Origin of the sequence: Micromonospora sp. WMMD998, assembly GCF_029581235.1 — a bacterium.
Lineage (GTDB): Bacteria > Actinomycetota > Actinomycetes > Mycobacteriales > Micromonosporaceae > Micromonospora.
Map to the genome: position 1 here is coordinate 1 of NZ_CP120740.1, position 114,947 is coordinate 114,947.

Sequence of the window (114,947 nt, forward strand, 5' to 3'; positions counted from 1 at the left end):
TGCTCGCGCTGACCGCCCCCGCCACCGCGGCGGACCGCACGACGGCCGACGGCCCGAGCATCAGCGCCGGGCGCCTGGTGTTGACGCCGACCGACCGGGGATACGTCGGGACGCTGACCGCGACGCTCACCAACCCGAGCCCGACCGACCCCGGGGTGGAGCTGTTCATCACCGAACCCGCCGGCGCCTCGTTCGTCGGCGTCGAGCCCGGGGACAACCCCTGCCTCCCGGATCGGCTGGAGCGCAACCGGGTGGTCATGCACTGCTCCGCCAACGGGGTTCCGACGCCGGGCACCAAGACCCTCCGGTTCAACTTCCACGTCTGGACCACGGCGCGCGACTACCCGATGACCGCACGCGGCGGCTCGATCGCGGTGGGCTCCTGGACCGAGGACGGCACCGAGATCACGGACACGGCCCGGTTCCAGACGCTGTTCCGGTCCACCACGGGCAGCCTCCGCCACCCCCGCGGCTACCGGCAGGCCACCCGGCCGGACGCGAGCATCCGGGGCGGGAACGTGACGCTGACCCCACGGGCCGACGGAACCCTGGAGGGCCGGATGCCGGTCACCGTCCGCTACGGCAACGACGCCCCGTCGTACGGCCTGGAGGTGGCGGCGAACCTGCCGCCGGGGGTGGTCGTGTGGACCACCGACCCGCCGGTGGACCCGAGCTTCCCGGACTCGTTCGGCGTTCCGGGCGGGCGGTTCCTGCCCGGTGAGGAGCGCACGTTCGACGTGGTGCTCCGGGCCCCCGCCGGCACCCCGGCCGGTTCGCTGGGCACCGGCTCGTTCACCATCGGCGCCCGCTACTTCCCGGGTATCCCGGTGTCCGACCTGAACCCGGCCGACAACACCACCTCGTTCACCGTGCGGGCGGCGGACGCGGGCTGACGTCTCTCGCCCGGCCGGCGCGCGTGCGCGCCGGCCGGGCGTCACCGTTCACCAGGCCGGGCGCTGGAGCAGCCCGACGAACTCCGCCAGCAGCCGCTCCCGCAGCGCCGCCGGGGCGGCGTCGAGCAGCGTGTTGACCACCGCCATCCGCTCCGGCACACCGGTGCCGTCGCCCAGGCCGAGCCCGCCGGCCAGGCCGGCCACCAGCTCCGGGGTGAGCGCCTCCGGGGTGAGGCCGCCGGCCAGCGCCAGCAGGTCCGGCGGCAGCGTCACCGGGCCGGCGGCCCGGGCCGCGGCGACCGCGTCGGCGAGCACCGGGGAGAACTCGGCCACCCGGGGGGCCACCACGGCTGTCACCGTGAGGTGCACGCTGGCCGGCAGGCCGGCGTACCGGAGTTGGGGCTGGGTGTGCCAGCCGCGCGCGGTCAGCTCGTCGACGAGCACGAACAGGTCAAGCTTCGGGTCGTCGGCGGTGAAGCAGACCACGGTGGACTCCGGTTCGGCCATCAGCCGCAGGCCCTCGGTCGCCCGCACCGCGTCGGCCAGCCCGGCGACCGCGTCCCGGGTCGACGCGGCCAGCCGCAGGTAGCCGTCCGCGCCGAGGTGGCGCAGCGTGGCGTAGGCGGCGGCGATCGGGCCGCCGGACCGGGTCGAGGCGATCACCGGGTTGACCATCGTGTAGCCGGGCCAGTCGGCGTACGCGAAGAACTGCGGGGCGCGCAACGAGGGATCCCGGTGCAGCAGCACCGACACCCCCTTCGGCGCGTACGCGTACTTGTGCAGGTCCACCGAGATCGAGGTGACCCCGGGCACGGCGAAGTCGAACGACGGCACCGGCGCGCCGAGCCGGCGCAGCCAGGGCAGCGCCCAGCCGCCGAAGCAGGCGTCCACGTGACACCGCACCCCGGCCGCCGCCGCGACGGCGGCGATCTCCGCCACCGGGTCGACGACCCCGTGCGCGTACGACGGGGCGGACGCGACCACGAGCACCGTCTCCGGGCGGATCGCGGCGGCCATCGCGGCCACCTCCGGGCGCAGCGTCACCGGGTCGACGGGCACCGCGTCCAGTTTCACCCGCAGGTAGTGGGCCGCCTTGGCGAACGCGGCGTGCGCGCTGGCCGGTGCCACGATCCGCGGCTCGGCCAGGCCGGGGCGGGCGTCCCGGGCCGCCTTGACCGCCAGCAGCAGCGACTCGGTGCCGCCGCCGGTGACGCTGCCGACCACGTCCGGCGCGCCGGTGCCGGGGCCGCCGCCGAGCAACCGGGCGGCGGCGGCGACGAGTGTGTTCTCCATCGCCAGCAGCGACGGGAAGGCGGTCGGGTCGAGACCGTTGACGTGCGCGCTCTCCGCGTACGCGGCCTGGGCCAGCTCGTCCAGCCCGGCGACGCCGGGGTCGTAGACGTAGGCGAACAGCCGGCCGCCGTGCGTCGGGCGGTCGGTGGCCCGCAGGGCCCGGATCTCGTCCAGCACCCGCGCGGCGGGCAGCCCCCGTTCGGGCAGCGCGCCCGTCCCTGCGGTGTCGGTCATCGGGTGTTCCTCTCGGGACGGGTCACGCCCGCGCCGCCTGCGCGGCGGTGGCGGTCAGATGGGCCGGAGTGAGTGTGTAGCCGCGCAGCAGCGCCACCGGGGCGGCCACCAGCAGGGCCGGCAGGACGGTGAAGCCGAGCAGCACACCGAGCCGGGCGGTGGCCGGTTGGGCGGCGGCGGATCCGGTCGACGAGGAGACGTAGCCGGAGAGCTGGAGCACCAGGCCGTAGATGCCCGGGCCCAGGGCCAGGCCGAACGTCTCCCCGGCGGTCCACAGCCCGGTGAACACGCCGGCCTGGCGGCGGCCGGTGCGCGCGGTGTCGTACGCGATGCAGTCCGGCAGCATGGCCAGCGCGAAGACCTGCTGGCCGGCATACCCGACGCCGATCAGCGCGACCACCGCATACACCCCGGCGGCCGGCAGCGCGGGCGCGGCGACCAGGGCGAGCGCGCCGGCCGCGAAGAGCAGCGACGCGGCGACGAGCGACGTGCGCTTGCCGAGCCGGGCGCCGGCCCGGCTCCAGAGCGGCATGACCAGCAGGGCCGGCGCGACGAAGCAGGCGAACAGCAGCGTCGGGCCGCTGTCCGGCGCGCGCAGCACCTGGTCGGCGAAGTACTTCACGCCGGCCAGCACGGTGGCCACCCCGGCGGACTGGATCACGAAGCAGACCAGCAGCAACCGGAACGGCCGGTTGCGGCCGGCCACGGTGAGCTGGGCGCGCAGGCTCGGCTCGCTCTCCCCCACCGTCCCGGCCGGCGCGGACCGGGTGCCCAGGAACGCGCCGACCGCGCCCACCACGATCAGCGCCGCGACGAACAGGCCCATCCACCGGTGGCCGGGGACGCCGTCGCCGCCGGCGGTGACCACCGCCGGGGCCACCGCGCCGGAGACCAGGATGGCCAGCGCCAGCACCGCGACCCGCCAGGTCATCAGCCGGGTACGCTCCGCCGGGTCGGCGGTCAGCTCGGCCGGCATGGCCACGTAGGGCACCTGGAAGAACGCGAACGCGGTGGCGGTGGCCAGGAACGCGAGCGCCACGTACGCGGCGGCGGCCGGACCGGTCGCGAACGGCGCGGCGAAGATCGCGGCGAACAGCGCCGCCAGGGCCAGCCCGCCGCCGAGCAGGTAGGGCCGGCGGGCGCCCCAGCGGGAGCGGGTCCGGTCGGAGATCCGCCCGGCGACCGGGTTGACGAGCACGTCCCACGCCTTCGGCAGCAGCACCAGCAGCGCGGCCACGCCGGCCGCCACCCCCAGCGTGTCGGTCAGGTAGGGCAGCAGGAGCAGCCCGGGCACGGTCCCGAACGCGCCGGTGACCAGGGAGCCCGACGCATACCCGAGGTGCACCCGGCGGGGCAGGCCCGAAGCAGTCATGGAGCCGAATGCTACTCACGTTATGGCCGGGATCACATCCCGGCCGCCAGTTCCCCGGGCTCGTCGGGCTCCCCGGGTGACCAGGCAGCCGCCGCCAGGTCGACCCGTTCCCCCCGCAGCGGGCACCCCTCGGCACGCAGCCGGGCCCGGGCCTCCCGTTCGTGCCCCGGCGGGAGCCGGCCGGCCGCGTTCACCACCCGGTGCCACGGCACCCCGCCGCCGTGCCGGGCCATGATCGAACCGACGAGCCGCGCCGACGCCCGCCCGGACCGCTCGGCCAGCGCGTCGGCCACCGCCCCGTACGACATCACGCGACCCGGCGGGATCCGCTCGACCAGCTCCAGCACCGCTTCGACGTACTCGTCAGGTGTCACGAGCTGCCACGATATGGGAACGCGGCATGGCCTCGCGGACCGCAACGCGCAGAATGGTCGGGTGCGCGAAGCAGTCACCTCGGCCCGCCGGATCGTGGTCAAGATCGGTTCGTCCTCGCTGACCACCACCGCGGGCGGCCTGGACGACGCCCGGGTCGACGCGCTCGTCGACACGCTCGGCGCGCTTGTCGCCGCCGGGCGCGAGGTGGTGCTGGTCTCCTCCGGCGCGATCGCCGCCGGTCTCGCCCCGCTCCGGCTGCCCCGGCGCCCGCGCGACCTGGCCACCCAGCAGGCCGCCGCCAGCGTCGGCCAGGGCCTGCTCATCGGCCGGTACGCGACCGCGTTCGCCCGGCACGGGCGCACCGTCGGGCAGGTGCTGCTCACCGTCGACGACGTGACCCGGCGGGCGCACTACCGCAACGCCTACCGGACCCTGCGCAAGCTGCTCGACCTGCGGGCGGTGCCGATCGTCAACGAGAACGACACGGTGGCCACCGAGGAGATCCGGTTCGGCGACAACGACCGCCTCGCCGCGCTCGTCGCCGCGCTCGTCGACGCCGACCTGCTGGTGCTCCTCTCCGACGTGGACGCGCTCTGGACCGGCGACCCGGCCCGCCCGGGCAGCACCCGGATCACCGAGGTGCACGGCGAGGGCGACCTGGCCGGCGTCGACGTCGGCGGGACCGGCCGGGCCGGGGTGGGCACCGGCGGCATGGTCACCAAGGTCGAGGCGGCGCGGATCGCCACCGGCTTCGGCATCCCGGTGGTGCTCACCGCCGCGCCGCTGGCCGCCGACGCGCTGGCCGGCACGGCGGTCGGCACGTTCTTCCACGCCAGCAGCCGGCGCCCCGCCGCCCGGCTGTTCTGGCTGGCGCACGCCACCGCCCCCCGCGGCCGGCTGCACCTCGACCCGGGCGCGGTGCAGGCCGTGGTGGGCCGGCGCAAGTCGCTGCTGCCCGCCGGCATCACCGCCGTCGACGGCGCGTTCACCGCCGGGGACCCGGTGGACCTGGTCGACACCGCCGGCGCGCCGGTGGCCCGCGGCCTGGTCAACTACGACGCGGTGGAGCTGCCCGGGCTGCTCGGCCGCTCGACGTCGGAGCTGGCCGCGGCGCTGGGCCCGGCCTACGAACGCGAGGTAGTCCACCGTGACGACCTCGTTTTGTTGTAAGGCGGGGGCCCTTCTTAACGCATTCTGCATAAGAAGGGCCCCCGCCTAACACCTCTGTGAAGGAGAGCGCATCATGAGCGTCGTCGAGCAGGCCCGACGGGCCCGGGACGCGGCGGAGGCACTGGCCGCGGCCACCCGTACCACCAAGGACGCCGCGCTGCACGCGATGGCCGACGCGCTGGTGGCGCGTACCCCGGAGATCCTGGCCGCGAACGCGACGGACCTGGCGGCCGGGCGCGACGCCGGGCTGAGCGCGGCCGTGCTGGACCGGCTCGCCCTCGACGAGGGCCGGGTGGCCGCCATCGCCGACGCGCTGCGCGAGATGGCCGCGCTGCCCGACCCGGTCGGTGAGGTGGTACGCGGCTCCACCCTGCCGAACGGGCTGGAGCTGCGCCAGGTGCGGGTGCCGTTCGGGGTGGTCGGCGTCGTCTACGAGGGCCGGCCGAACGTGACAGTCGACGCGGCCGGCATCTGCCTGAAGTCCGGCAACGCGGCGCTGCTGCGCGGCTCGTCCTCGGCGGCGCACTCCAACGCCGCCCTGGTCACGGTGCTGCGCGACGCGGTCGTCGCGGCCGGCCTGCCGGCGGACGCGATGCAGCTCGTCGACGCCGGCTCGCGCGAGTCGGTCAAGGAGCTGATGCGGGCCCGGGGCCTGGTCGACGTGTTGATCCCGCGCGGCGGCGCGTCGCTGATCCGCGCCATGGTCGAGGAGTCGACCGTGCCGGTGATCGAGACCGGGGTGGGCAACTGCCACGTGTACGTCGACGCCGCCGCCGACCTCGACAAGGCGCTGGCGATCACGCTGAACGCCAAGACCCAGCGCCTGTCCACCTGCAACACCGCCGAGTCGCTGGTGGTCCACCGGGCGGTCGCGGACGTGTTTCTGCCCGCCGTGCTGGCCGCGTTCGCCGACGCCGGGGTGACCGTGCACGGCAGCGCCGAGGTGGCCGCCCACTCCGCCGCGGTGGTCCCGGCGACCGAGGAGGACTTCGGCACCGAATACCTCAGCGCCGACATCTCGGTCGCCGTGGTCGACTCGCTCGACGCGGCGGTCGCGCACATCAGGCGGTACGGCACCGGCCACACCGAGACGATCGTCACCGACTCGCAGCGGGCGGCCCGGGAGTTCGTGGCCCGGGTGGACGCCGCCGTGGTCATGGTCAACGCGTCGACCCGGTTCACCGACGGCAGCGAGTTCGGGTTCGGCGCGGAGATCGGCATCTCCACCCAGAAGCTGCACGCCCGCGGCCCGATGGGCCTGCCGGAGCTGACCAGCACGAAATACGTCGTCACCGGCGACGGCCACCTGCGCTGACCGCCGGTTTCATGCCATCTGGAGGGGGTCCCCGGTGGACGGCGCGGGTGGGTCGCCCGGGGGCAGGCCGGGCCGGGTGGCCCCGGCCGCCGGCGGGGCGGAGCGGGGGGCCGGCAGCACGGGCGGGGCCGGCAGCACGGGCGAGGCCGGCGGGGCCGGCAGCGCGGACGAGGCCGGCGGGGCCGGCAGGGCGGGCGGCGCGATGCTGCTCGGCAGCACGAACGGCGCGCCGGAGAGCGGGGCCTCGAACGTATCCGGGCGGCAGGCCCGGATCGCGCGCAGCGTGGTGTGCACGTCGAACTGGTGACCGTCGTCGCTGTCCCAGCCACCGTCGCTGCGCTGGGTCTCGGCCAGCCGCCGCCGCGCGGACACCAGCAGCCACTGCTCCTCGCCCACCTCCACCCGTCGCAGGGTGGCGGCGAGCCAGGCCACGTCGGCCGGGGACATCTCCGGGATCCGGTCGGCGAGCACCGCCTGGATCCGGGCCGACTGGTCGTACATGCGCTGGCGGTGCAGCACGGCCGCGGCCAGCCACCCGGCCGGCAGGAACGACGGCCAGCTCCCGTCCGGCCCGAGCTGCGCGGCGAGCGTGTGGGCCGCCGCCTGCACCACCCCGGCGTACGCCCCGCCGACCCGGTGGTCGAGCGGGCCGGCGGCGCGGGCGTCCAGCCCGGCCACGGTGAGCCAGAAGCCGGCGCCGGCGGTCAGGTAGAACCGGGCCTCGGGATCACCGGGCGTGGCCCATTCCGGCGCGAACCCGGCCAGCGAGCGGTGCTCGTCCCAGCCGCCGTCGGCGAGTTGACCGGCGGCCAGCCAGTCCAGCGCGTGCCGGGCGGCGGGGCGGCCCAGCGCGCCGAGGTCGTCCAACTCGGACAGGCGGAAGCAGGTCGCGTCGACGGAGGCGACGTCGCCGTCGAGCACGGCGGGCCAGCCGCCGCCGGGGAGTCGGCCGGACTCCGCCGCGTCGAGCAGGTCCGGCGGTGCCGGCGTGCCGGAGCGCAACCGGGACAGGCGGGCGCGCTCCACCGTGTCACCGTGTGCCACGACGAACCCGATCGCCGCTTCCAGATCGACCACGGCGGTGACGCTACCTGCGTGGACGCGGTTCCGCCTCGGTAGCTCGGCCAGAAATCAGCGGACGACGGAGGCCCTCCCGGCGCGCCGGGAGGGCCTCCGCTCACATCGACGTCAGTACGCGGGCAGCGACGGGTCGATCTGCTTGATCCAGGAAAGCACGCCGCCCTGCACGTGCACCGAGTCCTTGAATCCGGCCGCCTTGAGCGCGGCGAGCGCCTCGGCCGACCGGACGCCGGACTTGCAGTGCAGCACGATCTGCCGGTCCTGCGGGAGCTTCGCCAGCGCCTCGCCCGAGATGATCTCGCCCTTGGGGATCAGCGTCGAGCCGGGGATCCGGACGATCTCGTACTCGGCCGGCTCGCGGACGTCGACCAGGAAGATGTCCTTGCCGGCGTCCTGCCACTCCTTGAGCTCAAGCGCGGTGATGGTGGAGTCGACCACCGCCTCCTGCGCCTCCTCGGAGACCGCGCCGCAGAAGTCCTCGTAGTCTTCCAGCAGGTCGGTGACCGTGGGGTTCTCGCCGCAGAGCGCGCAGTTCGGGTCCTTGCGGACCTTGATCTTGCGGTAGCTCATCTCCAGGGCGTCGTAGACCATCAGCCGGCCGACGAGCGGCTCACCGATGCCGGCGAGCAACTTGATCGCCTCGTTGACCTGGATCGACCCGATGGAGGCGCAGAGCACGCCGAGCACGCCGCCCTCGGCGCAGGACGGGACCATGCCGGGCGGCGGCGGCTCCGGGTAGAGGCAGCGGTAGCAGGGGCCGTGCTCGGCCCAGAAGACCGACGCCTGGCCGTCGAAGCGGTAGATCGAACCCCAGACGTACGGCTTGCCGAGCAGCACGGCCGCGTCGTTGACCATGTAGCGGGTGGCGAAGTTGTCGGTGCCGTCGACGATCAGGTCGTACCGGGAGAAGATGTCCTTGACGTTCTCCCGGTCCAGCGCGGTGTTGTGGATCTCCACGTGGACCAGCGGGTTGATCTCGCGGATCGAGGCGGCGGCGGACTCGGCCTTGGACCGGCCGATGTCGGAGACGCCGTGGATGATCTGGCGCTGGAGGTTGGACTCGTCGACGGTGTCGAAGTCGATGATGCCGAGCGTGCCGACACCGGCGGCGGCGAGGTACATCAGGGCGGGCGAGCCGAGACCGCCGGCGCCGACACAGAGCACCCGGGCGTTCTTCAGCCGCTTCTGCCCCTCCACCCCGACGTCCGGAATGATCAGGTGGCGCGAGTAGCGGCGGATCTCGTCTACGGTCAGCTCGGCGGCGGGTTCGACGAGCGGGGGTAACGACACGGTGAACTCCCCGGGATCGGCGGTGGGACCGCGCCATTGTCGCTCGCGAAGGCGGGGATCGGCCATGACGAGGGACACCCGGCCCGAACTGCGGGACCGGGAATAACGTCAGACGCCGTCGGTCGGCTCGCCGGAGTAGCGGACCCCGTCGACGTACGGCCAGGCGTTCGGCACGCAGCCGTCCAGCCCGTACGTCTGCTGCTGCATCACCGGGGCGGGGAGGCCGGGCGCGGGGCACGCCTGGTGCAGTTCGCCGAACTCGTGCCCGACCTCGTGGTTGATCACGTACGTGCGGTAGACGTCGAGCGGGGCGCCGTAGTCGGGCACCGCGGTCATCCAGCGCGCCAGGTTGAGCACGACCCGCCCGGGCAGGCGGCACGAGGTGTACCGCTCGGTGTGCAGGCCGCCCTCGGCGCACATCCGCTCGGAGGTGACCGGGGTGGCCAGATAGATGGTGAAGTCGGCGGCGGCGGCCTCGGGCACCCGTTGCACGCGCAGTTGCCCGGAGGCGATCCAGCTACGCGGGTCGCCGAGCACCGAGTCGACGGTGGCGGCGAACCCGTCCGCGTCCTGCCCCGTACCCCGCTCGACCTCGACCCGGTAGCGGCGCAGCGGGCCGCCGTCGCCGCGTACCGCCGATCGTCCCTGGGCCACCGTGAAGGTGCCGGGGCCGGCGGTGGGATAGCCGGTCGGGGCCGGCCGGTGGTCGGTGTCGGCGTCCGGCATCAGGGTGGGCTCGGCGGCGAGCGGGACCCGGGCGGGCCGCGTCGGCTCGCTCAGCCGGGTGATTCCCGCCGCTCCGCCGCCGGCCGCGAGCAGCATCGCCAGCAGCAGCACCGACCGTCGGCGGCGGCGGCGCATCCGGCGCAGCCCGGGGCGTTCCGGCGGGTCGTACGTCATGCCCCCAGCGTGCCACGCAATTCGGGCATTTAGCTGCTTTTGCCTTCTAAGCCGCGAATAACCTTCACAACGACGGGCCGGAGTACCGCTTCCCGTGCAGGTACGCCCACGGGTTCGGCCGGCATCCGTCGAGGAACAGGGTCTGCTGCTGCATCACCGGCGCGGCCCTGCCGGCACCCGGGCACGCCTCGTGGTGGTGCCCGAGCTGATGCCCCACCTCGTGGTTGACCACGTAGAGCCGGTAGGCGTCGAGCGGCATCCCGGCCGCGACCAGGTGCGGCGCGGAGGTCCGCCACCGATCCAGATTGATCACCACCTTGCCGGGCAGCCGGCAGGACGTGTACGGCACGCCGCCCTTGCGGATGTCGATCCCACCCGCCCCGCACAGCCGGCCGGCGGTGTCCCGGGTGGCCAGATAGATCGTGAAGTCGTACCGGCCGCCCGGCGCGACCCGCCGCAACCGCAGCCGGCCGCCGTCCACCCAGCTCCCCGGCCCGGCCAGCGCCCGTTGCACCGCGTCGCCGAAGGCGACCGCCTGCTCACCGGAGCCGTTCTCCACCGCCACCCGGAACCGCCGGACCGCCCCGGCCCGGCCGAGCACGTCGCCGGACCGGGCGTCGTACCCGAAACTGCCCCGGCCGTGGGAGGGCACCGGACCGGGCAGCGCCAGCACCGGCCCGGCCGACGGGCTCGGCGACGGCGGGACGCTCGCCGACGGCGCCGCAGGACCCGGGGGCTGCGCGGGGCCCGGGGGCTGCGCCGCGAACCCGTCGGTGACCATCTCGTCCGCGCCGGCCGGCGGAAGTCGCAACGCCACGCCGACGCCGACCGCGGCGGTGGCGAGAAACGCGCAGACCACGGCGACGGCACGCCATCGGTGGACGCGGGGCGTGAACCGCGCGGCGCGCGGACGGCGGGAGCTGGGCATCCGGCTCAGCCTGCCACGTCACGCCCGCTTTCGCGCTCCGCCGTTCCGGCGACCAGGGCCGTGGCCTGCGGTTACCGCCCGTTCGACCCCGGCGTGGCGACCTCCGGCACCTCGGCCGCCTCCGCTGCCTCGGCCGCCTCCGCCGCCGGGCCGGCGGCTCCCGGTGAGGAACCGTCCGGCGCCGCATCGGCGAGCAACGCCAGCACCGCCCGCGCCACGGTCCGGGGCACCTCCAGTTGCGCCACGTGCCCGACACCGTCGAGCATCAGCAGCCGGCTGTCCGGGATCACCCGGGCGGCCTGCGGGGCGACCCGTACGTCGACCAGGCGATCCTGCCGGCCGCCCACCACGAGCGTGGGCACCCGCACCGCCGCGGCCTGCCGCCAGAGCGCGCCCGCGCCCGGCAGGTACGACCGCAGGAAGCTACCGACCAGGCCGCGGAACGTGCGGACGTAGGCCGCCGCGTAGTGCGCCGCCTCGTACCGGATCCGGATCTCCTCGATCGCCTCCTGCCGGCGCTGCTCGCTGATCCGGGTCAGGTCCGCGACGCACGACTCCATCACCTGCTGCGCCATCACCTCCGGGGCGAGCTGCGCCAGCCGCCAGGCGGCCAGCCGCTCCCCCCGGGGGATCACCAGCACCGGCAGCATCCGCCCCTGCAACGAACGCCGGAAGTCCAGGAACGGCAGGGCCGGCGAGATCAGCGTGAGCGTGCGGACCAGATCCGGCCGCAGCGCCGCCACCCGCACCGCGACCGCGCCGCCCAGCGAGTTGCCGAACAGGTGCACCGGCCCCCGGTCGCTGTGCTCGATCCAGCGGACCACCCGGTCGGCGAAGGCCGGGATCGTGTACCGCCGCCCGGGCTCGCTGCGCCCGAAGCCGGGCAGGTCGATCGCCTGGCCGTCGAGCCGGCCCGCGAGCAGGCCGGCCAGGTCGGTCCAGTTCTGCGCGGAGCCACCGAGGCCGTGCACGTACAGCGCCGGCTCGGCGCCGGGCGCGGTGGCCGGGGTGTCCCGGACGTGGACGAGCGTGCCGTCGAGCGGCACGTGCCGGCCGGGCCACGGCGGCGGGACCTGGTGTGCGGGGAGGACATGGTCCGGCCAGAGTGCGGCACGCTTCATGTCTCCAGTCTTCCCCGCACCGACGCCGGCCGCACACTCCTCAGGCGAGCAGCGCCTCCAGGCGCCGGTTGACCGCCGCCAGCATGGCCCGGACCACGGCCTGCCGCGGGTCGCCGGCCACAAGCGCCGAACCGGCCAGCTGCTCCACCCAACCGTCGCAGACCAGCAGCACCACCACGGTCGCCACCTCGCAGTTGCCGAACGGCACCACGGCGGCGTGCTCGACGAAGCACCGGCCCCGCTCGCCGGCCGGCGCCTCGCCGCCGAGCAGTTCGTCCACCGCGACGGCCGCGGCCACCGCGCAGAGCCGGAGCACGTACCCGTCGACGGCGGGCCCGGTCGCGTGCCCCTCGGCCGCCCGGTCCCCGGCGATCAGGCGGACCTCCGTGGTGGCGTCCAGCCCGAACGTGCTCACCAGCACGTGGTCGATCACCACCCGGGGACCCGGCGCGCCGCCGGGGTCAAGCGGTCGCGACGGCGCGGTCTCCGTCGTGGTCATCTGCCCACCGGAGTACGAGGTGCCGAGCGTGACCGGGCTGCCGGTGGACATGCCGGTCGGCGCGGCGGCGAGCGAGGTGTCGTCCACCGTGGCCCGACCGCGGTGGGTGGTCTGCCGGCGGCGGCGCGGCGGCTCGCCCGGCTCGGTCTCCTCCACCGGCACGTCGGCCGGTCGACCGGTGCGCGACTCCACCCCGCCGGGCCGGCCCTCGCCGGAGCGGTTCCCGGTCGGGCGGCTCGACGTCGGCCGCCCCGCGCCGGCCCGCGCCGACGTGTCGTCCTCGCCGGGGCCGGCCGACCCCGCATCCCGGGTCGGGGCGACGGACTGGTCGTCGGCGCGCGGCTGCGGCGTACCGGATCGGCCCTCGGCCAGCTCGGCGAGCCGGTCGGCGCGCGGCGTCGCGGACCGGCGGCGCACCGGCGGCGGCGGTACGGGCGGCGCGCCGGGCAGGTTCTGCGGCGCGGCGGCCAGGCCCATCCGCTCCTGGAGCAGGCGGGCCACCAGCCGGCTCACGTCGGCCGGGTCCGCGCCGTCGGCCAGGTCCAGCCGGAGGCTGTGCGCGCCGGCCGGGGTGCGGCGGAGCGCGGCGTCCCGGACGCCGGCGACCTCGCGGACGGCGTCCAGGATGGCGTTGACGTCGAAGCCCTCGGGCCGCTCGCGCAACGGTGCGGGTTCGTCGTCCCGGCGCAGGTGGGTGGCGATCCGGGCGAGTTCGGGGGTTTCCGCGGACGGTTCCACGGCCGGCGGCTCCGGCACGACGGGCACGTCCGGCTCGGCGGGGACGCGCTGCGGCAGCACCGCCGGGGCCGGATCACCCGGCTGGGGCTCGGCGACCGCGCCGACGGCCGGCGGCTCGGGGGCGGACCGGCGGGCGGTGTAGGGCGGGGCGCTGCTCGGGCGGGGCGCGGGCGCCGGGTCGAACCGCGCCGTCCCACCCGTCGCGGGCACCGCGGAGAGGGGCCGGACACCGGCCGGCTCGGCGGTCGAGCGGTCCGGCACGCGGCGCGGCCCGTCCGCCGGCTCACCGGCGGCCCGGGCGGTCGGCGCGGGCGCGTACGCCCCGTCGTCGGCGGTCGGGGCGTACGCCGGCTCGTCGGCGGTCGGCCCGGGGGCGTACGCCGGCTCGTCGGCGGCCGGGGCGTAGGCGGCGGGCGCCTCCCGGGAGACCGGCGCGCCGGTCGGCTCGGGACGCGCGGACCCACCGAACGGGGTCACCGGCACCGGCGGTCCGGCCCAGGAGGGCCGCTCGGGGGGCTCGTAACCCGGCCGCGGTTCCTCGCGGGGCAGTCGGAACGGCCGGGTCGGCTCGGGGTACGGCGGCTCGTGACCGGCGGCCGACTCCGCGCGCACCGGCTCGTACGGCCGGACCGGCTCGGGCCGGGGCGGCTCGTAGCCGGCGGGCGGCTCGACGCGGGCCGGCTCGTACGGCCGCACCGGCTCGGGCGCCCACTCGGCGGCGCGGGCGGCGCGGCGACCGCTCGGCTCGTCGTCCCGGGGTCGCCGGTCGGCGGGCTCGTCGTCGCGGGTCGCCCGGTGGCCGACCGGCTCGTCGGTGCGGGCCCACGGCGGCGCCCAGCCGTCGCCCCAGCTCGGACGGTTCCAGGACGGGCCGGGCCAGTCCGGCTCGCCGCCCGTGGTCGGGTCGTCGGACCCGGCTCCCCGGGAGCCGGCGGCGGCCCGGGGGTCGGCGCCTCGGTGGTCAGTGGCGGCCGGCGGCCCCTCAGGCGGGCGCGGCCCGTCAGGCGGGCGCGGGTCGGCCGGGCGGTGCGCCGCCGGGTCCGCCGGGGCCTGGTCGGCATGGCCCGCGCCGGCGGCCGGCGGGTCGACCGGGCCCCGGCCGGACCAGCCTTGGCGGGACGACAGCGCGGGGTCGACGGTGGGCGCGTGGAAGCCCGGCGGCATCTCGAAGCCGGAGGCGGCGGCGCCGACCGGCGGCACCTGGAGCGCCGGGGGCGCGGAGGTCGGACCGCTCTCCGCCCACCGGGACACCCGGTGGGCGGACGTGTCGTCCGAGGCGTGCCGCGAGCCGGCGGAGTCGGTCGGGTCGGGTTGCTGCTCGATCGCGGGCGTGGGGCGCGGGGCCGGCACCGCCAGCCGGTCGCCGTCGCTCTCCCGGGGCGGCTCCGCCACCGGCGGGGCGCTCACCGGGGCCTGGCGGGTCACGGACGACTCCTCCCCGGCGTGGCGCACGCCGTTGACGTGCCGGCCGTTGGCGTGGACCGCCGGCTCCCCGGCCACATGACCGGGCAACGGGGCCGGCAGGTCGCCGTGCCGGGGCGAGGAGGCGGCCCAACCGCCACCCAGGTCGCTGTAGGGCCAGCCGCCGGGCGCCGGAGTCCCGCGGGACCAGCCGTTCGCCGGGGGGGCCCAACCACCGCCGGTGCGGGCCGGGTCGTCCTGCTGGCCCGTCCCGTCGCCGTGCTCTCCCGGGGTGGGGGCTCCGGGTTGCCCTGTTTCACTCACCGCGCGCTCCTTGGTCGCCCCCGCTGAGGCTACCGTGTGGTGACAGTGGCGATAAGTTACAGCGGCGGGCCAATTCCGCGACGGGTTCACGAACCCGGTCCGGTTCGGGCGTTACGTGCCGGCTCGACGCAGATACTCGGAGGTTCCCATGACCGCAGTGGGGAACGGTGCCCAGACCGCCGGTCGGCCCACCCGCCTGCCCCGCTCGGCGCGCCGTAAACAACTGCTCGCCGCTGCTCAGGAGGTGTTCGTCGCGCACGGCTACCACGCCGCCGCGATGGACGACATCGCCGAGCGGGCCGGCGTCTCGAAGCCCGTTCTCTATCAGCACTTCCCCGGCAAGATGGAGCTTTACCTGGCGTTGCTGGACACGCACTGTGACGCCATCGTCGCCAAGGTGCACGACGCGATGCGCGGCACGCAGGACAACAAGGAGCGGGTCGGCGCCGCCGTGCGGGCATACTTCGACTTCGTCGACCACGAGAGCGAGGCGTTCCGGCTGGTCTTCGAGTCCGACCTGCGCAACGACCCGGCCGTGCGGCAGCGGGTCGAGCGGGTCGAGCAGGGCTGCATCGCGGCGATCACCGACACCATCATCTCGGACACCGGGGTGAGCCGGGCGCACGCCGAGCTGCTCGCCTCCGGCCTGGTCGGCGCGGCGGAGACGGCCGCCCAGTTCTGGCTGGCGGGCGGCCGGCAGGTGGCCAAGCCGGAGGCGGAGGCGCTGGTCGCGGCCCTGTCCTGGCGCGGCATCGCCAGCTTCCCGCTGCAGGGTGAGTCAGCCTGACCATCGCCCCGCCCGATCGGATAGCCTTCCCACGGTGGCTTTTTCGCCCCAGTTGAGGAGGCACAGTGGAGGTCAAGATCGGCGTGCAGTACGCGCCGCGGGAGCTGGTCCTGGAGAGCGCGCAGTCGCCGGCCGAGATCGAGCAGATCGTGACCGACGCCTTCGCCAGGAGTGAGGGCACGCTCTCCCTGACCGACGAGAAGGGCCGTCGGGTCATCGTGCCGGTCGGCAAGGTCGCCTACGTCGAGATCGCGGAGGCCTCGCCCCGCGCGGTCGGGTTCACCGTCCGCTGACCCAGGTCGCACCGGTCGCCGTGGCGGGGGTCACCCGCCGCGGCCACCATCTCTCCATGTGATGCACCTCACATACAGCGCCCCCCAGTGGCCCGCCGGCACCCGGAATCGGGACGCCCCGCGGGCTGTTCGGGTAGGATGAAACAGTTGCCGTGGGCATCGACCTGGTCAGCCCCGCTGATCAGCACCGGTCCCCGGCGCGCGTGCGGCCCGGTCCGGCTCGGCGAAACCGCCCCCGACCGCGTGGCCCGCGCCAAACCGTCCGCGCCCTGAGGACATGAGGGGCGCACCACGAGAGGGCACCCCCACATCCACATGAGTGAGCAGATCTCCGGCCAGCCACTGGCCCCCACAGCTCCGGTCCCCCCGGAGGCACCCACATTCGCCGACCTCGGCGCCCGCCAGGAAACCGTCGAGGCCCTGGCCGCCGCGGGCATCACCCGCGCCTTCGCCATCCAGGAATACGCGCTGCCGATCGGCCTGCGCGGCGTCGACCTGATCGGGCAGGCCCCGACCGGCACCGGCAAGACGCTCGGCTTCGGCATCCCGCTGCTGGAGCGGGTCTTCGCCCCGTCCGAGGGGAGCGACGGCGTGCCGCAGGCGCTCGTCGTCGTACCCACCCGCGAGCTGGGCATCCAGGTCGCCAAGGACCTCGACGCCGCCGGTCGCACCCGGGGCATCCGGGTGCTGCCGATCTACGGCGGCGTGGCGTACGAGCCGCAGATCGAGGCGCTGCGCAAGGGCGTCGAGATCCTGGTCGGCACGCCCGGCCGCCTGCTCGACCTGCAGAAGCAGAAGCACCTGCGACTCGACCGGGTCCGCGCGCTCGTCCTCGACGAGGCCGACCGGATGCTCGACCTGGGCTTCCTGGACGACGTCGAGAAGATCCTCGCGATGCTGCCGGAGGACCGGCAGACGATGCTCTTCTCGGCCACCATGCCGGACCCGATCGTCGCGCTGTCCCGACGCTTCCTGCGCCGGCCGGTGACCATCCACGCCGGGCACACCGCCGAGACGGGCCCGTCGCCGCAGACCCAGCAGCTCGCCTACCGCACCCACTCGATGAACAAGGTCGAGATCGTGGCGCGGATCCTCCAGGCCGAGGGGCGCGGGCTGACCATGATCTTCTGCCGCACCAAGCGGGCCGCCGACCGGGTCGCCGAGGACCTCGACTTCCGCGGCTTCGCCGTGGCGGCCGTGCACGGCGACCTGGGCCAGGGCGCCCGGGAGCGGGCGCTGCGGGCGTTCCGCGCCGGCAAGATCGACACGCTTGTCGCCACCGACGTGGCGGCCCGGGGCATCGACGTCACCGGCGTCACCCACGTGATCAATTACGACTGCCCCGAGGACCAGGACACCTACACCCACCGGATCGGCCGCACCGGCCGGGCCGGGGCGAGCGGTGTCGCGGTGACGTTCGTCGACTGGGACGACATGCCCCGCTGGCGGATCATCGACAAGACCCTCGGGCTGGACATGCCCGAGCCGCCGGAGACCTACCACACCTCCCCGCACCTCTACACCGACCTGGACATCTCCCGGGACGTCAGCGACACCCTGCCGACCGCCGAACGCACCCGCGCCGGCCTCTCCGCCGAGGTCGAGGAGGACCTGGGCGGCGGGCGGTCGCGGCGGGACGGCCGACGCGGTGACAGCCGTGGCCGGGGCGGCGAACGCGGCGACGGCCGTGGCCGCGGCGGTCGCGGCGGGGAGCGCAGGCGCGGCGGCGGGGGCGATACCGCCGGCGGGCCCGCCGAGAGCGAGGCGACCACCGGCGCGGACGAGGGCACCCGCACCCCGCGTCGTCGGCGCCGCCGTCGGGCGGGCGAGACGGTGGCCGGCGAGCAGCCGACCGCAGTGATCAACGCCGAGGCCGCGCCCGCCGAGGCGGGCCCCACCGCCACCGGCGAGGGAGGCGAGACCGCCACCAAGCCGCGCCGTCGCCGTCGCCGTCGCAGCTCCGCCACCTCGGCCGACACGCCTACCGCCGACTGACGTACGACACCCACGGCCCCCGGACCCACCAACTCCGGGGGCCGTTCCCTGCCCTACCGGCCTCGAGTCGCGGCCGGGCGATCATGAGGTGGGGCAGCGAGAAGAAGGAAGGACAGGCATGCCGGAACCGTTGGACACGGCGCTGCGGGAGGTACGGGCACTGCTGCTCGACCCGGGCCTGACCCGGGCCGTGGCCGCCGGCCGGCGGCGCGGGCAGCGCCCCTCGGTGGTTCGCGCGGAGCTGCGCCCGGTCACCCTCAAGGCCGGGAACCGACTACAGATCGCCACCTCCGACGGCGCCCGGCCGCACACCCGGAACGTCGCCCCCGGCACGGAGGCCGGCACCGCCGTCGACGAGCTGCTCGCCGAGCCGTTCGGCAACTGGCACGTGGAGACCGCCGACACCACGCTCCAGCTCCGGGTGACCAAGTCCGGCGAGGCCCAGGTGCACCGCGCCGCCGCCAGCCGGCCGGTCGCCGAGCCCGGCGGACACGACCGCGCCAAGGACTGGCTCCTCGACCCGGGTGATCCGCTGTTCGCCGTCATCGGCGGATCCGCGGCCAAGCGCCGACAGGTCGACGCGTTCCTCCGGGCGCTTGCCGCGACCCTCCCCGACGACCGCACCGGCCCGCTGCGGGTGGTGGACCTGGGCTGCGGAAACGCCTACCTGACCTTCGCCGCCCACCGCTACCTGACCGGGCGCGGCCTGGACGTGACGTTGGTCGGGGTGGACGTCCGGGAGGACCAGCGCCGCCGCAACACCGAGCTGGCCGAGCGGCTGGGCTGGGCCGACCGGGTCAGCTTCGTCGCCGGCACCATCGCCGAGGCGTCCGTCGAGCCGGCCCCCGACCTGGTGCTGGCCCTGCACGCCTGCGACACGGCGACCGACGAGGCGCTGGCCCGGGCGGTGCGCTGGGGCGCCCGCTGGGTGCTCGCCGCCCCGTGCTGCCACCACGACCTGGCCGCCCAGCTCCGGGCCCGCCCCGCCACCGGGCCGGACGCGCTGCTCACCCGGCAGGGCATCCTGCGGGAACGCTTCGCCGACGTGCTCACCGACGCGCTACGGGCCGGGCTGCTCCGGCTGCACGGCTACCGCGCCGAGGTGGTGGAGTTCGTCGACTCGCAGCACACCCCGCGTAACCTGCTGATCCGCGCTCGCCGGACGGCGGGCGCGCCGACCGACGAGCACCGCGCCGAATACCGCGAGCTGGTGGACCGGTGGGGCGTCACGCCCCGGTTGCAGACGCTGCTCGCCGACTAGGGCCTGTGTCGAAGTCGGTGCCAGGGCTTGAGTTGTTGGGTGAGGGTCTTGGCGTGTCGGTGTTCGAGATGTAGCGAGGTCTCCGGTATCTGGTTCAGCGACCAAGCAGAACCCGAACACCGGAGACCTCGTGGACACCCTAGCGGTGACGAGGCGGCATGACCTGACCGACGCACAGTGGGCGGCGCTGGAGCCGTTGCTGCCTGCGGGGCGTCGGCCGGGTCGGCCGTCGACATGGACGAAACGGCAGCTCATTGATGGGATTCGGTGGCGGGTACGGGTTGGTGCCCCGTGGCGGGACGTCCCGGAGTGTTACGGGTCCTGGGCGGCGGTGTACGCGCTGTTCCGGCGTTGGCAGCGCGATGGGACCTGGGCGACGATCCTGACCGTGTTACAGGCCCTGGCTGACGGGGGCGGACGCGTCGTGTGGGACGTGTCGGTGGACTCGACGGTCGCTCGGGCGCATCAGCACGCCGCTGGGGCGCGTAAAAGGGGGATCTGCAGGTCGAGCCGCCGGGCGGGGTCACGGTCGAGCCGGACGACCATGCGCTCGGTCGCTCGCGCGGTGGGCTGACCACGAAGGTGCACCTGGCATGTGAGCAGGGGCAGAAGCCGCTGTCGATCGTGTTGACCGCCGGGCAGCGCGGGGACAGCCCGCAGTTCATCCCGGTGCTTGACGGGATCCGGGTGCCCCGTCTCGGCGGTGGCCGGCCCCGGACCCGCCCGGACCGGGTCCTGGCTGATAAGGCGTACACGTCGAAGGCCAACCGCCGCTATCTGCGTCGACGTGGGATCGCCGCGACGATCCCGTCGAAGGCCGATCAGGACGCGAACCGGCGTAAGAAGGGGTCCAAGGGCGGCCGGCCACCGGCCTTCGACCCCCAGCGGTACCGGCAGCGTCACGCCGTGGAGTGCGGCATCAACCGCCTCAAACGCCACCGTGCCGTGGCCACCCGCTTCGACAAACTCGCCGTCCGCTACGAGGCCACCGTGCACATCGCCGCGATCAACGAGTGGCTGTGACCGACTTCGACACAGTCCCTAGACGGTGCGCAGCGGCAGTTGGCGCCCTAACGGAGATGGCTTGCCCGAAAGTCCTCGGTCCCGTGTCTTGCTATGGGCCCCCCGGAGGCGAATGCACCGGCGCTGGCGCACTGCTGGCGCGGGTGAGGTGGACAGCGAGGTAGCTCCGCTGTGTGGTGACCCGCCGTCGGGGTCTCAGGACCTGCCCGACTGTGATCGCGCCGCTGTAGTGGCTCCGTGTGCGTCACCTATTGCGCGCGTGCGTGCGCTGCTGCCGATTTCCTCTGTTTTGGATCAAGGCGCCGCGCTCCGCGCGGCGCGGGGCGGAGAGCCACCGACTGCCGCCGGACCGCCGCCCCGAGTCTGTTGATCCGGCCCCGCGGCACGATCACGGCCAGGCGGTACGGAAGCCGAACCGGTCGGCCTGGTCGACGGTCAGGGCTTCCGACTGCCGCGCCAGTCCAACCCCGGGACTGGCTTGCCCCCGCCCTATCGCCCGCAGCCGGCGACACCTCACTCCGGAAGCCCTCAGCCGGTCGCTACACGCATGGCGCCTGCGACCGGACCCTCACGGCCAGCCCAAGCGTTCACAGCCCCAGAAGAGCGCTCAGGCGGCAAGATCGACCTGCCCACCATCTGCCCACAACCAGTTGTGAACGGCTGGACTCAGCCGGACTCGGCTAGATCAACGACAACGGCCCCCGATCAGCATCTCTGCTGGTCAGGGGCCGTATCTGCACCTGGTGGCGGGTAGAGGATTCGAACCTCTGAAGCTTTCGCGACGGATTTACAGTCCGCTCCCATTGGCCGCTCGGGCAACCCGCCAGGGCACCCCACCGCGTCGCAACGCGGCGGCGGAAGCAAGGATAGCGGTTGCCCCCCGCCCCATCGCAACGGGGTACCGTCGGGGTGTCCCACGCTGGTCAGTGCGGGACGGAACAGGACACACCGCCGGACAGCAGGAGCATGAGCATGGCAGCGAACCCGTCCTTCGACATCGTGAGCAAGGTCGACCGTCAGGAGGTCGACAACGCCCTCCGCCAGGCGGAGAAGGAGCTCGCGACGCGGTTCGACTTCCGCGGCACCGGCGCCGAGATCTCCTGGTCGGGTGAGGAGGCGGTCAGTCTCCAGGCGGAGACCGAGGAGCGGGTGCGGGCCGCCCTCGACGTCTTCAAGGAGAAGCTGGTCAAGCGGAACATCTCCCTGAAGTCGCTGGACGCCGGTGACCCGAGGTCCTCCGGCAAGACCTTCAAGATCGACGCCAAGGTCATCCAGGGCATCGACATGGACAAGGCGAAGGCGATCAGCAAGAAGATCCGCGACGAGGGCCCCAAGGGCGTCCAGGCGCAGATCCAGGGCGATCAGCTCCGCGTCACCGGAAAGAAGAAGGACGACCTCCAGGCCGTCATCTCGCTGCTCAAGGGCGAGGACTTCGGGGTCGCGCTCCAGTTCACCAACTACCGGTAGCCGCGCGCCGGCCGGGACACCGATCGGGTGCGCGACCTGAGCCCGCTGCGACGTGACCGTCAGGCGGCGAGCGACTGTTCGGCGCGTACCGCGGTCGCCTCGGCCCGGGCGATCGGACCGCGGGGTGGCGCGGCGACCGCGGCCCCGACGGCGACCGCCGCCCCGGCGAAGACGAACGCCCACGGCACGCCACCGGCGTGGTCGACGATCAGGCCGGCGACGGCGCCTCCGGCGGCGCTCGCCGCCACCGACATGGTGACCACCCAGGTGTACGCCTCGTTCAGCATGCCGGCCGGGGCGATCCGCCCGACGAGCGTGTTCTCCAGGGTGAGCGCGGGGGCGATGGCGGCGCCGCCGAGCGCCAGCGCGACGCCGAGCGGGGCCGGGCCGGGCATGACCGCGAAGACGGCGAAGCTGGCCGCCACGGTGCCGAGCAGCCAGGCGAACTGGCGGGTCATGTTGACGGCCGGCTTGCGTACGCCGAACCAGAAGCCACCGGCGGCGCTGCCGATGCCCCAGACGGCGAGCAGCAGGCCGGCCAGGCTCTCCGGGTCCTCGGCGCCGGTGTCCCCGGCGAAGGCCGGCACGATCACGCCGGAGGCGCCGAACGCGATGCCGAGGCTTGCCACGCAGACCAGCAGGGCGGGGAAGCCGCCGACCCGCAGCGGGCCGAGTCCTCGGGCGTGGTGCTCGCGCGGGTGTGGGCGCCAGGCGCGCATCACCCGGCCGAGGGCGACCGAGCCGGTGCCGACCAGGGTGACCACGGCGGCGCCGAGCAGCGCGGCGGAGGCGTCGGCGACGAGCACGAAGCCGGCCACCAGCAGCGGGCCGAGCACGAAGACGATCTCGAACAGGGACGTCTCGGCGGCGAGCGCGGTGTTGCGCAGGTGGCCTCGGCCGGTGGCCGGCGCGGTGAGGTCGTTCCAGGCGCCCCGGATCGCGGCGGTCAGCGGTGGGTACGTGGCACCGGCGACGCCCGCGGCCAGGTAGATCAGGGCGAGGTTGGCGGCGCCGGAGCGGCTGGCGGCGAGGAGCCCGAGCAGGGCGAGCGGGTGGGCCAGTGCGGTGGCCAGCAGCACCGGCGTGGGGCCCACCCGGTCAGCGACGCGGCCGGCGACCGGGCTGAGCGCGGCGCCGGAGAGCGCGTAGATGCCGCCGGCGACTGCGGCGAGGGAGTAGCGGCCGGTGACCTGCGCGACCACGAGCAGGAGCGCCAGCGGGGTCATGCCGATCCCGAGCCGGCCGACGATGCCGAGGATCAGCAGCAGCGGCGCGCCGGGGACCCGCCAGACGCCCAGGTACTGGCGCAGTGCGGCCACGGTCGACCTCCCGGATGTAATGAGTCAGATGCTATTCGACCCTAACGCCGGCCGAGGGCTGGGGAAACGGTCGGCTGCCTCACAGCGGTCCGCCTTTCCGGAATGTCGTCCCACGTGGGCACCGGGTGTCGGAGAGCCGGGGCGCGCCCGACCGACCGGCGGTTTGGCAGAAGTGACGCCTACCTGACCTGCGGGGCAAAGGACAGGGGCTGCCGTACGGGCCGGGAGGGAGTAGGTTCCTGATCGAACTGAGTCCATGCCTGGGGCGGCGGGATGGGCCGCCGGCGCGTGCGGAGGTCGGGATGAGCGGCATGGCGGTCGCACCGCTGCGGGTCGAGGAAGCGGACCCGTCGAAGCGATGACCGACACCGCGACGCCCGCCCCCGGCTACCGCGCGCTGTTCCGGCACCCGGTCGCGTCCCGGTTGCTTGTCGCCCGGGGCATCTCCGAGCTGGGCGACTTCGTCGGGCTGGCCGCCCTGCTGCTGCTCGCCTACGACCAGACGCGCTCGGTGCTCGGGCCGGCCGCCGTGTACGCCGCCCGGGCGCTGCCCGCGCTTCTTGTCGCGACCGTGTTCAGCGGCTGGCTGGACGTGCTGGCCCGACGCACCATGCTGATCGGGCTCACGCTGGCCGGCGCGGCGCTCATCGCCGTACCGGCGGCGGTTCCCCGGGCGCTGCCGGCGATCGTGGCGGCCGGCCTGCTCGGCGCGGTCCGGGCCGCGTACGGGAGCGTGCACGTGGCGATCATCGCCGAGGCGGTGGCGCCCCCGCTGCGGCTGCCGCTGTTCGGGCTCGCCGCCTTCGCCAACCAGAGCGGCCAGGTCGTCGGCCTGCTGGCCGGGGCGAGCGTCACGGTGGCGATCGGTCCCCGGGTGGCACTGCTGATCGACCTGGCCTCGTTCCTGCTCGCGGCCGTGGTCCTCGCCGGGCTGCGGGTAGGCCAGCAGGAGCGCCGGGGCCCACGACCACCGGCCACCGCGGGCGCGCGGATCATCGCCGCCCATCCGATCCTGCGCGGGGTCGCCCTGCTCACGCTGGCCACCATGCTGGCCGGCGGGCTGCCGGAGACGCTCGCACCGGACCTGTCCGGAGGCGCGTGGCGGCCGGTGGTGCTTGCCGCCTCGTCGTTCGGTGGCGCGGTGTTCGTGCTGCTGGTCGGGCGTCGCGGCTGGCTGGCCCGGGTGTCCGGCCAGGTGGTGGCCGCCGGCGCGCTCGCCACGGCGCTGCTGCTGGCCGGCCTGCTGGCGGCCGTCGACGCCCCGGCCTGGGCTCTCGCCGTGGCGAACGCGCTGATCGGAGCCGGCGGCGGCTGGCTGATCGGCGCGCAGGCGACGTTCGCGCGGCTGGCGCCCAGGGAGCGGATGGGGCAGGTGGAGGCGACAATCGTCGCCGGGAACATCATGCTCTCCGGTGTCGGTGTCTTCCTGCTCGGCGGCGCCGCCGCGTTGTTCGGCCCGGCGGTGGCCTACCTGGCGGCGGGGCTGGTGCTGCTCTCCACGGTGCTGTTGACCCGGCCGGACCGGCTGCCCGAGCCGGCCTGAGCCGCCGCCCGCGGCCCGCACTCGGCAACCGCCCGCACGCCGCACGCCACCGCCCGAACGCGGCTCCGCCCGCGTCCGGGGAGACGGACGCGGGCGGAGGAGGGCGGACGGGTCAGCGCTGGAACTGCACCGGGCCGGAGTTGCGGGCCATCTGCTCCAGCCGGGCCACCCGCTGCTCCATCGGCGGGTGGGTGGCGAACATCGCGGCGATGCCGCCACCCCGCTTGAACGGGTTGTCGATCATCAGGTGCGCGGTGCTGGTGAGCTGGCCCTGCGGCGCGAGCGGGCGGGCCTGCGTACCCATGTGGATCTTTTTGAGGGCGCTGGCCAGGGCCAGCGGGTCGCGGCTCAGCTCGGCGCCGGAGGCGTCGGCCTGGTATTCGCGGCTGCGACTGATCGCCAACTGGATCACGGTGGCCGCGATCGGGCCGAGGATCAGGGTGAGCAGCAGCACCGCCGGGTTCGGGCCGTCCTCGTCGTCGGATGAGCCCAGCGGGATGAACCAGGCCAGGTTGGCCAGCATGGTGATGATGCCGGCCAGGCCGGCGGCCACGCTGGAGATCAGGATGTCCCGGTTGTAGACGTGGGACAGCTCGTGCCCGATCACGCCCCGCAGCTCCCGGTAGTCGAGGATCTCCACGATCCCCTGGGTGACGCAGACCGCCGCGTGCTGCGGGTTGCGCCCGGTGGCGAACGCGTTGGGCTGCGACGTGGGGCTCACGTAGAGGCGGGGCATCGGCTTGCCGGCCTGGGTGGACAGCTCCCGCACCATCCGGTACAGCTCGGGGAACTGTGCCTCGCTGACCGGTTGCGCCTTCATCGAGCGCAACGCGAGCTTGTCCGAGAAGAAGTAGGTCACGCCGTTCATCAGCAACGAGACGAGCACGGCGATGACAAGTCCGCCGCTACCGCCGAACCAGTAGCCGACCGCGAGGATCAGCGAGGTCAACAGGCCGAGCAGCGCTGCGGTCTTGAGACGGTTGTGGTGCACGGTCGATCGCTCCTTCGGTGCCGCGGGCCCACCCGGGTAACCCGCTGACCGGTTCAACACACCGGTACCCGTCAACCATCCTTCCCATGGCTGAAAGTTGGCTGAGGATTCCGGTGCGCCGGGCTGGGCGGACCGCCCAGCCGGGCACGAACCGGTCAGCGCGCCGCGACGTCGAGCACGAGCTGCGGTGCGAAACCGATCACCACGGCGGCCACGGTGACCACCCCGAGGGCGATCGCCACGGTGCGGGCCGGGCGGGTCGCGGCGACGCCGCTGGGGACCGCGTAGAGCGTCGCGGCCACCCGCAGGTAGTAGGCCAGGCCGAGCACCGCGTTCAACGCCACCATCAGGGCCAGCCAGCCGGCGTGCCCGGCCAGCAGCGACCGGACCACCGTGACCTTGGCGAACAGCCCGGCCAGCCCCGGCGGCAGGCCGGCCAGCCCGATCAGCGCCAGCGCCAACGCGCCACCCACCCACGGGTGCCGCCGCGCCGCGCCGCGCAGGTCGGCGAGCGTGCCGCCGTCACCGTCCGCCGGCCGCAACGCGACCACCGCGGCGAACGCGGCCAACTCCAGCAGCACGAAGAAGACGGCGTACGCGACGGCCGCGGCGTACGCGCCGTCCCGCGCGTCTGCGGTGCGCCCCGCGGCCAGCGCCAGCGCGCCCAGCGGGGCCAGGATGTAACCCGCCTGGGCCACCGAGGACCACGCGAGCAGCCGGACGGTACGCCGCTGGCGCAGCGCCACCAGGTTGCCCACGGTCATGGTCAGCGCCGCCAGCGCCGCCAGCACCGGGCCGGTCACGCCGGCCGGCAGCGCCCGCTGCACCACCGCCAGCAACGCCACCACCCCGCCCAGCTTCGAGGCGGTCGACAGGTAGGCGGCCACCGGCAGCGGCGCGCCGTCGTAGGTGACCGGCGCCCAGGCGTGGAACGGCACGGCGGCGACCTTGAACGCCAGCCCGGCCACCACGAGCGCCACCGCGACCGTGGTGAGCGGCAGGTCACGCAGGTCGTCCCGGGCGGCCAGGGTGGCGCCGAGCCGGTCCAGGTGCAGGCTGCCGGTGACCGCGTAGAGCAGCGCCGCGCCGAGCAGCGTGACCGTGGTGGCGACCACGCTGACCACGAAGAACGTCACCGCCGCCTCGGCCCCGGCCAGGCTGGCCCGGCGCAGCCCGACCAGCACGTAGAGCGGCAGCGTCAGCGTCTCCAACGCCACCAGCAGGGTGATCAGGTCGCCGGCCGCGCCGAGCACCACGCCGCCGGTCATCGCGCAGGCCAGCAGGAAGCAGTATTCGCCGGCCGGGGTGCGCCCGGCCCGCAGCAGCGGGCCGGAGATCGCCAGCACGCCGAGCGTGAGCAGGGCGATCACCGCCGCCACCAGGGCCGCCCGGCCGTTCCACACCCAGGAGCAGTCCACGCCCACGCAGAACGTGCGCCGCTCACCGGCCGCCCCGACCAGTGCCGCGCCGGCCGCGGTGCCGGCCGCGCCGAGCGCCGCCACCGCCACCGTTACGGCGGGCCGGGCCACCAGCAGGTCAACCAGGAGCACCAGCACGGCCGTGCCGGCGGCCAGGTATCCCGGCAGCAGCGCCACGTTGTCGACAGGCTGCACCAGACTCATGGCACGACCCCCAGCAGGGCCTCCACCGGGCCGGAGGCGTAGGACAGGACCAGCGCCGGCGCCAGGCCGACCGCGAGCGCGAGCAGGACCAGCGGCGCCCAGGCGGTCAGCTCCGCCCCGGCCAACCCCGGCCCGACCGGGGCCACCGCCGGGGAGGGCCGGCCGTGACTGACCCGGCGCAGCAACCGCAGCAGGTACGCGGCGGTCAGCGCCCCGCCCAACGCCGCCAGCACCGCGAGCGTCAGCCACAACGGGCCGCCCCGCCGCACGGCGGCCACCACCGCGAACGCCTCACCCCAGAAGCCGGCCAGGCCGGGCAGCCCCAGCGAGGCCACCGCCGCGAAGCCGAGCAGCCCGGCCAGCCTCGGCGCGGTCTCCCGCAGGCCGGACAGCTCCGCAAGCGAACCGGTGTGCGTCCGGTCCTTGATCGCCCCGGCCAGGAAGAACAGCAGCCCGGTGATCACCCCGTGGGCGATGTTGCCGATCAGCGCGGCCTGGAGGCCGGTGGCGGTGAGCGTGGCCACCCCGAGCAGCACGAACCCCATGTGGCCCACGCTGGAGTAGGCGATCAGCCGTTTCAGCTCGCTCTGCGCCAGACAGACCAGGCCGCCGATGCCGATCGCCGCGACGGCGAGCGCGCCGAGGACCGGCGACGCCCAGCGGGCGCCCTCCGGGGCCACCCCGACGGCCACCCGGATCAGCCCGTACGTGCCCATCTTGAGCAGCACCCCGGCGAGGATCACGCTGCCCACGGTGGGTGCCTGGGTGTGCGCGTCGGGCAGCCACGAGTGCAGCGGCCAGAGCGGGCTCTTCACCGCGAACGCCAACGCCAGCAGTGTGAACGCGGCCAACTGGGTGTTGCGGGACAGGCCCGCGCCGCCGGTCAGCGCGACCAGGTCGGCGGTGCCCGCGGCGGCCACCACCACGTAGACGCCGACCAGCAGCAGCACCGAACCGAACAGCGTGTAGAGCGCGAACTTGCGGGCCGCCCGCCGCCGGTCGTCGCCGCCCCAGCCGGCGATGATCGCGTACATCGGCAGCAGGACGACCTCGAAGAAGCCGAAGAACAGCACCAGGTCGAGCGCCAGGAACGTGCCGAGGATGCCCACCTCGACCACCAGCAGCAACGCCACGAGCGCCCGGCCGCTGCCGCCGCCCGCCGGCACCCGCCACAGCGTGTAGCCGCAGCACAGCAGCGTGAGCAGCGCGGTCAGCACCACGAGCGGCCAGGAGATGCCGTCCACCCCGAGGTGGAACCGCAGGTCGAGCCCCGGCACCCAGGGCAGGTCGAGCTGGTGCCACGGCTGCACCGCCGGACGCGGACCGTACCCGAACCAGCCGTGCCCGCCGCCGACGAGCGGCAGCGTCGCCAGCAGCGTCAGCGCGGCGGCGGCGGTGCCGACCAGCCGGCCGGCCCGGTCCCCCGGCACCACGGCCGCCGCGACCGCGCCCAGCGCCGGGACCGCGACCACGGCGACCAACAGGGCCTGCCCGAACGTCATGAGGTGGCTCCGATCAGGACGACCGCCAGGCCGATCAGCAACGCGCCGGCAAGCACCCCGGCCGCCGCGCGCGGCAACGCCGCCCGGTGCAGCGCGGCCAGCCCGCCACCCAGCTCCACCGCCGCCCGGCCGGTGCCCTCCACCAGGCCGTCCACGCCCAACTCGTCACCGGCCCGCACGGCCCGCGCCAGCGCGCCGGTCGGGCGTACGACGAGAGCGTGCTGGACGTCGTCGAGCCGGAACGCCCGGGCGAACACCGGCCGCAGCGGACCCAGGAAGCGGGCCGGGTCGGCGGCCGGATCCCGGCGCCAGCCGGCCCAGGCCACGCCCGCGCCGGCCACCAGCAGCACGAACGGCAGGATCAGGTTCGGCGCGAGGTGGACCAGCTCCACCGCCTCGCCGGTGGCGTCGCCCGGCACCCGCAGCCGGTCGGCGAACCACGGCGCGAACGCGGCCAGCCCGAGCAACGCGGCCGGGACCGCGAGCAGCAGCACCGGCAGGCGCAGCGACGCCGGCGGGTCGTGCGGCCGGACCAGCGGCGTGCGGGCCGCGCCGAAGAACGTACGCAGCAGCAGGCGGGTGGCGTACCAGGCGGTGACCGCGACACCGAGCAGCCCGGCCAGCCACACCAGCCAGCCCACCCACGACGCGGTCGGGCCGGCGTCGTCGAGCGCGGCGGCCTCGGCGGCGGCGAGCACGCCGTCCTTGCTCCAGAACCCGGAAAGCGGCGGCACCCCGGCCAGCGCGCCGAGCCCCACCACCATGCACCAGAACGTCACCGGCATGCCGGCGCGCAGGCCACCCATCCGGGACATCAGCGTGGTGCCGACGGCGTGGATCACCGCGCCGGCGGCGAGGAACAGCAACGCCTTGAACGCGGCATGGGTGAGCAGGTGGAACAGCGCGGCGGCGGGCGCGCCGACCGCGAGCGCGCCGGTCATGTAGCCGATCTGGGAGACCGTCGACCAGGCCAGCACCCGCTTGATGTCGTCCTGCGCGGTGGCGGCGAACGCGCCGAGCAGGATGGTGACCGCGGCCATCACACCCAGCACCGCGAGCGCGGCCGGAGCGCGGTCAAAGAGCGGGAACAGCCTCGCCACCGCGTACACCCCGGCGGCGACCATGGTGGCGGCGTGGATCAGCGCGGAGACCGGCGTCGGGCCGGCCATCGCGTCCGGCAACCAGGTGTGCAGCGGGAACTGGGCGCTCTTGCCGGCCACCCCGGCCAGCAGCAGCAGGCAGGCGGCCGTCAACGTGCCGGTGGACCAGTCGTGGGCCAGCACGTCGGCGATCCGGAAACTGCCCGCGCCCACGCCGAGCAGCGCGATGCCGAGCAGGAAACCGACGTCACCCACGCGGGTGACCAGGAACGCCTTCACCGCGGCGCCCGGCGCCTCGGGCAGCCGGCGGTCGTGGGCGATGAGCAGGTACGAGCAGATGCCCATCACCTCCCAGCCGACCAGCAGCATGATCAGGTCACCGGACACCACCACGGTCAGCATCGCGGCGGTGAAGAGGCTGAGCTGCGCCGCGTACGGCGGGTAGCGGTGGTCCACGTCGACGTCGTCGTGCGGGCCGCGCCGCAGGTAGCCGGTCGAGTAGACCTGCACCGCGAGCGCCACCACGGTGACCGCGGTGGCCACCAGCACCGCCACGCCGTCCAGCCGCAGGCCCAGCGTGACCCGCAGCCCGCCCATCTCGACCCAGGTGGTGGCCGCCTCCACCGGACCGTCCACGCGGACCAGCAACGCCAGCGCGGCCAGCAGCGCCACCGCCGCGCCGGCCACGCCCAGCCCGACCGCCAGCCGCCGGGCCGGCGCCCGGTCACCGTGCGACACGGGCGGCACCAGCAACCCGAGCAGGCCGGCCAGGAGCGGAGCGCCCGGCAGCACCGCCGCGAGCCACAGCGTCATGAGGCCACCTCGTCGGGTACGGCCGCCTGGCGCTCGGTGAGCGGGACGTCGTCGACCGTGACGCTGGCCCGCAACCGGTAGAGCTGGAGCACGATGGCCAGCCCGACACCGATCTCGGCGGCGGCCAGCACGATCACGAACAGCGCGAACACCTGACCCGAGTGCGGCAAGGCGGCCCGGACCGTGGTGTCGGCGGTGACCAGGACCAGGTTGACCGCGTTGAGCATCAACTCCACCGCCATCAGCACCAGCACCGCGTTGCGCCGGCGCAGCACGCCGTAGACGCCGAGGCCGAACAGCAGCGCGGCGGTGACGTACGGGATGACCGGCCTCACCGGCGACCACCCTCGTCGACGGTCACCGGGGCCGGTTCGGCGGCGTCGGCGGGCGGGGTCGGGCGGCCGATGTCGGGGCGGGACAGCACGATCGCGCCGACAAGCGCGGCGAGCAGCAACACCGACAGCACCTCGAACGGCAGCACCCAGGAACGGAACACCTGCTCGCCGAGGCGCTCGGCGGTGCCCGCCGCCGGCAGCTCCACCCGCGACCAGCGGAACGCGTCGACAAGCAGCGCGGCCAGGCCGAGCCCGCTGCCGGCACCGACGAGCGCCGCCGGCCAGCCGGGCCGGTCGAGATCGTCCGAGGGGCCGATCGGGGCGCGGGTCAGCATCACCGCGAACAACAGCAGCACCACCACCGCGCCCACGTAGATCAGCACCTGCACCCAGGCCACCAACTCGGCGGTGAGCACCAGATAGTCGCCGGCCAGCGCGCCCAGGCAGACGACCAGCCACAGGCCGGCCCGGACCAGGTGGCGGGTGGCCACCACGAGCGCGCCCGCGCCCACCGCCACCGCGCCGAGCGCGAGCAGCAGCACGTCCGCACCGGTCATGAGACCGCGCCTCCGTCCGGCCCGGGGGCGGCGTCGGGGCGTACCCGGGTCGGGGTGGGCCGGGCGGCGGGCGCGGCCGGCGCGGCGGCCTTGCGGGCGGCGGTGGTCTCCTCCTTCGACGGGTCGCCGAGCGGGTCGTGTGCCGGTGGCGGCGGTACGGTGCCCATCCACTCGCCCAGGTGGTCCTTGTCGTGCAGCAGGTTCTTGATGTCGTACTCGGCGTACTCGAACTCGGGCGACCAGTAGAGCGCGTCGAACGGGCAGACCTCGATGCAGATGCCGCAGTACATGCAGAGCGAGAAGTCGATGTCGAACTTGTCGAGCACGTTGCGCTGGCGGGGGCGGGCCGCGCCGGGCACCGCCACCTCCTCCTTGTGCGAGTCGATGTAGATGCACCAGTCCGGGCACTCGCGGGCGCACAGCATGCAGACCGTGCAGTTCTCCTCCAGCAGCGCGATCACGCCACGGGAGCGGGGCGGCAGCTCGGGCGCCACGTCCGGGTACTGCTGGGTGGTCGAGCGGCGGGTCATCGTCTTCAACGTGACCGCCAGGCCCTTCACCAGCCCGCCGCCGGGCACTCCACCGTGCTCGCTCATGCCGCCCATCCTGCCCTGTGCCCCCGGCGCGCGCGACCACCACCCGACTTATGGCGGCGGTATCGTGAGCGCGGGGAGAACGACACACCGGGAAGGGCCTACCGATGACCGCCGCGTTGGAGAGTGACCACCCGCAGGAGCGCGAGTGGACGACCGACGATCTGGACGCGCTGCCGGAGGACGGTCGCCGCCGTGAACTGCTCGATGGAGTGCTGCTCATGTCCCCCTCCCCCACCCGGATGCATCAGAGCATCGCCGGCCTGCTCATGGCGGCGCTCGACGAGGACTGCCCCGACGGCTACGACGTGACCCAGGCCGTGGGTGTGCGGATCAACCGCACCCGCTACTTCATCCCGGACGTCCTGGTCACCACGTCGACCGCCGCCGCCCGCGAGCCGTCCCGCTACGAACCGCACGAGGTGGTGCTCGCCGTGGAGATCGTCTCGCCCAGCACCAGGTCGATCGACCGGGTGCTCAAGCCGGCGCTCTACGCGCAGGCCGGGATCCCGTTCTACTGGCGGATCGAGATCGAGGACGAAGGGCTGGTCGTCCACACCTACAAGATCGATCCGGTGCACGAGGTCTACGCGGAGACCGGCCGGTGGACCAAGTTCGTCGACACCGGCGAGCCGTTCCCGGTGAACCTGCCGATCAGCCGGATCACGCCCCGCCGGGTGTGATCGGGGGCAGCATCTCCACGCCGAGCTGCTGGAGCACCTGGAACAGCTCGTTGACGCTCCACACGTCGACGATCCGCCCGGCGTCGTCGAAGCGCAGGAACGACGCCCCGGAGTAGCTGACCACCCGGCCGGTCGGCGGCACCGGGCCGAACTGCCCGGCCTGAGTGCCGGCCGCCCGCCAGTGCACCGCGACCCGCCCGCCGCCGGCCACCACCTCGACGATCTTGTAGCGCAGGTCGGGGAAGGACGCCCGCCGGTCCCGGTGCCACGCAAGCGTCGCCTCCGGCCCGGTGCCGCCCAGCCCCGGGCACTCCGGCGCCACCAGCTCGTACGCGCTCTCCTCGCGGCCGGCGTTCCACACGTCGGCGATGAAGCGTCGGGCCGCCGCCTCCACATCGGTCACGGCGGGCAGCCTATGCCCGGTGTCAGCCGCTCGACCTGCCGGGACCGGCCGAAGCGACCATGATGGGAACGGACGTCAAGACTCGGAGGTGGGCGTGGGCGGCAGCGACGACGAGGTCCTCGACCGGACCGGCGGCAAGTACGTGGAACCGGGCGGCGAGTTCACCCGGGACCAGCGATACATCGCGACCCGGATCACCGCGGACGGGCGGGACGGCTGGCCGGTGGAGCCGGGCCGCTACCGGCTGGCGGTCAGCCGCGCCTGCCCGTGGGCAAACCGGCTGATCATCGTGCGCCGGCTGCTCGGGCTGGAGGACGCCATCTCGCAGGCCGTGGCCGGACCCACCCACGACAAGCGGAGCTGGACGTTCGACCTGGACCCGGACGGAAAGGACCCGGTGCTCGGCATCGAACGGCTCGCCGAGGCCTACTTCGCCCGGTTCCCCGGCTACGAGCGGGGCATCACCGTGCCGGCGCTTGTGGATGTGCCCACCGGGCAGGTGGTGACCAACGACTACGCGCAGATGAGCCTGGACCTGTCCACCGAGTGGACCGCTTACCACCGGCCGGGCGCGCCCGAGCTGTACCCGGAGCGGCTGCGCGCCGAGATCGACGAGGTGAACGCCGCCGTCTTCGCGGACGTCAACAACGGCGTCTACAGGTGTGGCTTCGCCGGCAGCCAGGAGGCGTACGACAAGGCGTACCACCGGCTCTTCGACCGGCTGGACTGGTTGGGCGAGCGGCTGGCCGGGCAGCGTTACCTGGTCGGCGACACCATCACCGAGGCGGACGTGCGGCTGTTCACCACGCTTGTGCGCTTCGACCCGGTCTATCACGGGCACTTCAAGTGCAACCGGCAGAAGCTCGCCGAGATGCCGGTGCTGTGGGCGTACGCCCGGGACCTGTTCCAGACGCCCGGCTTCGGCGACACGATCGACTTCGACCACATCAAGCGGCACTACTACGAGGTGCACCGGGACATCAACCCGACCGGCATCGTGCCGCTCGGCCCGGACCTGTCGAACTGGCTCACCCCCCACGGCCGCGAGGAGTTGGGCGGCCACCCCTTCGGCGACGGCACCCCACCCCCGCCGCCGCCGGCCGAGGAGCGCGTGAACCCTCAGCACACCCCGCTGGGCTGAGCTGAGGTGTTAAGCGGGGCCCCCGCCTCTACCGGAAACGTTAAAAGGGGGCCCCGCCTTACACCGCAAGGCGGACGGCGACGGTGAGCACCAACTGGGCCAGGGCCAGGGGGACCAGCACCAGCCAGCAGAGGCGCTGGAGCTGGTCCTCGCGCAGCCGGGGATAACTCACCCGAAGCCAGATGATCACGAACGCCACGGCGAACACCTTGAGCAGCGTCCACAGCCAGCCGAGCTGCGCGTCGGCGAACGGGCCCTGCCAGCCGCCGAGGAACAGCACCGTGGTCAACGCCGCGATCACCACGATGCCCACGTACTCGGCGAGCAGGAAGAACGCGAAGCGCAGGCCGGTGTATTCGGTCATGTAGCCGAAGACCAGCTCGGAGTCGGCCACCGGCATGTCGAACGGCGGGCGGCGGATCTCGGCCAACCCGGCCACGAAGAAGATCACCATGGCGGGCGCCTGCCAGAGGAGCCACCACGGGCGCCACGCCTCGACGATGCCGCTCAGGCTGAGCGTGCCCGCCGCCATCGCCACCGACGCGGCGGCCAGCACCAGCGGCAGCTCGTACCCGAGTAGCTGGGCCGCGCCGCGCAGCCCGCCGAGCAGGCTGTATTTGTTCGCCGACGCCCAGGCCGACATGAGCACCGCCAGCACCCCGATGCCCACCACCGCGAGCACGAAGAACAGGCCGATGTCGAGCGGCTGGGCGACCAGGTCACCCGGGCCGAGCGGGATGACCAGCAGCACCAGCAGATAGGGCACCAGCGCCACGGCCGGAGCCAGCCGGAACACCTGCCGGTCCGCCTCGCGCGGGGTGACGTCCTCCTTCTGGACGAACTTGATCCCGTCGGCGACGAGCTGCGCCCAGCCGTGGAAGCCGCCCGCGTACATCGGCCCGAGCCGGCCCTGCATGTGGGCCATCACCTTGTGTTCGGCCTGCCCGACGACCAGCGGCAGGGTGAGGAACGCGACGAGCACGCCGGCGACACGCAGGACCAGCTCCACCCAGTCCGGCATCAGCCCTCCCCCGCCTCGGGCTCCCGCGGCGAGCCCGGCTCCGGGCGCGAGCCCGGCTCGGGCTCCGGGTGCGGGCCCGCCCCCGACTCCGAACGGGGCGGGCGGGCCGGACGCGCTCCCGGTGCCGGGCGGGCCGGGCGCTCGCGGGCCGGGCGGGCCGGCGTACCGCCGCGCGGGCCCTCGCCCGCCCCGGCCGCCCCGGCCGGCGTGGGCGTCGTCCCCCACTCCCCCGGCGCGGGCACGCCCGGCGGTCGGATCGGCCGCCGCCCGCCGCCCGCCTCGGACTCGCCCGGCTCCTTCGCGCCGGGCCACGGCTTGGCCACCCGCGAGGCGAGCACGAACTCCTTGCGCAGCGGGTGCCCCTCGAACTCCGGCGGCAGCAGCAGCGGTCGCAACTCGCCGTGCCCGGCGAAGTCGATCCCGAACATCTCGTGGGTCTCCCGCTCGTGCCAGGCCGCCCCCGGGAAGACGTCGACCACGGACACGACGACGGGCGTGTCGCGGGGCACCCGGGTCCGCAGCAGCAGCCCGTGCCGGTGCCGGACCGACCAGAGGTGCGCGACCACGTCGAAGCCGTCGGCCAGCTCGTCCACCGCCGACAGCCAGTCCAGGAAGTCACATCCCAGCTCGGCGTCGTCGCGCACCGCGCGCACCGCGTCCGCCCAGCTCGCCGGGGGTACGTCGATGGTGGCGCGGGCGTACCCCTGACCACCGGAGACCGACGCGGCGGCCTCGACGGGCGCGAGCAGCGCGACCAACCGACGGCCGACCTCTTCCGGAGTCATGCGCTGATCCTATGGCCGGCGGCTCCGGCCCGGGTCGGGCCGTCCGGGCCCGGATCCCCGCGTTGCCGAGCGGGTGGGCGGCCGGCGGGGAAAGATGAGGCTCGTGCGTGCTGTGACTGTGACCCCTGGTGTCCCCGACTCGCTACGCCTCACCGAGGACTGGCCCGAACCGCCGCCCGAGGAGGGCGCGATCCTGGTCGAGGCGCTGGCGGTGGGCGTCTGCGGCACCGACCAGGAGATCATCTCCGGGGAGTACGGGGAGGCGCCGCCGGGCCAGGAGCGGCTGGTGCTCGGGCACGAGTCGCTGGGCCGGGTGCTGGAGGACCCGACCGGCACGTTGCACCCCGGCGACCTGGTGGCCGGCGTGGTCCGTCGCCCCGACCCGGTCCCCTGCGCCAACTGCGCGGTGGACGAGTGGGACATGTGCCGCAACGGGCGGTACACCGAGCACGGCATCAAGGGGCTGCCCGGTTTCGCCCGGGATCGCTGGCGGCTGCAACCCAAGTTCGCCGTCGGGCTGAACCCGGCGCTGGAGTCGGTGGGCATGCTGCTGGAGCCGACGAGCGTGGTGGCGAAGGCGTGGGACCACATCGAGCGGATCGGCCGCCGGGCCGAGTGGAAGCCGAAGACCGCGCTGATCACCGGCGCCGGGCCGATCGGCCTGCTGGCCGCGTTGCTTGCCAGCCAGCGCGAGCTGTCCGTGCACGTGCTGGACCGCGCCACGACCGGCCCGAAGCCGGACCTGGTCCGCGCGCTCGGCGCGACCTACCACACCTCGACGGTCGCCGAGCTGGACCTGCAACCCGACGTGGTGGTCGAGTGCACCGGCGCGCCCCCGGTGGTGCTGGACGCGATGTGCAAGGCCGCCCCGAACGGCATCGTCTGTCTGACCGGTGTCTCCAGCGGCGGCCGGACGATCAACTTCGACGCGGGCGCGCTCAACCGGGAGCTGGTGCTGGAGAACAACGTGGTGTTCGGCTCGGTGAACGCCGGCCGCCGGCACTGGGAGCTGGCCGCCGAGGCGCTCGCCCGGGCCGACCAGTCGTGGCTGACCTCCCTCGTCACCCGCCGGGTGCCCGTCTCGGCGTACCGGGAGGCGTACGCCTCGACCGGCGAGGACATCAAGGTGGTGCTGGACTTCACGCATTGAGCCGGGCGCTCAGATGCCGGGCAGCCGGCCGTTGCGGAACAGGTCCACGAAGAGCTGGTGGTCCTCGCGGGCCCGGATCCCGTAACGGTGCGCGAAGTCGACCAGGTAGCCGACGAAGCCCTCGGCGTCGGCGTCCACCGCCGCCACGATCGACTCCTCGGTGGAGTAGTCGACCAGGTCGTGGCTGGACTCGTCGTCGGCCACCGAGTGCATCCGGGCCACCGCCCGGCCCAGGTCGGTGAGCACCCCGGCCAGGTCCTCGGGCTCGTTGACGTCGGCCCAGTCGAGGTCCGCCGCGTACGGGGAGACCTCCGCGACGAGCTGGCCCACGCCGTCCAGCTCGGTGAAGCCCAGCCACGGGTCGGCGTGCGCCTGCAACGCCCGCTGCGACTCGGCGGTGCGGTGCCCCTGGTGCCGGAAATACGACCGGACCCGCTCGTCGTCGATGTGCCGCGCCACGGCCGGCACCTGGGCCTGCTTCATGTAGATGACGACGTCGTTCTCCAGCGCCTCGGTGTGCCCCTCCAGCAGGAGGTTGTACGACGGCAGCCCGGCCGAGCCGATGCCGACGCCCTTGCGCAGCACCACGTCCTTGATGCCGGCTGCCAGCGGGCGGTGCCGGGTGGTCGACTCGGGCAGCGTGTCGAGGTAGTCGGCGAACGCGGCGCAGACCTGCTCGCGCGTGGCCGCGTCGATCTCGTGCACACCGTCGCCGAGGGAGAACCGGCGCTCGTAGTTGTCGACAGTGGTCTGGGCGGCGAGCAGGTCCACCCGGGTGCTCAGTCGGGCCTGTTGGAGCACCCGGCGCAGCACCCCGTCGGCGTTCTCCAGCGTGATCGAGCCGATCGCGTCGTCCCCGCCGGCGGCGATCGCCCGCAGCTCGGCCAGGTACGACCGGGCGAAGCCGGTCACCAGCTCACCGATCACCCGGTCGGAGAGCGCCTTGGCGTAGCCGAGCAGGGCGACGCTGGCGGCGAAGCGCTTCAAATCCCAGGTGAACGGCCCGACGTACGCCTCGTCGAAGTCGTTGACGTTGAACACGAGCCGGCCGGAGGCGTTCATGTAGGTGCCGAAGTTCTCCGCGTGCAGGTCGCCGTGCATCCACACCCGACTTGTCCGGCCGTCGAGGTACCGGTCGCTGGCGAAGTCGCCGCGCTGGTCGGCGTAGAACAGCGACGCGCTGCCGCGGTAGAACGCGAACGGCGAGGCGGCCATCTTGCGGAACTTCCGGCGGAACGCCGCCGGGTCGACCGCCATGGACGCGCCGAACTCCTCAGTCAGCACGTCGACGATGAAGGCGGAACGCTTCTCCGGGGAGTCGGTCATGGTCCGCAGGCTAGCGCCGCCCCGCCACCGGCTCAGTCGGCCGGCGGGCGCACCGGGGGCGCGGTCAGCGCCTCGACCGGCCGGGCGACCACGTCCGCCGGGGAGGCGAGCCGGTCCGGGCGGGGGACGCCGCCGACGCCTGACCCCTCGGCGGCGATCTTCTCCTGGAGGCGGAGGATGCCGTGCAGCAGCGCCTCCGGGCGCGGTGGGCAGCCGGGCACGTAGACATCGACCGGGATGAGCTGGTCGACCCCCTTGGTGACCGAGTAGGAGTCCCAGTAGGGACCGCCGCAGTTGGAGCAGGCGCCGAACGAGATCACGTACTTCGGTTCGGGCATCTGGTCGTAGAGCCGCTTGATCGCCGGGGCCATCTTGTCGGTGACCGTGCCGCTCACCACCATGAGGTCGGCCTGTCGGGGGCCGTGGGCGAACGGGATCACGCCGAGCCGCATGAAGTCGTGCCGGCCCATGCTCGTCGCGATGAACTCGATGGCGCAGCAGGCCAGGCCGAAGTTGAAAACCCAGAGCGAGTAGCGGCGGCCCCAGTTGAGCACGAACCGGATCGGCTCGCCGAGCACGGCCGGCAACTGCACCTCGGGCCTCCCCCTGCTGTCGTCCCCGAACCGACAGTCAACCACAGCGCCCCTGCGTCAACCCGCGCAACCGACGTGGGCGTCCGTACGTGTGACAGGTGTGACCGCGCCGGCGGCACGTTCACGGGGAGGAACAGATGACGGTGACGAGGGGGCCACGGCTCGACGATCCGCCACCGGAGGGAACGACAGGCCCGCCGGACGGGTACCGGGCGGTCGACTTCGACGACCTGTACCACGCCCACTTCCGGTCTCTGACCATCCAGCTCACCGCCTACTGCGGCGACCTGTCGCAGGCGCAGGACCTGGTGCAGGAGGCGTTCTGCCGGGCGTTCGCCCGCTGGTCCCGGGTGTCGCGCTACGACGACCCGGTGGCCTGGGTACGCCGGGTGGCCTGGAATCTGGCCACCAGCCGCTGGCGACGGTTGCGGACGGCGCAGACCTGGCTGCACCGGCAGCGCGAGGAGCACGTGCCGGGGCCGGAGCCGGACCGGGTCGCGTTGACCGCCGCGCTGAGCCGGCTGCCCGCGAACCAGCGCCGCGCCGTGGTGCTGCACCACCTGGCCGACCTGAGCGTCTCGCAGATCGCGGCGCAGGAAGGCGTGCCGGAGGGCACCGTCAAGTCCTGGCTGCACCGGGGCCGGGCCGCGTTGGCCGCCCAACTCTCTCCCACGAACGAGGTGAACCGTCATGACTGACCCCGACGAGGTGCTTCTGGGCGGCGAGTTCGCCGCCTTCCGCGCGGCGTACGCCCCGGTGGTCGAGCCGGCCGGGACGGCGGCGGTCCGGCAGACCGTCCGCCGGCGGCGCCGGCGCGCCGTGGTGCTCACCGCCGGGGCGGTGGTGCTCGCGGTGGCGATCCCGGTGGGCGCGAGCGGCGCCCTGCACCGGCGCGGCGGGCCGCCGCCGGAGCCCGCGCTGACCGCCGAGCCGACCCCGTCGGCGACCGGCCCCTCGCCGTCCCCGCCGGCCGTCTCCGCGAGCCCGAGCGCGACGAGTGCCTCCCCGGCCGCGCCGGACGGCCGGATCAGCCGGGCCCAACTGCTGTCGGCCGACGTCGACCTGCCGACCTGGGTCGGTGCGTGGATGCCGAAGACCTGCACCAGCCGGGACGTGCGCCTCGACCCGGGCCCGAATCCCATCACGAAGTCCGTGCCGGTGCTGCTCGGCGACCCGGCGTACGGCGACATCGACGGCGACGGCGCCACCGAGACGGTCGCCCTGGTGGGCTGCCGCTACGGGGAGGCATCGGCGAAACAGGTGCTCGCCTTCGATCGGGACCGGAACGGGCGCGTGGTCACACTGGGCCGGGTGGTCGGCACGCACGAAGGCATGGACGACATCACCGACTTCTCGGTGCGGGCCGACGGCGCGGTCCGGGCGTACGTGGCCGACATCCAGCCCTGCTGCGACACCCCGATGTGGAAGCCACGACACCAGTGGCGGACGTTCACCTGGGCCGGCGCAAAGTTCACCCAGACGGCCGGACCGACCAGGTTCGGTCCGGACACCCGGTCGACGGACCTCACGTTGAGCCTCGGCGAGATGGTCCTCACGACGCCGGACGCCAGCGGGGACCGGGTCGCCACGGTGACCGCCACGGTGACGAACCGGGGCCCGGTCGACGTACCCCGGCTCGGTTTCTCCGGGTTCCGGTTCTACGACGTCGGCGAGCCGGCCGGCGGCGTGCTGGAGCGGTGTCGCGAGGTGCCCTCGGACGGTCCGGGCGCCTGTGTCCTGGACGGCCTCGCGGCCGGCGCCCGGCGGACCTACACGTTCTCGTTCCACTACACGCCGGCTCCCGACGGTGACGCCTCCCTGCGGGTCATCCACTACGACGCGCAGGACCACTGGTGGGACGACCTGAAGCCGAAGGACAACTCGGCCAGGCTGCGCCCGGCCGGTTGAATCTGTCACCTAAGCGACAAATCTGGATGCAACGGGCGAGCGGGCGGCACGTGTAACGGGTGTCGGGCGGCGGAACCACCGCCGCCCACCACGGGGATCACGGAGGAACTGCCATGACCACACGTACGGCACGGGTCGCCACCGCGCTGCTCGCCGGGCCCACGGCCCTGCTCGCGCTGACCGCCCCCGCCACCGCGGCGGACCGCACGACGGCCGACGGCCCGAGCATCAGCGCCGGGCGCCTGGTGTTGACGCCGACCGACCGGGGATACGTCGGGACGCTGACCGCGACGCTCACCAACCCGAGCCCGACCGACCCCGGGGTGGAGCTGTTCATCACCGAACCCGCCGGCGCCTCGTTCGTCGGCGTCGAGCCCGGGGACAACCCCTGCCTCCCGGATCGGCTGGAGCGCAACCGGGTGGTCATGCACTGCTCCGCCAACGGGGTTCCGACGCCGGGCACCAAGACCCTCCGGTTCAACTTCCACGTCTGGACCACGGCGCGCGACTACCCGATGACCGCACGCGGCGGCTCGATCGCGGTGGGCTCCTGGACCGAGGACGGCACCGAGATCACGGACACGGCCCGGTTCCAGACGCTGTTCCGGTCCACCACGGGCAGCCTCCGCCACCCCCGCGGCTACCGGCAGGCCACCCGGCCGGACGCGAGCATCCGGGGCGGGAACGTGACGCTGACCCCACGGGCCGACGGAACCCTGGAGGGCCGGATGCCGGTCACCGTCCGCTACGGCAACGACGCCCCGTCGTACGGCCTGGAGGTGGCGGCGAACCTGCCGCCGGGGGTGGTCGTGTGGACCACCGACCCGCCGGTGGACCCGAGCTTCCCGGACTCGTTCGGCGTTCCGGGCGGGCGGTTCCTGCCCGGTGAGGAGCGCACGTTCGACGTGGTGCTCCGGGCCCCCGCCGGCACCCCGGCCGGTTCGCTGGGCACCGGCTCGTTCACCATCGGCGCCCGCTACTTCCCGGGTATCCCGGTGTCCGACCTGAACCCGGCCGACAACACCACCTCGTTCACCGTGCGGGCGGCGGACGCGGGCTGACGTCTCTCGCCCGGCCGGCGCGCGTGCGCGCCGGCCGGGCGTCACCGTTCACCAGGCCGGGCGCTGGAGCAGCCCGACGAACTCCGCCAGCAGCCGCTCCCGCAGCGCCGCCGGGGCGGCGTCGAGCAGCGTGTTGACCACCGCCATCCGCTCCGGCACACCGGTGCCGTCGCCCAGGCCGAGCCCGCCGGCCAGGCCGGCCACCAGCTCCGGGGTGAGCGCCTCCGGGGTGAGGCCGCCGGCCAGCGCCAGCAGGTCCGGCGGCAGCGTCACCGGGCCGGCGGCCCGGGCCGCGGCGACCGCGTCGGCGAGCACCGGGGAGAACTCGGCCACCCGGGGGGCCACCACGGCTGTCACCGTGAGGTGCACGCTGGCCGGCAGGCCGGCGTACCGGAGTTGGGGCTGGGTGTGCCAGCCGCGCGCGGTCAGCTCGTCGACGAGCACGAACAGGTCAAGCTTCGGGTCGTCGGCGGTGAAGCAGACCACGGTGGACTCCGGTTCGGCCATCAGCCGCAGGCCCTCGGTCGCCCGCACCGCGTCGGCCAGCCCGGCGACCGCGTCCCGGGTCGACGCGGCCAGCCGCAGGTAGCCGTCCGCGCCGAGGTGGCGCAGCGTGGCGTAGGCGGCGGCGATCGGGCCGCCGGACCGGGTCGAGGCGATCACCGGGTTGACCATCGTGTAGCCGGGCCAGTCGGCGTACGCGAAGAACTGCGGGGCGCGCAACGAGGGATCCCGGTGCAGCAGCACCGACACCCCCTTCGGCGCGTACGCGTACTTGTGCAGGTCCACCGAGATCGAGGTGACCCCGGGCACGGCGAAGTCGAACGACGGCACCGGCGCGCCGAGCCGGCGCAGCCAGGGCAGCGCCCAGCCGCCGAAGCAGGCGTCCACGTGACACCGCACCCCGGCCGCCGCCGCGACGGCGGCGATCTCCGCCACCGGGTCGACGACCCCGTGCGCGTACGACGGGGCGGACGCGACCACGAGCACCGTCTCCGGGCGGATCGCGGCGGCCATCGCGGCCACCTCCGGGCGCAGCGTCACCGGGTCGACGGGCACCGCGTCCAGTTTCACCCGCAGGTAGTGGGCCGCCTTGGCGAACGCGGCGTGCGCGCTGGCCGGTGCCACGATCCGCGGCTCGGCCAGGCCGGGGCGGGCGTCCCGGGCCGCCTTGACCGCCAGCAGCAGCGACTCGGTGCCGCCGCCGGTGACGCTGCCGACCACGTCCGGCGCGCCGGTGCCGGGGCCGCCGCCGAGCAACCGGGCGGCGGCGGCGACGAGTGTGTTCTCCATCGCCAGCAGCGACGGGAAGGCGGTCGGGTCGAGACCGTTGACGTGCGCGCTCTCCGCGTACGCGGCCTGGGCCAGCTCGTCCAGCCCGGCGACGCCGGGGTCGTAGACGTAGGCGAACAGCCGGCCGCCGTGCGTCGGGCGGTCGGTGGCCCGCAGGGCCCGGATCTCGTCCAGCACCCGCGCGGCGGGCAGCCCCCGTTCGGGCAGCGCGCCCGTCCCTGCGGTGTCGGTCATCGGGTGTTCCTCTCGGGACGGGTCACGCCCGCGCCGCCTGCGCGGCGGTGGCGGTCAGATGGGCCGGAGTGAGTGTGTAGCCGCGCAGCAGCGCCACCGGGGCGGCCACCAGCAGGGCCGGCAGGACGGTGAAGCCGAGCAGCACACCGAGCCGGGCGGTGGCCGGTTGGGCGGCGGCGGATCCGGTCGACGAGGAGACGTAGCCGGAGAGCTGGAGCACCAGGCCGTAGATGCCCGGGCCCAGGGCCAGGCCGAACGTCTCCCCGGCGGTCCACAGCCCGGTGAACACGCCGGCCTGGCGGCGGCCGGTGCGCGCGGTGTCGTACGCGATGCAGTCCGGCAGCATGGCCAGCGCGAAGACCTGCTGGCCGGCATACCCGACGCCGATCAGCGCGACCACCGCATACACCCCGGCGGCCGGCAGCGCGGGCGCGGCGACCAGGGCGAGCGCGCCGGCCGCGAAGAGCAGCGACGCGGCGACGAGCGACGTGCGCTTGCCGAGCCGGGCGCCGGCCCGGCTCCAGAGCGGCATGACCAGCAGGGCCGGCGCGACGAAGCAGGCGAACAGCAGCGTCGGGCCGCTGTCCGGCGCGCGCAGCACCTGGTCGGCGAAGTACTTCACGCCGGCCAGCACGGTGGCCACCCCGGCGGACTGGATCACGAAGCAGACCAGCAGCAACCGGAACGGCCGGTTGCGGCCGGCCACGGTGAGCTGGGCGCGCAGGCTCGGCTCGCTCTCCCCCACCGTCCCGGCCGGCGCGGACCGGGTGCCCAGGAACGCGCCGACCGCGCCCACCACGATCAGCGCCGCGACGAACAGGCCCATCCACCGGTGGCCGGGGACGCCGTCGCCGCCGGCGGTGACCACCGCCGGGGCCACCGCGCCGGAGACCAGGATGGCCAGCGCCAGCACCGCGACCCGCCAGGTCATCAGCCGGGTACGCTCCGCCGGGTCGGCGGTCAGCTCGGCCGGCATGGCCACGTAGGGCACCTGGAAGAACGCGAACGCGGTGGCGGTGGCCAGGAACGCGAGCGCCACGTACGCGGCGGCGGCCGGACCGGTCGCGAACGGCGCGGCGAAGATCGCGGCGAACAGCGCCGCCAGGGCCAGCCCGCCGCCGAGCAGGTAGGGCCGGCGGGCGCCCCAGCGGGAGCGGGTCCGGTCGGAGATCCGCCCGGCGACCGGGTTGACGAGCACGTCCCACGCCTTCGGCAGCAGCACCAGCAGCGCGGCCACGCCGGCCGCCACCCCCAGCGTGTCGGTCAGGTAGGGCAGCAGGAGCAGCCCGGGCACGGTCCCGAACGCGCCGGTGACCAGGGAGCCCGACGCATACCCGAGGTGCACCCGGCGGGGCAGGCCCGAAGCAGTCATGGAGCCGAATGCTACTCACGTTATGGCCGGGATCACATCCCGGCCGCCAGTTCCCCGGGCTCGTCGGGCTCCCCGGGTGACCAGGCAGCCGCCGCCAGGTCGACCCGTTCCCCCCGCAGCGGGCACCCCTCGGCACGCAGCCGGGCCCGGGCCTCCCGTTCGTGCCCCGGCGGGAGCCGGCCGGCCGCGTTCACCACCCGGTGCCACGGCACCCCGCCGCCGTGCCGGGCCATGATCGAACCGACGAGCCGCGCCGACGCCCGCCCGGACCGCTCGGCCAGCGCGTCGGCCACCGCCCCGTACGACATCACGCGACCCGGCGGGATCCGCTCGACCAGCTCCAGCACCGCTTCGACGTACTCGTCAGGTGTCACGAGCTGCCACGATATGGGAACGCGGCATGGCCTCGCGGACCGCAACGCGCAGAATGGTCGGGTGCGCGAAGCAGTCACCTCGGCCCGCCGGATCGTGGTCAAGATCGGTTCGTCCTCGCTGACCACCACCGCGGGCGGCCTGGACGACGCCCGGGTCGACGCGCTCGTCGACACGCTCGGCGCGCTTGTCGCCGCCGGGCGCGAGGTGGTGCTGGTCTCCTCCGGCGCGATCGCCGCCGGTCTCGCCCCGCTCCGGCTGCCCCGGCGCCCGCGCGACCTGGCCACCCAGCAGGCCGCCGCCAGCGTCGGCCAGGGCCTGCTCATCGGCCGGTACGCGACCGCGTTCGCCCGGCACGGGCGCACCGTCGGGCAGGTGCTGCTCACCGTCGACGACGTGACCCGGCGGGCGCACTACCGCAACGCCTACCGGACCCTGCGCAAGCTGCTCGACCTGCGGGCGGTGCCGATCGTCAACGAGAACGACACGGTGGCCACCGAGGAGATCCGGTTCGGCGACAACGACCGCCTCGCCGCGCTCGTCGCCGCGCTCGTCGACGCCGACCTGCTGGTGCTCCTCTCCGACGTGGACGCGCTCTGGACCGGCGACCCGGCCCGCCCGGGCAGCACCCGGATCACCGAGGTGCACGGCGAGGGCGACCTGGCCGGCGTCGACGTCGGCGGGACCGGCCGGGCCGGGGTGGGCACCGGCGGCATGGTCACCAAGGTCGAGGCGGCGCGGATCGCCACCGGCTTCGGCATCCCGGTGGTGCTCACCGCCGCGCCGCTGGCCGCCGACGCGCTGGCCGGCACGGCGGTCGGCACGTTCTTCCACGCCAGCAGCCGGCGCCCCGCCGCCCGGCTGTTCTGGCTGGCGCACGCCACCGCCCCCCGCGGCCGGCTGCACCTCGACCCGGGCGCGGTGCAGGCCGTGGTGGGCCGGCGCAAGTCGCTGCTGCCCGCCGGCATCACCGCCGTCGACGGCGCGTTCACCGCCGGGGACCCGGTGGACCTGGTCGACACCGCCGGCGCGCCGGTGGCCCGCGGCCTGGTCAACTACGACGCGGTGGAGCTGCCCGGGCTGCTCGGCCGCTCGACGTCGGAGCTGGCCGCGGCGCTGGGCCCGGCCTACGAACGCGAGGTAGTCCACCGTGACGACCTCGTTTTGTTGTAAGGCGGGGGCCCTTCTTAACGCATTCTGCATAAGAAGGGCCCCCGCCTAACACCTCTGTGAAGGAGAGCGCATCATGAGCGTCGTCGAGCAGGCCCGACGGGCCCGGGACGCGGCGGAGGCACTGGCCGCGGCCACCCGTACCACCAAGGACGCCGCGCTGCACGCGATGGCCGACGCGCTGGTGGCGCGTACCCCGGAGATCCTGGCCGCGAACGCGACGGACCTGGCGGCCGGGCGCGACGCCGGGCTGAGCGCGGCCGTGCTGGACCGGCTCGCCCTCGACGAGGGCCGGGTGGCCGCCATCGCCGACGCGCTGCGCGAGATGGCCGCGCTGCCCGACCCGGTCGGTGAGGTGGTACGCGGCTCCACCCTGCCGAACGGGCTGGAGCTGCGCCAGGTGCGGGTGCCGTTCGGGGTGGTCGGCGTCGTCTACGAGGGCCGGCCGAACGTGACAGTCGACGCGGCCGGCATCTGCCTGAAGTCCGGCAACGCGGCGCTGCTGCGCGGCTCGTCCTCGGCGGCGCACTCCAACGCCGCCCTGGTCACGGTGCTGCGCGACGCGGTCGTCGCGGCCGGCCTGCCGGCGGACGCGATGCAGCTCGTCGACGCCGGCTCGCGCGAGTCGGTCAAGGAGCTGATGCGGGCCCGGGGCCTGGTCGACGTGTTGATCCCGCGCGGCGGCGCGTCGCTGATCCGCGCCATGGTCGAGGAGTCGACCGTGCCGGTGATCGAGACCGGGGTGGGCAACTGCCACGTGTACGTCGACGCCGCCGCCGACCTCGACAAGGCGCTGGCGATCACGCTGAACGCCAAGACCCAGCGCCTGTCCACCTGCAACACCGCCGAGTCGCTGGTGGTCCACCGGGCGGTCGCGGACGTGTTTCTGCCCGCCGTGCTGGCCGCGTTCGCCGACGCCGGGGTGACCGTGCACGGCAGCGCCGAGGTGGCCGCCCACTCCGCCGCGGTGGTCCCGGCGACCGAGGAGGACTTCGGCACCGAATACCTCAGCGCCGACATCTCGGTCGCCGTGGTCGACTCGCTCGACGCGGCGGTCGCGCACATCAGGCGGTACGGCACCGGCCACACCGAGACGATCGTCACCGACTCGCAGCGGGCGGCCCGGGAGTTCGTGGCCCGGGTGGACGCCGCCGTGGTCATGGTCAACGCGTCGACCCGGTTCACCGACGGCAGCGAGTTCGGGTTCGGCGCGGAGATCGGCATCTCCACCCAGAAGCTGCACGCCCGCGGCCCGATGGGCCTGCCGGAGCTGACCAGCACGAAATACGTCGTCACCGGCGACGGCCACCTGCGCTGACCGCCGGTTTCATGCCATCTGGAGGGGGTCCCCGGTGGACGGCGCGGGTGGGTCGCCCGGGGGCAGGCCGGGCCGGGTGGCCCCGGCCGCCGGCGGGGCGGAGCGGGGGGCCGGCAGCACGGGCGGGGCCGGCAGCACGGGCGAGGCCGGCGGGGCCGGCAGCGCGGACGAGGCCGGCGGGGCCGGCAGGGCGGGCGGCGCGATGCTGCTCGGCAGCACGAACGGCGCGCCGGAGAGCGGGGCCTCGAACGTATCCGGGCGGCAGGCCCGGATCGCGCGCAGCGTGGTGTGCACGTCGAACTGGTGACCGTCGTCGCTGTCCCAGCCACCGTCGCTGCGCTGGGTCTCGGCCAGCCGCCGCCGCGCGGACACCAGCAGCCACTGCTCCTCGCCCACCTCCACCCGTCGCAGGGTGGCGGCGAGCCAGGCCACGTCGGCCGGGGACATCTCCGGGATCCGGTCGGCGAGCACCGCCTGGATCCGGGCCGACTGGTCGTACATGCGCTGGCGGTGCAGCACGGCCGCGGCCAGCCACCCGGCCGGCAGGAACGACGGCCAGCTCCCGTCCGGCCCGAGCTGCGCGGCGAGCGTGTGGGCCGCCGCCTGCACCACCCCGGCGTACGCCCCGCCGACCCGGTGGTCGAGCGGGCCGGCGGCGCGGGCGTCCAGCCCGGCCACGGTGAGCCAGAAGCCGGCGCCGGCGGTCAGGTAGAACCGGGCCTCGGGATCACCGGGCGTGGCCCATTCCGGCGCGAACCCGGCCAGCGAGCGGTGCTCGTCCCAGCCGCCGTCGGCGAGTTGACCGGCGGCCAGCCAGTCCAGCGCGTGCCGGGCGGCGGGGCGGCCCAGCGCGCCGAGGTCGTCCAACTCGGACAGGCGGAAGCAGGTCGCGTCGACGGAGGCGACGTCGCCGTCGAGCACGGCGGGCCAGCCGCCGCCGGGGAGTCGGCCGGACTCCGCCGCGTCGAGCAGGTCCGGCGGTGCCGGCGTGCCGGAGCGCAACCGGGACAGGCGGGCGCGCTCCACCGTGTCACCGTGTGCCACGACGAACCCGATCGCCGCTTCCAGATCGACCACGGCGGTGACGCTACCTGCGTGGACGCGGTTCCGCCTCGGTAGCTCGGCCAGAAATCAGCGGACGACGGAGGCCCTCCCGGCGCGCCGGGAGGGCCTCCGCTCACATCGACGTCAGTACGCGGGCAGCGACGGGTCGATCTGCTTGATCCAGGAAAGCACGCCGCCCTGCACGTGCACCGAGTCCTTGAATCCGGCCGCCTTGAGCGCGGCGAGCGCCTCGGCCGACCGGACGCCGGACTTGCAGTGCAGCACGATCTGCCGGTCCTGCGGGAGCTTCGCCAGCGCCTCGCCCGAGATGATCTCGCCCTTGGGGATCAGCGTCGAGCCGGGGATCCGGACGATCTCGTACTCGGCCGGCTCGCGGACGTCGACCAGGAAGATGTCCTTGCCGGCGTCCTGCCACTCCTTGAGCTCAAGCGCGGTGATGGTGGAGTCGACCACCGCCTCCTGCGCCTCCTCGGAGACCGCGCCGCAGAAGTCCTCGTAGTCTTCCAGCAGGTCGGTGACCGTGGGGTTCTCGCCGCAGAGCGCGCAGTTCGGGTCCTTGCGGACCTTGATCTTGCGGTAGCTCATCTCCAGGGCGTCGTAGACCATCAGCCGGCCGACGAGCGGCTCACCGATGCCGGCGAGCAACTTGATCGCCTCGTTGACCTGGATCGACCCGATGGAGGCGCAGAGCACGCCGAGCACGCCGCCCTCGGCGCAGGACGGGACCATGCCGGGCGGCGGCGGCTCCGGGTAGAGGCAGCGGTAGCAGGGGCCGTGCTCGGCCCAGAAGACCGACGCCTGGCCGTCGAAGCGGTAGATCGAACCCCAGACGTACGGCTTGCCGAGCAGCACGGCCGCGTCGTTGACCATGTAGCGGGTGGCGAAGTTGTCGGTGCCGTCGACGATCAGGTCGTACCGGGAGAAGATGTCCTTGACGTTCTCCCGGTCCAGCGCGGTGTTGTGGATCTCCACGTGGACCAGCGGGTTGATCTCGCGGATCGAGGCGGCGGCGGACTCGGCCTTGGACCGGCCGATGTCGGAGACGCCGTGGATGATCTGGCGCTGGAGGTTGGACTCGTCGACGGTGTCGAAGTCGATGATGCCGAGCGTGCCGACACCGGCGGCGGCGAGGTACATCAGGGCGGGCGAGCCGAGACCGCCGGCGCCGACACAGAGCACCCGGGCGTTCTTCAGCCGCTTCTGCCCCTCCACCCCGACGTCCGGAATGATCAGGTGGCGCGAGTAGCGGCGGATCTCGTCTACGGTCAGCTCGGCGGCGGGTTCGACGAGCGGGGGTAACGACACGGTGAACTCCCCGGGATCGGCGGTGGGACCGCGCCATTGTCGCTCGCGAAGGCGGGGATCGGCCATGACGAGGGACACCCGGCCCGAACTGCGGGACCGGGAATAACGTCAGACGCCGTCGGTCGGCTCGCCGGAGTAGCGGACCCCGTCGACGTACGGCCAGGCGTTCGGCACGCAGCCGTCCAGCCCGTACGTCTGCTGCTGCATCACCGGGGCGGGGAGGCCGGGCGCGGGGCACGCCTGGTGCAGTTCGCCGAACTCGTGCCCGACCTCGTGGTTGATCACGTACGTGCGGTAGACGTCGAGCGGGGCGCCGTAGTCGGGCACCGCGGTCATCCAGCGCGCCAGGTTGAGCACGACCCGCCCGGGCAGGCGGCACGAGGTGTACCGCTCGGTGTGCAGGCCGCCCTCGGCGCACATCCGCTCGGAGGTGACCGGGGTGGCCAGATAGATGGTGAAGTCGGCGGCGGCGGCCTCGGGCACCCGTTGCACGCGCAGTTGCCCGGAGGCGATCCAGCTACGCGGGTCGCCGAGCACCGAGTCGACGGTGGCGGCGAACCCGTCCGCGTCCTGCCCCGTACCCCGCTCGACCTCGACCCGGTAGCGGCGCAGCGGGCCGCCGTCGCCGCGTACCGCCGATCGTCCCTGGGCCACCGTGAAGGTGCCGGGGCCGGCGGTGGGATAGCCGGTCGGGGCCGGCCGGTGGTCGGTGTCGGCGTCCGGCATCAGGGTGGGCTCGGCGGCGAGCGGGACCCGGGCGGGCCGCGTCGGCTCGCTCAGCCGGGTGATTCCCGCCGCTCCGCCGCCGGCCGCGAGCAGCATCGCCAGCAGCAGCACCGACCGTCGGCGGCGGCGGCGCATCCGGCGCAGCCCGGGGCGTTCCGGCGGGTCGTACGTCATGCCCCCAGCGTGCCACGCAATTCGGGCATTTAGCTGCTTTTGCCTTCTAAGCCGCGAATAACCTTCACAACGACGGGCCGGAGTACCGCTTCCCGTGCAGGTACGCCCACGGGTTCGGCCGGCATCCGTCGAGGAACAGGGTCTGCTGCTGCATCACCGGCGCGGCCCTGCCGGCACCCGGGCACGCCTCGTGGTGGTGCCCGAGCTGATGCCCCACCTCGTGGTTGACCACGTAGAGCCGGTAGGCGTCGAGCGGCATCCCGGCCGCGACCAGGTGCGGCGCGGAGGTCCGCCACCGATCCAGATTGATCACCACCTTGCCGGGCAGCCGGCAGGACGTGTACGGCACGCCGCCCTTGCGGATGTCGATCCCACCCGCCCCGCACAGCCGGCCGGCGGTGTCCCGGGTGGCCAGATAGATCGTGAAGTCGTACCGGCCGCCCGGCGCGACCCGCCGCAACCGCAGCCGGCCGCCGTCCACCCAGCTCCCCGGCCCGGCCAGCGCCCGTTGCACCGCGTCGCCGAAGGCGACCGCCTGCTCACCGGAGCCGTTCTCCACCGCCACCCGGAACCGCCGGACCGCCCCGGCCCGGCCGAGCACGTCGCCGGACCGGGCGTCGTACCCGAAACTGCCCCGGCCGTGGGAGGGCACCGGACCGGGCAGCGCCAGCACCGGCCCGGCCGACGGGCTCGGCGACGGCGGGACGCTCGCCGACGGCGCCGCAGGACCCGGGGGCTGCGCGGGGCCCGGGGGCTGCGCCGCGAACCCGTCGGTGACCATCTCGTCCGCGCCGGCCGGCGGAAGTCGCAACGCCACGCCGACGCCGACCGCGGCGGTGGCGAGAAACGCGCAGACCACGGCGACGGCACGCCATCGGTGGACGCGGGGCGTGAACCGCGCGGCGCGCGGACGGCGGGAGCTGGGCATCCGGCTCAGCCTGCCACGTCACGCCCGCTTTCGCGCTCCGCCGTTCCGGCGACCAGGGCCGTGGCCTGCGGTTACCGCCCGTTCGACCCCGGCGTGGCGACCTCCGGCACCTCGGCCGCCTCCGCTGCCTCGGCCGCCTCCGCCGCCGGGCCGGCGGCTCCCGGTGAGGAACCGTCCGGCGCCGCATCGGCGAGCAACGCCAGCACCGCCCGCGCCACGGTCCGGGGCACCTCCAGTTGCGCCACGTGCCCGACACCGTCGAGCATCAGCAGCCGGCTGTCCGGGATCACCCGGGCGGCCTGCGGGGCGACCCGTACGTCGACCAGGCGATCCTGCCGGCCGCCCACCACGAGCGTGGGCACCCGCACCGCCGCGGCCTGCCGCCAGAGCGCGCCCGCGCCCGGCAGGTACGACCGCAGGAAGCTACCGACCAGGCCGCGGAACGTGCGGACGTAGGCCGCCGCGTAGTGCGCCGCCTCGTACCGGATCCGGATCTCCTCGATCGCCTCCTGCCGGCGCTGCTCGCTGATCCGGGTCAGGTCCGCGACGCACGACTCCATCACCTGCTGCGCCATCACCTCCGGGGCGAGCTGCGCCAGCCGCCAGGCGGCCAGCCGCTCCCCCCGGGGGATCACCAGCACCGGCAGCATCCGCCCCTGCAACGAACGCCGGAAGTCCAGGAACGGCAGGGCCGGCGAGATCAGCGTGAGCGTGCGGACCAGATCCGGCCGCAGCGCCGCCACCCGCACCGCGACCGCGCCGCCCAGCGAGTTGCCGAACAGGTGCACCGGCCCCCGGTCGCTGTGCTCGATCCAGCGGACCACCCGGTCGGCGAAGGCCGGGATCGTGTACCGCCGCCCGGGCTCGCTGCGCCCGAAGCCGGGCAGGTCGATCGCCTGGCCGTCGAGCCGGCCCGCGAGCAGGCCGGCCAGGTCGGTCCAGTTCTGCGCGGAGCCACCGAGGCCGTGCACGTACAGCGCCGGCTCGGCGCCGGGCGCGGTGGCCGGGGTGTCCCGGACGTGGACGAGCGTGCCGTCGAGCGGCACGTGCCGGCCGGGCCACGGCGGCGGGACCTGGTGTGCGGGGAGGACATGGTCCGGCCAGAGTGCGGCACGCTTCATGTCTCCAGTCTTCCCCGCACCGACGCCGGCCGCACACTCCTCAGGCGAGCAGCGCCTCCAGGCGCCGGTTGACCGCCGCCAGCATGGCCCGGACCACGGCCTGCCGCGGGTCGCCGGCCACAAGCGCCGAACCGGCCAGCTGCTCCACCCAACCGTCGCAGACCAGCAGCACCACCACGGTCGCCACCTCGCAGTTGCCGAACGGCACCACGGCGGCGTGCTCGACGAAGCACCGGCCCCGCTCGCCGGCCGGCGCCTCGCCGCCGAGCAGTTCGTCCACCGCGACGGCCGCGGCCACCGCGCAGAGCCGGAGCACGTACCCGTCGACGGCGGGCCCGGTCGCGTGCCCCTCGGCCGCCCGGTCCCCGGCGATCAGGCGGACCTCCGTGGTGGCGTCCAGCCCGAACGTGCTCACCAGCACGTGGTCGATCACCACCCGGGGACCCGGCGCGCCGCCGGGGTCAAGCGGTCGCGACGGCGCGGTCTCCGTCGTGGTCATCTGCCCACCGGAGTACGAGGTGCCGAGCGTGACCGGGCTGCCGGTGGACATGCCGGTCGGCGCGGCGGCGAGCGAGGTGTCGTCCACCGTGGCCCGACCGCGGTGGGTGGTCTGCCGGCGGCGGCGCGGCGGCTCGCCCGGCTCGGTCTCCTCCACCGGCACGTCGGCCGGTCGACCGGTGCGCGACTCCACCCCGCCGGGCCGGCCCTCGCCGGAGCGGTTCCCGGTCGGGCGGCTCGACGTCGGCCGCCCCGCGCCGGCCCGCGCCGACGTGTCGTCCTCGCCGGGGCCGGCCGACCCCGCATCCCGGGTCGGGGCGACGGACTGGTCGTCGGCGCGCGGCTGCGGCGTACCGGATCGGCCCTCGGCCAGCTCGGCGAGCCGGTCGGCGCGCGGCGTCGCGGACCGGCGGCGCACCGGCGGCGGCGGTACGGGCGGCGCGCCGGGCAGGTTCTGCGGCGCGGCGGCCAGGCCCATCCGCTCCTGGAGCAGGCGGGCCACCAGCCGGCTCACGTCGGCCGGGTCCGCGCCGTCGGCCAGGTCCAGCCGGAGGCTGTGCGCGCCGGCCGGGGTGCGGCGGAGCGCGGCGTCCCGGACGCCGGCGACCTCGCGGACGGCGTCCAGGATGGCGTTGACGTCGAAGCCCTCGGGCCGCTCGCGCAACGGTGCGGGTTCGTCGTCCCGGCGCAGGTGGGTGGCGATCCGGGCGAGTTCGGGGGTTTCCGCGGACGGTTCCACGGCCGGCGGCTCCGGCACGACGGGCACGTCCGGCTCGGCGGGGACGCGCTGCGGCAGCACCGCCGGGGCCGGATCACCCGGCTGGGGCTCGGCGACCGCGCCGACGGCCGGCGGCTCGGGGGCGGACCGGCGGGCGGTGTAGGGCGGGGCGCTGCTCGGGCGGGGCGCGGGCGCCGGGTCGAACCGCGCCGTCCCACCCGTCGCGGGCACCGCGGAGAGGGGCCGGACACCGGCCGGCTCGGCGGTCGAGCGGTCCGGCACGCGGCGCGGCCCGTCCGCCGGCTCACCGGCGGCCCGGGCGGTCGGCGCGGGCGCGTACGCCCCGTCGTCGGCGGTCGGGGCGTACGCCGGCTCGTCGGCGGTCGGCCCGGGGGCGTACGCCGGCTCGTCGGCGGCCGGGGCGTAGGCGGCGGGCGCCTCCCGGGAGACCGGCGCGCCGGTCGGCTCGGGACGCGCGGACCCACCGAACGGGGTCACCGGCACCGGCGGTCCGGCCCAGGAGGGCCGCTCGGGGGGCTCGTAACCCGGCCGCGGTTCCTCGCGGGGCAGTCGGAACGGCCGGGTCGGCTCGGGGTACGGCGGCTCGTGACCGGCGGCCGACTCCGCGCGCACCGGCTCGTACGGCCGGACCGGCTCGGGCCGGGGCGGCTCGTAGCCGGCGGGCGGCTCGACGCGGGCCGGCTCGTACGGCCGCACCGGCTCGGGCGCCCACTCGGCGGCGCGGGCGGCGCGGCGACCGCTCGGCTCGTCGTCCCGGGGTCGCCGGTCGGCGGGCTCGTCGTCGCGGGTCGCCCGGTGGCCGACCGGCTCGTCGGTGCGGGCCCACGGCGGCGCCCAGCCGTCGCCCCAGCTCGGACGGTTCCAGGACGGGCCGGGCCAGTCCGGCTCGCCGCCCGTGGTCGGGTCGTCGGACCCGGCTCCCCGGGAGCCGGCGGCGGCCCGGGGGTCGGCGCCTCGGTGGTCAGTGGCGGCCGGCGGCCCCTCAGGCGGGCGCGGCCCGTCAGGCGGGCGCGGGTCGGCCGGGCGGTGCGCCGCCGGGTCCGCCGGGGCCTGGTCGGCATGGCCCGCGCCGGCGGCCGGCGGGTCGACCGGGCCCCGGCCGGACCAGCCTTGGCGGGACGACAGCGCGGGGTCGACGGTGGGCGCGTGGAAGCCCGGCGGCATCTCGAAGCCGGAGGCGGCGGCGCCGACCGGCGGCACCTGGAGCGCCGGGGGCGCGGAGGTCGGACCGCTCTCCGCCCACCGGGACACCCGGTGGGCGGACGTGTCGTCCGAGGCGTGCCGCGAGCCGGCGGAGTCGGTCGGGTCGGGTTGCTGCTCGATCGCGGGCGTGGGGCGCGGGGCCGGCACCGCCAGCCGGTCGCCGTCGCTCTCCCGGGGCGGCTCCGCCACCGGCGGGGCGCTCACCGGGGCCTGGCGGGTCACGGACGACTCCTCCCCGGCGTGGCGCACGCCGTTGACGTGCCGGCCGTTGGCGTGGACCGCCGGCTCCCCGGCCACATGACCGGGCAACGGGGCCGGCAGGTCGCCGTGCCGGGGCGAGGAGGCGGCCCAACCGCCACCCAGGTCGCTGTAGGGCCAGCCGCCGGGCGCCGGAGTCCCGCGGGACCAGCCGTTCGCCGGGGGGGCCCAACCACCGCCGGTGCGGGCCGGGTCGTCCTGCTGGCCCGTCCCGTCGCCGTGCTCTCCCGGGGTGGGGGCTCCGGGTTGCCCTGTTTCACTCACCGCGCGCTCCTTGGTCGCCCCCGCTGAGGCTACCGTGTGGTGACAGTGGCGATAAGTTACAGCGGCGGGCCAATTCCGCGACGGGTTCACGAACCCGGTCCGGTTCGGGCGTTACGTGCCGGCTCGACGCAGATACTCGGAGGTTCCCATGACCGCAGTGGGGAACGGTGCCCAGACCGCCGGTCGGCCCACCCGCCTGCCCCGCTCGGCGCGCCGTAAACAACTGCTCGCCGCTGCTCAGGAGGTGTTCGTCGCGCACGGCTACCACGCCGCCGCGATGGACGACATCGCCGAGCGGGCCGGCGTCTCGAAGCCCGTTCTCTATCAGCACTTCCCCGGCAAGATGGAGCTTTACCTGGCGTTGCTGGACACGCACTGTGACGCCATCGTCGCCAAGGTGCACGACGCGATGCGCGGCACGCAGGACAACAAGGAGCGGGTCGGCGCCGCCGTGCGGGCATACTTCGACTTCGTCGACCACGAGAGCGAGGCGTTCCGGCTGGTCTTCGAGTCCGACCTGCGCAACGACCCGGCCGTGCGGCAGCGGGTCGAGCGGGTCGAGCAGGGCTGCATCGCGGCGATCACCGACACCATCATCTCGGACACCGGGGTGAGCCGGGCGCACGCCGAGCTGCTCGCCTCCGGCCTGGTCGGCGCGGCGGAGACGGCCGCCCAGTTCTGGCTGGCGGGCGGCCGGCAGGTGGCCAAGCCGGAGGCGGAGGCGCTGGTCGCGGCCCTGTCCTGGCGCGGCATCGCCAGCTTCCCGCTGCAGGGTGAGTCAGCCTGACCATCGCCCCGCCCGATCGGATAGCCTTCCCACGGTGGCTTTTTCGCCCCAGTTGAGGAGGCACAGTGGAGGTCAAGATCGGCGTGCAGTACGCGCCGCGGGAGCTGGTCCTGGAGAGCGCGCAGTCGCCGGCCGAGATCGAGCAGATCGTGACCGACGCCTTCGCCAGGAGTGAGGGCACGCTCTCCCTGACCGACGAGAAGGGCCGTCGGGTCATCGTGCCGGTCGGCAAGGTCGCCTACGTCGAGATCGCGGAGGCCTCGCCCCGCGCGGTCGGGTTCACCGTCCGCTGACCCAGGTCGCACCGGTCGCCGTGGCGGGGGTCACCCGCCGCGGCCACCATCTCTCCATGTGATGCACCTCACATACAGCGCCCCCCAGTGGCCCGCCGGCACCCGGAATCGGGACGCCCCGCGGGCTGTTCGGGTAGGATGAAACAGTTGCCGTGGGCATCGACCTGGTCAGCCCCGCTGATCAGCACCGGTCCCCGGCGCGCGTGCGGCCCGGTCCGGCTCGGCGAAACCGCCCCCGACCGCGTGGCCCGCGCCAAACCGTCCGCGCCCTGAGGACATGAGGGGCGCACCACGAGAGGGCACCCCCACATCCACATGAGTGAGCAGATCTCCGGCCAGCCACTGGCCCCCACAGCTCCGGTCCCCCCGGAGGCACCCACATTCGCCGACCTCGGCGCCCGCCAGGAAACCGTCGAGGCCCTGGCCGCCGCGGGCATCACCCGCGCCTTCGCCATCCAGGAATACGCGCTGCCGATCGGCCTGCGCGGCGTCGACCTGATCGGGCAGGCCCCGACCGGCACCGGCAAGACGCTCGGCTTCGGCATCCCGCTGCTGGAGCGGGTCTTCGCCCCGTCCGAGGGGAGCGACGGCGTGCCGCAGGCGCTCGTCGTCGTACCCACCCGCGAGCTGGGCATCCAGGTCGCCAAGGACCTCGACGCCGCCGGTCGCACCCGGGGCATCCGGGTGCTGCCGATCTACGGCGGCGTGGCGTACGAGCCGCAGATCGAGGCGCTGCGCAAGGGCGTCGAGATCCTGGTCGGCACGCCCGGCCGCCTGCTCGACCTGCAGAAGCAGAAGCACCTGCGACTCGACCGGGTCCGCGCGCTCGTCCTCGACGAGGCCGACCGGATGCTCGACCTGGGCTTCCTGGACGACGTCGAGAAGATCCTCGCGATGCTGCCGGAGGACCGGCAGACGATGCTCTTCTCGGCCACCATGCCGGACCCGATCGTCGCGCTGTCCCGACGCTTCCTGCGCCGGCCGGTGACCATCCACGCCGGGCACACCGCCGAGACGGGCCCGTCGCCGCAGACCCAGCAGCTCGCCTACCGCACCCACTCGATGAACAAGGTCGAGATCGTGGCGCGGATCCTCCAGGCCGAGGGGCGCGGGCTGACCATGATCTTCTGCCGCACCAAGCGGGCCGCCGACCGGGTCGCCGAGGACCTCGACTTCCGCGGCTTCGCCGTGGCGGCCGTGCACGGCGACCTGGGCCAGGGCGCCCGGGAGCGGGCGCTGCGGGCGTTCCGCGCCGGCAAGATCGACACGCTTGTCGCCACCGACGTGGCGGCCCGGGGCATCGACGTCACCGGCGTCACCCACGTGATCAATTACGACTGCCCCGAGGACCAGGACACCTACACCCACCGGATCGGCCGCACCGGCCGGGCCGGGGCGAGCGGTGTCGCGGTGACGTTCGTCGACTGGGACGACATGCCCCGCTGGCGGATCATCGACAAGACCCTCGGGCTGGACATGCCCGAGCCGCCGGAGACCTACCACACCTCCCCGCACCTCTACACCGACCTGGACATCTCCCGGGACGTCAGCGACACCCTGCCGACCGCCGAACGCACCCGCGCCGGCCTCTCCGCCGAGGTCGAGGAGGACCTGGGCGGCGGGCGGTCGCGGCGGGACGGCCGACGCGGTGACAGCCGTGGCCGGGGCGGCGAACGCGGCGACGGCCGTGGCCGCGGCGGTCGCGGCGGGGAGCGCAGGCGCGGCGGCGGGGGCGATACCGCCGGCGGGCCCGCCGAGAGCGAGGCGACCACCGGCGCGGACGAGGGCACCCGCACCCCGCGTCGTCGGCGCCGCCGTCGGGCGGGCGAGACGGTGGCCGGCGAGCAGCCGACCGCAGTGATCAACGCCGAGGCCGCGCCCGCCGAGGCGGGCCCCACCGCCACCGGCGAGGGAGGCGAGACCGCCACCAAGCCGCGCCGTCGCCGTCGCCGTCGCAGCTCCGCCACCTCGGCCGACACGCCTACCGCCGACTGACGTACGACACCCACGGCCCCCGGACCCACCAACTCCGGGGGCCGTTCCCTGCCCTACCGGCCTCGAGTCGCGGCCGGGCGATCATGAGGTGGGGCAGCGAGAAGAAGGAAGGACAGGCATGCCGGAACCGTTGGACACGGCGCTGCGGGAGGTACGGGCACTGCTGCTCGACCCGGGCCTGACCCGGGCCGTGGCCGCCGGCCGGCGGCGCGGGCAGCGCCCCTCGGTGGTTCGCGCGGAGCTGCGCCCGGTCACCCTCAAGGCCGGGAACCGACTACAGATCGCCACCTCCGACGGCGCCCGGCCGCACACCCGGAACGTCGCCCCCGGCACGGAGGCCGGCACCGCCGTCGACGAGCTGCTCGCCGAGCCGTTCGGCAACTGGCACGTGGAGACCGCCGACACCACGCTCCAGCTCCGGGTGACCAAGTCCGGCGAGGCCCAGGTGCACCGCGCCGCCGCCAGCCGGCCGGTCGCCGAGCCCGGCGGACACGACCGCGCCAAGGACTGGCTCCTCGACCCGGGTGATCCGCTGTTCGCCGTCATCGGCGGATCCGCGGCCAAGCGCCGACAGGTCGACGCGTTCCTCCGGGCGCTTGCCGCGACCCTCCCCGACGACCGCACCGGCCCGCTGCGGGTGGTGGACCTGGGCTGCGGAAACGCCTACCTGACCTTCGCCGCCCACCGCTACCTGACCGGGCGCGGCCTGGACGTGACGTTGGTCGGGGTGGACGTCCGGGAGGACCAGCGCCGCCGCAACACCGAGCTGGCCGAGCGGCTGGGCTGGGCCGACCGGGTCAGCTTCGTCGCCGGCACCATCGCCGAGGCGTCCGTCGAGCCGGCCCCCGACCTGGTGCTGGCCCTGCACGCCTGCGACACGGCGACCGACGAGGCGCTGGCCCGGGCGGTGCGCTGGGGCGCCCGCTGGGTGCTCGCCGCCCCGTGCTGCCACCACGACCTGGCCGCCCAGCTCCGGGCCCGCCCCGCCACCGGGCCGGACGCGCTGCTCACCCGGCAGGGCATCCTGCGGGAACGCTTCGCCGACGTGCTCACCGACGCGCTACGGGCCGGGCTGCTCCGGCTGCACGGCTACCGCGCCGAGGTGGTGGAGTTCGTCGACTCGCAGCACACCCCGCGTAACCTGCTGATCCGCGCTCGCCGGACGGCGGGCGCGCCGACCGACGAGCACCGCGCCGAATACCGCGAGCTGGTGGACCGGTGGGGCGTCACGCCCCGGTTGCAGACGCTGCTCGCCGACTAGGGCCTGTGTCGAAGTCGGTGCCAGGGCTTGAGTTGTTGGGTGAGGGTCTTGGCGTGTCGGTGTTCGAGATGTAGCGAGGTCTCCGGTATCTGGTTCAGCGACCAAGCAGAACCCGAACACCGGAGACCTCGTGGACACCCTAGCGGTGACGAGGCGGCATGACCTGACCGACGCACAGTGGGCGGCGCTGGAGCCGTTGCTGCCTGCGGGGCGTCGGCCGGGTCGGCCGTCGACATGGACGAAACGGCAGCTCATTGATGGGATTCGGTGGCGGGTACGGGTTGGTGCCCCGTGGCGGGACGTCCCGGAGTGTTACGGGTCCTGGGCGGCGGTGTACGCGCTGTTCCGGCGTTGGCAGCGCGATGGGACCTGGGCGACGATCCTGACCGTGTTACAGGCCCTGGCTGACGGGGGCGGACGCGTCGTGTGGGACGTGTCGGTGGACTCGACGGTCGCTCGGGCGCATCAGCACGCCGCTGGGGCGCGTAAAAGGGGGATCTGCAGGTCGAGCCGCCGGGCGGGGTCACGGTCGAGCCGGACGACCATGCGCTCGGTCGCTCGCGCGGTGGGCTGACCACGAAGGTGCACCTGGCATGTGAGCAGGGGCAGAAGCCGCTGTCGATCGTGTTGACCGCCGGGCAGCGCGGGGACAGCCCGCAGTTCATCCCGGTGCTTGACGGGATCCGGGTGCCCCGTCTCGGCGGTGGCCGGCCCCGGACCCGCCCGGACCGGGTCCTGGCTGATAAGGCGTACACGTCGAAGGCCAACCGCCGCTATCTGCGTCGACGTGGGATCGCCGCGACGATCCCGTCGAAGGCCGATCAGGACGCGAACCGGCGTAAGAAGGGGTCCAAGGGCGGCCGGCCACCGGCCTTCGACCCCCAGCGGTACCGGCAGCGTCACGCCGTGGAGTGCGGCATCAACCGCCTCAAACGCCACCGTGCCGTGGCCACCCGCTTCGACAAACTCGCCGTCCGCTACGAGGCCACCGTGCACATCGCCGCGATCAACGAGTGGCTGTGACCGACTTCGACACAGTCCCTAGCGGCGGCGCTCGCTCCGGTTGCGGTCGCCACGGTCCAGGGCCGACACCCGCTCGCCCGGGCCCCGGTTCGTCGCCCGCTCGGTGTCCGGCGGCGACGTCGGGAACGGCACCACCTTCGCCGTGTGGTCGGAGTTGCCGGCGGCGGCGAAGGCGTTCCAGGAGATGTCGACGAGCAGACGCTTCAGCTCGGCGTGCCGGGCGGCGGCGTTGCGCTGGAGCGCCAGCCGCGCGCCCAGCACCACGCCGGCAAGCGTGGTGCAGATCGCGCCGGTCGCGGCGACCAGGTGCACACCCTCGGCCGGGTCCCCCTGCGCCGCGAGCACCAGCAGCCAGATCCAGAAGCCGAGTGCGAACACGCCGGCCTTGACCACGAAGAAGAGGCTCACCGCGCCAGGGCGGTGCGGAACGGGACGGTCCGGCTCGGCCATGCTGCTCCTCTGAATTCGCTGCCGGGGAGGGGTTCGACCAGCTTAATTGACAGTTCGCAACTGTTCATGCTCCACCGGTCCCGCCGGCGGGACCTTGCGACCGATCAGTCAGTTACTTCTTCGCGCGGGCGTACTAGGCTCGTGGCGCAGAGCCGGGCGCACCGGCGGAAGGGGACAGTTCCAGCAGGGATGGGTTCCGCAGACGTTTCGCCGCAGATGGCCTTCGCGCGTTTCGTGCGAAGGGCCATCGACGACGCCCGCGAAGAGCGCGGCTGGACGGTGACCGACCTCGCCACCCACACCGGTGTCGGCCGCTCCACCGTGTTCCGCTGGCTGGCCGGCGACTGGCAGGACTATCCCGAGCTCGCCAAGGTGCGCGGTTTCTGCGCCGCCCTCGATCTGCCGGTGGCCGCCGCGTTCCGGGCGCTGGGCCTGCCCGACGCCGGCACGGCGCCCCGCCGCCGGGGCATCGAGGACGGTCCGGTCGAGGCCGACGTGCGGGTGATCCTGGAACGGCTCGCCGACCCGAACGTCCCCGCCGAGGAAAAACACCACATCCGCGACCTGCTCCGCTACCTGGCCCGCCGCCCGGTCCGCCGGGCCGGTTGACCCGCGGGCCGGCCGGTCACGCGACGGTCAGAGTGAACTCCGCGGTCCGCACCACGCCCGCGACCTGGAAGTCCAGGAACATCCGGTAGCGGCCCGGTCCGGGTGCGGTCAGCCAGAACGTCACCGCGTCGCCGTCGAGCGTCGGCTCCGGATGCACGTGCAGATAGCCGAGGTCACCCTCGCGCAGCGCGACCAGATGCCCGTACGCGCCGAGGTAGGGCTCCAGCGGCGCGGCCCCACCGCCGGCGCCGGTGATCCGGAACCGCAGCGGCGCCGACCGCCCGACCTCGGGCGTGCCGGTGTACGCGGCGGTGAACCCGTCGACCGTGGCCGACGTGGCCGGGGCGGGCAGCGGCCGGGGCGCGTACCCGCCGGGCACGGCGAGGTCGGCGCCGAGCACGGCGGCGACCTGGCGGCCGTCGTCGGCGACCGCGGTGAAGTCCGCGTACATCCGCCAGGCGCCCGGTTCGGGCGGCGTCAACGGCACCGACCAGGTGCCGTCGGCGGCCATCGTCGGATGCAGGTGCCGGTAGCCGGTGAGGTCGCGGCGCACCACGATCACGTGCATCGGCTTGTCGTGCACGACGGCGAACCGGGTGACCGCCCGACGTCTGTCGTCGCGGACCTGGAAACGCAGCTCACCGGCGCTGCCGGCGGTCAGCTCGCGGGCCGACGGGACGAGCGTGTAGCCGGCCGAGCTGATCGACAGGCCGGTCGCGCCGTCGCCGCCGCCCCGGGTGACCGTCGCCCCGTCGTGCGAGTGCGCGCCGGTGCCGGGCGCGTGGGAGTGGTCGCCGACGGTCGTCGCGGCCTCACCGGTCGGGACGGCGGCGGCGGGGCTCGCCGGCGGATTCAGCCGGCCCAGCCCGAAGCCGAGCAGCACGGCCAACACCAGGCCGCCCACCACCAGGGCCAACCGCAACGTCTCCCGGTCCACCGCGACCGGACCCGTCGCCGCGCCCCCGGACCCCGTAGCGCGTTCGGCACCCGCCGCGCGGTCGGACCCCACAGCGCGGTCGGACCCCACAGCGCGGTCGGACCCCGCCGCGCGGTCGGACCCCGCCGCGCGGTCGGCACCCCCGGCGACGCCGCGGGGGCCCGGCCCGGTGTCGTCGACGTCGGGCGCACTCGCGAGCGGCGACGACTCAGGCAACGCCGCCGGCCAACTCGTAACCCGCCTCGTCCACGGCGGCGCGGACGGACTCCACCGGCAGCGGGGCCGTGCTGGTGACCGTGGCCGTCCCCCGGGCCAGGTCGATCCGGACCTCGTCGACGCCCGGCAGGGCGGACAGCTCCCCGGTCACCGCCCGGACGCAGTGTTCGCAGGTCATCCCGGTCACGGTGTACGTCTGGACGACGGGTCGCTGCTCGGTCATGGCCCCACGGTACCGCCGGCCGGGCCGCCCGCCGACGACGGCCGCGCGCACGGTGGCACGGCTCGCACCGCAGCACAGGTGTTAAGCGGGGCCCCCGCCTATGCAGAATGCGTTAAGCGGGGCCCCCGCCTTACACGGTGGCGAGGGCGAGCGGCAGCACGTCCGGGGCGCCGGCGCGGCGCAGCAGCCGCGCCACCATGCCCATCGTCCAACCGGAGTCGACCAGGTCGTCGACGAGCAGCACCGGCCCGCCCAGCGCGGGCAGCGCGTCGGCCACCTCGTCCGGCAGGTGGAAGGCGTCGTGCAGGGCGCGTACCCGCTGGGCGCTGTTGCCGCGCGGCCCGCCGGCACCGGCCGGGCCGGTCGGGGTGACCAGGCCGAGCAGCGGCAGCCGGCCGACCGTGGCGATCCGCTCGGCGAGCGTGCCGACGAGCAGCGGCCGGGCCCGGGAGCCGACCGCGACGACGCCGGCCGGGCGGCGGGGCCACGGGTCGTCGCCGTGCGCCCACGCCTTCAGCACCTCGACCACGGCCGCCACCACGTCGTCGGGCACCGGCCCGTCCGGCGCGTCCGGCCCGACCAGGCCCCGCAACCGCCCGCCCCACCCGAGGTCGGACAGGCGGCCCACGGCCCGCCCGGGCAGCGCCTGCTCCGCCGGGGCGATCCGGCCCTTCAGGGGTACGCCGACCGCGTCCAATCCGGTGGGCCAGAGCTTCTTCGGCGGGATCTGGACGCCGGGGCGGCCGAGGAAGGTCTGCGCGGCGGTGAGCGCCTCGGCGGACACGCCGGCGTCGAACAGCGGCCCGGCGCAGTTGTCGCACCTGCCGCAGTCCTCCGCCCCGGTGTCGTCGAGTCCTTCCCGCAGGTAGCGCATCCGGCAGTCGGAGGTGGCCGCGTACTCCCGCATGGCCCGTTGCTCGGCGGTGCGTGCCTCGGCGACGCGCCGCAGGCGGGCCTCGTCGTAGGTCCAGGGTTCTCCGGTGGCGAGCCAGCCGCCGCGTACCCGGCGGACCGCGCCGTCGACGTCGAGCACCTTGAGCATCAGCTCCAGGCGGGCCCGGCGCAGGTCGACGACCGGTTCCAGGGCCTGGGTGGAGATCGGCCGGTCGGTGTCGAGCGCGGCGAGCACCGTGCGGACCTGTTCCTCGGGCGGGAAGGCGAGCGAGGCGAAGTACCGCCAGATGGCCGCGTCCTCGACGCCGGGCAGGAGCAGCACCTCGGCCTGCTCGACGGCCCGGCCGGCGCGGCCGACCTGCTGGTAGTAGGCGATCGGCGACGGCGGCGCGCCGAGATGCACCACGAAGCCGAGGTCGGGCTTGTCGAAGCCCATGCCGAGCGCGCTTGTGGCGACCAACGCCTTGATCTTGTTGTCGAGCAGGTCCTGCTCGGCGGCGCGGCGGTCGGCGTCGTCGGCCTGCCCGGTGTAGGAGGCCACCGACCAGCCCCGGCCGCGCAGGAACTCGGCCGTCTCGGTGGCCGCGGCCACGGTGAGCGTGTAGACGATCCCCGAGCCGGGGAGCCGGTCCAGGTGGTCGGCCAGCCAGGCCAGGCGGTGGGCCGGGCTCGGCAATTCGAGTACGCCGAGGCGCAGCGACTCCCGGTCGAGGGTGCCGCGCAGCACCAGGGCGTCCCCGAGCTGCTCCGCCACGTCGCGGGTGACCCGGGCGTTGGCGGTGGCCGTGGTGGCGAGCACCGGCGTGTGCTCGGGCAGATTGGCCAGGAAGGTCCGCAGCCGGCGGTAGTCGGGGCGGAAGTCGTGCCCCCAGTCGGAGACGCAGTGCGCCTCGTCGACCACCAGCAGCCCGGTGGTGGCGGCGAGTTTCGGCAGCACCCCGTCGCGGAAGTCCGGGTTGTTCAGGCGTTCCGGGCTGATCAGCAGCACGTCGACCGCCCCGGCGTGGATCTCGGCGGTGATCTCGTCCCACTCGTCGAGGTTGGCCGAGTTGATGGTGCGGGCCCGGATGCCGGCCCGCGCGGCGGCGTCGACCTGGTTGCGCATCAACGCCAGCAGCGGCGAGACGATCACCGTCGGCCCGTGCTCACCGTGCTCGCGCAGCAGGGCGGTGGCCACGAAGTAGACGGCCGACTTGCCCCAGCCGGTGCGCTGGACGCAAAGCACCCGTCGCCGGTCGACGACAAGCGCCTCGATGGCGAGCCACTGGTCCGCCCGCAGCCGGGCGTGGTCCCCGGCCAGCCGTCGCAGCACCGTCTCGGCCCGTTCCCGCACCGCCTCCCGATCCAGACTCATCCGACATGTCTACCAGGCACGGACCCTCCGGCCCGGACCCGCGTGGGGCCGGACCGGGCAGGGAGGGGTCAGCGACGGGAGCGGAGGGAGGTCAGGAGGGGCGACAGGCGGGAACTGAGGCTGGCCAGGCCGCCGGGGAAGAAGTAGACCGCCAGGATGAAGACCGTGCCGAGGACGAACAACGGCTGGCTCAGGGGGTGGCTGAGGAAGGCGGGGAGGCGGTTCACGGCGTCGCTGGTGCCGAACGCGGTCAGGCGGTGGTCCAGGTACATGTAGAGGATGCCGCCCAGCACCGGGCCCCACCGCGTGCCCGGGCCGCCGAGCACCACCATCACCAGCAGCGACAGGGTCAGCTCGGACGACGTGATGTGCGGGCTGGCACCGCCCACGATCAGCACGTAGACCACCCCGCCGGCGCTCGCCAGGCCCCCGGCCAGGGTGAACGCGACAAGCTTGAACCGGTACGGGTCGAGCCCGAGCACCCCGATCCGGCGTTCGTCGTCGCGCAGCCCGGCCAGCACCCGCCCGGTCGGCGAGCCGCTGACCCGGTGCACCACCAGGACCACGAGCGCCAGGTACGCCAGCGCCAGCCAGTAGAGGTTGACCGTGTTGGTGACGCCGACGAGCGCCGCCGGCAACCCGGACACGTCCAGCGGCAGCCCTTCCTCGCCGCCGGTCAACCCGCCGAAGTCGCGGGCCACCAGGATCGCCCCGACCTGCGCGAAGGCCAGCGTCACCATGGCGAACGCGATGCCCACGGTGCGCAGCGCCACCGCGCCGAGGAGCGCGGCGAGCGTGGTGCCGCCGACCACGGTCAGCACGGCGGCCTGCCACAGCGGCAGCCCGGCCTTGGTGACGAGCACGTCGGTGCCGTACACGCCGGCGGCGAAGTAGAGCGCGTGCCCGAAGGAGAGCATGCCGGTGCGCCCGAACAGCAGGTCGTAGCCGGCCGCGAGACCGCCGAAGACCAGGCAGATGGCGAGCAGTTGCAGCGTGCCGGGCGAGTTCAGCGGCCCCTCGAAGATCCCCGGCAGGCTCAGCGTGGAGTAGGGCAGGACCGCCGCCACCACCAGGGCCACCAGCGGCAGGTACGGGCGCAGCCGGTGCCACCGGGCGGGCCGGGGCGCGAGTTCGTCGGGCACCTGCGCCGGGGGCGCGTCGACCACCGAGTTGGTCATGCGTGAGCCACCTTTCCGGCCAGTCCCTGCGGACGCAGCAGCAGCACCACGGCGAGCAGGCCGACCACGCACAGGTCACCGAGCCCGGATGTGCCGTAGTAGTTGACGAACTGTTGCAGCAGCCCCACGGCGACCGCCGCGTACGCGGACCCGACCACCGAGCCCATTCCGCCGATCACCACCACGATGAAGGCGAAGATCAGCAGCGACCCGCCCTGGCCGGGTGAGACGGTGCCGAAGTAGACGCCGCCGAGCGCGCCGGCCAGCGCGGCGGCGGCCCCGCCGATCGCGAACACGAGCGTGAACGCCTTGCGCACGTCGATGCCGAGCGCGGTCACCATCTCCCGGTTCTCCACCCCGGCCCGGATGATCAGGCCGTACCGGGTCCAGCGGAGGAACGCCAGCAGCGCGCCGAGCACCACCACGGCGGCGACGATCAGCAGCAGCCCGGCGTTCGGCACCTGCGCGCCGAGCACCGAGGTCACCTGCCGGCTCCAGTCGGGGCGCGGGAACGTCCGCGGGTCCGCGCCCCAGGTGGCCTGGAGCAGCGCCACGCCGGCAAGCGACAGGCCGACGGTGACAAGCACCTGTTCGATGGTGCGGGAGTAGAGCGGCCGGATCAGCACCAGCTCGACGAGCACCGCGACGAGCGAGCCGGCCAGCACCCCGAAGAGCACCGCCAGCACGAAGCCGAACCCGTCCGGCCCGGCGCCCGGCAGGTTGCCCGCCGCCCACCAGGTCGCGTACGCGCCGACGCCGAGGAACAGACCGTGCGCGAAGTTGAGCACGTCGGCGAGGCCGAAGACCAGGGACAGGCCGGAGGCGACGAGGAAGTAGAGCGCCGCCAGGCCGAGCCCGGTCAACGTCAGCAGGACCACCGTGTTCACGCCTTGACCTCCGCACCCACACCCAGCAGCGACTTGGTGAGCGCCGTCTCCAGCAGCAGCTCGCGGGCGTCACCGGTCCAGGCGACCTTCCCGGCGGAGAGCACCACCGCGTCGGACGCCAGCCGCCGCACCACCGCCAGGTTCTGCTCGACCAGCAGCACCGGCACGGACTCCGCGACCCGTTCCAGCACCTCGGCCACCTCGGTCACCACCTTCGGCGCCAACCCCTTGGTCGGCTCGTCGACGAGCAGCAGCCGGTTGTCGTTGAGGAGCACCCGGCCGATCGCGAGCATCTGCTGCTGCCCGCCGGAGAGCGAGCCGGCCCGTTGCCGTCCGCGCCGGTCCAGCTCCGGGAAGAGCGCGAAGACCTTGTCGTACGCCGGGGTGATGCCCCGCCGTTCGGCGAGTCGCAGGTTCTCCGCGACGGTGAGCCCGGCGAAGACGCACCGGTCCTCCGGCACGTAGCCGAGGCCGCCGCGGACCAGCCGGTGGGTGGGGCGGGTCAGCAGGGTCTGCGGGCCCATCCGCACGGTGCCGCGTACCTCGCCGTTGCGCGGGGTGAGCCCGACGATCGCGCGCAGCGTGGTGGTCTTGCCGACGCCGTTGCGCCCGAGCAGAACGGTGACGCCGGTCGGCGCCACCTCGAACGACACGCCCTGGAGGATGTGCAGTCCGGCGATCCGCACGGACAGACCCTCGACGCTCAGGACGGGCTCACTCATAGCGCCTCCCCCAGGTATGCCTCCTGCACGGTGGCGTTCGCCATCACCGTGTCCGGGGTGTCGCAGGCCAGCAACGCGCCGTGGTGCATCACGGCGATCCGGTCGGCCAGCTCCAGGATCACGTCCATGTGGTGTTCCACCATGAGCACCGCCCGCCCGCTGTCCCCGGTCAGCGACTTGATCACGCGGACCAGCTCCGGCACGTCCTCGGCGCTCACCCCGGCCATCGGCTCGTCCAGCAGCATCACCCGGGGTTCCCCGGCGAGCAGCAGGGCGATCTCCAGCTTGCGCTTCTCGCCGTGGGCGAGCGTGCCGGCCAGCGCCGTACCCCGGTGGTGCAGGCCGACCCGGTCGAGCGCCGCGTCGGCGGCGGCGGCCACCTCCCGGTCGGCCGCCGCCCGCCGCCACAACTTCATCGAGCCACCCCGGTGCGCCTGTACGGCGAGCCGGACGTTCTCCCGCACCGTCAGCGAGCCGAAGACCGAGGACGCCTGGAAGGTGCGCCCCAGGCCGAGCCGGGCCCGGCGGTGCACCGGGAGCGTGGTGACGTCCGCCCCGTCCAGCACGACCCTGCCCTCGGTGGGCCGGCGCAGGCCGGTGATCAGGTTGAACAGCGAGGTCTTGCCGGCGCCGTTGGGCCCGATCACGCCGAGGAACTCCCCCGGCGCCAGATCGAGATAGACGGAGTCGACGATGGCGACCTCACCGATCCGCCAGGTCAGACCGCGGGTGGCGAGCACCTTCTCAGCCCTTCATCTGCGCGACCGGCGGCGCGGTCTCGTCGCCGGTCAGGGTCTTCTGCGCGGTGGCCGTGAACGCGGTGCCGCTGCCGGTGAGCTTGGCCTGGTACATCGGCTGGAGCAGCGCGTGGTCCTCGGCGCGGATCTTCATGGCGCCCTTGATGCCCTCGAACTCCCAGCCCTCAAGCGCGGTGACCATCTTCTCCACGTCGTCGCCGCCCTCCTGCACCGCGCGGACGATCATCTGCGCGGCGGCGAACCCGTCCGGGTGGAACAGGTCGAGCGTGCCGCCGGGGATCTTCGCCTTGGCGGCCTTGGCGGCCTCGGTGTCGCTCGCGCCGTCGAAGTAGTGCGACAGGAACGAGATCTTGCTGCCGGCCGCGCCGAACGTCGGCCAGGAGGCGCGGATGTCCAGGCCGGTGACGACCGTGGTGGAGGCGAGGACGCCCTGCTGGTCGAGCGTCTGCCACATGGCGCCGGCGGTGGTGCCGGCCCAGGCGACGAAGAGCAGGTCCGGCTTCGCGGCCTTGATCTGGCTGGCGAACGGCGTGAACTCGGTGGCGCTTGCCGGCGCGCGCACGCTGCTCACGGTCGCCCCGGCGCCGCCGATGACGGCCTTGACGGCGGCCTCGTTCGCGTCGCCGAACGCGCCGTCCTGGGCGAAGACGACGACCTTCTTGCCCGTCGCGTCGCCGATGAACGACCGGGCGGTCACCACGTCCTGCCAGGACTGCCGCCCGGACCGGAAGGTGTACTTGTTCGCGCCGGTCACCCCGTCCGTGGCGGCCGGGCCGGAGATGAACAGCACCTTGTTCTGCGCGGCGATCGGGGCCACCTGGAGCGCCACCCCGGAGGAGGTGGACCCGGCGATGATCTTCGTGCCCTTGCCGATCATGTCCTTGGCGGCGGAGACGGCCTTGGCCGGGTCGCCCGCGTCGTCGGCCTCGGTCACCTCGATCGTGCGGTCGCCGACCTTGCCGGTGCCCTTGGTGGCGAAGTCGAGGCCGGCTTTGAACCCTTCGATGTACTGCTTGCCGTAGCTGGCCAGCGGCCCGGACTGGGAGTAGACCAGGCCGACCTTGACCGGCGCGGCGTCGCCGCCGCCGGAGGCGGTGTCCTGCGGGCTGCCACACGCCGTGGCAGCAAGCGTGGCCGCCATCATCGTGGCGGCGGAAAGGAACACCCGTCGCGTGTGCCGGATCGTCATTGCGACTCCAGGTGAGGACAGGAGGATTGTCAGTTGTCGGCTCACGCTAGAAGTGACGTCACCCACGGGCTATGTGGTCGACGCACACAAGTCTCCGGGGCAGGATGGCCGCGCGTTACAACCCCGGACACCACCTCGTAACCGCCCCGACCCGGAATGGCCCGGCCCACCACGCGGGGCCCGGCGGCAATGTCGGGCCCGCCCATTCACCGCGGGCCGCACTCCCCCTCGTGGTCCGCCGCACGCGGGCAGCGCCGGCCGCCGTCGAGCAACCGGTCGCACCAGACCCAGTGGCGTACGGACTGCTCGTCCTCCCGCGACACGGTCGTCCCGGCGCGCTCCACGTCGGCCAGGAAACCGAGCGCCCGGCAGACGGCCCGCGCGAACCCCCGAGCCCCGTCGAGGTCGGCCGCGAGCACCGGCAGGTGTACGACGAACCGCTCCCGGCTCACCGGCACGCCCCCGGCACGAGCCGTCTCCGGAGCGCCCGCTCGATCCGCCGTCGATGCCCGCGCCTTCGCCGCACGGGTGGGAACGGGTTGCGCACGGGTCCTCCTCGTCAGCCGTTGGAGGCGACCCGCCCACGGATGGGGGACGCGGGCGGGTCGCCGGCACCGAGACCGCAGCCCGTTCGGCGGTACGGCCCCGGAGCCCAATCCGGGCCCGACTCCCGAGGTTTGCCGAACCAACCGGAGCCGGACGCGGTCAGCCTACCCAAAATATTTGGGTAGGTCGAGCATGCGGCTCGTGCGTTCAACTTGTTGCAGTTGCTGGTGTAGGCCCGGCATGATCGGAGGTGCCGAACCAACCGGAGTCCTCACCATGCCCACAGCCGAAGCCCCATACCGCCACATCGCCAACGAACTCGCCGCGAAGATCAGGAGTGGCGAGTTGAAGCCCGGCGACAAGCTGCCCTCGACCCGCGAGCTGGCCGAGAGCTACGGCGTCCACATGAACACCGCCTCGCGCGCTCTGTCCCTGCTGCACGATCGCGAGCTGATCACCGGCCAGCCCGGTCGCGGCACCTACGTCGCCGAGGCGCCCAGCCGCTAGGCCTCGACCGAATCTCACCTCGCGGCGCATGAATCAGGACGCCGTGATGGTGTCAGATCATGGACTCCGCTTCACCCTTCGCGCATCCCACGAAGGGCATCACTACTGCTCATCATGCGCCCCGGCGGTTTGCGCACTCTTCACCTGCCGGACCACGGCCAGCGCGAAATTTAACTGAACGCTATCTTCGCATCACCATAAGTAAGTGAGGCGGGGAGGGCTCTTGTCCGCGAACGACGAATTCTTCCGCTCGAAGAAGGCAGCCGCCGTGCTCAAGCACGGCATTCTCAAGCGCTACCCGGTGGTGTTCGCCTCCAAGACGGGCCAGGGCAACCCGATCGTCTTCCTGGACGGTTACGCCGGCCGAGGCGAGTACGACGGCGGGGAGCCGGGTTCACCGCTGCTCCTGTCCCGGTGCGCCGAGTTCGTTCAGGGCTTCCGCGATGTGCTGGCGTTCTTCGTCGAACAGGACCCGGACAGCTACGCGAACCTGGAACAGGTCCTCCGGGAGAAGGGTGGCCCCGTCCAACGTGAACTGCGCCAGGGCAGCCTCGACCAGCACCTTCCCGAGTTGCTCGCTCGGGCGAAGGGTGCCTCGCTCTTCGCCTTTCTCGACCCTTTCGGCCCAGCCCTCGACTTCGACCTGATCCGTACCCGGCTGCTCGGCCGACCCAGTTGGCCGCCCACCGAGGTATTGCTTCACTTCAGCGTCTCCGCAGTGGCCCGAATGGGACGCGCCGTCCACGTCGCCGGTCAGCGACCGGTCGGGCTCTCAGAGAGCGAGCGAAAGACCGCCGCGCGACTGGACCGGTTCCTCGGCGGAGCCTGGTGGCGCGACGATTTCGCTCAGGTGTCGGACGCGCGAGATGACGAGCGTGCCACGGACATCGCATTGCGGGTCGCGGACAGGTACGCCCGGAACCTCACCCAGGGATCGGCCTACCAGGCGGTGCGGATGCCCGTGCGGCCACGGCCCGGCCTCGCGCCGAAGTACGTCCTAACGCTGTTCACCACACACGGCGAAGGGGCCTGGCACTTCGCCGACACCCTGGGTAAGGCCGGTGTCGAGTGGGAAGAGGCGTGGGTCAGAGAACAGCTACGCCGAGACGAGCACCTGGCCGACACGCTGTTCGGCGACGGCCCCGTCTTCGATGCCGAGCAGTATAAGGCCGAGAATGCCTCGCGCTGGTCGCGAGCGATCGAGCGAAATCTCGTAAAAATGCTGGAGCAGCATGCGTCGTTCAAGATCGTGGATCATGTGGCTGAGGTCTACGGCGAGGTGCTCGGACATGCCTGGGCGCCGCACGTGCGGCAGGCCGTCAAAGCGCTGTACCGGCAGAAACAGATCAGCTGCCCCGGCACGGGCGACTTCTGGAAGGAGGTCGCCTGGCGTCCGTGACGGGATGGCAGACCTCTACGCTTCCTAGGCCGACACGAGGGTGCGGGGCAGTGGCATCTCGTCCCAGGTCCGGCCGTCCAGCAGCCGACCCCCCACCTTCGGCGTGCGCCCGCCCCACTGTTTGAAGAAGAAGGCGGTGCCGACAGACCTGCACTGATCCCGTAGGTCACGGACCCACGCGGGATCCATCGGCCGGCAGCCCCGCCCGGACTCTCCGCCTGCGATAAGCCAGTCGATGCCGCCGAGATCCAGGTCAGCCAACGGACCGAGCAGTGGCTCCGCCGAGACGAAGCGCACCGCGGCTGGCACCTCCCGTAGTTGGTCGATCCGCTGTCGGTGCGCGCCGTCCTCGACACTCACGCCCATCCAGAGATTCGCAGGCCAGTCGAGGTGGTGGGCGACCTTCGCCAACCGCGCAGCTCGTTTGGTGAGCACCTGGAAAGTGTGCCGCGGCGTCTCACGCATCACGGCGAACACCTGTTGGACGTAGTCCAGGGGAACCCGGGCATGGAAAAGGTCCGACATGGAATTGACGAAGACGGTACGTGGGTCACGCCAGCGGCGAGGAATGTCCAGGGCATCGGCGTGCAGGGCGACACCGAATCCGGGACCGGAGGTACGCGGGTCGCCGTCGGTCTGGTATTTAGTCGAGCCCATGGCCTTGAGGCGCTTCGCCAGGGTCAGGGCGTAACAGTTGTCGCAACCGGCGGAGATGCGGTCACAACCGGTGGTGGGATTCCAGGTTGCTTCCGTCCATTCGATGGCGCTCTTGTCGGCCATGCGCCCTCCTTCCGATCGCGAAGTGCCCATCTTGTCGAACATCCGTACGCATGGGAAGAGCGCGGCGGCTTTCCGACCGATCTCTCGCCTTCATTGTCTGAACGATTCCTCAACGACCCGGTGGCGGGCGGCCGAGCGTGCTCGCCGACGACGTGGGGCGGTGGGGGTACTCGCGCGAGCGCAGGCACCCCCACCGGTAAGCAGGCGGCGTCAGCGGCCGGTGCGGGCGGCGACCGCCGTGTCGGGCTGGTCGGCGAACACGCCGTCGAGACCCAGGTCGAAGAAGAGTTCGTACTCGGAGGTGATGTCGCCGCGCGCGTTCGGGTCGGCACCGAGCCGGAAGTCCAGCGGCAGGAACTGGTTCTCGGCGCGGAACGTCCAGGCGTGCACCACCAGGTTGAGCCGGTGCGCGTCCCGGATCACCGAGGTCGGCGTGAGCAGCCGGCCGGCGCTGTCGCGGGGCACGATCAGGTTCTTGTTCAGGCCGACGCCGTCGGCGTACCGGGAGACCCAGGCCAGGCCGGCGGTGGTGGCCAGGTCGGCGTAGGTCCGGCGGTCACCGGCGGCGGTGAAGTCGTAGGGCGCGCCGGTGGCGTCCATGAGCTGGACCAACCGCACGTCGGTCAGCTTGTCGAGCTTGCGCAGGTTGGCCGTCTCGAAGCTCTGGATGAAGACCGGGTCGTCGCGGTGGGTCAGTCGGTTGCGGCGGAGCACCGCGACCAGGGGCTCCTCCAGCGCGCGCCCGATCGAGGCGAAGTAGGTCGGGTGCTTCGTCTCCGGGTAGACGCCGATGGTCCGGCCGCGCGCCTTCGACTCGGCCCGGGCCAGGTCGACGATCTCCTGGAAGGTCGGGATCGGGAACTGGCCGTCGAACGCCGTGTTCGTCACCCGCACCTGCGGCAGCCGCTCCTTGGCGCGCAGCGTCTTCAGCTCGGCAAGCGTGAAGTCCTCGGTGAACCAGCCGGTGACCGTCACCCCGTCGATGGTCTTCGTCGCCCTGCGGGCGGCGAACTCGGGGTGTGCCGCCACGTCCGTCGTACCGGAGATCTCGTTCTCGTGCCGGGCGACCAGGACGCCGTCCTTCGTCGAGACCAGGTCCGGCTCGATGAAGTCGGCGCCCTGCCGGATGGCCAGCCGGTAGGACTCAAGGGTGTGCTCCGGCCGGTAGCCGCTCGCGCCACGGTGTCCGATCACGATCGGTCGCTGGGCCGCGTGGGGGCGCTCGGCGCGGGGGCCCGGGCCGGCCTGGGCGGCCACGGCCGGCACCACCACGGCCGCCGCCGCGAGCAGCGCGCCGGCCACGCCGAGGGCGGAAAGGGTACGTCGCAACGCCGTCTCCTGTCGTCGATGGGTACGCACAGCAGACCCGGCGTGGTTGACGTGCAGTTGGTCGGTTCCTGACCTGCCGGTGAATCTCCGGACGGAAGATGACGTGGTGCGCCGTCTGCTCCGGAAGCCGGTACGGCTGGTGCCGCTCGGGTTCCTGGCGGTGATCCTGATCGGCACCGGCGTGCTCATGCTGCCCTGGGCCGACGACGCGCACCGCTGGACCCCGTTCTCGACCGCGCTGTTCACCGCCACGTCGGCGGTCTCGGTCACCGGCATGACGATGGTCGACACGCCGAACTACTGGAACAACTTCGGCCTCGTGACGATCATGCTGCTGACCCAGCTCGGCGGCCTCGGCATCCTGACCGGCGCGTCGCTGGTGATCCTGGCGGTCTCCCGGCAGCTCGGCCTGCGTAACCGGCTGCTCGTGCAGGCCGAGAGCGCCGAGTTCGGTCTCGGTGACGTGCGCCGGCTGTTGCTCCGGATCGCGGCCACCGTCTTCGTCACCGAAGCCGTGATAACCGCCGTGATCGGCGCACGCTTCTGGTTCGCCTACGACTATCCGCCGGGGCACGCGCTGTGGTTCGCCGTGTTCCACTCGGTCCAGGCGTTCAACAACAACGGCTTCACCCTCTACTCCGACGGGCTGGTCGCGTTCTCCCGGGACCCGTGGGTGACGCTGTCGCTCAGCTTCGGCTCGATCGTCGGCGGGCTCGGCTTCCCGGCGCTGTTCGAGGCGGTACGGGAGTGGCGGCGGCCCGGCCGGTGGGCGGTCGCCACCAAGCTCACCGTCTGGGGCAGCGTGGCGCTCACCGCCTTCGGCTTCGGCTACCTGCTGCTGGCCGAGTGGACCAACCCGGACACGATCGGCACGTACGACCTGCCGGGCAAGGTGTTGGCCGCGTTCGGTCAGATCGCGTTGAGCCGGACCGCCGGCTTCGACATGATCAACGTCGACCGGCTCGCCGAGGAGAGCTACCCGATGTTGATCGGCCTGATGTTCGTCGGCGGCGGCAGCGCCAGCACCGCGGGCGGCATCAAGGTCTCCACGTTCTTCCTGCTCGGCTTCGCGATCTGGGCGGAGTTGCGCGGCGAGCCGGACACCACGGTCGGGCGTCGCCGGGTGTCGACGGCCAGCCAGCGGCAGGCACTGACGGTCGCCCTGCTCAGCGTGGCGCTTGTGGCCGCCGGCACGGTCGGTTTGATCGTGTTCACCTCGCACGTGCGCTTCTACGCCGCGCTGTTCGAGGTCACGTCCGCGTTCAGCACCACCGGCCTCACCGTCGGGCTCAGCCGGGAGCTGCCACCGCACGGCCAGTACGTGCTGACCGCGCTCATGTACATCGGTCGGGTCGGCCCGCTCACCCTCGGATCGGCGCTCGCGTTGAACACCAGGCGACGTTTGTACCGCTATCCGGAGGAGCAACCCATTGTCGGCTAGACACTCGGACGACACCGGCGTGGTCGTGATCGGCCTGGGCCGGTTCGGCTACCACCTCGCCCGGGCGCTGACCCGCCTCGGCCACGACGTGCTCGCCATCGACCGCGACGCGGCCCAGGTCCAACGGTGGGCCACCGAACTGGATCGGGTGGTGCAGGCCGACGCCACCGAGGAGATGGCGCTGCGCCAGCTCGGCGTGACGGGCCTGCCGAGGGTGGTGGTCGCCATCGGCGCCTCGGTCGAGGCGAGCGTGCTCACCGTGCTGGCCCTGACCGAGCTGGGCATCCCGCAGATCTGGGCGCGTGCCACCTCGGAGAAACACGCCACGATCCTGCACTCGGTCGGCGCGCACCACGTGATCTTCCCGGAGGCGGAGACCGGCGAACGGGTCGCGCACCTGATCGTCAGCCGGATGCTCGACTTCATCGAGTTCGGCGACGACTTCGCGATCGCCAAGGTGCGGGTGCCCGCGCCACTGGTCGGGCGCACGCTGCGCGAGATCGCCCCGCGAAACCGGTACGGGGTGATGGTGGTCGGCGCGAAGCTGCCCGGTGAGCCGTTCCGCTACACCGGGCCGGACACGGTCCTGCCGCCGGACAGCGTGCTCATCGTGGAGGGCAGCATCAGCCAGGTGCAGCGCTTCGCGGAGCTGACCTGACCGGACCTGGCCGTCAGCCCTTCGGCCCCCTGGGACCCTTGCCCTTGCCCTTGCCGGGCCCACCCCCCTCCGGCTGTCCGCCTAGCCTTTTCCCTTACCGCTCTCCTTGCCCTTGGCCTTGGGCGGCTTCGGCGGCTTGGCCTTCGGCGCCGGCTTCGGTTTCGCCTTCGCCGGCCCACTCTTGGCCGCGGTCTTCGTGGTCTTCGCGGCCGGCTTGGCCGGGGCCTTCGTCTTCGGCGCGGTGGTGACCGGCACCGAGCCGGCGATGCCCGACACCTGCACCCCGCAGGGGTGGCCGCCGAGCGTGAACGCCACCGGCAGCGTGTTGCTCCCGGTGTAGCGCCCGGCCAACGTGAGCTTCGTCGACGCGCCCGGCGCCAGCGCCGGTGCGGACGCCGGCGCCGCGACCGACACCGTGCGCCCCACCTGGCGTACCGCGGGTTGGGCGGTGGTCACCGCCTGCTTGCCGGGGAAGCTGAAGCTCATGGTCCAGTCGCGCAGCTCCCGGGCACCGGTGTTGGTGATCGTCAGCTCGGCGGAGAAGTCCTTGCCGGTGTCCCGGCGCAACGAGTAGTCGACCGCGCAGGGCACCGGCTCGGGCAGGCCCATCCGCGCCTCGGTCGGTTCCACCCCGCCGCTGGCCGGGCTCTTCGACGTCAGGCCCCACATGGTGGCGGTGACCGCGATCAGCCCGGCGGCGGCCACCCCGGCCTCCACCCTGCGCCGCCGCGTCGCCGAACGCCGGGTCCGGGTGCGGATCGCCGAGTACGGCAGCGCGTCGGTCGCCGCCGACCAGGGCAGGATCGTGGTGTTCGCGTTCTCGGCCAGCACCGGGTCGACGGGGCCGAACGCCGGCGACACCGGCACGATCGACGCGATCCCGACCGCCTCGGCGAGCGTACGGGCCACCTCGGCGGTGACCGGGCGGTCCTCGGGGCGCTTGGCCAGGCAGCGGTGCACCAGGTCGGCGACGGGGGCCGGGAGCCCGGGCACCGGGGGCATCGGGTCGGGGTCGCGGTACATGTGGGCGCGCAGCATCTCGGTGGTGGTGCTGGCCTGCCACGGCAGCCGCCCGGTGAGCATCCGGTAGAGCAGCAGGCCGACCGCGTAGACGTCGGTCGCCGGCGAGACGTGGCCGTTGTTCAGCCGCTCCGGGGCGAGGTAGGCGGGGGTGCCGAGCAACGCGCCGTCCGGGCCCTTGTCGCTCTCCCCCACGAGCGCCGAGATACCGAAGTCGACGACCTTCACCCCGTTGGGGGTGAGCATGACGTTGCCGGGGGTGACGTCGCGGTGCACCACGCCCCGGGCGTGCGCGGTGGCGAGCGCCGAGGCGACCTCCGCGCCGATGGTCAGCGCCTCCCGCCAGGGAAGTTGCCCGTCCCGGCCGAGCCGGCCGCTGAGCGGGCCGCCGTCGACCAGCTCCATGACCACGTACGGCACGGTCAGCCCGACCTGGACGGACTCGCCGTAGTCGTACACGTTGGTGATGTTGGGGTGGCAGAGCCGCGCGGCGGCCTGCGCCTCGACGCGGATCCGGTGCCGGAACGCCTTGTCGCTGGCGAGCCGCGAGGCGAGCACCTTGACCGCCACCTGCCGGCCGAGCACCTCGTCGTAGCCGCGCCAGACCACCGACATGCCACCGGCGCCCAACTGCTCGACCAGCCGGTATCGCTCACCGAGCAGTTGCACGCCGTTCCTGACCGCTCCGCCCATGGTCGGTGCAGTTGCCCGAAGTCGACCTCGCTACACCTGCGCGGTCGTAATCGGTCAGGAAAGTCACCCGTTCAGGCGGTCGCGAGGAGTTGGTCCACCGGCGCGAAGTCGTCCGTGAGCACCCGCGCGTCCCCCACCCAGGCCGCCGTCCGCGCCTCGTCGAGCAGCTCGGCCAGCTCGGGGAGCCGCTTCAGGCCGGGCGGGATCCCGGCCAGCGGCAGCGGCGCGTCCGAGGCGACGATCACGAAGTTCGCGCCGTGCCGCCCGGCGATCGCGCCCGGCGGGGCGATCAGCGCGACGTGCGCGAACACGGCCGAGACGGTGGCCAGTTCGGCCCGGATGAACCGGTCCGGCGGATAGTCGATGACGTTCTGCACGTAGATCCCGTCCGGGCGGAGCACCCGGCGGATGTCGGCGGCCATCTCCCGGGTGGCCAGGTGCCAGGGCACTACCAGGTGACCGAACGCGTCGCCGACGACGAAGTCGCGGCTGTCGGTCGGCTCGCCGCCGAGCAGCACCCGCGCGTCGCCGACCCGGGCGCGCAGCTTCGGCCCGGTGCGCAGGCCCAGCTCCCGCCGGTCCAGGTCGACCAGCCCGCCGTCGACCTCGAAGACCAGGTTGTCGCTGCCGGGCCGGGTCGCCGCCAGGTAGCCGGGCACGGTGAAGCCGCCGCCGCCCAGGTGCAGCGCGTCCATCGGCTGCCCCGCCGGCCGCACCAGGTCCGCGACCAGGCCGATCCACTGGGTGTACGAGTATTCCAGGTGGGTCGGATCGGCCAGGTCGACGTAGGAGTGCCGCGCCGAGTTGAGGTAGAGCGTGCGCCCGTCCGGCGAGCCGGGGTCCGCCTCCACCCGGGCGCAGTGGTAGGCGGTCTCCACGTCGCACGGGTTCGGCGCGGCGGCGGTGAGCCCGGCCGCGGCGAGGCCGAGCAACGCCAGCGCCGCCTTGGCCCGGCCCGGCGCCGACAACCCGGCCCCGGAGCGCCGCCGCAGCCAGAATCCCAGCGCCAGCCCGGTCACGCCGAGCACCGCGGCGAGCGCCAGCACGATCACCGAGCTGGGCAGCGCGGCGACCAGGATGAAGCCGGTGCCGAGCGTGGCGGTGATGCCGCCGAGCGTGCCGATGCTGGAGAGCTTTCCGACCACCTGCCCGGTGCGGCGCAGGTCGGCGAGTTGGAGCTTCACCACCAGCGGGGTGATCCCGGCCAGCAGCGCCGCCGGCAGCAGCACGGTGAGCGCGGTCAGCAGCAGCACCGCGCTGGCCGCGCCGCCGCGCAACGCCTCACCGGCGTACCTGACGATGGGCAGGGTGATCGCGGTGGCGATGCCGGCCAGCACCAGGGCGGGGGCGAGCAGGTCACGCGGGTCCCGCCGATCGGCGAGCCACCCGCCCATCCACGCCCCGTACGCGATGGCGGCCAGCGCCATGCCGATGACCGAGCTGGTCACCTGGAGGGTCACCCCGACGTACGGGCCGACCAGGCGCAGCGAGACGGTTTCCAGCACCAGCACCGCCCCGCTGGAGAGGAAGACCAGGAAGGCGGCCAGCCCGTTCGGCAGGGCGTGCGGCGGGACCGGCGCCGTGGTTGCCGGATTCGTGACGATGTCGGGCGATGTGCTGCTCACCGTCGCGAGGGTACGCGGCGTTCCTGACCGTCCGGGTCAGTACATCGAGATGTGAACATGGTTTGTGTGGTCGGCGGCCGGGCTGCCGCCCCCGCTGTACGCCCGCCAGCCGGTGTTCGGCATCCAGATCTGCCGATACCAGATCACGTACATGATGCCCAGCTTGCTGGCGTTGTTCTTCGCCCAGTTGGCGAGGCTGTCCCCGTACGACTTGTCGCCGCCGGTGGCCGAGCGGTCCTCGAAGCCGCCGGTGGCGGCGGCGAAGTCGCAGGCCCGGCCCTTGGGGTGCTCGCCGCCTCCGCCGCTGCGGTGGCAGGAGGCGTAGCGCTTGTAACCCGCCGCCTTGGCCTGCTGGAGCATGTGCAGGGTGCGCGGCGTGATGCAGCCGCTGGCCGGCGTCGGGTCGTCCACCGAGCAGGACTCCGACGGCCACGAGCCGTCCGAGTTACGCGGCGCGGGCTTGGCCGAGGAGGAACCACCGCTGAAGCCCGAGCCGGCCCCGGAGCTGACCTTGGCCAGCGCCACCTCGGCGTCCTTCTTCTTCCGGGCCAGCACGGCGAGCTGCTTCTGCTGCTCCCGCACCTCGGCGTCGATGGCCAGCTTCGACTCGACGGCCTGTGCCTTCGCCTCGGCCAGGTCACCCAGCCGCTTGCTGTCCCGCTGGGCCATCATGTCCAGCTCGGCCGCGCGGTGGAGGAAGTCGTCCGGGCCGGAGCTGGCGAGCAGCATCGACACCGGGGTCAGCCGGCCCTGCCGGTAGGACTGCACGGCCACCTCGCCGGCCTGGGCGGTCAGCCCGACCAGGCGTACCTCGATGTCCTTGAGCTGGGCGGCAAGCGCGGCCTGGCGGCGCTTGGAGTTGTCCAGCTTGTTCTTCGCCTCGATGTGGCCCTTCGCGGCGGCCTCAAGCGCCGCCCGGAGCTGCTTGCTGCCGCCCTCGTCGCCGGCGTTCGGGCTGGGCGCGGCGGCGGCCGGGCCGCCGACGGCGAGGCCGGCGCCGAGCAGCACGGCCGTCGCGGTGAGCAGCGTCAGCAGCGACCGGCGGACGCGCCGGCCGGTGAGCCAGGTCCTGGGCACGTGATGGTCCTTCCGTCAACCGCCGGTCACGATACCGGACCAGGTGCGTCGCGCCAGATTCGTGACCTCCGATGGCGGATAATGTCGACGCAGCGTGTCGCGACCGTGGCGCGGCGCAGCTCAACCCGCGAGCAGCGCCCCGTACACCTCGTCCCAGATCTCCGCACTGGCCGCGACCAGCAGGCCCCGCCCCTCGTCGGCCGGGTGGTAGTCGGTGCCGTCGAACCGGCGGGCCACCCCGCCGGCCTCCCGGACCAGCAGCGTGCCGGGCGTGTGGTCCCACGGCAGCGTGCGCCAGAACAGCACGAACTGCTGCGCGCCGGTGAGCATGTCCAGATATTCCCGGCCGGCGCAGTGCTGGCCGGGCAGCAGCTCGCCGATCCGGCGGCCACCGGCCTCGACGTCGCGGCGGAACTTCTCCGGCAGGAACGTCGTCATCGCGGTGCCGCGCATCGCGCCCGCCGCCGGCGGCGGGCCGTCGGTCCGCACCGGCGTGCCGCCGAGTCGGGTCCCCGCGCCGAGCCGCCCGGCCGCCATCGTGCCGTCAAGCGGGTCGTAGACCCAGGAGGCCGCCGGCACGCCGTCGGTGAGCAGGGCGGCCATCAACGCGAAGGGCCGCCGGCCGGCGGCGAAGTTGGACGTGCCGTCGACCGGGTCGACCAACCACACGTCACCGCCGCGGTGCAGGTGCCGGAGCAGGTCCGGATCCTCGGCGACGGCCTCCTCGCCGACCACCACCGAGCCGGGACGCAACCGCCGCAGCCCTTCGGAGATCAACTTCTCGGCCTCGCGGTCGGCGACGGTCACCAACTCGCCGGGCGCCTTCTCGGAGATGTCGGACGGGTCGAGCCGGCGGAACATCGGCACGACCACCTCGGCCGCCGCCTCCCGGAGCAGCGCGGCGACGTCGTCCAGCAGTGCGTCAGCCACGCGGCGGCAGCTTGACCACGCTGACGAAGAACTCGTCGATCTGGCGGACCACCGAGATGAAGCGCTCGAAGTCCACCGGCTTGGTCACGTAGGCGTTGGCGTGGAGCTGGTAGCTGCGCAGGATGTCCTCGTCGGCCTGCGAGGTGGTGAGCACCACGACCGGGATCCGGCGTAGCTGCTCGTCCTGCTTGATCTCCTCCAGCACCTCCCGGCCGTCCCGGCGGGGCAGGTTCAGGTCGAGCAGGATCAGGTCGGGCGCCACCGCGTCCGCGTACGGGCCCTCGCGACGCAGGTAGGCGAGCGCCTCGGCGCCGTCGGAGACGACCGTCAGACGGTTGCGGAGCTTGTGCTCCTCGAACGCCTCCTGGGTCATCAGCACGTCACCCGGATCGTCCTCGACGAGCAGGACCTCGATCGGGCTCTTGCCGTCCGCAGGCGCGGTCATCCCACCGTCTCCTTCATGTCACCGTTTGTATCCTGTCGGTCCGCTCCCGCGGGCGACTCTGCCCCGACCGCCCCGTCCGGCTGACCCTCGGCGTCCACCGGCTCCGCGCCCTCCGCGCTTTCCGCGCTCTCCGCCTCGTCGGCGGCCTCCGCCGCTGCCGTGGCCTTCGCCGCCTCGATGTCGGCCGCCAGCGCGGGCACCGTGAACCGGATGGTGGTGCCCTCCCCCGCGTCGGTGTCCACCCAGACCCGACCGCCGTGGTATTCCACGATCTTCTTGACGATCGCCAGCCCGATGCCGGTGCCCGGATAGGCGTCCTTGGAGTGCAGCCGCTGGAAGATCACGAAGATCTTGTCGGCGAACTCCGGCTCGATCCCGATGCCGTTGTCCCGGCAACTGATCTCCCACTCGCCGTCGACCAGCCGGGCCGACACGTGCACCTTCGGCGGCACGTCGGCGCGGCGGAACTTCACCGAGTTGCTGACCAGGTTGGCCAGCAGGTTGGTCAGCAGCGGCTCCTCACCGCTGATCGTCGGCATCCGGTCCCAGGTCAGCTCCGCGTCGGCGTACTGCCGGGCCGCCTCGGTCTGCCCGGCCACGTCACCCATCACCTTGTTCAGGTCGACCTCGGTGAAGCCGGTGGTGAGCCGACCGATCCGGGAGAACGCCAACAGGTCGTTGATGAGCCGTTGCATCCGCTGCGCGCCGTCCACCGCGAACGCGATGTACTGGTCCGCCCGCTCGTCGAGCTGCCCGGCGTAGCGCCGCTGGAGGAGCTGGCAGAAACTGGCCACCTTACGCAACGGCTCCTGGAGGTCGTGCGAGGCCACGTACGCGAACTGCTCCAGGTCACGGTTGGAGCGGGTCAACTCCTCGGCCTGCTTCTGAAGCTGGTCGTTGACCCACTCGATCCGCTCCCGGGCCTGGCGTACCTCGTCCAGGTCCTGGGCGATCTTCTGCCGCATCTGGTCGATGTCGTCGGCGAGCTGGCGGAACTCCGGCGGGCCGGAGCCGGTGATGCGGTGCTGGTAGTCGCCGTCGGCGACCTCCCGCACCTGCCCCACCAGGGCGGCCAGCGGGCGGATCAGCATCCGGTCGAGTGACAGCAGCATCACCGCGCCGGCCACCGCCACCACCAGGGCCGCGACGATCAGCAGCACGACCAGCACGCCGCTGGTGTCGTTCACCCGGTCGGCCGCCACCTTGCGGACGGCGAGGATCTCGTCCTGGAGCGTGTCCACCGACGCCCGGATGCCGTCGAACTGCCGCCGGGTCTGGTCGGTGATCAACGCTTGGCCGGCCGCCGGACCGCTGCGCTCGGTGGTCGCTATCACCGGCTCGGCCACCTGGGCCCGCCACTGCTCGGCCTGCCCCTCGATGACGGACAACTCCCGGCGTACGCCCGGATAGCCGGCGGCGAGCCCACGCATCGACGCGACCAGGCTCCGCTCCCGCCGCAGGCCCTCCTCGTAGGGCGCCAGGTCGCTGCGGTTGCCGTTCACCGCGTACCCGCGCACCGCGGTCTCCTGGTCCAGCAGGGCGCTCATCAGCTCCTGCGCCTGGACCCGCAGCGGGCCGGTCCGGAGCAGGACCGCGTCGATGTTCTGCCGGTTCTTGGCCGCGACCGCCGCCTCCGCGGCGGCCAGCCCGAGCAGCAGCACCAGGACCACGCCGAGCAGCGCGCCCACCCGCCGCCGCAGGGTCCACCCCTGCTGGTACGCCTTCACTTATCGGCCCCCGCCCCGGGTCACCAGCAACATCGCCACGTCGTCGGCGAGCGGGCCACCGTTGATCTGCTCGGCGCGGCCGACCAGCCAGGCCGGCAGCTCGGCCAGCGGCACCGTCCGGTTGGCCGGCTCGGCGAGCAGGCCGGTGAGCCCCGGCACGTCGAGCCGTTCGTCGCCGCCGTCGACCCGCCCCTCGATGAGTCCGTCGGTGTACATCAGCAGGGACCAGTCATCGGTGTCGAACTCCAGATCGAAGGCAACGGGGCGACGGGGGCGGACGCCGAGCAACAGCCCGCCCTTCGCCGGAACCGGGGCGACCTTACCGCCGCTGAGCAGCAGCGGCGGCGGGTGACCGGCGAGTCTTACGGTGGCCCGGGCGGAGGCCAGGTCGAGCCGGGCGGTGGCCACCGTCGCGAAGATCTCCTGGAGCCGGCGTTCGCTCATCAACACCTGCTCCAGCGCCGGCAGCACCTCGTCGTCGGGCACCCCGGCCAGCACCAGCGCCCGCCAGGCCACGCGCAGCTCGACCCCGAGCGCCGCCTCGTCCACGCCGTGGCCGCACACGTCGCCGACGATCAGGTCGATCCGGTCCGGCCGGGTCTGCACCACGTCGTAGAAGTCGCCGCCGATCAGCGCGGCGTGCCGGCCGGGCCGGTAGAACGTGTGCACCGACACCTCGTCGGTGGTCATCAGCGGCTGCGGCAGCAGGCCCCGCTCCAGGCGGGCGGACTCGGCCTGGCGCAGCTCCACCTCGCGCAGCCGGCGGGCGTTCTCGTCGGCCCGCTTGCGCTCCACGGCGTAGCGCAGCGCCCGGGTCAGCAGGACCCCGTCGACCTGCCCCTTGACCAGGTAGTCCTGCGCCCCTTCGGCGACCGCCACGATGCCCAGGTGCTCGTCGGAACGGCCGGTCAGCACGCAGACCGCGGCGCCGCTCGCCATCTCCAGCACCCGCCGCAGCCCGTCCAGGCCCTGCGCGTCGGGCAGGCCCAGGTCGAGCAGGACGCAGTCGACGCCCATCACCCGCTGCCGGGCCTCGCTGAGGCTCGTCGCCACCAGCAGGTCGATCATCGAATTGGTCTCGGCGAGCAGCTCGCCGACCAGGAAGGCGTCGCCCTCGTCGTCCTCGACCAGGAGCACCCGCAGCCGTTCACCCGGCGGAAGGCCACCGTGCAGTGCGGCACCACCTCGGGGCGCGGCGGCGGAACCCGGCGCGCCGGCCCCCCGGTGCGGCCGAGCCACCGCCGCGAGTCGCGGGAGTTCGCTGGTGATGTCGGGCTCCTTCCGAGTGCCCTTGCTGATCCTGGCGGAGACAACGGTCGCACACAACAGGACCGCCGCCGGTGTGACGGGTGGGTGACCCGTACGCCCGGACAGCGGCGAGACCGACCCACGATGTTACGCGGGAGCGCTGCCGACCCGGCGGCGCACCGACCGGGAGTGCCGTCGTGTCCGGCGGGGGTGCAGGATGATGCCCACCCCGTAGGTCCACCCCGAGGAGTCCCCGTGGGCGTACCCCGCATCCGCCCCGCCGACCGCGCGCTCACCAAGCCGCGCCGCCGGCTGCCCGCCGCCGTCGCCGCGCTCGTCGCGCTGCTCGCCGTCGGGGCGGGCGTCGTGGTCAGCCTCGCCACCCCGGCGCCGCGCCCGGCGAGCGCGCCGGCCGGCGACTTCAGCGCCGCCCGGGCGTACCGGAGCGTCGAGGTGATCGCGGCCCGGCCGCACGTGGCCGGCAGCGCGGACAACGACCGGGTACGCGAACACCTGGTCGGCGCGCTGCGCGGGCTGGGCCTGGAGACCGAGGTGCAGGACGCGGTCGCGCCGGAGGCCGGTCAGCTTTCCGGGGCGGCCGGCGGGGCGACGCTGGCGCGGGTCCGCAACGTGGTGGCCCGGCTCCCCGGCACCGACCCGACCGGCAAGGTCTTCCTGGTCGCCCACTACGACTCGGTGCAGACCGGGCCGGGCGGCAACGACGACGCCGCCGGCACCGCCACCATCCTGGAGGTGGCCCGGGCGCTCACCACCGGCCCGCGCCCCCGCAACGACGTGGTCTTCGTACTCACCGACGCGGAGGAGGCGTGCCTGTGCGGCGCCGCCGGCTTCGCCGCCGACCACCCGCTCGCCGCCGACGGCGGGGTGGTGCTCAACCTGGAGGCGCGTGGCTCGACCGGGCCGGTGATCATGTTCGAGACGTCCCGGAACAACGCGAAGCTCGTGGACATCTTCGGCCGGGCCGCCCCGCACCCGGTGGGCACCTCGTTCGCCGTGGAGATCTACCGGGCGCTGCCGAACGACACCGACTTCACCGCGTTCCTCGACCGCGACTTCGTCGGGCTCAACTCCGCCTACATCGACGGCGGCGCGATCTACCACACCCCGCTCGACGTGCCGGCCCGGATGGACCGGGGCAGCCTCCAGATGCACGGCGACAACGCGCTGGGCCTGGCCCGCGAGTTCGGCCGCACCGACCTGGGCGACCTGCGGTCCGGCCACGACGACACCTACTTCCCGGTGCTCGGCCTGCTGGTCCGCTATCCCGGTGGGCTGAACCTGCCGCTGGGCGTGGCCGCCCTGCTCGCGGTGGGCGCGCTCGGCTGGTCGCTGCGCCGCCGGGGCCGGGCCACCGCCGGCACGCTCGCCGCCGGCGCCGGCCTGGCCCTGGCGCCGATCGTCGTGGCCCCGCTGGGCGCGTGGCTGCTCTGGGCCGCGATCACCACGATCCGCCCCGGGTACGCCGAGTTGCTCGACCCGTACCGTCCGGGCTGGTACCGCCTCGCCGTGGTGGCGCTCGCCGCCGCGGTGCTCCTCTGCTGGTACGCCCTGCTCCGCCGCCGGTTCGGCCCGGCCGCGCTGGCGTTCGGCGGCCTGCTCTGGCTGGCCCTGTTCGGCGTGCTGCTCGCCGTGCTGGTGCCCGGCGCGGCGTACCTGACGACCCTGCCGGCCCTGGCCGGCGCGCTCGCCGGCCTCGCCGCGCTCGCCACCCGACAGGACGGGCCGTGGCCGGTGGTCGCGGTGACGCTCGCCGGCGCGGTCGCCGTCATCATCCTGTTGCCCACCGTGGTGCTGCTCTTCCCGGCGCTCGGCATGGGCATGGGCGCGGTGGCCGCGCTGTTCGCGGTGCTGCTCGGCCTGGCCGTGCTGCCCGTGGTGGACCTGCTGCACCCCCGGGCCGGCGGCCAGCGCGGCCTGTTCGCGCTGCGCGCCCGCCGCCTCGGCGCGCTGCCGGCGGGGGCCGCGTTCGTGGCGGCGGCGGTGTTCGCCGGGGTCGGCCTCGCCGTCGACCGCTTCGACGCCGACCATCCCGTGCCCACCCACCTGATGTACGCGCTGGACGCCGGCACGCGGAAGGCGGCCTGGCTCAGCCACGAGGAGAAGCCGCAGCCCTGGACCGACAGCTACGTCGACCGGACCATCTCGGTGGCCGACGACTTCCCCGGGATCGGCGACGGCGAGTTGCGCGCCGGCCCGGCTCCGGCGGCGTCCCTGCCCGCGCCGAAGGTGGAGGTGCTCGCCGACTCCCGTAACGGTGACCAACGGGTGCTGCGGGTGCGGGTGACCCCGCAGCGGTCGGTCCGGCTGCTCACGCTGCACGTGGACACGGGCACCGCCACCGTGCGGTCCGCCTCGGTGGCCGGGCGGGACGTGCCGGTCAAGGCGCGCGACGGTCGGTGGGGCTTCGGCATCGTGTTCCACGCGCCGCCGCCGGAGGGGGTGGAGGTGACGCTGACGCTGGTGCCGCGGGGCGACACCGTGACGGTGCGCGCGATGGACGCCAGCGACGGATTGTCCTCCGTGCCCGGGTTCCGGGCCCGGCCGGCGGACGTGGGCGTGGTCGGCTCGCACAGCTCGGAGATGCTGGCGGTGGCGCAGACGTACACGCTCTAGCGTGATCCACGCCATCTCGCCGAAGTGGCGGTATCCGGACGCGGGGACACCGCCACTTCGGCGTACCGTGGCCACGGCGGCGAAGACGGCAGCCCGGTCGGTGCGGTCACTTGCCGCGTACGTGACGGTAGACGACCTGCAATTCGGACAGGTTGTGGTCGACCACGCTGAGTTCCTGCCCGGAAACGGCCTCGCGGAGCCGGGCCGCCTCATCGGGCTCGACGGCGGAGGTGCCGTACTTCTGGTTGGCCTCCTCGCGCTTCCCCGGGCGGTAGGTGTAGTACGCGTCGACCCGCCGGACATCGAGGTTGTCGGAGCACTGCTGGATGTAGTCCCGCGCCTTCGCCAGCATCGGCGCCACCTGCGTGTCGATCGGCCCGTCGGCCTTGAGCATGAACTCGTGCTTGGTTGACCCCTGGGTGAGCAGGAAGGCGTGCCGTTCCCAGTCGATCTTCAGTGAGAGGTAGGCGACGATCGAGTCGTCCGGCCCGTACGCGAGCAGCTTCACCTGGGCGAGCAACCTGTCACGGATGCTCCTCATGATGATCTCGAGAGCGGACGCCGGTGCCCGCACCGCGCTGGCGATCTCCCGGGCGACATGCGCGATGACGTTCAGCCGCACGAGGACCACCACTTCCGGGTCCACATCGACGGAGACCTCGATGTCGTCCTCGCCGTCGTCCATCACTCGCCACCCGTCCGGAAGTAGGTGAGGCGTCGCCGGGTGAGACCTCGCCGCTGCAACGCGTCCTCGATCTCGTCGAGCGTCACCCCGCCGACGCCGTTGGCGTACCGCTGCCGCGCCTCGACGATGCCCATCTGCGGGTTCTCCGAGAGGAAGTCGAAGATCTTGTCGCCGAGGCACTCCACCAGGGCGGACGAGATGGCGGCCACGGAGAGCCCCGGATAGCGGGCGGCAAGCTTCTCGACCTGCCCGAGAGCGAGTCCGGGCACCCGCGCGTGCAGCGCAGAGTAGATCATCTCGGCCCGTTCGGCGGTGTTCGGCTCCCAACTGAAGACCCGCATCCGGCCGGGCCTGATCAGTGGTCCGTGCAGCGTCGACAGGTCGTTTGTGGTGAGCACGATCGGAAATCGCCGACTCGTACCCACGTCGCACATCCGCACGTCGTCGGCGAGGTTCATCAGGAAGCCCGTCAGGAGCTGCGAGTTCACCGTGTAGCGGGCGTTCCGGTCCCGCCCGGCCGGCCCGAGGTCGAAGTCTTCCAGGACGAGCACCGGATAGCTGTTCTCGACCTCTGCGTGCTGCGCGGCCCGTTTGTAGAGGCCGCGTAGCTGCTCCACCGGGCGGCCCTCCGAACGTCCGCCCAGCTCCGACGAGGAGAACCGGAAGGGGACGAACCCGGCAGCCTTGAGCGACACCGCGGTCTGGAACGACTTTCCGTCACCAGGCGGCCCGACCACAGCCAACAACAGGGGATAATTGTCCAGGCACGACACGGCGAAGCAATGGGAGAGAACAGCCTTGCGGAACCGCTCCGGCACGCTCACTCGGGGTCTACCTCATTTCGCGTCTTTCGATATTCGAACGTGTCACCCTGCTGCAGCAGAAAGTTGACGTCGGTCAGGATCGCGACCTGTAGTTCCTTCTCCGACATTCCGGCGTACTCGCTCTTACGGCGGACCAGTGGCAGCACCTGCTGACCCGGCGGTGGCGCCGCGACCGGAGCCACCGGGGCGACCGGCGTCGGCCGCTGCCGAGGCGGAGCGGGGGCGACAGCCGGGCCGGACGCCGGCCGGACGCCCCGGACATGGGCCGCCGGTTTCGTCGGTGCGGGTCGCTCCGGCCGTTCGGCCTTGACCGCCCGGACCGTGTAGACACCGGTGATGAGCGCCGCCAATACGCCGAGAGCAGCGACTACTATTTCCGTCATTGGTACCGCTCCAGGGGTGGGTCCGACGAGTCTACGAAGATTCCGCCAATTTCCAGTATGGCCGGACGGGGCAAGGTCGACGGCTCTCCGACCCGCGCCGGTGCCCGCCCAGCCACACCCCGACGACCGATGGTCAACTGTCACCGGCCGAACCGGACCATGCGATCACCGTCAATCACAAGCACGACAGAGGCGAGCGGGATTTCCCATGGCATTCGGGCCGTCATCATGATCGCCATCCGCGGGACTCCGGTCCGCGAATACCGGATCGCCGGTCACCCATCTGCTCGCTACGCTGCCCCGCATGCGGCTGGAGACTGTCACTCCCGACAACTACGAGGCGGCGCTCGCGCTGTCGGTGCGCCCCGATCAGGAGGACCTGGTCGAGCCGGTGGTCAAGTCGCTGGCCGAGGCGTACGTCTATCCCGAGCACGCCTGGCCGAGGTTGATCTACGACGGGGACCGGCTGGTGGGGTTCCTGATGGCCTTCTTCGACATCCCGTGGGGCGACAACCCCGACGACCTGCGCGCCGGCCTCTGGCGGCTGAACATCGCGGCCGACGCGCAGGGCCACGGCTACGGCCGGTTCGCCGTGGAGGCGGTGTGCGCGGAGATCCGCGCCCGGGGCGGCACCCGCGCGTACGTCACCTGGGAGCCCCGCGACGGAGGACCGGAGCCGTTCTACCTGAAGCTGGGCTTCCGTCCGACCGGCGAGCAGAGCGAGGGTCAGACGGTCGCCGTCCTGGACCTGTAGCGCCTCCCTGGTGTCGGCCCCCGCTGGCATGATCCGCGCCGTGGGGATTCTCTGTGACTACTTCTCGGCACCCTCCGACGAGGCTGCTGCCGCGGTCGCCGACGTCCTGGGCGGTCCGCGCGCGGCGGCCGATCCCGGCTTCGATGTGGTCGAGCTGAAAGGGATCGAGCCGGCCGTGCGGCTCGGGACGCTGGAGGCGCTACTGACCAACCTCGATTACGACGCGGTGACGCGGAACCCCCGGCAGGGCAAGGCCGTCGCGGTCCGTGATGACGGCGAGGTGCTGGTCATCTCGCTGACCGACGAACTGCGAGCCGCGCTGGCCGACGCCCCGGAGAGTCGGCTGCGTGAGGTGGCGCGGCCGTGGTCCGAAACCGAGGAGTTCTGGGGGCAGGGTGACCAATCGGTCCTGGCCGAGGTGCTGATCGAGCTTGCCGGGTTGGCTCGCCGGGCGACGACCCGGGACGAGCGGCTCTACTGCTGGGTCTGCGTCTAGCCGCGTCAGTTCGGAGAGGTGGGGCGCGCTGTCGGACACGGGTCCGCAGCGGGATCGGAAACCAGGCCGAGGATCGCACTCAGGACGGTCAGGAAGACATTACGCGGCTGCTTGTGCAGCCAGACCAACACGTCCCGGTCGATCTGGACCTTCACGCCGCCTCACCGTTGGCGCGGTCGGCCAGCTCGCCGCGACGCTCGGGGTAGCGTGATCCACACCAGTTCGGGGAAGTGGCTGGATCGAAGCGGCTGGGATACCGCCACCTCGGCGAAGTGGAGTGGATCAAGCGCGAAGGCCAGCGTTACTTCCAGCGGAAGTGGACGAACAGGCGGCCGAAGTTCTTCGAGTCCTTCTCGACCCGGTGGTAGAGCTGCTTGACGTCCTTCTGGTCGAGGAAGCGCAGCACCTTCTTCTTGAGCGCGCCGGAGCCCTTACCCGGGATGATCTCCACGAGCGTGGCCTTCTTCGCCACCGCCTCGTCCATGATCCCGCGCAGCGCGCGATCGATGTCGTGGCCCTTGTTGTAGATGTCGTGGAGGTCGAGCTTCAGCTTCACGGTTCCATCCTAGGTACGCCGAAGGGCAGCCCACCCGGGCTGCCCTTCGGCAACGCTCACCGACCGACCCGACCCTCCACCCGCTTGAGCGCGGTGGTGTAGTCGGTGTTCGTCGAGTACATCGCCGCCGCGATGCGCAGGTGCCGCAGCGCGTCGGCCGGCCGGTTCATCCGCTCCAGCGTCCGGCCCAGCACGTGGTGCGCGTAGTGGTCGCTCGGGTCCCGGTCGACCAGCTCACGCAGGTGCTCCTCGGCCCGGTTGAGCTGGGCCGACTGGAAGTAGGCGCGGGCCAGCAACTGCCGCACCGAGGAGTTGTCGGGCTCCGCCTCGATGATCGGCTCAAGCAGCCGGGCCGCTCCGGTCGGGTCCCCGGAGTCGAAGAACATGGTCGCCCGCCGGTACTCCGCCAGAAGGTCCACTTGACCCACCTCCTCGTGTCGCGTCAGCCCTTTGTCCGACGCTGGCACAACACCGGCGCGACCGGGAGTGTTCCAGCGGGCAAAGATCAGGGGGTGGGGTCGTACCTTTCGCCCACCAGCTCCCACGCCCGGACACCACCCACGATTCCGGCCGTGTTCGGGACAACCACGACGTCGTCCCCCATCCGGGCCACCTGCTCCGGCCGGATCAGCCGCGAGTTGCCCCCGCCCAGATAGAGCCGGTCCCAGCGGAACACCGGCCGCAGGCCGTCGACCACCTGCCGGATCCGCCGGGACCAGAACGCGTCGCCCAGACGCCGCCGCTCCGGCTCCCCGACGTACGTGTCGTAGGTGGTGTTCCACCGCACCGGGGCGTGCGACAGCTCCAGGTGCGGGGCGATCACCCCGCCGTCGAAGAGCGCGCTGCCGAGCCCGGTGCCGAGCGTCAGGACCAGCTCGCAGCCCGTCCCGGCGACCACGCCGGCGCCGTGCACCTCGGCGTCGTTGAGGACCAGCGCCGGCATGTCGAACGCCTCGGCCAGCGCGCCGCGCGCGTCGTACCCGGACCATTCCGCGACCAGGTCGGGGTCGACGCGGCTGCGCGGCCCGGAGCGGGTCACGTAGTGCGGGGTGGCCACCACCACCCCGTGCCGGATCATGCCGGGCATCCCGACGGTGAGCCGGTCCGCCGCGGGCAGCCGGGCGCCGAGCTCCCGCAGCGTCCGCACGAACACGGCCGGCGGCAGGGGGTACGGCGTGGGCACGCGCAACGGGCGGGCCCGCATGGTGCCGGCGGCATCAAGCACGGAGGCTTTGATCCCGCCGCCTCCGCAGTCGATCGCCAATGTGGTCGCCACGGCTGTGAGTCTCCCTCACACCGGTACCTTCCCAAGCGCGGGACACGGTAATCCGGATGCGCCCGCCGGTATTCTCGGTCTCCTGATGAGCGCCACGTTGATCGCCAAGGATCTCACCGCCGGCCACGGTGACCGCCTCCTGTTCGAAGACCTCAGCCTGGTCGTCGCGCCCGGCGACGTGGTCGGCCTGGTCGGGGTGAACGGCGCCGGCAAGTCCACACTCCTGCGGACGCTCGCCGGCCTCCAGCCCCGCGAGCAGGGCACGGTGGCGTTGAACCCGCCCAGCGCCACCGTCGGCTACCTGCCGCAGGAGCCGGAACGCCGGCCGGGCGAGACGGTCCGTGACTTCCTGGCCCGGCGCACCGGCGTGACCGCCGCGCAGGCCGCGCTCGACGCCGCCACCGAGGCGCTGACCGCCGGGGCGGCCGGCGCCGACGACGCGTACCCGATCGCCTTGGAACGGTGGTTGGACCTGGGCGGCGCGGACCTGGACGAGCGGGCCGGGCAGGTCGCCGCGGAGCTGGGCCTCGACGTGGGCCTGGACCATCCGACGGTCGGGCTGTCCGGCGGGCAGGCGGCCCGCGCCGGGCTGGCCTCGCTGCTGCTCAGCCGCTACGACATCTTCCTGCTCGACGAGCCCACCAACGACCTCGACCTGGCCGGGCTGGACCGGCTGGAACGCTTCGTCACCGGGCTGCGCGCCGGCACCGTGCTGGTCAGCCACGACCGCGAATTTCTCACCCGCACGGTCAACCGGATCGTCGAGCTGGACCTGCACCAGCGGCAGGTCAACCACTACGGCGGCGGCTACGCGGCCTACCTGGAGGAACGCGCCGTGGCGCGCCGGCACGCCCGCGAGGAGTTCGAGGAGTACGCCGACACGAAGGCCGACCTGGAGGCGCGCGCCCGGACCCAACGCGCCTGGATGGAGAAGGGCGTGAAGAACGCCCGCCGCAAGGCCACCGACAACGACAAGATCGGCCGCAAGTTCCGCACCGAGGCGACCGAGAAGCAGGCGGCGAAGGCCAAGCAGACCGCCCGGCTGATCGAACGGCTGGAGGTGGTCGAGGAGCCGCGCAAGGAGTGGGAACTGCGGATGGAGATCGCCGCCGCGCCCCGCGCCGGCGCCGTCGTGGCCGCGCTCCGCGGTGCCGTGGTACGCCGGGGAGCCTTCACGCTCGGCCCGGTGGACCTCCAGATCGACTGGGCCGACCGGGTGGCGATCACCGGGGCGAACGGCTCCGGCAAGAGCACCCTGCTGGCCGCGCTGCTCGGGCGGCTCCCGTTGGACGAGGGTCACGCCGCGCTCGGCCCGGGCGTGGTGGTGGGCGAGGTCGACCAGGCCCGCGGGCTGTTCCTCGGCGACCAGCCGCTGCTCGACGCGTTCGCCGCCGCCGTACCCGAGCTGAAGCCCGCGGACGTCCGGACGCTGCTGGCCAAGTTCGGCCTGCGGGCCGACCACGTGCTGCGCCCGGCGGCGACGCTCTCCCCCGGCGAACGGACCCGGGCCGCGCTGGCGCTGCTCCAGGGCCGTGGGGTCAACCTGCTGGTGCTCGACGAGCCGACCAACCACCTCGACCTGGCCGCGATCGAGCAGTTGGAGTCGGCGCTTGCCGGCTACCCCGGCACGCTGCTGCTGGTGACGCACGACCGGCGGATGCTCGACGCGGTGAGCGTCAACCGGCGGCTGCGCGCCACCGACGGACGGATCGCCGAGGACTGATCCGTGCCGGACCGCCGGCCAGGGGTCACAATGACCACATGCTCAAGTGGGAGTACGCGCTGCTGGTCCGCCGCCGCCAGGCGGCCACCACCGACGCCGGGTGGGAGATCGTCTTCCACTGGTACGGCCCGGACGGCACGATGGTCGACGTCACGCCCTACGGCGACACCTCGGTGGTCCACCTGAACCGGGCCGGCGACCAGGGCTGGGAGTTGGTCGCGATGAGCGAGGACCCGTCGCTGCCCGGCCACGCCGAGCTGCACCGCTACCACCTCAAGCGCCCGAAGTCGCCCGCTCCCCAGCCCCGCCAGCGCCTCCGCCCCACCCGCCCCACCCGCCGCCCCCTCCCCTCCTGACCCCACCCCCCTCCCCCCACCCCCCATTCCCGCGCCCCTGTTTCACGGAAAGAGTGCCTACTCCACGCCGAACAGCCACTCTTTCCGTGAAACAGCGTCCTCGGCGGAGGGGCGAATGTGTGTGTTTCGGGATGGAATGGGTAACGCGCGGCCGGAGGTGGCGCATGGTGGCGATGGGGCAGGCCCCGCCCTCGGGTGAGCGGCTCCGGCAGGCCGACGAGTTCCTCGCCGAGGCGTGGGCCGACCTGGCCCGGCATGACGACCGGCTGCGCGGCACGGCCGTCGAGGTGCGCTTCGACCGGGGCGTGGCACACCTGACCGGAGCGGTCGCCGACCCGGCGGAACTGCGGCTGGTACGCGAGTTGATCGGCCGGTTGGCCGGGGTGCTCGGGGTGTGGTGCCGGGTCGGGGTCGCCGGTCGCCCGCCGGTGGTGGTCGACCTGGGCTGCGGCGCGACCAAGCAGTGGCCGGGCAACCTGGGGCTGGACATCTATCCGGCGACGGGCGTGGACGCGGTCGCCAACCTCTCCGGTCCACTGCCGCTACGGGACGACTCGGTGGACGTGTTCTTCGCGGTGCACATCGTCGAGCACCTGATCGACTTCCTGCCGCTCTTCGACGAGTGTCACCGGGTGCTGCGGCCCGGCGGCGTCCTGCACGTGATGAGCCCCTGGTGGCGACACGTCAACGCGGTCGCCGACCCGACCCACGTCCGCCTGCTCGACGTGCAGACGTTCAAGGGCATCTGCGGTCAGCGCCCGCCCGGCGCCCCCCGCTGGTATCCGCTGCACGTGGGCTGCGACGGCGCTTCCGTCTTCGCCGATCTGACCCCCCTGCCCGCGGATGCGGACCCCCCGTCCCCCTCCCACCTGGCGCGCTTCTTCGACTGAGTGGGTCAGGCGGGTGGGGCGGATTCGCGTAGGGCCAGGCGGTGGGGGGCCACCAGTTCGCGTGGCGGGGCGTCGCGGTCGGCGGCGAGGCGGTCGGCGAGGAGTTCGACGGCGAGGCGGGCGATGTGCGCCTTGTCCGGCGCGACCGTGCTCAGGGTCGGGATGGAGAAGCGACCGTCCTCGATGTCGTCGAACCCGGCGACCGCGACGTCCTCGGGCACGCGCAGACCGGCCTCGTGCAGGGCACGCAGCGCGCCGAGGGCGAGCGGGTCGGTGAAGCAGAAGACGGCGTCGGGGCGTACCCCGGAGGTGAGCAGGTGCCGCATGGCGGCTGCGCCGTCCGCGCGGCGCCAGGCCGGCGCGGACGCCACCAGGCGGTCGTCGTAGTCGATGCCGGCCTCGGCCAGCGCGGCGGCGTAGCCGGCCAGGCGCAGCCGGGCGCTGGCCCCCTCGGGGGTGCGTGGGGAGCCGATCGCGGCGATCCGGCGGCGGCCGAGCCCGGCCAGGTGGGCGGTGATCTCCCGGGCGGCGGCCACGTTATCGATCATGATGTGGTCGGCGGGGCCGTGCTCGACCCGTTCGCCGAGCAGCACCATGGGCAGGCCGTCGAGGCTGGCGAGGTCGTCGGCGGTGAGCGCGAGCGGGCTGAGGATCAGGCCGTCGATCATGTGGTCGCCGATCCCGCTGGCGGCCTTGCGTTCCTGCTCCGGGCCGCCGCTGGTCTGGTCGATCAGCACCGTCCACCCGTGTTCGGCGGCGGCGGCGACCACGTGGCGGGCCAGCTCGGCGAAGTAGGGGATGTCGAGTTCGGGCACGGCCAGCGCGATCACGCCGGTGCGCCCCTTGCGCAGGTTGCGGGCGGACAGGTTGGGCCGGTAGTGAAGTTCGGCGATGGCCTCCTCGACCCGGGCCCGGGTGTCGGCGCGCACGTGCTGGTAGCCGTTGACGACGTTCGAGACCGTCTTCACCGACACGCCGGCCCGCTCCGCCACGTCCTTGAGCCTGTGCCGCACTGGACCTTCCTCCCGCCGACCACTGCGGCGAACTCTACCGCGTCCCGACCCCCTTTACAGGATGGGTTACAACGTTGTAGAAACCAGGGGCGCGGTGACCGACGTCACCGGGCAGCAGCCCCGACGGAAAGGTGGCACCCGTGCCGAACGCGCAGCTCACGGTCGATCCGGCATTCCGGGTCGGCGAGGCCGACCGCCGGATCTTCGGCTCCTTCGTCGAGCACATGGGTCGATGCGTCTACGGCGGGATCTACGAGCCCGGGCACCCGGACGCCGACCCGCGCGGCTTCCGCCGCGACGTGCTGGAGCTGACCCGCGAGATGGGCGTGTCCGTCGTGCGCTACCCGGGCGGCAACTTCGTCTCCGGCTACCGCTGGGAGGACGGCGTCGGCCCGGCCGGTGACCGGCCCCGCCGGCTCGACCTGGCCTGGAAGACGATCGAGACCAACGCGTTCGGGCTGGACGAGTTCATGACCTGGGCGACCGCCGCCGGGGTCGAGCCGATGATGGCGGTCAACCTCGGCACGCGCGGCATGCCCGAGGCGTGCGACCTGCTGGAATACACCAACCACCCGGGCGGCACCCGGCTGTCCGACCTGCGCCGCGAGCACGGCGCCGAGCAGCCGTACGGGGTGCGGCTGTGGTGCCTCGGCAACGAGATGGACGGGCCGTGGCAGGTCGGGCACAAGACCGCCGAGGAGTACGGCCGGCTGGCCGCCGAGACCGCCCGCGCGATGAAGATGATCGACCCGTCGATCAGCCTGGTCGCCTGCGGCAGCTCCGGCCGGGGCATGCCCACGTTCGCCGCCTGGGAGGCGACCGTGCTGGAACACACCTACGAACACGTCGACTACATCTCCGCCCACTCCTACTACGACCCCGCCGACGGCGACCGGGCCAGCATCCTCGCCTCCGCGGTCGACATGGACGCCTTCATCACCGAGGTGACCGCCACCGCCGACCACGTCGGCGCGAAGCTGCGGCAGAAGCGCAAGCTCAAGGTCTCCTTCGACGAGTGGAACGTCTGGTACCAGTCCCGCCTCCAGGCCGACCTGGACCGGCGCGGTTGGGTGGAGGCGCCGGCGTTGATCGAGGACGACTACACCGCCGACGACGCGGTGGTGGTCGGCGACCTGCTGATCACCCTGCTCCGGCACGCCGACCGGGTCGGGGTGGCCTGCCAGGCACAACTCGCCAACGTCATCGCCCCGATCCGCACCCGCACCGGCGGCCCCGCCTGGCGGCAGACCATCTTCCACCCGTTCGCCCTGACCGCCCGCTATGCACGGGGCACCGTGCTGCGCACCGAGCCGGTCGGCCCGACGTACCCGACCAGGAAGTACGGCGACGTGCCGGTGCTGGACACCGTGGCCGTGCACGACGAGGAGACCGGCGGCCTGGCCGTCTTCGCGGTCAACCGGGGCCCGGAGGACCTCCCGCTCGACGTGGACCTGCGTGGCCTGCCCGGGTTGTGCGGCGAGGCGCACACCACCCTCGCCTCCGGGGCCGACCCGGCGGCCACGAACACCGAGGCCGACCCCGAGCGGGTCGCCCCCCGGGAACTCGCCACCCCCGTCCTCGACGGCGGCCGTTGCTCCGTGGTGCTGCCCGCCACCTCCTGGAACCTGCTGCGCTTCGCGCCGTGCGGGTAAGGAGGGGGCCCTTATTAACGCTTTCGGTATAGGCGGGGCCCCCGCTTAACACTCAGGTGTTAAGCGGGGGCCCCGCCTAACATCTGGGCGGTCAGGGGATGGGGGCGGGAGCGGGGGTGCGGGCGTCCTCGCGGCGGGCCAGCCGGTTCTTGCGGTGCCCGTAGCCGAAGTAGATGATCCCGCCGAGCGCCATCCAGATCAGGAACCGCACCCAGGTCTCCACCGACAGGTTGAGGCTCAGGTAGAGGCAGGCCACCGCCGTGACGATCGGCAGCACCGGCGAGAACGGCACCTTGAACGGCCGATCCAGGTCGGGGCGCCGCTTGCGCAGGATCGGCACCGCGATCGCGACCAGCATGAACGCGCAGAGCGCGCCGATGCTGACCAGGTCGGCGAGCGCGGACAGCGGCAGGAAGCCGGCGAGCAGCGCCACCGCGATAGTCATGATCGCGGCGATCCGGTACGGGGTGCCCCAGCGCGGGTGCACCTTGGCGATCGACGGCGGGATGAGCCCGTCCCGGGCGATGGCGAAGCCGATCCGACCCATGGCCACCAGATCGACCAGGATCACGCTCGTCAGACCGGCGACGGCGGCGATGGAGACGAGGGTCGCGGCCCAGCCGGCCCCGACCGCTCGGAACGCGGACGCGATCGGCGCGCCCTCGTCGATCTCGGTGTAGTTGACCATGCCGACCACGACGAGCGAGACGCCGATGTAGAGCGCGGTGGAGATGACGAGCGTGCCGAGCAGGCCCAGCGGCAGGTCGCGCTTGGGCTTGCGGGTCTCCTCACCCAGGTTCGCCACGGCCTCGAACCCGGTGTACGCGAAGAACACCACCGCGGCGGCGGTGAGCACCCCGACGAAGCCGTAGACGGAGGGCTCCAGCCCGAAGATGGCCTGGGTGACCGGCTGCTTGATGCCGCCGTCGCCGGCGCCGGCCGGCTCGCTGGACGGGATGAACGGGCTGAGGTTCGCGGCCTTCACGAAGAACAGCCCGGCGATGACGACGAAGGCGCAGATCGCCACCTTGACCAGCACCAGCAGGTTGGTGACCCGGGCGGACTCGCGGATGCCGACGATGGCGACGACGCCGAGCAGCAGCACGATGGCGACCGCGCCGAGGTTGACGATGCTTCCCTCCTCGGCGAACCAGGCGCTCGGCAGGCCGAACAGGTCGGTGAGGTAGCCGGACCAGCCCCGGGCCACCACCGCCGCGCCGAGCGCGAACTCCAGCAGCAGGTCCCAGCCGATGATCCAGGCGATGATCTCGCCCATGGTGGCGTAGGCGTAGGTGTAGGCGCTGCCGGCGGTCGGCACGCTGGAGGCCAGCTCGGCATAGCAGAGCGCGGCGAGCAACGCGACCGCCCCGGCGATGCCGAAGGAGATCACCACGCCCGGTCCGGCGCTGTTCTTCGCCTCGACGCCGGTCAGCGTGAAGATCCCGGTGCCGATCACGATCCCGATGCCGAAGCCCATCAGGTCGACCGGGCCGAGTCGACGGCGGAGCCCCGGCTTGCCGTCCTCGCCGTCGGCGTCGCCCTGGGCGAGCACGTCCTTGATCGGCTTGGTCCGCAGGACTGACATGGATCACCTCCCCCAACGCCGCGACCACCGCGTTGGCGGTCCGTGGTCGGCCAAGCTACCCAGCGTTCGCCGCGTCCAATCCCGCACGACGGGTGTCGGAATGGTCACGATGCGGTGCACGACTCCGGGGTCTTGCGCCGGCTCGGGATTGATGAAAGTTTCCTACCAGCAGCGCAATCATAGCGGCGAATCTTGCCGAGAGTGCGCCGCCGTCCGCCCTCGGACCCGACGAAGGGACCGCACCGCATGAAGGCAACACCGCTCAGAGCCGCCGCGCTGGCCGTGGCCCTGCTCGGCGCGCTTGTCACCGCCACCCCGGCACACGCCGCGACGAAGCCGACGACAACCACGAACTCCACCGACTGCGTGACGGATCCGGCCACCCCCAAGCGCCAGTTCCGGGCCATGTGGATCGCCTCGGTGACGAACATCGACTGGCCGAGCAAGGACTCGTGGACCGCCCCGGACCAGGTCGCCAAGCAGAAGGCGGAATACCTGGGCTGGCTGGACCTGGCCCAGAAGCTCCACCACAACGCCGTCGTGGTCCAGGTCCGACCGACCGCCGACGCGTTCTGGCCCTCGCCGTACGAGCCGTGGTCGGAATACCTGACCGGGGTGCGCGGCAAGGACCCGGGCTGGGACCCGCTGGCCTTCCTGGTCGCCGAGTCACACAAGCGGAACCTGGAGTTCCACGCCTGGCTCAACCCGTACCGCGTCTCCATGCCCGCGCCCGGCGGCGCCGGCGCCGACCTGTCCCAACTCGCGCCGGACAGCCCGGCCCGGGCCCACCCGGACTGGGTCTTCGCCTACCCGCCGGCGGGCGTCGCCGGCAGCCGGCTCTACTACAACCCCGGCATCCCCGAGGTCCGCGAGTTCGTCCAGACCGCGATGATGGACGCGGTCAAGCGGTACGACGTGGACGGCGTGCACTTCGACGACTACTTCTACCCCTACCCGAGCGGCACCTACCAGGTGCCCGACGACGCCACGTTCGCGCAGTACAACCGGGGCTTCACCGACCGGGCCGACTGGCGGCGGGACAACATCGACCTGCTGATCCAGGAGATGAACGCCAAGATCAAGGCGGCCAAGCCGTGGGTGAAGTTCGGGGTCAGCCCGTTCGGCATCTGGCGCAACGCCTCCGCCGACCCGAACGGCTCGGACACCACCGGCTCGCAGTCGTACGACATCATCTCCGCCGACACCCGCAAGTGGGTGAAGGAGGAGTGGATCGACTACGTCGTGCCGCAGCTCTACTGGTACATCGGCCAGTACCCGGCCGCCGACTACGCCCGGCTGGTGCCGTGGTGGGCCGAGCAGGTGCGCGGCACCCACGTCCAGCTCTACATCGGCCAGGCCGACTACAAGAGCGGCGAACCGGCGTACGGGTCGTACTGGATGAACCCGCGGGAGTTGTCGGACCACCTGACGTTGAACCGGTCGTACCCGGAGGTGCTCGGCAACGTGCACTTCTCGGCGGTGCAGGTCCGGGCGAACCGGCTCGGCGCGACCGACATCTACGCGGCCGAGCACTACTCGCGCCCGGCGCTGGTGCCCACCATGACGCACCTGCCGCACAAGCCCCTGCTCTTTCCGGTGGTCACCAAAGCCCAACGGGAGGCGGACGGGGTGCGGCTGAGCTGGCGGCAGCCCGCCGACGGCAAGGGCCCGCTCGGCACCGCCACCTCGTACGCGATCTACCGGTTCGACGGCCTCGGCCTGCCCGGCCGGTGCGACCGCGCCGACGCGGGCCACCTGGTCGGCACCGTCCGGGCCACCGGCGGCGGCACCCAGTCCTGGGTGGACGAATCCGCGGTCGCCGGCAAGCGCTACACCTACCAGGTGACCGCGCTCGACCGCCTGGCGAACGAGAGCCCGGCGAGCCTGCCCCGCTTCGTCCGCTGACAGGCGGTGGATGTCCCCGGGTCGCCACGGCGGCCCGGGGCATTCGTCTGATTGGGCGGATGTCAGCGAGCGGCCCTCCGGGCCATCCCCCCAGGTCAGCCGCTTGATTGACACTTCTCGACATCCGGAGACCCCGGAGGAGACCCGTCCCGACGGAGGTACCCATGTCCCGTCGCCTCGCCACCACCCTCACCGCCGGCCTGCTCATCCTGCTCACCCTGCTCGGCCCGGCCACACCGGCCGCCGCGGCGGTGAGCACCCAGCAGAAACTCGCGGTGCTCTCCACCTGGACCCAGACCACCGCCGCCAGCTACCACGCCTGGAACGGCGCCCGGCTCAACCGGACGCCCTGGACCGAGTACGGCTTCGACTGGTCCACCGACTACTGCTCGTCCAGCCCGGACAACCCACTCGGCTTCGCCTTCGGCCTCTCCTGCTACCGGCACGACTTCGGCTACCGCAACCACAAGGCCATGGGCATCTTCCCGGCCAACAAGTCCCGCCTGGACAGCGCGTTCTACGCGGATCTCAAGCGGGTGTGCGCCACCTACAACGCGATCGTCCGGCCCGCCTGCTACAGCCTCGCCTGGACCTACTACCAGGCGGTGAGCGTCTTCGGCTCGCTCGCCGCGGTGCGGCAGGCCGACCTGGACCGCGCCGCCCGACTGAAGGCCGACGCCGAACACCACGCCGCCCCCCGCCCCTGACCCCCGCCCGACCCGCCCGACCCCCTCGACCCGCTGTTTCACGGAAAGAGTCGTTACCCCGGCCCGGATAGCCACTGTTTCCGTGAATCAGCGCGCAGGGGGTGGGGTGGGGTGGGCGGGGTGGGCGGGTGGGGTGAGGTGGGTCAGCCGGCTGTGCTGTGCGGCTCCGGGGCCGGTTGGGACGTCGGGCGGCCGAACCAGAGCGAGTCGGCCGTCAGGTCCGGGTGCTCGACGTGCAGCGCCAGCGCCGCCGCCTCGTCCAGCCGCAGCCCGGCGCCCGCGCCGTACGCCGCGTCGAACGCCTCGTCGCCCAGGGCCCGGCGCAACTCCGCCTGCCGGGCCAGCCAGTATGGCTCGTAGATGCCGGGGGTGGCCCGCAGGCTCGCCCGGGTGGCCTGCGCCGCGCCGAAGAGCCGGGCCGCGGCCACCGCGTCGCCGGCCAACGCGCAGCGCACCGCGATCGCGTTGATCGTGTCGCAGGCCCGGCCCAGATAGCCGTGACTCATCCGGGACCGCAGCGCCACCAACAGGTGCTCGTGCGCCGCGACCAGGTCACCCCGGGCCAGCGCCACCATGCCGAGCAGCATGTCCACCGAGCGGCGACCCCGCTCCACCGGGCGGGCCGCCTCCACCGGACGGGCCGCGCCGAGCACCTCGGCCGCCTCGTCCAGCGCGCCCCGACGCCAGAGCAACTCGGCGAGGTTGTAGACGGCGAGCAGCGCGTCACCGACCACATCCTGCGCGTACGCCCAGTCGATCACCTCGCGGCAGACCCGTTCCGCCTCGGCGAACTGCCCCATGTCGACGAGCGGCGCGGCGCGACCGGCCAGCACCCGGGCCAGCAGCCCCAGGTCACCGGCCTGCCGGGCGGCTGCCTCGGCCCGCTGCGAATAGCGCAGCTCCTCGGCAAACTCCCCGTCGGCGCCCGCGTGCAGCGAATGCATGTGGTACGCGGCGGCCAGCTCGGCCTCCGGGATGTCCTCGCCGGTCTCGGCGATCCGGCCGTAGAGCCGGAACAGCCACAGCCGCCCCTCCCGGGCCAGTCCGCGCTCCCGCCACCACTGGTCCAGCCCGCCGGCCAGGTGCAGCCCCGACCGGGCGCTGCCCCCGGTGGCGCACCAGCGCAACGCGGCCCGCAGCTCCCCGGCGAGCGGGTCCAGCGCGTAGAGCGAGAGGGTCACCGGTCGGCCGTCCGGACTCAGGTGCGCCCGGTCCAGCGCGTGCCGGGACCAGGCGACGTGCCGGTCCCGGGCCGCCTGTTCCTCGCCCGTCTCGATCAGCCGGCGGGCCGCGTACGCCCGGATCGGGTCCAACATCCGGTAGGTGCTGCCCGAGGCGTGCGGTTCGGCCAGCACCATCGACTTGTCCACGAGCACCGACAGCGGGTCCAGCGGATCCTCGTCCAGCAGCCACTGCACGGTCGGCAGGTCCACCGGGCCGGCGAACACCGCCATCCACCGCAGCAGCCGCGACGAGCGGGCGCCGAGCGTCCGGTACGACCAGGTCACCGTGGCCTGGATGGTCAGGTGCCGCTCGCTCGCCGACCGCTGCACCGCCCGGGACGCCGGAGTCGGCGGGGCGGACCCGGTCGCGGCGGCCACCAGGTCGACGGTGTCCTGCTGGTTGCCGCTCCAGCCGGCCTCCACCGGTGGCGGTTCCGCCGACTCACGCCCCGCGTCCAGGGTGCCCATCATGTCGTCGAGCCGCTCCGCCAACTGCCCGGCGGACAGCACCCGCATGCGCGCCGCGGCCAGCTCGATGGCGAGCGGCAACCCGTCCAACCGGCGCACCACCCGGTGCAGGTCCGCCTGCTCGGTCGGGCCCGGCGGCCGACCGCCCCGGGCCGCCGCCGTGCGCTCCAGCAGCAGGGCCACCGCGTCGCTCGCGCCGCTGCCCGGCTCCTCGTCCACCGACAGCGGCGGGATCCGCCACACCACCTCACCGGGTACGCCGAACGACTCCCGGCTGGTCGCCAGCACCCGCACGCCCCGGCCGCCGGCGAGCAGCCGGCTGATCACCTCCGCCGACGCGGCCGGCTGGGCGTCGCAGGTGTCGAGCACCACGAGCATCCGGCGGGGCGCCGCGTACTCGACCAGGGTGTCGACCATCGGCCGGCCCGGTTCCGGGCGGAGGCCGAGCACGGCGGCGATCTCGAAGGCGACCAGCCCGGGGTCAGTGACGGCGGCGATGTCGACGAACCACACCCCGTCCGGATAGTTCTCGACGATCCCGGAGGCCAGCTCCACCGCCAGCCGGGTCTTGCCCGCGCCGCCCGCGCCCAGCACGGTCACCAGCCGGTACGCCTCGACCAGCCGCCCCAGCTCGGCCCGCTCGAAGTGCCGCCCGACGAACGAGGTGGACTGGGTGGGCAGGTTGTGGGCCGCCGCGTCGGCGGTGCGCGGGCGCGGGAACCGCCGCTCCAGCCCCGGTGCGACGAGCTGGAACAGGCGCTCCCGGTCGTCGAAGCCGCGCAGCCGGTGCAGGCCGAGGTCCAGCAGGGACGCGCCGTCCGGCAGCGGGTCGGCGTGCCGGGCGGTGGCCGCCGAGCAGAGCACCTGACCGCCGTGCGCGGCGGCGGCCACCCGGGCCGCCCGGTGCACCTCGGGGCTGGCGTACTCGCCGTCGCGCGGCTCGGCGTAGCCGGTGTGCAGCCCCATCCGCACCCGGGGGATGGCGTCCGGGTTCGGCCACTCGTGCCCGGCGAGCGCCCGCTGCGCGGTCAGGCACGCCTGCACGGCCGCCGCCGCGTTCGGGAAGGCCAGGAAGAACGAGTCGCCCTCGGTCAGCAACTCCGCCCCGTCCGTGCCGGCGAGCGTGTCGCGCAGCAGCCGGCGGTGCTCCCGCAGGACCGGTCGGTAGACCGGGCCGAGCATCCGGGCCATCCGCGTCGAACCCTCGATGTCGGTGAACACGAAAGTCACCCACCCGCTGGGGAGGTGGATCCGTGGCGACATACGTCGAACCTCCGCCCGCTGACGTCGGGTTCATGCTGCCCTATGATCGCGTCGTCACGCATCGTGAGAACGGACGGGCACATTCCGACCAAAGGTTCCCACAGACGACGTGCGCCCGGTCGAGCGGCGGTGGGTCAGCAGCCGCAGGCGCCGCCGCAGCAACCCCCGCCCGGGGCCGGCGTGCCACCGACCGGACCGGCCCCACCTCGACCGGTGAACGCCACGGTGGAGAGCAGCTTCACCGTGTCGGCGTGACCCTGGGGGCAGGTGGCGGGGCGGCCCGCCTCAGCCATCGGGCGGTTGACCTCGAAGGTGTCGCCGCAGGCGCGACAGCGGAACTCGTACCGGGGCATGCGGTAAGCGTACGGCCGGGCCTGACGCCGTCGCACGGATGGGTGATACTCGACGGGTGGTGGACGGCGAACGGCGACCGACGATCCGGCCCCTGCGACCCGCCGCGCCGCCCGACGGCGACGCCGGGCCGGTCCCCCGCCCCCGGCGGGACGAACCCGCCCCTCCGCCGACGACGACCACACCCGGGGCCGCGTCCACAGCGGAGCCCACGACAGCGGAGCCCACGACAGCAGAGCCAGCGGCGACAGAGCCAGCGGTCAAGTCCACAGCGGCGGAGCCCACGGCGGCAGAGCCCGCAGCGGCCGAACCCGCACCGGTCAAACCCGCGGCGGTCGGAGGGCGGCGTCGGCGGCTGCCGTTCGCGCACGCCGGTCGGGTGCGCCCGCGGCAGCTCGCGGTGGGCGCGGCCCGGGCCACCCGGGCGTGGGCGCGCCGGCCGAGCGGGCGCACCGCACTGCCGGCGCTGTTCTTGCTCGCCCTGGTCGGGGCCGCCGTCGCGGCCGGCGCGGTGCTCGTGCCGGCGGCCGTCCGCAAGCCGGAGCCGGTCGCGGTCGGGGCCACCAGCGCCGCCCCCGTGCAGAGCGTGCCGCAGACCGGCGCCGTGCCGGGCGTGACGGCGGTGCCCGGCCCGAGCGGCCTGCCCGGCACCGCCGGTCCGACCGGCTCACCGCCGGCCGGCGGCGCGACCGCCGGCCCGGCCCTGCCGACCGGTCGCCCGGCCGACGCGCTGACCGGGTGGGCGCAGCGGGTCGGCGTCACCACCGGAATCCCGGCGACGGCGTTGCAGGCGTACGGCTACGCCGAACTGGTGCTGGCCCAGACCCACCGCAGTTGCCAACTGAGCTGGACCACGCTCGCCGCCATCGGCTTCGTCGAGTCCCGGCACGGCACGGCCGGCGGCGCGACCCTGCGACCCGACGGCCTGACCTCGAAGGAGATCCTCGGCGCCCGACTCGACGGTCAGGGTGGCCGCTCCCGGATCCTCGACACCGACCAGGGCCAGCTCGACGGCGACAAGACCTTCGACCGGGCGCTCGGGCCGATGCAGTTCATCCCGAGCACCTGGCAGGAGATCGGCGCGGACGCCGACAACGACGGCGTGAAGAACCCGCACGACATCGACGACGCGGCGCTGGCCGCCGGCGAATACCTGTGCAAGGCCGGCCGGAACATGACCATCCCGGGCGACTGGTGGGGCGCCATCCTGTCCTACAACGACGTGCGGCGGTACGCCCAGGAGGTCTTCGAGAAAGCCGACGAGTACGGGCGCACCAGCGGCACGTGACGTGACGACGCGCGCACATTCGCGGCCACAACCCTTCCCCCGAGCTGCGGTTGACGGCAAGCTAGACGGGTGATGGTGCGCGAGTGGGACCCTCGGACAGCGTCGTCCGCCGAGATCACGTCACTGCTGGACACGCTGAACGCGGTCCTGGCGGCTGATCTGCCGCAGGATCCGCCCTGGCGGGTGAGCTTCCTGCGGGAATACCTGTCCGAGGTGATGCCCGGCGAACGCCGGATCTCCTGGGTCGCCCAGGAGGATCCGGCGCCGGACGGCAGCCCCGGCCCGATCGTCGGGCACGTGCACGTGCTGCTGCTCGGCGGGATCGGCGTGCTCGAGGTGCTGGTGCATCCGGCGCTGCGGCGCACCGGGCTCGGCCGCGAGCTGGTGCGGGTGGCTGCCCGCCGGGTCTGGGACGAGGGGTTCCAGTCGATCGGCGTGGAGGTGGTCGGTGACACCCCGGCCCTGGCCTTCTACGAGGCGCTGGGCTTCACCCGGGAATACGTCGAGACCCGCAGCGTGCTCGACCTGAGCGGGGTGGACTGGCCGGCTCTGACCGAGATGGCCACCGAGGTGAGCGCGGGCTACCACGTCGAGTTCTGCCCGGGCGGGCCGCCGGACGAGCTCATCGAGGCGTACGCGCGGGCCAAGGCCGAGGTGCGCGACATGGACGACGGCGAGCTGCGCCCCAGCTCCTACGATCCCGAGCGGCTCCGTGACAGCCTCGCCACGCTGCACCGGCGGGGCATGAAGCCGTACATCGTGCTGGCACTGCACGAGGAGAGCGGCGAGGTGGCCGGGCTGACCGAGGTGGTGGTGCCGGCGCAGCACCCGACGCGGGCCGACCAGTACGACACCATCGTGGTCGGCGAGCACCGCGGTTTCGGCATCGACCGGGCCATCAAGGCGCGGATGCTGCTGGAGCTGCGCTCGGCCGAGCCCGAGGTGGCCGAGGTGCAGACCTGGAACGCGCAGGCCAACGAGTCGATGCTCAAGGTCAACGCGGAGCTGGGCTACCGGCCGGACCGCGACTGGTGCGAATACGGTGTGGACGTCGCCGAGCTGGTGCACCGGCTGGACAGTCACCGCTGACGCCTGTTCACCAAACGGCTGCCCGGGGGATGGACGACGGACGGCCACGACCCTTAACGTGCGTTAGTTCCCGACCACCCCATCGTGGAGGCTCCATGCGCCCGCGCCGCATACTGGCCGTGCTCGCGACCACCGCCGCCGTCACCGCCACGGCGATCGCGGTCGCGCCCCCCGCGGCCAGCGCCGCGCCCACCGACCTGTTCATCTCCGAATACGTCGAGGGGTCGTCCAACAACAAGGCCGTCGAGCTGTTCAACGGCACCGGCGGCCCGGTCGACCTGGCCGCCGGCGGCTACCAGCTCCAGATCTTCTTCAACGGCGCCACCACCTCGACGAACGTGGCGCTGAGCGGCACGGTCGCCACCGGGGACGTGTTCGTCTTCGCCGCCTCGGCGGCCACCTCGACGATCCTCGCCCAGGCCGACCAGACGTACGGCGGCTCGCTGTTCAACGGCGACGACGCGATCGTGCTGCGCAGGGGCGAGACGGTTGTCGACTCCCTCGGCCAGGTCGGCGTCGACCCGGGCAGCGAATGGGGCAGCGGGCTCACCAGCACGGCCGACAACACGTTGCGCCGGTTGCCCTCGGTGAGCGCCGGCGACACCGACCCGACGGACCCGTTCGACCCGGCCGCCCAGTGGGCCGGCTTCGCCACCGACACGTTCGACGGGCTGGGCAGCCACGCCGTCGACGGCGGGGGCCCGGTCGACCAGCCGCCGACGCTCACGTGCGGCGGCGCGCTCGTCCTGGAGGCGGGCGCCACCGCGACCCGCGAGGTGACCGCCACCGACGCCGACGACACCGTCACCGACCTCGCCGTCACCGGGGTCGCCCCGGCCCCGGTGAGCGGCTCGATCAGCCGTACCGCGTTCACCCCCGCGGCCGGGGTCGGCGGCACGGCCCGTGCCACGCTGACCGCCACCGGCCTGCCGGCCGGCGGCTACACGGTCACCGTGACCTCGACGGACGTCGAGGGCGGCACCGCCACCTGCACGCTCGCCGTGCAGGCCACGAGCATCCTGTCGGTGGGCGAGGTGCAGGGCCGCACCACCGACGACGAGAGCGGGCGCACCGACCGGTCGCCGCTCGCGCCGGCCACCGGAAACAGCACCAGCCCGACGTTGTACGACGTCCGCGGCGTGATCACCAGCAGGTCCCTGACCCGCAGCTCCGCCGGGGCCGACCAGTGGGGTTTCTATCTCCAGAGCCGGCTCGGCAGCGAGGACGGGGACCCGCTCACCTCGGACGGCCTCTACGTCTTCATGGGCTCGTTCACCACCCTGATCGGCGGCTACGCCCCGACCGTCGGCGACGAGGTGGTGGTGCGCGGCCGGGTCTCGGAATACTTCGACCAGACCCAACTCTCCGGCGCCTCGCTGGTCCGCAAGCTCGACTCGGGGCTCGACGTGGACTCCGTGGTCCGGGTGACCGACGCGGTCCCACCGGCCGAGGCGGACGCCGCCGACCTGTTCTGGGAGCGGCACGAGGGCGAGCGGATGCGGGTCCGCGCCGGCAGCGGCGTCTCCGCGCCCCGGCACATCTACGCCTCCACCGCCGACTCGGAGGTCTACGTGCTAGACCGCGAAGACCCGATCATGAAGCGGTCCGACCCGTACGCCCGTCGGGTGTTCCGCGACGCGCACCCGCTTGACGACATCCCGGGCACGCTCTTCGACAACGGCAACAACCAGCGGATCCTGCTGGGGGCCGGTGGCGTGAAGGCGACCGCCGGTGACTCCGGCGCGCTGCTGCCCGAGGCCCGCACGTTCGACACCCTGACCGAGGACGCCTACGGCTCCGTCTCGTACGCGTTCAGCAAGTACAGCGTGCAACCCGAACAGCTCACCCTCACCGGTGGAGCGGACCCGGCGGAGAACCACCCACCGCGCCCGGCGGACCGGAACAGCGAGGTGGCGGTCGCCACCTACAACGTGGAGAACCTGTACGACTACCGGGACGACCCGTTCGACGGCTGCGACTTCGCCGGCAACAGCGGCTGTCCCGGCGTCAGCCCGCCGTTCGACTACGTGCCGGCCAGCCCGGAGGCGTACGCCGCGAAGCTGGCCACGCAGGCCCGGCAGATCGTCCACTCGCTGCACAGCCCGGACCTGATCCTGGTGCAGGAGGCCGAGGACCAGGACATCTGCTCGGTGGTCGACGGCAACCTGACCTGCGGCGACAGCAACGACGCCGACGGCGCGCCGGACACGGTGCAGGAGTTGGCGCTGGCCGTCGCGGCAGCCGGCGGACCGGCCTACGCCGCCGCGTACGACCGCACCGGCGCGGACGCCCGGGGCATCGCCTCGGCCTTCCTCTACCGCACCGACCGGCTGACGCTGGCCGCCGCGACCCCCGGTGACCCGCTGCTGGGCTCCACGCCGACCGTCCAGTATCGATCGGCCGCGCTGCCGTCCAACGCGGACGTGCAGAACCCGAAGGCGTTCAACGCGGTGCTGCCGGCCGACGTCGACACGTCGACCGGGGTGGACGGCAGCAACGTCTACACCCGCGCGGCGCAGTTGGCCCGGTTCACCGTGAAGGCGGCGCCCGGCTCGGCCGAGCGGTTCACGCTCTGGGCGGTCGCCAACCACTTCTCGTCCGGCCCGGACAGCCGGGTCGGGCAGCGCCGCGAGCAGGCGGCGTACGGGGCCGCGCTGGTGCGGGCGGTCGAGGCCACCGACCCGAACGCGCGGGTGGTCTACGGCGGTGACCTGAATGTCTTCCCACGCCCGGACGACCCGATCGCGACCGGGCAGAACCCGACCCCGTCGGACCAGCTCGCCCCGCTCTACCAGGCCGGCCTGCACAACCTCTGGGACGACCTGGTCGCGGACGCTCCGGAGTCGGCCTACTCGTACACCTTCAGCGGGCAGGCGCAGACCCTGGACAACATGTTCGTCAACGACCCGATGCACGACGACCTGGTGCAGGTGCGTACGGCGCACATCAACGCCGACTACCCCACCGACGCCGCGGATCTGGGTGACCGGGGCGCCAGCGACCACGACCCGCAGGTGGCCCGGTTCGCCTCGCGTGCCGCGCTGCGGGTGGCCGACACCTCGGTGACCGAGGGCGACAAGGGCACCAGCACGATGACGTTCACGGTCACCGTGTCCCGTCCGCTCTCCGAGCCGGCCCTGGTCTGCGCGTCCACCTTCGGCACCACGGCCCGGGCCGGCTCGGACTACGACCCGTACGTGGGCTGCCGGGTCCTGGCCGCGGGCCGGACCTCGATCGCCTTCCCGGTCACCGTGCGCGGTGACCGCAAGCGGGAGGCGGACGAGCGGCTCACGCTGTACGTGGCCGGGGTGCCGGGGCTCCGGCTCGCCGACCCGTCCGCGGTCGGGACGATCCTGAACGACGACTGAGCGACACTGCCCGCTGCGGCCCGTCACTTCGCTCACCAGCGGATCGGCGGGCCGCCGCGGTATCCGCACCGCTGCGGGTCCTTCGGGGGCGGCACGTTGCGGTATTTGGCCACCCGCACCTCCCACTGGCTGCGGCGTCGCAGGGCGTCCCGGACGGCCCGGTCGCGGTAGAACGTCTCGGGCGGCCGGGCCAGCCCGTACTTGTCGGCCCACCACTCCCCCGGCTCCGGATCGGTGACGATGTCGAGGTGGGACGGATATCGCCGCTCGGCGCCGTCACGCAGGTCGGCCCGGTCACGCATCGGCTTGAGCACCGTGCCGGCCTCGTCGACGACGACGAGCCGGAAGCCGGCCGTACCCACGATCCGCGACAGCATGGCGAGACTGGGCGCCAGGGTGCCCGCCTCGATCCGCCCGACGGTGGTCGGGTGCACCCCGGCGAACCGGGCCAGCTCGCGTTGGCTGGCGTCGGCGCGACGGCGGACCGCACGGACGATCCCGGCGGCCGGAAAGGGAATGTCGAAGGGCTCGGTGAGCAGCGCCGGCGGCTCATCCGCAGCCGGCGCGGCGGTCACCTCCGGCACGGTGGCCCCTTCGCCGGGGGCGGTGGCCGCCTCGGGGGCGGTGGCCGCCTCGGGCGCGGCGTCGGCGGTGTCGGTCACCCCGCCACGCTCGCGCCTCCACGGGCACCCCGGCAACCCGGTCCTCCCCGACTGTGGAAAACCCGGCATCCGCCGATCGATCCATCACGACCCGCCGGGCACGCGGCCCGAAAAGCAGTCACAGAGCGTCAACGTCACTCACGGTGACGCGCACCGACTGTCGTGACGGTCGATACGCCACGACCAATGCCTCCAATAGTTCAAATGGGACAGCTTTGCGCGTCCACCGACCTCACCTCTCGCTGACTTTGCTCTGCAGCCACCGACGCAGCAGACACCATCGGTTACTGCTGACTCGGTGGCTGCAGAGCAAAGTCTGGGGAGGACGAGGTCCACAGGCGAGGGCAATGTGACTCTCCGTCACAATAGACTGCAGCAGATCGAGCGGGACGCACAGGGCCATCGGACAGGGCCAGGATGGCCGGCCGAAGCTGGTGACCAATGCACGAGAGCGGGATACCGCATCGCACGTCACGACAGAGCACGGGCGAGCAGCGGGGACCGGCGCGGTGGGCTGCGGCACGTGGGCGTATCGGGCACATGGCTGGGGAGCGCGCAGGCCGCACCGTGCGACGCAGGGTGGAGACCGGAGTCGGAGGACGGCCGGCGCGGCGGCTGGCGGGGTCGCGACGGGGCGGTGGCGGGGTGAGGCGGTGGCGGGGCGGCGGGGTGGCGGGGCAGCAGGGCGTCAGTTACCGGGTCACAGGTCGCAGAGCCGGCGACCGGAGCGGATGTCGTCGAGTGCGGTGTGCAGCTCGGCGATCCGCCGTTCCGCCTCGGCGGTCAACCGGTCGTGCAGCCGTTGCCAGTCGGCCAGGGCCGGCTCCGGAGGCAGGGCCGCGAGCAGATCGCGGATCTCACCGACGGTGAGGCCGATCCGCTGCGCCACCCGGGCGACCCGGACCCGGCACGCGGCGTCCGGACCGAACCGGCGCTGGTTACCGCTGGTGCGACTGGCCGCGATCAGGCCCTGCCGCTCGTAGAAGCGGATCGCGGAGCCGCTGGCACCGCTCTCTCGGGCCACCTCGCCCACCGTCAGCATGGTCATCGCCCACTCCCCCACGAGCGCTTGACTTCAACAATTGTTCAAGTCTTAGCGTCCATCCCATGACGACGCAAGAGACGACCCAGGAATCACCGCTCACCCTCGCCGTGCTCGTCGGAAGCGTTCGCCAGCCCCGGATGGGTCGGATGATCGCCGATTGGTTCGTCGACCACGCCGGCCGTCACGACGGCCTCCGCACCGACCTGGTCGACCTCGCCGAGGTGCCGCTCCCGCTCGCCGACACCCCGCCCGGCGGCAACCCGGCCAGCCCGATCGCCGGTCGTCTCGGTGCCGCCGACGCCTTC

The 114,947-nt window shown here is 73.6% G+C and carries 102 protein-coding genes, 1 tRNA gene and 2 pseudogenes (1 of these 105 running past the window's edge); 41 read left to right on the forward strand and 64 right to left on the reverse strand.

The features are described 5' to 3' along the window. The coding region (locus O7619_RS00005) for a hypothetical protein (protein ID WP_282284890.1) at nt 1–893 on the forward strand (893 nt) is incomplete at its 5' end. A 48-nt stretch (nt 894–941) separates the two neighbouring features. Here the strand turns inward: O7619_RS00005 and O7619_RS00010 are convergent. The 3 genes from O7619_RS00010 to O7619_RS00020 are packed head-to-tail and all read right to left on the reverse strand — an operon-like array spanning nt 942 to nt 4,166. After that, complete coding sequence (locus O7619_RS00010) at nt 942–2,420, reverse strand: aminotransferase class V-fold PLP-dependent enzyme (protein WP_282284891.1); 1,479 nt, start codon at nt 2,418–2,420, stop codon at nt 942–944. Nucleotides 2,421–2,442: 22 nt separating this feature from the next. Beyond that, a complete protein-coding gene (locus O7619_RS00015) occupies nt 2,443–3,792 on the reverse strand; it encodes an MFS transporter (RefSeq protein WP_282284892.1) in 1,350 nt (449 codons plus the stop codon). A gap of 32 nt (nt 3,793–3,824) precedes the next feature. Next, nucleotides 3,825–4,166 (reverse strand): MGMT family protein, encoded by a 342-nt coding sequence (locus O7619_RS00020; protein ID WP_282284893.1) that lies wholly within the window; start codon nt 4,164–4,166, stop codon nt 3,825–3,827. 61 nt (nt 4,167–4,227) lie between these two features. Here O7619_RS00020 and proB (O7619_RS00025) point away from each other — a divergent pair, with 61 nt between their 5' ends. Continuing rightward, nucleotides 4,228–5,337 (forward strand): glutamate 5-kinase, encoded by a 1,110-nt coding sequence (gene proB / locus O7619_RS00025; RefSeq protein ID WP_282284895.1) that lies wholly within the window; start codon nt 4,228–4,230, stop codon nt 5,335–5,337. Nucleotides 5,338–5,410: 73 nt separating this feature from the next. Next, entirely contained in the window at nt 5,411–6,652 is a 1,242-nt protein-coding gene (locus O7619_RS00030; RefSeq protein ID WP_282284896.1) for a glutamate-5-semialdehyde dehydrogenase, read from the forward strand. A 9-nt stretch (nt 6,653–6,661) separates the two neighbouring features. Here the strand turns inward: O7619_RS00030 and O7619_RS00035 are convergent, their stop codons facing one another. The 6 genes from O7619_RS00035 to O7619_RS00060 all read right to left on the reverse strand — a co-directional run bounded on the left by O7619_RS00035 (nt 6,662) and on the right by O7619_RS00060 (nt 14,933). Further along, nucleotides 6,662–7,729 (reverse strand): hypothetical protein, encoded by a 1,068-nt coding sequence (locus O7619_RS00035; RefSeq protein WP_282284897.1) that lies wholly within the window; start codon nt 7,727–7,729, stop codon nt 6,662–6,664. Between the two features lie 111 nt (nt 7,730–7,840). Continuing rightward, nucleotides 7,841–9,088: an adenylyltransferase/sulfurtransferase MoeZ gene (gene moeZ / locus O7619_RS00040; RefSeq protein ID WP_282284898.1), complete on the reverse strand. Its 1,248-nt coding sequence runs from the start codon at nt 9,086–9,088 to the stop codon at nt 7,841–7,843. 42 nt (nt 9,089–9,130) lie between these two features. Beyond that, the gene (locus tag O7619_RS00045; protein WP_282284899.1) at nt 9,131–9,922 is read right to left on the reverse strand and encodes a DUF3152 domain-containing protein; all 792 of its coding nucleotides are present in this window, start codon (nt 9,920–9,922) and stop codon (nt 9,131–9,133) included. Nucleotides 9,923–9,986: 64 nt separating this feature from the next. Then, entirely contained in the window at nt 9,987–10,850 is an 864-nt protein-coding gene (locus tag O7619_RS00050) for a DUF3152 domain-containing protein (protein ID WP_282284900.1), read from the reverse strand. A gap of 71 nt (nt 10,851–10,921) precedes the next feature. Next, nucleotides 10,922–11,971, reverse strand: coding sequence for an alpha/beta hydrolase (locus tag O7619_RS00055; protein WP_282284901.1), 1,050 nt, complete (start codon nt 11,969–11,971; stop codon nt 10,922–10,924). 40 nt (nt 11,972–12,011) lie between these two features. Beyond that, nucleotides 12,012–14,933 carry a hypothetical protein gene (locus O7619_RS00060; protein WP_282284902.1) on the reverse strand — a complete coding sequence of 974 codons (2,922 nt, stop codon included), beginning with the start codon at nt 14,931–14,933 and terminating at the stop codon, nt 12,012–12,014. A gap of 148 nt (nt 14,934–15,081) precedes the next feature. On the opposite strand from O7619_RS00060, the gene O7619_RS00065 reads away from it, so the two are divergent. The 5 genes and pseudogenes from O7619_RS00065 to O7619_RS00085 all read left to right on the forward strand — a co-directional run bounded on the left by O7619_RS00065 (nt 15,082) and on the right by O7619_RS00085 (nt 20,292). Then, on the forward strand, nt 15,082–15,720 hold the full coding sequence (locus tag O7619_RS00065; protein ID WP_282284903.1) for a TetR/AcrR family transcriptional regulator: 639 nt from the start codon (nt 15,082–15,084) through the stop codon (nt 15,718–15,720). Between the two features lie 65 nt (nt 15,721–15,785). Beyond that, on the forward strand, nt 15,786–16,013 hold the full coding sequence (locus tag O7619_RS00070; protein WP_030502928.1) for a DUF3107 domain-containing protein: 228 nt from the start codon (nt 15,786–15,788) through the stop codon (nt 16,011–16,013). A gap of 315 nt (nt 16,014–16,328) precedes the next feature. Continuing rightward, nucleotides 16,329–18,008: a DEAD/DEAH box helicase gene (locus tag O7619_RS00075; RefSeq protein ID WP_282284904.1), complete on the forward strand. Its 1,680-nt coding sequence runs from the start codon at nt 16,329–16,331 to the stop codon at nt 18,006–18,008. A gap of 118 nt (nt 18,009–18,126) precedes the next feature. Beyond that, on the forward strand, nt 18,127–19,269 hold the full coding sequence (locus O7619_RS00080) for an SAM-dependent methyltransferase (protein WP_282284905.1): 1,143 nt from the start codon (nt 18,127–18,129) through the stop codon (nt 19,267–19,269). A 130-nt stretch (nt 19,270–19,399) separates the two neighbouring features. Next, nucleotides 19,400–20,292 (forward strand): annotated as a pseudogene (locus O7619_RS00085) (IS5 family transposase). A 741-nt stretch (nt 20,293–21,033) separates the two neighbouring features. Here O7619_RS00085 and O7619_RS00090 read toward each other — a convergent pair. After that, nucleotides 21,034–21,117: transfer RNA gene (locus O7619_RS00090), tRNA-Tyr, on the reverse strand. Between the two features lie 147 nt (nt 21,118–21,264). Here O7619_RS00090 and O7619_RS00095 point away from each other — a divergent pair. Then, the gene (locus O7619_RS00095; RefSeq protein ID WP_282284883.1) at nt 21,265–21,759 is read left to right on the forward strand and encodes a YajQ family cyclic di-GMP-binding protein; all 495 of its coding nucleotides are present in this window, start codon (nt 21,265–21,267) and stop codon (nt 21,757–21,759) included. Nucleotides 21,760–21,818: 59 nt separating this feature from the next. Here the strand turns inward: O7619_RS00095 and O7619_RS00100 are convergent, their stop codons facing one another. After that, on the reverse strand, nt 21,819–23,078 hold the full coding sequence (locus O7619_RS00100) for an MFS transporter (RefSeq protein ID WP_282284885.1): 1,260 nt from the start codon (nt 23,076–23,078) through the stop codon (nt 21,819–21,821). A 358-nt stretch (nt 23,079–23,436) separates the two neighbouring features. Between O7619_RS00100 and O7619_RS00105 the strand changes: the two genes are divergently transcribed. After that, entirely contained in the window at nt 23,437–24,621 is a 1,185-nt protein-coding gene (locus O7619_RS00105) for a hypothetical protein (protein ID WP_282284886.1), read from the forward strand. Nucleotides 24,622–24,733: 112 nt separating this feature from the next. Here O7619_RS00105 and htpX read toward each other — a convergent pair whose 3' ends face one another. From htpX to O7619_RS00140, 7 genes are all read right to left on the reverse strand, one after another. After that, nucleotides 24,734–25,612, reverse strand: a complete 879-nt coding sequence (gene htpX, locus O7619_RS00110; RefSeq protein WP_282284887.1) for a zinc metalloprotease HtpX — start codon at nt 25,610–25,612, stop codon at nt 24,734–24,736. A gap of 155 nt (nt 25,613–25,767) precedes the next feature. Continuing rightward, entirely contained in the window at nt 25,768–27,234 is a 1,467-nt protein-coding gene (locus O7619_RS00115) for a proton-conducting transporter membrane subunit (protein WP_282284906.1), read from the reverse strand. Beyond that, nucleotides 27,231–28,736 (reverse strand): NADH-quinone oxidoreductase subunit M, encoded by a 1,506-nt coding sequence (locus O7619_RS00120; RefSeq protein ID WP_282284907.1) that lies wholly within the window; start codon nt 28,734–28,736, stop codon nt 27,231–27,233. Before O7619_RS00120 ends, O7619_RS00115 begins: the two co-directional genes overlap by 4 nt. Then, on the reverse strand, nt 28,733–30,649 hold the full coding sequence (locus O7619_RS00125) for an NADH-quinone oxidoreductase subunit L (RefSeq protein WP_282284908.1): 1,917 nt from the start codon (nt 30,647–30,649) through the stop codon (nt 28,733–28,735). The genes O7619_RS00120 and O7619_RS00125 overlap by 4 nt, the downstream gene beginning before the upstream one ends. Next, entirely contained in the window at nt 30,646–30,984 is a 339-nt protein-coding gene (gene nuoK / locus O7619_RS00130; RefSeq protein WP_282284910.1) for an NADH-quinone oxidoreductase subunit NuoK, read from the reverse strand. The genes O7619_RS00125 and nuoK overlap by 4 nt, the downstream gene beginning before the upstream one ends. Continuing rightward, a complete protein-coding gene (locus O7619_RS00135) occupies nt 30,981–31,541 on the reverse strand; it encodes an NADH-quinone oxidoreductase subunit J (RefSeq protein WP_282284911.1) in 561 nt (186 codons plus the stop codon). Before O7619_RS00135 ends, nuoK begins: the two co-directional genes overlap by 4 nt. Then, complete coding sequence (locus O7619_RS00140) at nt 31,538–32,137, reverse strand: NADH-quinone oxidoreductase subunit I (protein WP_282284913.1); 600 nt, start codon at nt 32,135–32,137, stop codon at nt 31,538–31,540. The genes O7619_RS00135 and O7619_RS00140 overlap by 4 nt, the downstream gene beginning before the upstream one ends. Nucleotides 32,138–32,241: 104 nt before the next feature. Here O7619_RS00140 and O7619_RS00145 point away from each other — a divergent pair, with 104 nt between their 5' ends. Beyond that, nucleotides 32,242–32,817 carry a Uma2 family endonuclease gene (locus O7619_RS00145; protein ID WP_282284914.1) on the forward strand — a complete coding sequence of 192 codons (576 nt, stop codon included), beginning with the start codon at nt 32,242–32,244 and terminating at the stop codon, nt 32,815–32,817. Here O7619_RS00145 and O7619_RS00150 read toward each other — a convergent pair. Next, nucleotides 32,798–33,220 (reverse strand): ester cyclase, encoded by a 423-nt coding sequence (locus tag O7619_RS00150; protein ID WP_282284916.1) that lies wholly within the window; start codon nt 33,218–33,220, stop codon nt 32,798–32,800. The two genes, O7619_RS00145 and O7619_RS00150, sit on opposite strands and share 20 nt — an antisense overlap. An 88-nt stretch (nt 33,221–33,308) precedes the next feature. Here O7619_RS00150 and O7619_RS00155 point away from each other — a divergent pair, with 88 nt between their 5' ends. Further along, on the forward strand, nt 33,309–34,361 hold the full coding sequence (locus O7619_RS00155) for a glutathione S-transferase C-terminal domain-containing protein (RefSeq protein WP_282284917.1): 1,053 nt from the start codon (nt 33,309–33,311) through the stop codon (nt 34,359–34,361). A 58-nt stretch (nt 34,362–34,419) separates the two neighbouring features. Here the strand turns inward: O7619_RS00155 and nuoH are convergent, their stop codons facing one another. Together nuoH and O7619_RS00165 are read right to left on the reverse strand one after the other, a co-directional pair. Continuing rightward, on the reverse strand, nt 34,420–35,382 hold the full coding sequence (gene nuoH, locus O7619_RS00160) for an NADH-quinone oxidoreductase subunit NuoH (RefSeq protein ID WP_282284918.1): 963 nt from the start codon (nt 35,380–35,382) through the stop codon (nt 34,420–34,422). Continuing rightward, complete coding sequence (locus O7619_RS00165) at nt 35,382–36,167, reverse strand: NADH-quinone oxidoreductase subunit C (protein WP_282284919.1); 786 nt, start codon at nt 36,165–36,167, stop codon at nt 35,382–35,384. The genes nuoH and O7619_RS00165 overlap by 1 nt, the downstream gene beginning before the upstream one ends. Before the next feature lie 103 nt (nt 36,168–36,270). On the opposite strand from O7619_RS00165, the gene O7619_RS00170 reads away from it, so the two are divergent. Next, complete coding sequence (locus tag O7619_RS00170; protein WP_282284920.1) at nt 36,271–37,317, forward strand: glucose 1-dehydrogenase; 1,047 nt, start codon at nt 36,271–36,273, stop codon at nt 37,315–37,317. 9 nt (nt 37,318–37,326) lie between these two features. Here the strand turns inward: O7619_RS00170 and O7619_RS00175 are convergent, their stop codons facing one another. Then, nucleotides 37,327–38,643: a DUF2252 domain-containing protein gene (locus tag O7619_RS00175; RefSeq protein WP_282284921.1), complete on the reverse strand. Its 1,317-nt coding sequence runs from the start codon at nt 38,641–38,643 to the stop codon at nt 37,327–37,329. Nucleotides 38,644–38,675: 32 nt separating this feature from the next. Continuing rightward, a complete protein-coding gene (locus O7619_RS00180) occupies nt 38,676–39,236 on the reverse strand; it encodes an NADH-quinone oxidoreductase subunit B (RefSeq protein ID WP_282284922.1) in 561 nt (186 codons plus the stop codon). Between the two features lie 137 nt (nt 39,237–39,373). On the opposite strand from O7619_RS00180, the gene O7619_RS00185 reads away from it, so the two are divergent. From O7619_RS00185 to O7619_RS00195, 3 genes are all read left to right on the forward strand, one after another. Beyond that, on the forward strand, nt 39,374–39,934 hold the full coding sequence (locus O7619_RS00185) for a SigE family RNA polymerase sigma factor (RefSeq protein ID WP_282284924.1): 561 nt from the start codon (nt 39,374–39,376) through the stop codon (nt 39,932–39,934). Next, nucleotides 39,927–41,144, forward strand: coding sequence for a hypothetical protein (locus O7619_RS00190; protein ID WP_282284926.1), 1,218 nt, complete (start codon nt 39,927–39,929; stop codon nt 41,142–41,144). Before O7619_RS00185 ends, O7619_RS00190 begins: the two co-directional genes overlap by 8 nt. A gap of 113 nt (nt 41,145–41,257) precedes the next feature. Continuing rightward, nucleotides 41,258–42,205: a hypothetical protein gene (locus O7619_RS00195; protein WP_282284927.1), complete on the forward strand. Its 948-nt coding sequence runs from the start codon at nt 41,258–41,260 to the stop codon at nt 42,203–42,205. A gap of 48 nt (nt 42,206–42,253) precedes the next feature. Here O7619_RS00195 and O7619_RS00200 read toward each other — a convergent pair whose 3' ends face one another. Genes O7619_RS00200 through O7619_RS00210 form a run of 3 tightly spaced genes read right to left on the reverse strand, consistent with a single transcriptional unit; the run spans nt 42,254 to nt 45,478 of the window. Then, nucleotides 42,254–43,732: an aminotransferase class V-fold PLP-dependent enzyme gene (locus O7619_RS00200; protein WP_282284891.1), complete on the reverse strand. Its 1,479-nt coding sequence runs from the start codon at nt 43,730–43,732 to the stop codon at nt 42,254–42,256. A gap of 22 nt (nt 43,733–43,754) precedes the next feature. After that, nucleotides 43,755–45,104 (reverse strand): MFS transporter, encoded by a 1,350-nt coding sequence (locus tag O7619_RS00205; RefSeq protein WP_282284892.1) that lies wholly within the window; start codon nt 45,102–45,104, stop codon nt 43,755–43,757. Nucleotides 45,105–45,136: 32 nt separating this feature from the next. Then, nucleotides 45,137–45,478, reverse strand: coding sequence for an MGMT family protein (locus O7619_RS00210; protein WP_282284893.1), 342 nt, complete (start codon nt 45,476–45,478; stop codon nt 45,137–45,139). Between the two features lie 61 nt (nt 45,479–45,539). Here O7619_RS00210 and proB (O7619_RS00215) point away from each other — a divergent pair, with 61 nt between their 5' ends. Further along, complete coding sequence (proB, locus tag O7619_RS00215; protein ID WP_282284895.1) at nt 45,540–46,649, forward strand: glutamate 5-kinase; 1,110 nt, start codon at nt 45,540–45,542, stop codon at nt 46,647–46,649. A gap of 73 nt (nt 46,650–46,722) precedes the next feature. Further along, nucleotides 46,723–47,964: a glutamate-5-semialdehyde dehydrogenase gene (locus O7619_RS00220; protein WP_282284896.1), complete on the forward strand. Its 1,242-nt coding sequence runs from the start codon at nt 46,723–46,725 to the stop codon at nt 47,962–47,964. 9 nt (nt 47,965–47,973) lie between these two features. On the opposite strand, the gene O7619_RS00225 is transcribed toward O7619_RS00220, so the two are convergent. The 6 genes from O7619_RS00225 to O7619_RS00250 all read right to left on the reverse strand — a co-directional run bounded on the left by O7619_RS00225 (nt 47,974) and on the right by O7619_RS00250 (nt 56,245). Beyond that, the gene (locus O7619_RS00225; protein ID WP_282284897.1) at nt 47,974–49,041 is read right to left on the reverse strand and encodes a hypothetical protein; all 1,068 of its coding nucleotides are present in this window, start codon (nt 49,039–49,041) and stop codon (nt 47,974–47,976) included. 111 nt (nt 49,042–49,152) lie between these two features. Beyond that, nucleotides 49,153–50,400 (reverse strand): adenylyltransferase/sulfurtransferase MoeZ, encoded by a 1,248-nt coding sequence (gene moeZ / locus O7619_RS00230; protein WP_282284898.1) that lies wholly within the window; start codon nt 50,398–50,400, stop codon nt 49,153–49,155. A gap of 42 nt (nt 50,401–50,442) precedes the next feature. Beyond that, complete coding sequence (locus O7619_RS00235) at nt 50,443–51,234, reverse strand: DUF3152 domain-containing protein (RefSeq protein WP_282284899.1); 792 nt, start codon at nt 51,232–51,234, stop codon at nt 50,443–50,445. Nucleotides 51,235–51,298: 64 nt separating this feature from the next. Further along, the gene (locus tag O7619_RS00240; RefSeq protein WP_282284900.1) at nt 51,299–52,162 is read right to left on the reverse strand and encodes a DUF3152 domain-containing protein; all 864 of its coding nucleotides are present in this window, start codon (nt 52,160–52,162) and stop codon (nt 51,299–51,301) included. 71 nt (nt 52,163–52,233) lie between these two features. Beyond that, nucleotides 52,234–53,283, reverse strand: a complete 1,050-nt coding sequence (locus O7619_RS00245; RefSeq protein ID WP_282284901.1) for an alpha/beta hydrolase — start codon at nt 53,281–53,283, stop codon at nt 52,234–52,236. Between the two features lie 40 nt (nt 53,284–53,323). Continuing rightward, nucleotides 53,324–56,245 (reverse strand): hypothetical protein, encoded by a 2,922-nt coding sequence (locus O7619_RS00250; protein WP_282284902.1) that lies wholly within the window; start codon nt 56,243–56,245, stop codon nt 53,324–53,326. 148 nt (nt 56,246–56,393) lie between these two features. Between O7619_RS00250 and O7619_RS00255 the strand changes: the two genes are divergently transcribed. From O7619_RS00255 to O7619_RS00275, 5 genes and pseudogenes are all read left to right on the forward strand, one after another. Beyond that, a complete protein-coding gene (locus tag O7619_RS00255) occupies nt 56,394–57,032 on the forward strand; it encodes a TetR/AcrR family transcriptional regulator (protein WP_282284903.1) in 639 nt (212 codons plus the stop codon). Nucleotides 57,033–57,097: 65 nt separating this feature from the next. Continuing rightward, the gene (locus O7619_RS00260; protein WP_030502928.1) at nt 57,098–57,325 is read left to right on the forward strand and encodes a DUF3107 domain-containing protein; all 228 of its coding nucleotides are present in this window, start codon (nt 57,098–57,100) and stop codon (nt 57,323–57,325) included. 315 nt (nt 57,326–57,640) lie between these two features. Then, complete coding sequence (locus O7619_RS00265; RefSeq protein ID WP_282284904.1) at nt 57,641–59,320, forward strand: DEAD/DEAH box helicase; 1,680 nt, start codon at nt 57,641–57,643, stop codon at nt 59,318–59,320. Nucleotides 59,321–59,438: 118 nt separating this feature from the next. Beyond that, nucleotides 59,439–60,581 carry an SAM-dependent methyltransferase gene (locus tag O7619_RS00270; RefSeq protein WP_282284905.1) on the forward strand — a complete coding sequence of 381 codons (1,143 nt, stop codon included), beginning with the start codon at nt 59,439–59,441 and terminating at the stop codon, nt 60,579–60,581. 130 nt (nt 60,582–60,711) lie between these two features. Then, a pseudogene (locus O7619_RS00275) lies at nt 60,712–61,604 on the forward strand (IS5 family transposase). Nucleotides 61,605–61,622: 18 nt separating this feature from the next. Here the strand turns inward: O7619_RS00275 and O7619_RS00280 are convergent. Then, complete coding sequence (locus O7619_RS00280) at nt 61,623–62,054, reverse strand: hypothetical protein (RefSeq protein ID WP_282284928.1); 432 nt, start codon at nt 62,052–62,054, stop codon at nt 61,623–61,625. A gap of 189 nt (nt 62,055–62,243) precedes the next feature. On the opposite strand from O7619_RS00280, the gene O7619_RS00285 reads away from it, so the two are divergent. Then, nucleotides 62,244–62,663, forward strand: a complete 420-nt coding sequence (locus O7619_RS00285; protein WP_282284929.1) for a helix-turn-helix transcriptional regulator — start codon at nt 62,244–62,246, stop codon at nt 62,661–62,663. A gap of 16 nt (nt 62,664–62,679) precedes the next feature. On the opposite strand, the gene O7619_RS00290 is transcribed toward O7619_RS00285, so the two are convergent. From O7619_RS00290 to O7619_RS00330, 9 genes are all read right to left on the reverse strand, one after another. Further along, nucleotides 62,680–63,600 carry a hypothetical protein gene (locus O7619_RS00290; RefSeq protein WP_282284931.1) on the reverse strand — a complete coding sequence of 307 codons (921 nt, stop codon included), beginning with the start codon at nt 63,598–63,600 and terminating at the stop codon, nt 62,680–62,682. A gap of 208 nt (nt 63,601–63,808) precedes the next feature. Further along, the gene (locus O7619_RS00295; RefSeq protein WP_282284932.1) at nt 63,809–64,039 is read right to left on the reverse strand and encodes a heavy metal-associated domain-containing protein; all 231 of its coding nucleotides are present in this window, start codon (nt 64,037–64,039) and stop codon (nt 63,809–63,811) included. A gap of 130 nt (nt 64,040–64,169) precedes the next feature. Next, nucleotides 64,170–66,287, reverse strand: a complete 2,118-nt coding sequence (locus tag O7619_RS00300; RefSeq protein WP_282284935.1) for a DEAD/DEAH box helicase — start codon at nt 66,285–66,287, stop codon at nt 64,170–64,172. A 68-nt stretch (nt 66,288–66,355) separates the two neighbouring features. Beyond that, complete coding sequence (locus tag O7619_RS00305) at nt 66,356–67,465, reverse strand: branched-chain amino acid ABC transporter permease (protein ID WP_282284937.1); 1,110 nt, start codon at nt 67,463–67,465, stop codon at nt 66,356–66,358. Beyond that, entirely contained in the window at nt 67,462–68,352 is an 891-nt protein-coding gene (locus tag O7619_RS00310; RefSeq protein WP_282284939.1) for a branched-chain amino acid ABC transporter permease, read from the reverse strand. The genes O7619_RS00305 and O7619_RS00310 overlap by 4 nt, the downstream gene beginning before the upstream one ends. Beyond that, the gene (locus O7619_RS00315; RefSeq protein WP_282284940.1) at nt 68,349–69,074 is read right to left on the reverse strand and encodes an ABC transporter ATP-binding protein; all 726 of its coding nucleotides are present in this window, start codon (nt 69,072–69,074) and stop codon (nt 68,349–68,351) included. The genes O7619_RS00310 and O7619_RS00315 overlap by 4 nt, the downstream gene beginning before the upstream one ends. After that, nucleotides 69,071–69,814 (reverse strand): ABC transporter ATP-binding protein, encoded by a 744-nt coding sequence (locus O7619_RS00320; RefSeq protein WP_282284941.1) that lies wholly within the window; start codon nt 69,812–69,814, stop codon nt 69,071–69,073. The genes O7619_RS00315 and O7619_RS00320 overlap by 4 nt, the downstream gene beginning before the upstream one ends. 4 nt (nt 69,815–69,818) lie before the next feature. Next, the gene (locus O7619_RS00325) at nt 69,819–71,021 is read right to left on the reverse strand and encodes a substrate-binding domain-containing protein (RefSeq protein ID WP_282284942.1); all 1,203 of its coding nucleotides are present in this window, start codon (nt 71,019–71,021) and stop codon (nt 69,819–69,821) included. 206 nt (nt 71,022–71,227) lie between these two features. Beyond that, nucleotides 71,228–71,473, reverse strand: coding sequence for a hypothetical protein (locus O7619_RS00330; RefSeq protein WP_282284943.1), 246 nt, complete (start codon nt 71,471–71,473; stop codon nt 71,228–71,230). Nucleotides 71,474–71,843: 370 nt separating this feature from the next. Between O7619_RS00330 and O7619_RS00335 the strand changes: the two genes are divergently transcribed. Both O7619_RS00335 and tcmP read left to right on the forward strand, forming a co-directional pair. Continuing rightward, nucleotides 71,844–72,074 carry a winged helix-turn-helix domain-containing protein gene (locus tag O7619_RS00335; protein ID WP_282284945.1) on the forward strand — a complete coding sequence of 77 codons (231 nt, stop codon included), beginning with the start codon at nt 71,844–71,846 and terminating at the stop codon, nt 72,072–72,074. A gap of 223 nt (nt 72,075–72,297) precedes the next feature. Next, nucleotides 72,298–73,473, forward strand: coding sequence for a three-Cys-motif partner protein TcmP (tcmP, locus tag O7619_RS00340; protein ID WP_282284947.1), 1,176 nt, complete (start codon nt 72,298–72,300; stop codon nt 73,471–73,473). A 24-nt stretch (nt 73,474–73,497) separates the two neighbouring features. Here tcmP and O7619_RS00345 read toward each other — a convergent pair whose 3' ends face one another. Beyond that, nucleotides 73,498–74,253 (reverse strand): phage Gp37/Gp68 family protein, encoded by a 756-nt coding sequence (locus tag O7619_RS00345; protein WP_282284948.1) that lies wholly within the window; start codon nt 74,251–74,253, stop codon nt 73,498–73,500. 210 nt (nt 74,254–74,463) lie between these two features. Continuing rightward, nucleotides 74,464–75,582 (reverse strand): glycerophosphodiester phosphodiesterase, encoded by a 1,119-nt coding sequence (locus O7619_RS00350; protein WP_282284949.1) that lies wholly within the window; start codon nt 75,580–75,582, stop codon nt 74,464–74,466. Between the two features lie 106 nt (nt 75,583–75,688). Between O7619_RS00350 and O7619_RS00355 the strand changes: the two genes are divergently transcribed. Then, on the forward strand, nt 75,689–77,023 hold the full coding sequence (locus O7619_RS00355) for a potassium transporter TrkG (RefSeq protein WP_282284950.1): 1,335 nt from the start codon (nt 75,689–75,691) through the stop codon (nt 77,021–77,023). Then, the gene (locus O7619_RS00360) at nt 77,013–77,681 is read left to right on the forward strand and encodes a TrkA family potassium uptake protein (RefSeq protein WP_282284951.1); all 669 of its coding nucleotides are present in this window, start codon (nt 77,013–77,015) and stop codon (nt 77,679–77,681) included. Before O7619_RS00355 ends, O7619_RS00360 begins: the two co-directional genes overlap by 11 nt. Nucleotides 77,682–77,762: 81 nt before the next feature. On the opposite strand, the gene O7619_RS00365 is transcribed toward O7619_RS00360, so the two are convergent. From O7619_RS00365 to O7619_RS00395, 7 genes are all read right to left on the reverse strand, one after another. Beyond that, a complete protein-coding gene (locus tag O7619_RS00365) occupies nt 77,763–79,394 on the reverse strand; it encodes a serine/threonine-protein kinase (RefSeq protein WP_282284952.1) in 1,632 nt (543 codons plus the stop codon). A 71-nt stretch (nt 79,395–79,465) separates the two neighbouring features. After that, complete coding sequence (locus O7619_RS00370) at nt 79,466–80,998, reverse strand: fused MFS/spermidine synthase (protein WP_282288994.1); 1,533 nt, start codon at nt 80,996–80,998, stop codon at nt 79,466–79,468. Nucleotides 80,999–81,055: 57 nt separating this feature from the next. Beyond that, nucleotides 81,056–82,096 (reverse strand): hypothetical protein, encoded by a 1,041-nt coding sequence (locus O7619_RS00375; RefSeq protein ID WP_282284953.1) that lies wholly within the window; start codon nt 82,094–82,096, stop codon nt 81,056–81,058. A 120-nt stretch (nt 82,097–82,216) separates the two neighbouring features. Beyond that, on the reverse strand, nt 82,217–83,026 hold the full coding sequence (locus tag O7619_RS00380; protein WP_282284954.1) for an inositol monophosphatase family protein: 810 nt from the start codon (nt 83,024–83,026) through the stop codon (nt 82,217–82,219). Continuing rightward, complete coding sequence (locus O7619_RS00385; RefSeq protein ID WP_281586522.1) at nt 83,019–83,471, reverse strand: response regulator; 453 nt, start codon at nt 83,469–83,471, stop codon at nt 83,019–83,021. Before O7619_RS00385 ends, O7619_RS00380 begins: the two co-directional genes overlap by 8 nt. Continuing rightward, the gene (locus O7619_RS00390) at nt 83,468–85,198 is read right to left on the reverse strand and encodes a sensor histidine kinase (protein WP_282284955.1); all 1,731 of its coding nucleotides are present in this window, start codon (nt 85,196–85,198) and stop codon (nt 83,468–83,470) included. Before O7619_RS00390 ends, O7619_RS00385 begins: the two co-directional genes overlap by 4 nt. After that, a complete protein-coding gene (locus tag O7619_RS00395; RefSeq protein ID WP_282284956.1) occupies nt 85,199–86,335 on the reverse strand; it encodes a fused response regulator/phosphatase in 1,137 nt (378 codons plus the stop codon). A gap of 366 nt (nt 86,336–86,701) precedes the next feature. On the opposite strand from O7619_RS00395, the gene O7619_RS00400 reads away from it, so the two are divergent. Continuing rightward, the gene (locus O7619_RS00400; RefSeq protein ID WP_282284957.1) at nt 86,702–89,080 is read left to right on the forward strand and encodes a M28 family peptidase; all 2,379 of its coding nucleotides are present in this window, start codon (nt 86,702–86,704) and stop codon (nt 89,078–89,080) included. A gap of 106 nt (nt 89,081–89,186) precedes the next feature. On the opposite strand, the gene O7619_RS00405 is transcribed toward O7619_RS00400, so the two are convergent. The 3 genes from O7619_RS00405 to O7619_RS00415 are packed head-to-tail and all read right to left on the reverse strand — an operon-like array spanning nt 89,187 to nt 90,972. Then, nucleotides 89,187–89,765, reverse strand: a complete 579-nt coding sequence (locus O7619_RS00405) for a hypothetical protein (protein WP_282284958.1) — start codon at nt 89,763–89,765, stop codon at nt 89,187–89,189. Further along, entirely contained in the window at nt 89,765–90,589 is an 825-nt protein-coding gene (locus tag O7619_RS00410; protein ID WP_282284959.1) for an AAA family ATPase, read from the reverse strand. The genes O7619_RS00405 and O7619_RS00410 overlap by 1 nt, the downstream gene beginning before the upstream one ends. Beyond that, on the reverse strand, nt 90,586–90,972 hold the full coding sequence (locus O7619_RS00415; RefSeq protein WP_282284960.1) for a hypothetical protein: 387 nt from the start codon (nt 90,970–90,972) through the stop codon (nt 90,586–90,588). Before O7619_RS00415 ends, O7619_RS00410 begins: the two co-directional genes overlap by 4 nt. A gap of 304 nt (nt 90,973–91,276) precedes the next feature. On the opposite strand from O7619_RS00415, the gene O7619_RS00420 reads away from it, so the two are divergent. Beyond that, complete coding sequence (locus O7619_RS00420; protein ID WP_282284961.1) at nt 91,277–91,726, forward strand: GNAT family N-acetyltransferase; 450 nt, start codon at nt 91,277–91,279, stop codon at nt 91,724–91,726. Between the two features lie 40 nt (nt 91,727–91,766). Next, nucleotides 91,767–92,222, forward strand: a complete 456-nt coding sequence (locus O7619_RS00425) for a hypothetical protein (RefSeq protein WP_282284962.1) — start codon at nt 91,767–91,769, stop codon at nt 92,220–92,222. Nucleotides 92,223–92,227: 5 nt separating this feature from the next. Here O7619_RS00425 and O7619_RS00430 read toward each other — a convergent pair whose 3' ends face one another. The 4 genes from O7619_RS00430 to O7619_RS00445 form a co-directional block, all read right to left on the reverse strand. Beyond that, nucleotides 92,228–92,377, reverse strand: coding sequence for a hypothetical protein (locus tag O7619_RS00430; RefSeq protein ID WP_282289005.1), 150 nt, complete (start codon nt 92,375–92,377; stop codon nt 92,228–92,230). Between the two features lie 146 nt (nt 92,378–92,523). Next, nucleotides 92,524–92,778 (reverse strand): Smr/MutS family protein, encoded by a 255-nt coding sequence (locus O7619_RS00435; protein WP_013288724.1) that lies wholly within the window; start codon nt 92,776–92,778, stop codon nt 92,524–92,526. 56 nt (nt 92,779–92,834) lie between these two features. After that, nucleotides 92,835–93,197, reverse strand: coding sequence for a tetratricopeptide repeat protein (locus O7619_RS00440; RefSeq protein ID WP_089155326.1), 363 nt, complete (start codon nt 93,195–93,197; stop codon nt 92,835–92,837). 86 nt (nt 93,198–93,283) lie between these two features. Further along, complete coding sequence (locus O7619_RS00445; RefSeq protein ID WP_282284963.1) at nt 93,284–94,054, reverse strand: ROK family protein; 771 nt, start codon at nt 94,052–94,054, stop codon at nt 93,284–93,286. A gap of 85 nt (nt 94,055–94,139) precedes the next feature. Here O7619_RS00445 and O7619_RS00450 point away from each other — a divergent pair, with 85 nt between their 5' ends. The 3 genes from O7619_RS00450 to O7619_RS00460 all read left to right on the forward strand — a co-directional run bounded on the left by O7619_RS00450 (nt 94,140) and on the right by O7619_RS00460 (nt 97,023). Then, nucleotides 94,140–95,777, forward strand: a complete 1,638-nt coding sequence (locus O7619_RS00450; protein WP_282284964.1) for an ABC-F family ATP-binding cassette domain-containing protein — start codon at nt 94,140–94,142, stop codon at nt 95,775–95,777. Between the two features lie 38 nt (nt 95,778–95,815). After that, the gene (locus tag O7619_RS00455; RefSeq protein ID WP_282284965.1) at nt 95,816–96,133 is read left to right on the forward strand and encodes a hypothetical protein; all 318 of its coding nucleotides are present in this window, start codon (nt 95,816–95,818) and stop codon (nt 96,131–96,133) included. 164 nt (nt 96,134–96,297) lie between these two features. Beyond that, complete coding sequence (locus O7619_RS00460; protein ID WP_282284966.1) at nt 96,298–97,023, forward strand: methyltransferase domain-containing protein; 726 nt, start codon at nt 96,298–96,300, stop codon at nt 97,021–97,023. Nucleotides 97,024–97,028: 5 nt separating this feature from the next. Here the strand turns inward: O7619_RS00460 and O7619_RS00465 are convergent, their stop codons facing one another. After that, nucleotides 97,029–98,036: a LacI family DNA-binding transcriptional regulator gene (locus O7619_RS00465; RefSeq protein WP_282284967.1), complete on the reverse strand. Its 1,008-nt coding sequence runs from the start codon at nt 98,034–98,036 to the stop codon at nt 97,029–97,031. 140 nt (nt 98,037–98,176) lie between these two features. Between O7619_RS00465 and O7619_RS00470 the strand changes: the two genes are divergently transcribed. After that, a complete protein-coding gene (locus O7619_RS00470; RefSeq protein ID WP_282284968.1) occupies nt 98,177–99,688 on the forward strand; it encodes an alpha-N-arabinofuranosidase in 1,512 nt (503 codons plus the stop codon). Between the two features lie 91 nt (nt 99,689–99,779). Here the strand turns inward: O7619_RS00470 and O7619_RS00475 are convergent, their stop codons facing one another. Then, nucleotides 99,780–101,273 (reverse strand): amino acid permease, encoded by a 1,494-nt coding sequence (locus tag O7619_RS00475; protein WP_282284969.1) that lies wholly within the window; start codon nt 101,271–101,273, stop codon nt 99,780–99,782. Nucleotides 101,274–101,519: 246 nt separating this feature from the next. Here O7619_RS00475 and O7619_RS00480 point away from each other — a divergent pair, with 246 nt between their 5' ends. Both O7619_RS00480 and O7619_RS00485 read left to right on the forward strand, forming a co-directional pair. Further along, nucleotides 101,520–103,178 (forward strand): family 10 glycosylhydrolase, encoded by a 1,659-nt coding sequence (locus O7619_RS00480; RefSeq protein WP_282284970.1) that lies wholly within the window; start codon nt 101,520–101,522, stop codon nt 103,176–103,178. Nucleotides 103,179–103,342: 164 nt separating this feature from the next. After that, a complete protein-coding gene (locus O7619_RS00485; protein ID WP_282284971.1) occupies nt 103,343–103,885 on the forward strand; it encodes a phospholipase in 543 nt (180 codons plus the stop codon). A gap of 143 nt (nt 103,886–104,028) precedes the next feature. On the opposite strand, the gene O7619_RS00490 is transcribed toward O7619_RS00485, so the two are convergent. Together O7619_RS00490 and O7619_RS00495 are read right to left on the reverse strand one after the other, a co-directional pair. After that, complete coding sequence (locus O7619_RS00490) at nt 104,029–106,839, reverse strand: adenylate/guanylate cyclase domain-containing protein (protein WP_282284973.1); 2,811 nt, start codon at nt 106,837–106,839, stop codon at nt 104,029–104,031. A gap of 134 nt (nt 106,840–106,973) precedes the next feature. Continuing rightward, the gene (locus O7619_RS00495) at nt 106,974–107,192 is read right to left on the reverse strand and encodes a zinc ribbon domain-containing protein (RefSeq protein ID WP_282284975.1); all 219 of its coding nucleotides are present in this window, start codon (nt 107,190–107,192) and stop codon (nt 106,974–106,976) included. A 56-nt stretch (nt 107,193–107,248) separates the two neighbouring features. On the opposite strand from O7619_RS00495, the gene O7619_RS00500 reads away from it, so the two are divergent. The 3 genes from O7619_RS00500 to O7619_RS00510 all read left to right on the forward strand — a co-directional run bounded on the left by O7619_RS00500 (nt 107,249) and on the right by O7619_RS00510 (nt 112,935). Beyond that, nucleotides 107,249–108,478, forward strand: a complete 1,230-nt coding sequence (locus O7619_RS00500; RefSeq protein ID WP_282288995.1) for a lytic murein transglycosylase — start codon at nt 107,249–107,251, stop codon at nt 108,476–108,478. 72 nt (nt 108,479–108,550) lie between these two features. Next, a complete protein-coding gene (locus O7619_RS00505) occupies nt 108,551–109,567 on the forward strand; it encodes a GNAT family N-acetyltransferase (RefSeq protein ID WP_282288996.1) in 1,017 nt (338 codons plus the stop codon). A 95-nt stretch (nt 109,568–109,662) separates the two neighbouring features. Beyond that, complete coding sequence (locus O7619_RS00510; protein WP_282284976.1) at nt 109,663–112,935, forward strand: lamin tail domain-containing protein; 3,273 nt, start codon at nt 109,663–109,665, stop codon at nt 112,933–112,935. Between the two features lie 32 nt (nt 112,936–112,967). Here O7619_RS00510 and O7619_RS00515 read toward each other — a convergent pair whose 3' ends face one another. After that, a complete protein-coding gene (locus O7619_RS00515) occupies nt 112,968–113,597 on the reverse strand; it encodes a helix-turn-helix transcriptional regulator (protein ID WP_282284978.1) in 630 nt (209 codons plus the stop codon). 700 nt (nt 113,598–114,297) lie between these two features. Next, nucleotides 114,298–114,645 (reverse strand): MerR family transcriptional regulator, encoded by a 348-nt coding sequence (locus O7619_RS00520; protein ID WP_282284980.1) that lies wholly within the window; start codon nt 114,643–114,645, stop codon nt 114,298–114,300. Nucleotides 114,646–114,704: 59 nt separating this feature from the next. Here O7619_RS00520 and O7619_RS00525 point away from each other — a divergent pair, with 59 nt between their 5' ends. Further along, a protein-coding gene (locus O7619_RS00525) for an NAD(P)H-dependent oxidoreductase (RefSeq protein WP_282284981.1) crosses the window boundary here: on the forward strand, nt 114,705–114,947 show its start. Its footprint extends 348 nt past the window's final position; only the first 243 of its 591 coding nucleotides appear in the window; it begins with the start codon at nt 114,705–114,707; the stop codon falls past the right edge of the window.

Excerpts from the sequence above, each read along its gene's own strand:
- O7619_RS00010 (WP_282284891.1), bottom strand. The coding sequence starts at position 2,420 with ATGACCGACACCGCAGGGACGGGCGCGCTGCCCGAACGGGGGCTGCCC.
- O7619_RS00015 (WP_282284892.1), bottom strand. The coding sequence starts at position 3,792 with ATGACTGCTTCGGGCCTGCCCCGCCGGGTGCACCTCGGGTATGCGTCG.
- O7619_RS00030 (WP_282284896.1), top strand. The coding sequence starts at position 5,411 with ATGAGCGTCGTCGAGCAGGCCCGACGGGCCCGGGACGCGGCGGAGGCA.
- moeZ (WP_282284898.1), bottom strand. The coding sequence starts at position 9,088 with ATGGCCGATCCCCGCCTTCGCGAGCGACAATGGCGCGGTCCCACCGCC.
- O7619_RS00045 (WP_282284899.1), bottom strand. The coding sequence starts at position 9,922 with ATGACGTACGACCCGCCGGAACGCCCCGGGCTGCGCCGGATGCGCCGC.
- O7619_RS00050 (WP_282284900.1), bottom strand. The coding sequence starts at position 10,850 with ATGCCCAGCTCCCGCCGTCCGCGCGCCGCGCGGTTCACGCCCCGCGTC.
- O7619_RS00055 (WP_282284901.1), bottom strand. The coding sequence starts at position 11,971 with ATGAAGCGTGCCGCACTCTGGCCGGACCATGTCCTCCCCGCACACCAG.
- O7619_RS00065 (WP_282284903.1), top strand. The coding sequence starts at position 15,082 with ATGACCGCAGTGGGGAACGGTGCCCAGACCGCCGGTCGGCCCACCCGC.
- O7619_RS00075 (WP_282284904.1), top strand. The coding sequence starts at position 16,329 with ATGAGTGAGCAGATCTCCGGCCAGCCACTGGCCCCCACAGCTCCGGTC.
- O7619_RS00080 (WP_282284905.1), top strand. The coding sequence starts at position 18,127 with ATGCCGGAACCGTTGGACACGGCGCTGCGGGAGGTACGGGCACTGCTG.
- O7619_RS00095 (WP_282284883.1), top strand. The coding sequence starts at position 21,265 with ATGGCAGCGAACCCGTCCTTCGACATCGTGAGCAAGGTCGACCGTCAG.
- O7619_RS00105 (WP_282284886.1), top strand. The coding sequence starts at position 23,437 with ATGACCGACACCGCGACGCCCGCCCCCGGCTACCGCGCGCTGTTCCGG.
- O7619_RS00115 (WP_282284906.1), bottom strand. The coding sequence starts at position 27,234 with ATGAGTCTGGTGCAGCCTGTCGACAACGTGGCGCTGCTGCCGGGATAC.
- O7619_RS00120 (WP_282284907.1), bottom strand. The coding sequence starts at position 28,736 with ATGACGTTCGGGCAGGCCCTGTTGGTCGCCGTGGTCGCGGTCCCGGCG.
- O7619_RS00125 (WP_282284908.1), bottom strand. The coding sequence starts at position 30,649 with ATGACGCTGTGGCTCGCGGCGGTGCTGCCGGGCGCTCCGCTCCTGGCC.
- O7619_RS00135 (WP_282284911.1), bottom strand. The coding sequence starts at position 31,541 with ATGACCGGTGCGGACGTGCTGCTGCTCGCGCTCGGCGCGGTGGCGGTG.
- O7619_RS00140 (WP_282284913.1), bottom strand. The coding sequence starts at position 32,137 with ATGAGCGAGCACGGTGGAGTGCCCGGCGGCGGGCTGGTGAAGGGCCTG.
- O7619_RS00145 (WP_282284914.1), top strand. The coding sequence starts at position 32,242 with ATGACCGCCGCGTTGGAGAGTGACCACCCGCAGGAGCGCGAGTGGACG.
- nuoH (WP_282284918.1), bottom strand. The coding sequence starts at position 35,382 with ATGCCGGACTGGGTGGAGCTGGTCCTGCGTGTCGCCGGCGTGCTCGTC.
- O7619_RS00165 (WP_282284919.1), bottom strand. The coding sequence starts at position 36,167 with ATGACTCCGGAAGAGGTCGGCCGTCGGTTGGTCGCGCTGCTCGCGCCC.
- O7619_RS00175 (WP_282284921.1), bottom strand. The coding sequence starts at position 38,643 with ATGACCGACTCCCCGGAGAAGCGTTCCGCCTTCATCGTCGACGTGCTG.
- O7619_RS00185 (WP_282284924.1), top strand. The coding sequence starts at position 39,374 with ATGACGGTGACGAGGGGGCCACGGCTCGACGATCCGCCACCGGAGGGA.
- O7619_RS00190 (WP_282284926.1), top strand. The coding sequence starts at position 39,927 with ATGACTGACCCCGACGAGGTGCTTCTGGGCGGCGAGTTCGCCGCCTTC.
- O7619_RS00195 (WP_282284927.1), top strand. The coding sequence starts at position 41,258 with ATGACCACACGTACGGCACGGGTCGCCACCGCGCTGCTCGCCGGGCCC.
- O7619_RS00200 (WP_282284891.1), bottom strand. The coding sequence starts at position 43,732 with ATGACCGACACCGCAGGGACGGGCGCGCTGCCCGAACGGGGGCTGCCC.
- O7619_RS00205 (WP_282284892.1), bottom strand. The coding sequence starts at position 45,104 with ATGACTGCTTCGGGCCTGCCCCGCCGGGTGCACCTCGGGTATGCGTCG.
- O7619_RS00220 (WP_282284896.1), top strand. The coding sequence starts at position 46,723 with ATGAGCGTCGTCGAGCAGGCCCGACGGGCCCGGGACGCGGCGGAGGCA.
- moeZ (WP_282284898.1), bottom strand. The coding sequence starts at position 50,400 with ATGGCCGATCCCCGCCTTCGCGAGCGACAATGGCGCGGTCCCACCGCC.
- O7619_RS00235 (WP_282284899.1), bottom strand. The coding sequence starts at position 51,234 with ATGACGTACGACCCGCCGGAACGCCCCGGGCTGCGCCGGATGCGCCGC.
- O7619_RS00240 (WP_282284900.1), bottom strand. The coding sequence starts at position 52,162 with ATGCCCAGCTCCCGCCGTCCGCGCGCCGCGCGGTTCACGCCCCGCGTC.
- O7619_RS00245 (WP_282284901.1), bottom strand. The coding sequence starts at position 53,283 with ATGAAGCGTGCCGCACTCTGGCCGGACCATGTCCTCCCCGCACACCAG.
- O7619_RS00255 (WP_282284903.1), top strand. The coding sequence starts at position 56,394 with ATGACCGCAGTGGGGAACGGTGCCCAGACCGCCGGTCGGCCCACCCGC.
- O7619_RS00265 (WP_282284904.1), top strand. The coding sequence starts at position 57,641 with ATGAGTGAGCAGATCTCCGGCCAGCCACTGGCCCCCACAGCTCCGGTC.
- O7619_RS00270 (WP_282284905.1), top strand. The coding sequence starts at position 59,439 with ATGCCGGAACCGTTGGACACGGCGCTGCGGGAGGTACGGGCACTGCTG.
- O7619_RS00280 (WP_282284928.1), bottom strand. The coding sequence starts at position 62,054 with ATGGCCGAGCCGGACCGTCCCGTTCCGCACCGCCCTGGCGCGGTGAGC.
- O7619_RS00285 (WP_282284929.1), top strand. The coding sequence starts at position 62,244 with ATGGGTTCCGCAGACGTTTCGCCGCAGATGGCCTTCGCGCGTTTCGTG.
- O7619_RS00295 (WP_282284932.1), bottom strand. The coding sequence starts at position 64,039 with ATGACCGAGCAGCGACCCGTCGTCCAGACGTACACCGTGACCGGGATG.
- O7619_RS00300 (WP_282284935.1), bottom strand. The coding sequence starts at position 66,287 with ATGAGTCTGGATCGGGAGGCGGTGCGGGAACGGGCCGAGACGGTGCTG.
- O7619_RS00305 (WP_282284937.1), bottom strand. The coding sequence starts at position 67,465 with ATGACCAACTCGGTGGTCGACGCGCCCCCGGCGCAGGTGCCCGACGAA.
- O7619_RS00315 (WP_282284940.1), bottom strand. The coding sequence starts at position 69,074 with ATGAGTGAGCCCGTCCTGAGCGTCGAGGGTCTGTCCGTGCGGATCGCC.
- O7619_RS00325 (WP_282284942.1), bottom strand. The coding sequence starts at position 71,021 with ATGACGATCCGGCACACGCGACGGGTGTTCCTTTCCGCCGCCACGATG.
- O7619_RS00335 (WP_282284945.1), top strand. The coding sequence starts at position 71,844 with ATGCCCACAGCCGAAGCCCCATACCGCCACATCGCCAACGAACTCGCC.
- O7619_RS00345 (WP_282284948.1), bottom strand. The coding sequence starts at position 74,253 with ATGGCCGACAAGAGCGCCATCGAATGGACGGAAGCAACCTGGAATCCC.
- O7619_RS00365 (WP_282284952.1), bottom strand. The coding sequence starts at position 79,394 with ATGGGCGGAGCGGTCAGGAACGGCGTGCAACTGCTCGGTGAGCGATAC.
- O7619_RS00385 (WP_281586522.1), bottom strand. The coding sequence starts at position 83,471 with ATGACCGCGCCTGCGGACGGCAAGAGCCCGATCGAGGTCCTGCTCGTC.
- O7619_RS00405 (WP_282284958.1), bottom strand. The coding sequence starts at position 89,765 with ATGGACGACGGCGAGGACGACATCGAGGTCTCCGTCGATGTGGACCCG.
- O7619_RS00415 (WP_282284960.1), bottom strand. The coding sequence starts at position 90,972 with ATGACGGAAATAGTAGTCGCTGCTCTCGGCGTATTGGCGGCGCTCATC.
- O7619_RS00420 (WP_282284961.1), top strand. The coding sequence starts at position 91,277 with ATGCGGCTGGAGACTGTCACTCCCGACAACTACGAGGCGGCGCTCGCG.
- O7619_RS00450 (WP_282284964.1), top strand. The coding sequence starts at position 94,140 with ATGAGCGCCACGTTGATCGCCAAGGATCTCACCGCCGGCCACGGTGAC.
- O7619_RS00455 (WP_282284965.1), top strand. The coding sequence starts at position 95,816 with ATGCTCAAGTGGGAGTACGCGCTGCTGGTCCGCCGCCGCCAGGCGGCC.
- O7619_RS00460 (WP_282284966.1), top strand. The coding sequence starts at position 96,298 with ATGGTGGCGATGGGGCAGGCCCCGCCCTCGGGTGAGCGGCTCCGGCAG.
- O7619_RS00475 (WP_282284969.1), bottom strand. The coding sequence starts at position 101,273 with ATGTCAGTCCTGCGGACCAAGCCGATCAAGGACGTGCTCGCCCAGGGC.
- O7619_RS00480 (WP_282284970.1), top strand. The coding sequence starts at position 101,520 with ATGAAGGCAACACCGCTCAGAGCCGCCGCGCTGGCCGTGGCCCTGCTC.
- O7619_RS00485 (WP_282284971.1), top strand. The coding sequence starts at position 103,343 with ATGTCCCGTCGCCTCGCCACCACCCTCACCGCCGGCCTGCTCATCCTG.
- O7619_RS00490 (WP_282284973.1), bottom strand. The coding sequence starts at position 106,839 with ATGTCGCCACGGATCCACCTCCCCAGCGGGTGGGTGACTTTCGTGTTC.
- O7619_RS00495 (WP_282284975.1), bottom strand. The coding sequence starts at position 107,192 with ATGCCCCGGTACGAGTTCCGCTGTCGCGCCTGCGGCGACACCTTCGAG.
- O7619_RS00505 (WP_282288996.1), top strand. The coding sequence starts at position 108,551 with ATGGTGCGCGAGTGGGACCCTCGGACAGCGTCGTCCGCCGAGATCACG.
- O7619_RS00510 (WP_282284976.1), top strand. The coding sequence starts at position 109,663 with ATGCGCCCGCGCCGCATACTGGCCGTGCTCGCGACCACCGCCGCCGTC.
- O7619_RS00520 (WP_282284980.1), bottom strand. The coding sequence starts at position 114,645 with ATGACCATGCTGACGGTGGGCGAGGTGGCCCGAGAGAGCGGTGCCAGC.